Raw genomic sequence first — 111684 nt, 5'->3', positions numbered from 1 at the left:
CGCGCCGGGATGAACTGACTCTTGCGCCGGATGAAGTGGGGACGCTTATCTCGCAGCGAGAATATCGCTGCGACGGCTACTGGCATGTGGCAATAAGCGCCACGCCTGATGCACCACATTCGCTTAGCGAATTGCGAGAGGCGCTGCTGACACCGCATTTTCCGCTCTATCTGGGGAGAAAATCCTGCCCGCTGGCGTTACCGTTAGCGGCGCGTTTAATGACCGGCACCTTAAAAGAGGTATTCACCCATGCTGTGGAGGAGATTTCCGCAGCAGAATTAAGTGGATTTACCCTGCGTGAGGGCATTTGTTATTGGGATGATCCTGATGAGGAGAGTCTGGTCTGGCAACAAAAGCAGCATAGCAATAACCAGCCAGTTAGCCGCCAACGCTGGCAGTTTGGCGGCTACACCCGCTTCAATGGGCCGTTGCAGGAGAGAACATAATGTATCTTTCTCGTATTCAACTCCGGTTTAATAATTTGCGACCGGAGATGTTGGCAAAGTGGAATTCAGCCAGGCCTTATGCCAGCCACCAGTGGTTATGGCAGCTCTTTCCGGAACAGGAATTGCGTCAGTTTCTGTTTCGCGAAGAGGCGCATGGCGGCTTTTTTATGCTCTCGGCAATACCGCCGTTATTGCAGCACACCCTGTTTCTTATTGAAACCAAACCATTTAATCCGCAACTGACAAATGGTCTTGAGCTTGATTTTCAACTACGAGCTAACCCGGTGATAACCCGTAACGGTAAGCGCAGTGACGTGATGATGAACGCGAAACATCAGGCGAAGGCGAATGGTGTGGAGAAAGAGCGGTGGTGGGAGCTTCAACAGCAGGCCGCGCAGGCGTGGCTGGAACAACAAGGGCAGCAGCATGGTTTCCGGTTGATTGCACCGGAACCTGATGATTTCGCTATGTGGGCTGGTGACGAGTACAGTGAATTGCAGGCGCATTGTGGATGCGTGCAAGCGTATCAGCAGCATCGTTTTGTCCGTAAAGACCAGGAAACCCCAATCACTTTCAGTAGCGTTGATTTTAGCGGTGCGCTCTGTATCACCGATGCAGCACTGTTTAAACAGGCTTTATTTTCCGGATTAGGTAAAAGTAAAGCGCTGGGCTGCGGAATGCTGATGGTAAAAAGGAAACGCTGATGAGCTGGCTGCCGCTGAATCCCATCCCGTTGAAAGACCGTGTTTCGATGATATTTCTCCAGTACGGACAAATAGATGTGATCGACGGTGCGTTTGTGCTTATCGATAAAACGGGTGTACGTACCCATATTCCTGTTGGATCGGTGGCCTGCATCATGCTGGAACCGGGGACGCGGGTTTCCCATGCCGCCGTGCGACTTGCGGCAACGGTGGGTACGTTACTGGTGTGGGTGGGGGAAGCGGGCGTACGCGTTTACGCTTCGGGGCAGCCTGGTGGTGCCCGTTCCGACAAATTGCTTTATCAGGCGAAACTTGCACTGGATGAAGATTTGCGGCTGAAGGTCGTGCGTAAAATGTTTGAATTACGTTTTGGCGAACCCGCGCCGAGCCGTCGTTCTGTAGATCAATTGCGTGGTATTGAGGGGAGCCGTGTGTGGGCAACCTATGCACTACTTGCTAAGCAGTATGGCGTGAAATGGCAGGGACGTCGCTACGATCCGAAAGACTGGGAGAAAGGCGATGTCATTAATCAGTGTATCAGCTCGGCAACCTCCTGCCTCTATGGCGTAACGGAGGCGGCAATACTGGCTGCCGGATATGCGCCCGCGATTGGATTTGTGCACACCGGCAAGCCGCTTTCTTTTGTCTATGATATTGCCGATATCATTAAATTTGAGACCGTTGTACCGAAAGCATTTGAAATTGCGCGACGTAATCCTGCCGAGCCTGATCGTGATGTCCGTATTGCCTGCCGGGATATCTTCCGCAGTGGAAAAACATTGGCGAAATTGATTCCTCTTATTGAAGATGTTCTCGCGGCAGGGGAAATTCAACCGCCGTTACCTCCTGAAGATTCACAACCCATAGCGATCCCTCTTCCTGTTGCGTTGGGAGATTCCGGTCATCGGAGTACCTAACGATGAGTATGCTGGTTGTCGTTACCGAAAATGTTCCTCCTCGTCTGCGGGGGAGGCTGGTCGTCTGGTTACTGGAAATTCGAGCTGGTGTGTATGTTGGTGATGTTTCCGCAAAGATCCGCGAGATGATATGGCAACAGGTTTCCGTTCTGGCAGATGAGGGAAATGTTGTTATGGCGTGGGCGACAAATACAGAATCAGGTTTTGAGTTTCAGACTTTTGGTGTAAATCGACGTATTCCGGTAGATCTTGATGGACTGCGATTGGTGTCGTTTCTACCTGTTGAAAATCAATAAGTTATAGATCTTTAAAAATTAGGAAAAGTTGGTGGGTTTTTTGTGCGCTAAAAAAGTATTTAAATTCAATTGGGTAGATTTAGGGTGTTCCCCGCGCCAGCGGGGATAAACCGCTGGAACGGCAGTATTTAAAAGGGGTTATTGAGTGTTCCCCGCGCCAGCGGGGATAAACCGCGCGGGGCTGGTATTCGATACAGACCCGGCTAGTGTTCCCCGCGCCAGCGGGGATAAACCGGGAATAAAAATGAATTTGAGTCAACTCTATAAGTGTTCCCCGCGCCAGCGGGGATAAACCGATTATCCCGGAAATCGTGATCAACTACGCAGGGTGTTCCCCGCGCCAGCGGGGATAAACCGGCATTCCCGATCGTCAACCAGAGAACTGGCACGTGTTCCCCGCGCCAGCGGGGATAAACCGATTGTTATTGCGGTAACGGATAATTTATCATTGTGTTCCCCGCGCCAGCGGGGATAAACCGCCGAATATGGTGATAATGTTGCACCTTCGCTCGTGTTCCCCGCGCCAGCGGGGATAAACCGAACAGTGGTTTTAGGTTGTCGGTGCTGATCCCGTGTTCCCCGCGCCAGCGGGGATAAACCGATTAAACAACAGGATTTTGCAATTACTGTTGGGTGTTCCCCGCGCCAGCGGGGATAAACCGCAGACGGCAGCAGCGTGAAACACGTCAGTATTGTGTTCCCCGCGCCAGCGGGGATAAACCACCAATAACCGAAATATCCACGGTGGAAATTTCGTGTTCCCCGCGCCAGCGGGGATAAACCGTCAGCTGTTCCATACTCACCCCCTGTGCAATCGTGTTCCCCGCGCCAGCGGGGATAAACCGGCGATGTATGCCGCGACGATCGAGAGCGAACTGTGTTCCCCGCGCCAGCGGGGATAAACCGCAGCAGATGAAAAATATTTACAGATTGGTAAAGTGTTCCCCGCGCCAGCGGGGATAAACCGGGGCGAAAACGCGCTTTGAAATTCGCACGGTCGTGTTCCCCGCGCCAGCGGGGATAAACCGAAAAAATCCCGCTGACAATATTTTGCCACCTCGTGTTCCCCGCGCCAGCGGGGATAAACCGCCGGACGACCCGATGGGGATCCTGCCGTTGCTGTGTTCCCCGCGCCAGCGGGGATAAACCGGGAGTATTTGAAATGTACTATAAGGACTTCATGTGTTCCCCGCGCCAGTTCTTCAGCTGGCAACGACAGAATGCGTGTTCCCCGCGCCAGCGGGGATAAACCGGGGGCTTGTTAATATTTCTCTCACTGACTACGGTGTTCCCCGCGCCAGCGGGGATAAACCGCCGGAAAACTATCTCTATCGCAGGCTGGATATGTGTTCCCCGCGCCAGCGGGGATAAACCGTTCCAAAGGTACTCCCATATCTCCAGCCAACGGTGTTCCCCGCGCCAGCGGGGATAAACACGTTTCACCAGCATATCAGGACGTTTTTTCCGCCTTCGCCAGCTCTTTTACCAACGGCAGCATTATCCGCACTACATCGCGGCTACGGCGCTCAATTCGCCCAGGCAGCGCCTTGTCAATATGCTGTTGATTATCAAGCCGTACGTCGTGCCAGCTATTGCCGTTCGGGAAGGATGCATTTTTCACGCGTTGCTGGTATCCGTCTTTTTTACCCAGATTCCAGTTCGTCGCCTCAACAGAAAGCACCGATATTCCCGCTTTATCGAAAACCTCCGCATCATTACAGCAACCCGTTCCTTTGGGGTAGGATGGATTGCGTCCCGGATTGGTGTTGGCGGCGATACCATAACGGCGCGCAATCGCTAATGCTCGATCGCGGGTCAGTGTACGCACCGCTTCCGGCGTATTTTTCCCGCTATTAAAATAGAGCTTGTCGCCAACAATCAGGTTATCGAGATTAATCACCAGCAGCGTATTTTTCTTCTCAGCGTCACTCATTCGTTTGAGTAAATTTTCCGCGCCTAGCTTTCCCTCTTCTTCCCCGCTGGTGGCGATAAAACGAATCCCATAATGGGTCGGTATATCTTTCAGACGCGCCGCCAGTTCCAGCATAACGCCTAATCCCGCGGCATTATCATCCATTCCCTGTAACGTTAAACCGCCCAGATTGGCATCGACATCAGCGTCGCTCTGCGGAGCGTACGTATCCAGATGCGCCATAATGATGATCTGTTGCGGCACGCGCCCTTCATGGGCGGCGATGACCGTGCTGCCCGTCACGTTATGCCAGTTTTTGCGATTATCCTTCGTGGTATAAATAAATCGGCTATTAAACGTTCGAATATCGCTTTGGTATCCCATCTGGGTAAATTGTTGGCGTAAATAATCGGCAGACAACATCTCGGCGGGGGAGCCCGTCATTCTCCCGGGAAAAAAGGTGGCGATATGTCGTGCCTGAGTATTCGCTATTTCACCAGGCCCTGGTGATGCTGCTTGTGCAGGAAGGATAAAGCCTACGCCGAGCGCCAGAATGACGGCAAAGCGGCGCGTTGCGGAAAACATAATGAGTCCTTAAATACAGAACAAAATTTTACGTGGCTAGTATGAAACCGCGATCGTGTTAATACAATTTCATTTGCTCCTAAATGCTGGCAATCCGGTACGTTAAGCATTTTTTGATATTGGTTTTTGGGCCGCGTTATTCCTTTGAGGAACTACTCATTCCAATTCGTCATTTCATTCACTCTCCTGCGCTCCCTATAGTCGTGTAATCGAAATGTTTAGCAAAAAACGGTATTGCAAAGGAACGGTTATGGATCAAAAACGACTCACCCACCTGCGGCAACTGGAGGCGGAAAGTATCCACATTATCCGTGAAGTGGCAGCGGAATTCGCTAATCCGGTCATGCTGTACTCCATTGGTAAAGACTCCAGCGTCATGCTGCATCTGGCGCGTAAGGCGTTTTATCCGGGTACGTTACCGTTCCCGCTATTGCACGTTGATACCGGTTGGAAATTCCGTGAGATGTACGCCTTTCGCGATCGTACCGCCAACGCATATGGCTGCGAGTTGCTGGTACATAAAAATCCGGAAGGCGTGGCGATGGGCATCAATCCGTTCGTTCACGGTAGCGCTAAGCACACCGACATTATGAAAACCGAAGGGTTAAAGCAGGCGCTGAATAAGTACGGTTTTGATGCCGCGTTCGGCGGCGCACGGCGCGATGAGGAAAAATCCCGTGCGAAAGAACGTATTTACTCCTTTCGTGACCGTTTCCATCGCTGGGACCCGAAAAATCAGCGTCCAGAGTTGTGGCGTAACTATAACGGTCAGATTAATAAAGGCGAAAGTATACGCGTCTTCCCGCTCTCCAACTGGACAGAGCAGGATATCTGGCAATACATCTGGCTGGAAAACATCGACATCGTGCCGCTGTATTTGGCTGCTGAACGCCCGGTTCTGGAACGTGACGGCATGTTGATGATGGTGGATGACGATCGTATCGATCTCCAGCCTGGCGAAGTCATCAAAAAAAGGATGGTGCGCTTCCGTACACTTGGCTGTTGGCCGCTCACCGGGGCGGTGGAATCCCACGCGCAAACGCTGCCGGAAATTATCGAAGAGATGCTGGTTTCTACCACCAGCGAGCGCCAGGGGAGGATGATTGACCGCGATCAGGCGGGGTCGATGGAGCTTAAAAAACGTCAGGGGTATTTCTAAGGAGCCGCCATGAACACCATACTTGCACAAAAAATCGCCAATGAAGGCGGCGTCGAAGCCTGGATGATGGCCCAACAACACAAAAGCCTGCTGCGTTTTTTAACCTGTGGCAGCGTTGATGACGGTAAAAGTACGTTGATAGGTCGTTTGCTGCACGATACCCTGCAAATTTATGAAGATCAGCTCTCTTCTCTGCATAATGACAGTAAACGTCATGGCACGCAGGGAGAAAAACTCGATCTGGCGCTGCTGGTAGATGGGCTACAGGCCGAGCGTGAGCAGGGCATTACTATTGACGTCGCGTACCGCTATTTCTCCACGGAAAAACGAAAATTTATTATCGCCGACACGCCGGGCCATGAACAATATACCCGGAATATGGCGACCGGAGCGTCCACCTGCGATCTGGCGATCCTACTGATCGACGCGCGTAAAGGCGTGCTGGATCAGACGCGTCGCCATAGCTTTATCTCCACTCTGTTGGGGATCAAACACCTGGTGGTGGCAATCAACAAAATGGATCTCGTTGACTACCGCGAAGAGACCTTCGCCCGTATTCGTGAAGATTACCTGACCTTTGCTGAACAGTTGCCGGGCGATCTGGATATTCGCTTTGTCCCGCTTTCGGCGCTGGAAGGGGATAATGTCGCCGCGCAGAGCGCGAATATGCGCTGGCACAGCGGTCCGACGCTGCTGGAAGTCCTGGAAACGGTAGACATACAGCGTGCGGTAGACCGTCAGCCGATGCGCTTTCCGGTACAATACGTCAATCGCCCGAATCTTGATTTTCGGGGGTATGCCGGCACTCTGGCGTCTGGTAGCGTCAAAGTCGGAGAGCGCATTAAAGCGCTGCCGTCCGGCGTGGAATCCAGCGTGGCGCGTATCGTCACTTTTGATGGCGACAAAGAAGAAGCCTGTGCGGGCGAAGCCATTACCCTGGTACTCAACGACGACATTGATATTAGCCGCGGCGATCTGCTGCTGGCGGCAAACGAGACGCTGGCACCTGCGCGGCACGCTGCGATCGACGTGGTATGGATGGCGGAACAGCCGCTGGCGCCGGGCCAAAGCTACGATGTTAAACTTGCGGGTAAGAAAACCCGCGCGCGTATCGAGGCTATTCGCTATCAGATTGATATCAACAATCTGACCCAACGAGACGTCGAGAGCCTGCCGTTAAACGGTATTGGTCTGGTGGAGATGACATTCGATGAGCCGCTCGCGCTGGATATTTATCAGCAAAATCCGGTGACGGGCGGACTGATTTTTATCGACCGACTTTCTAACGTTACCGTGGGCGCTGGCATGGTGCGGGAACTGGATGAACGCGGAGCGACGCCGCCCGTGGAATACAGTGCGTTTGAGCTGGAGCTGAATGCGCTGGTACGCCGTCATTTTCCGCACTGGGACGCCCGAGATTTGCTGGGAGATAAACATGGCGCTGCATGATGAGAACGTGGTCTGGCACTCTCATCCCGTTACTGTCGCCGCCCGTGAACAGCTCCACGGCCACCGTGGCGTGGTGCTGTGGTTTACCGGACTCTCCGGTTCGGGAAAGTCAACGGTGGCCGGCGCGCTGGAAGAGGCGTTACATCAGCGTGGCGTCAGTACCTACCTGTTGGATGGCGATAATGTGCGCCACGGTTTGTGCCGTGATTTAGGTTTTAGCGATGCCGATCGCCAGGAAAATATTCGGCGGGTAGGCGAAGTGGCCAGTCTGATGGCGGACGCCGGCCTGATTGTTTTGACGGCATTTATTTCTCCGCACCGCGCCGAGCGGCAACTGGTAAAAGAGCGCGTCGGCCACGATCGTTTTATCGAGATTTATGTCAATACGCCGCTGGCTATCTGTGAACAGCGCGATCCTAAAGGGTTGTATAAAAAAGCGCGCGCGGGCGAGTTGCGTAACTTTACCGGCATCGACGCCATTTACGAAGCGCCTGACTCGCCCCAGGTTCATCTTAATGGTGAACAATTAGTAACAAATTTGGTTTCCCAATTATTAGACCTGCTGAGACGGCGCGATATTATCAGATCCTGAGACACCACCGGGCTTGTATGCCTGGTATGGTCAAGGTTACAGGATTTAATATGCGTAATAGCCATAACATTACTTTCACAAGGTCAGACGCCTTCATGGTCGACGATGACGCCACCAGTGCATTTCCGGGGGCGGTGGTCGGCTTTGTGTCATGGCTGCTGGCGTTGGGGATCCCTTTTCTGCTTTATGGCCCTAACACGCTGTTTTTTTTCCTCTATACCTGGCCCTTTTTCCTCGCGTTAATGCCGGTATCGGTGATTATCGGCATTGCGTTGCATCTGTTGGTAAAGGGCAAAATACTTTTTAGCATCATGTTTACTCTACTGGCCGTAGGCGCGCTGTTCGGCGCGTTATTCATATGGCTATTAGGGTAGACGGGTTATCACTGCGCCTCCGGTCATAATTCAAACCGTAACCAACAATGAGATTATGTTCTCCTTACTCGGGTATACGTAACATCCGGCAAATGTGGTACATTTGCCGGCGTTGTCGCGGCAATCCCGTCCTGAATGTGGAGTCACAGAGGACGTTATGGGATGATGATGCCGTTTTTCAGGGGGCAGGATGGGTAAACTAACGCTGCTGTTGCTGGCTTTACTGGTCTGGCTACAGTACTCGCTGTGGTTCGGTAAGAACGGCATACATGACTATAGCCGCGTCAACGATGATGTGGTCGCGCAGCAGGCGACAAACGCCAAACTTAAAGCGCGTAACGATCAGCTTTTTGCCGAAATTGACGATCTCAATGGCGGCCAGGAAGCGATTGAGGAGCGCGCGCGCAACGAACTTAGCATGACCAAACCGGGCGAAACCTTCTATCGTCTGGTGCCTGACGCCTCAAAACGCGCGGCAACGGCGGGGCAAACTCATCGATAAACCATCCAGGGATTTAACATGGCAGCCACTTTATTGGACGTTTGCGCCGTGGTGCCGGCGGCCGGATTTGGCCGCCGAATGCAAACAGAATGTCCTAAGCAGTATCTCTCAATCGGTAATAAAACCATTCTGGAGCACTCAGTTCATGCGCTGCTGGCGCATCCTCGGGTGACACGCGTTGTTATTGCTATCAGCCCTGGCGATCATCGCTTTGCCCAACTTCCGCTGGCGGATCATCCGCAAATCACCGTTGTGGATGGCGGCAACGAACGCGCTGATTCCGTTTTGGCCGGGTTACAGGCCGTTGCAGAGGCGCAGTGGGTGCTGGTGCACGACGCGGCAAGACCCTGTTTGCATCAGGATGACCTTGCGCGGTTACTGGCCATCAGCGAAAACAGCCGGGTCGGCGGTATTCTCGCCAGTCCGGTGCGCGACACCATGAAACGCGGCGAACCGGGGAAAAACGCGATTGCCCATACCGTAGAGCGCGCCGATTTATGGCACGCGCTCACCCCGCAGTTTTTCCCCCGCGAACTCTTGCACGATTGTCTGACGCGTGCGCTGAATGAAGGCGCGACCATCACCGACGAGGCGTCAGCGCTGGAGTATTGTGGTTTTCATCCGGCGCTGGTAGAAGGTCGCGCGGATAACATCAAGGTCACCCGTCCGGAAGATCTGGCGCTGGCGGAATTTTATCTGACCCGAACCATCCACCAGGAGAAAGCATAATGCGAATTGGACACGGTTTTGACGTACACGCGTTTGGCGGAGAAGGGCCGATTATTATTGGCGGCGTGCGTATCCCTTATGAAAAAGGGCTATTGGCGCATTCCGATGGCGATGTGGCGTTACATGCGCTGACCGATGCGCTGCTGGGCGCGGCGGCGCTTGGCGATATCGGCAAGCTCTTCCCGGATACCGATCCGGCATTTAAGGGAGCGGATAGCCGCGAACTACTGCGTGAAGCCTGGCGTCGTATTCAGGCGAAGGGGTACACCCTCGGCAACGTGGATGTCACCATTATTGCGCAGGCGCCGAAAATGCTGCCGCATATTCCGCAAATGCGCGTCTTTATCGCCGAAGATCTCGGTTGCCATATGGATGACGTTAACGTGAAGGCGACGACGACGGAAAAGCTCGGATTTACCGGACGCGGAGAAGGCATTGCCTGCGAAGCGGTCGCGTTGCTGATGAAGGCGGCGAAATGACAGAGTTTGACAATCTCACCTGGCTGCACGGAAAACCACAAGGTAGCGGATTGCTGAAAGCGAATCCGGAAGATTTTGTGGTGGTCGAAGATTTAGGCTTTACGCCGGATGGTGAAGGCGAGCACATTCTGCTGCGTATTTTGAAAAACGGTTGCAATACCCGTTTTGTCGCTGACGCGCTGGCGAAATTCCTGAAAATTCACGCTCGCGAAGTGAGCTTTGCCGGGCAAAAAGATAAACACGCCGTTACCGAGCAGTGGCTGTGCGCGCGCGTGCCGGGGAAAGAGATGCCCGATTTCAGCGCCTTTCAGCTGGAAGGTTGTAAAGTGCTGGAATACGCGCGTCACAAGCGTAAGCTGCGTTTAGGCGCGCTGAAAGGCAATGCCTTTACTCTGGTGTTGCGTGAAATAAGCGATCGCCGCGATGTCGAAACACGATTGCAGGCGATTCGCGATGGCGGCGTGCCGAACTATTTTGGTGCACAGCGATTCGGCATTGGCGGCAGCAACTTGCAGGGCGCGCTGCACTGGGCGCAAAGTAACGCGCCGGTGCGCGATCGCAATAAACGCAGTTTTTGGTTGTCGGCGGCACGTAGCGCGTTGTTTAATCAAATTGTTCACCAGCGGCTGAAGAAACCAGACTTTAATCAAGTTGTTGACGGCGATGCGCTACAATTAGCGGGGCGTGGAAGCTGGTTCGTCGCGACATCTGAAGAACTGCCTGAATTGCAGCGCCGGGTAGACGAAAAAGAGCTGATGATTACAGCGTCGTTGCCGGGCAGCGGAGAGTGGGGAACACAGCGTGCGGCGCTGGCGTTTGAGCAAGATGCCATTGCCCAGGAAACGGTGTTGCAATCGCTGTTGCTGCGCGAAAAAGTAGAGGCGTCGCGCAGAGCGATGCTGCTTTATCCGCAACAATTAAGCTGGAACTGGTGGGATGACGTTACCGTCGAGTTACGTTTCTGGCTGCCCGCAGGCAGTTTTGCCACCAGCGTAGTAAGGGAACTGATCAACACAATGGGTGATTATGCGCATATTGCTGAGTAACGATGACGGGGTTCACGCGCCCGGTATACAAACGCTGGCGAAAGCGCTGCGTGAGTTTGCTGATGTACAGGTCGTAGCCCCGGATCGTAACCGCAGCGGCGCGTCTAATTCCCTCACGCTGGAATCTTCGCTTCGTACTTTTACCTTTGATAATGGCGATATCGCCGTACAGATGGGGACGCCGACCGATTGCGTCTATCTGGGCGTTAATGCCTTAATGCGTCCGCGTCCGGATATTGTCGTTTCCGGTATTAACGCGGGTCCGAATCTGGGCGATGATGTGATCTATTCCGGTACTGTCGCCGCGGCGATGGAAGGTCGTCATCTCGGCTTTCCGGCATTAGCGGTCTCCCTTAACGGCTATCAACATTATGATACGGCTGCAGCCGTGACTTGCGCGCTTTTGCGAGGGTTAAGCCGGGAGCCGTTGCGTACCGGGCGTATTCTCAACGTGAATGTCCCGGATCTACCGTTAGCGCAGGTTAAAGGCATCCGCGTGACTCGCTGTGGTAGCCGCCATCCAGCGGATAAAGTAATCCCGCAGGAAGATCCGCGCGGTAATACATTGTACTGGATTGGCCCGCCGGGCGATAAATACGATGCCGGGCCGGATACCGATTTCGCGGCGGTGGATGAAGGCTACGTCTCCGTCACGCCGTTGCATGTGGATTTAACCGCGCACAGCGCGCATGATGTGGTTTCAGACTGGTTAGACAGCGTGGGAGTTGGCACGCAATGGTAAGTGGACGTGTACAGGCTCTTCTTGAACAATTGCGCGCGCAGGGCATCAGAGATGAGCAGGTGCTTAATGCGCTTGCTGCAGTGCCGCGCGAGAAATTTATTGATGAAGCGTTTGAACATAAGGCCTGGGAAAATATCGCTTTGCCGATAGGCCAGGGTCAGACGATTTCGCAGCCCTATATGGTGGCGCGAATGACGGAACTGCTCGAACTGACGCCGCAATCCAGGGTGCTGGAAATTGGCACCGGTTCCGGCTATCAGACGGCGATTCTGGCGCATCTGGTACATCACGTTTGCTCCGTTGAGCGGATTAAGGGGCTGCAATGGCAGGCGCGTCGCCGCCTGAAGCAGCTCGATTTACATAATGTTTCTACCCGTCATGGCGATGGCTGGCAAGGCTGGCAGGCGCGTGCGCCGTTTGACGCTATCATTGTGACGGCCGCGCCGCCGGAAATTCCTACCGCGCTCATGGCACAGTTGGATGAAGGCGGCATTCTTGTTCTGCCCGTGGGCGATGAGCAGCAGTTTTTGAAACGCGTGCGTCGCCGGGGCGGCGAATTTATTATCGATACCGTGGAGGCCGTTCGCTTCGTCCCGTTAGTCAAGGGAGAGCTGGCCTAGTTTGCCCTGCAAACACCCACTCTTACGCCTGATGAAGCCGAAACGAATACCTGGAGTTTTCCTGGTTATTCCCGGTGGGTTAAGCGTATCGTGAACACATTTTCCCGTGTTCACTTAATGCGTTGCACGGTTCTTACGTCACTGGTTGTTAACCAAATTTTTTCCTGGGGGATAAATGAGCGCGGGAAGCCCAAAATTCACCGTTAGTCGCATTGCGGCACTATCACTGGTTTCACTATGGCTGGCAGGTTGTACCAGTTCGTCAAACCCTCCGGCGCCGGTCACGTCTGTGGACAGTGGTTCGTCATCAAATACCAATTCCGGGATGTTGATCACACCGCCGCCAAAAATGGGCGCGACGACGCAACAAACGCCGCAACAAGCGCCGCAAATTCAACCCGTTCAGCGTCCTGTAACGCAGCCCATGCAAACTCAACCGGTCACGGAACAACCCGTGCAGATGGAAAATGGGCGAATTGTATACAATCGCCAGTATGGGAATATTCCGAAAGGTAGCTATACGGGTGGCAGTACTTACACCGTGAAAAAGGGTGATACGCTTTTTTACATCGCCTGGATTACCGGGAACGATTTCCGCGATCTGGCCCAGAGAAACAGTATTTCTGCCCCGTATAGCCTGAATGTAGGGCAAACTTTGCAAGTTGGTAACGCATCCGGCACGCCAATTACTGGCGGAAATGCGATCACCCAGGCGGATGCAGCACAGCAAGGAGTTGTGACCAGGTCTGCACAAAATTCCACCGTTGCAGTTGCGTCTCAACCAACAATTACGTATTCTGAGGGCTCAGGTGAACAAAGTGCTAACAAAATGTTGCCAAACAACAAGCCTGCTGGGACGGTTGTCACAGCGCCTGTAACGGCACCAACGGTAAGCACGACCGAACCAAATGCAAGCAGTACGTCAACCAGCGCGCCGATTTCCGCATGGCGCTGGCCGACGGATGGCAAAGTGATCGAAAACTTTGGCGCTTCCGAAGGGGGCAATAAAGGGATCGACATTGCAGGCAGTAAGGGACAGGCTATCGTCGCAACCGCTGATGGGCGCGTCGTATATGCCGGTAACGCACTGCGTGGTTACGGTAATCTTATTATCATCAAACATAACGATGATTACCTGAGTGCCTACGCCCATAATGATACGATGCTGGTCCGGGAACAACAGGAAGTTAAGGCGGGGCAAAAAATCGCTACTATGGGTAGCACCGGCACCAGCTCTACACGCTTGCATTTTGAAATTCGTTACAAGGGGAAATCCGTAAACCCGCTGCGTTATTTACCGCAGCGATAAAGCGGCGGAACCAGGCTTTGACTTGCTAGTTCCGTCAAGGGATCACGGGTAGGAGCCACCTTATGAGTCAGAATACGCTGAAAGTTCATGATTTAAATGAAGACGCGGAATTTGATGAGAACGGAGTAGAGGCTTTTGACGAAAAAGCCTTGAGTGAAGAGGAACCCAGTGATAACGACCTGGCTGAAGAAGAGCTGTTATCGCAAGGGGCCACACAGCGTGTGTTGGACGCGACTCAGCTTTACCTTGGTGAGATTGGGTATTCACCACTGTTAACAGCCGAAGAAGAAGTCTATTTTGCGCGTCGCGCACTGCGTGGAGATGTCGCTTCTCGCCGTCGCATGATTGAGAGTAACCTGCGTCTGGTGGTAAAAATTGCCCGCCGTTATGGCAATCGTGGACTGGCGTTGCTGGACCTGATTGAAGAGGGCAACCTGGGGCTTATCCGTGCAGTCGAGAAGTTTGACCCGGAACGCGGGTTCCGCTTCTCAACATACGCAACCTGGTGGATTCGCCAGACAATCGAACGGGCGATTATGAACCAAACCCGTACGATTCGCTTGCCGATTCACATTGTTAAAGAGCTGAACGTATACCTGCGCACCGCACGTGAGTTGTCGCATAAACTGGACCACGAACCGAGTGCGGAAGAAATTGCAGAGCAACTGGATAAACCGGTTGATGACGTCAGCCGTATGCTTCGTCTCAACGAGCGCATTACCTCGGTAGACACCCCGCTGGGCGGTGATTCCGAAAAAGCGTTGCTGGACATCCTGGCCGATGAAAAAGAGAACGGTCCGGAAGACACCACGCAAGATGACGATATGAAACAGAGCATCGTCAAATGGTTGTTCGAACTGAACGCCAAACAGCGTGAAGTGCTGGCGCGCCGTTTCGGTCTGCTGGGATATGAAGCTGCGACACTGGAAGATGTAGGCCGTGAAATCGGTCTTACGCGTGAACGTGTTCGTCAGATTCAGGTTGAAGGCCTGCGCCGTCTGCGCGAAATTCTGCAGACGCAGGGGCTGAATATCGAAGCGCTGTTCCGCGAGTAAGTACCCTTGTCAAAAAAAGGCCAGTCGACAGACTGGCCTTTTTTTTACCGTTTGTCTTCTGCCAGCAGCGGCGGGATACTCGGCACCATTGGCGCGTCATCAATATCTTTTTGCGTCATGCGAAACGCTTGTGGATAGTGTTCGCGGCTGGTACGGCGTAACGGTTCGGTATCGCGCCAGGTATACAGACAATGCTGACACTGATATACCGTCCAGACTCCTTTTACCGGCGAAGTCGCCATGAGTTCAATATGTGCATCGGCACAGCGTGGACAAATCATCGGTTACTCCTTATTTACGGTTGGCCAGCATGGCGGTCAGCTTTTCAGCCCAGGCTTTAGTTTCCGGTAAATCAACAACCGGCTGGCTATAGTGACCACGGTTATCTGGCGCAACCGGCGTGGTGGCGTCAATGATCAGCTTGTCGGTAATCCCCGCCGGGCTTGAGCCCGGGTCCAGTTCCAGGACGGACATATTCGGTAGCTGTACCAGATCGCCTGCCGGATTCACTTTCGACGACAACGCCCACATCACCTGTGGCAGATTGAATGGATCGACATCTTCATCGACCATGATCACCATCTTCACATATCCCAGACCGTGCGGCGTCGTCATCGCTCGCAGGCCCACCGCACGGGCAAAGCCGCCGTAGCGTTTTTTGGTCGAGATGATGGCCAGCAAGCCGTGGGTGTACATGGCGTTTACCGCCTGCACTTCCGGAAATTCGGTTTTCAGCTGTTGATACAGTGGCACGCAGGTCGCCGGCCCCATCAGGTAGTCGATTTCTGTCCACGGCATACCTAAATAGAGCGATTCAAAAATGGGTTTGCTGCGGTAAGAGATCTTATCGATACGCACCACGGTCATGTTGCGACCGCCGGAATAGTGGCCGGTAAATTCGCCGAACGGTCCTTCAATTTCACGTTTACGGCTTTCGATGACCCCTTCAAGAATGACTTCAGATCCCCACGGCACATCAAAACCGGTCAGCGGCGCGGTGGCGATAGGATAGGGGCTTTCACGCAGCGCGCCTGCCATTTCATACTCTGACTGATCGTATTTCAGCGGCGTTGCGCCCATCAGGGTAATGATCGGATCGTTACCCAACGTGATCGCAATCGGCAGATCTTCCCCGCGCTCTTCAGCTTTGTGCAGGTGCAATGCGATATCATGCATCGGCACTGGTTGCAGACCCAGCTTACGCTTGCCTTTAACTTCCATGCGGTAGATGCCGACATTCTGCTTGCCGAAGTTATCGGGATCGAGCGGATCGCGTGATACCACACAGGCTTTATCCAGATAGAATCCGCCGTCGCCGTCGTTCAGACGAAACAGCGGCAGGATATCAAACAGGTTGATCGCGTCGCCGTCGACGGTATTTTCCACCCAGCCCGGATTCGCCCGCCGTTCCGGCGCTACCGGAAAATTGTCCCAGCGGCGAATAAATTCATCGATCTGTTTTTTAACCGGCGTGTTAGGCGGCAAACCCAGTGAGATGGCATGGTTCTGCCAGGAACCGATGGTATTCATCGCCACGCGGGCGTCGGTAAAACCACGAATATTGTCAAACCACAGCGCGGGCGCGCCATCGCCGATGCGTCCCGTTGCGTTGGCAGCGGCTGCGAGATCCGGCTCCGCATTCACTTCCTCGCTGATTTTCAGCAGTTGTCCCTGCTGATCCAGCGCATGTAAAAAACTGCGCAAATCATCAAATGCCATTATCCATTCTCCTGTGAAAAATTTGCTGTCTGTCGCAGTCCTTGCCAGCGGCGCGTGCGCGTATGCTCCAGACCAAACTGGTCGAGAACGCGCGCTACGATGTGCTGGATAATATCGTCAACGGTTTGCGGCAGGTTGTAGAACGCGGGCATGGGCGGCACTATCGCCACCCCCATACGAGAAAGCGCTAGCATGTTTTCCAGATGAATCGTGCTGAGCGGCATTTCCCGCGGCACAAGCACCAGCTTGCGACCCTCTTTCAACACGACATCGGCAGCGCGTCCCACCAGCCCCTCGGCATAGCCGGCGCGAACCCCCGCCAGTGTTTTCATACTGCAGGGGATAATAATCATGCCGTCGGTACGAAATGAGCCGGAGGAAATGGTCGCCGCCTGATCGGCCGGGCTATGACAATAATCTGCCAGGGCGGCTACCTCAGCGGGCGTGTAGGGCGTCTCCAGTTCAATAGTGGTTTTCGCCCACTTTGACATTACCAGATGCGTTTCAACATCAGGTATCGCCCGCAATGCCTGGAGTAGCTCGACGCCAAGCGGCGCGCCGGTCGCACCGGTCATCCCCACAATCAATCTCATTTCTTACCTCAAATATCGTTCGTATACGAACATTTTGATCAAAATACGCCCACACGGCCTTTGCGACAAGATCGCTCCCGACGCCTGCGCACGTTTAGCTAAAGCATTCGTCATTAAAAAACCGTGCATAAGTCGTTATGATAGAAAAAGTTAATTTATCCGGAGCGCTCATGGAGTTACGAAACACCGCGTTTCATCTGTTACGCCAACTTTTTCAGCAACATACCGCACGCTGGCAGCATGAACTACCGGAGCTCACCAAACCTCAATATGCGGTGATGCGCGTTATTGCTGAACATCCGGGTATTGAACAGGTCGACCTGACCGAAGCGGCGGTCAGCACTAAAGCGACGCTGGCGGAGATGTTAAGCCGGATGGAAAATCGTGGGCTGGTAAAGCGAGAAAACGATCCGCTGGATAAACGTCGGCGTTTTGTCTATCTCACCGTTCAGGGCCAAACGTTGCTCGCCGCCGCGATACCACTGGGGGATCGCGTTGACGATGAATTTTTGGGGCGACTGAGCGCTGAAGAACGCGAACAGTTTACGCAACTGGTACGCAAGATGATGACGTAAGCGGCTTGCGCCGCTTTGCTATTTTTTGGCCATCAGCAGTGAGATATCCACTTTAGCCAGCGCCCGAATTGCGCTTTCCGGCAGGCCGTCATCGGTGACGATTTGGTTGAATTCCGCCAGCGGTAACGCCAGCCACGTCGCGACCTGGCCGTATTTGGTCGCGTCGCACACCAGAATTTTTTGGCGGCTGGCGCTGGCGACGGCCCGTTTCACCGTGACTTTATCTTCTGCCGGCGTTGAAATACCGCGCACGCTCCAGGAAGAGGCGGAAATAAAGGCCTGGTCAATCATCAGCCCGCGCAAAAGCGTCGCCGCGGCTTCACCGACGCACGACCGGTTTTCCCGGCATACCGCCCCGCCAGTGTGAATAATTGTGCAATTGCTATTGTCCATCAGGTAATCGGCGATAACGAAATCATTGGTCACCACCGTAAGTTTATTCATCGTAACCAGCTGCCTGGCAATCGCCAGCGTGGTCGTACCTGCATCAAGGTAGATACAGCTTTCTGGCTGTACCAGGCTGGCGGCCAGTTTGCCAATCGCCGCTTTCTGCGGCGTCGCCAGTTCGGTTTTGATCTGATGCGAGGGTTCGTGCGCCACGCGAGTCGATGATTGCACGCCGCCAGAGACCTGGATTACCGCGCCTTGCTGCTCCAGTTTTTGTAAATCACGGCGGATAGTCATGTGGGATACATGCATGCGCTCGGTCAGTTCAGCGATACTGACGATGCCTTTCTCCGCCACCATATCAAGAATGATTTGTCGACGCTCAGTAGGTATCAACGTCTGCTCCTTTCTTTAGTCCTGTCGCGATTTTACGCGATTTCTCGTCACAGCGTGTGAAGTTCTATGAGGATTGCCTTCACAAAAAATAACACATTTTGTTATTTTTTGTGAAACAACTCACCGCAATTGTTTACAAAAACGCCTATATTCACATAACAAAACATAATATCACGTAAATTAACATGGAGTGATAATGACAACAGGAACTGATTTTCATGTCGGCATTGTGGGGCTTGGCTCAATGGGAATGGGCGCTGCGCGTTCATGCCTGCGCGCCGGGCTTTCCACATGGGGGGCCGATCTTAACCCGCAAGCGTGCGCGAATCTGCTCGCTGAAGGGGCTTGTGGGGCTGCCGCCAGCGCCAGGGAGTTCGCCGGCGTCGTGGATGCGTTAGTCATTCTGGTCGTCAATGCCGCCCAGGTCAGACAGGTGTTATTCGGTGAGGATGGCGTCGCCCATCTGATGAAACCCGGAAGCGCGGTGATGGTTTCGTCTACGATCTCAAGCGCCGACGCGCAAGAGATCGCCGCGGCGTTGACGGCATTGAATCTTAACATGCTGGATGCGCCGGTTTCCGGCGGCGCGGTAAAAGCGGCGCAGGGCGAAATGACGGTGATGGCCTCCGGGCGCGAGGCGGCGTTTACCCGCCTGAAGCCTGTGCTGGACGCCGTTGCCAGCAACGTTTATCGCATCAGCGATACACCGGGCGCAGGCTCAACCGTCAAAATCATTCATCAACTGCTGGCTGGAGTGCATATTGCGGCGGCGGCCGAAGCGATGGCGCTGGCCGCGCGGGCCGGTATTCCTCTGGACGTGATGTATGACGTCGTGACCCATGCCGCCGGCAACTCCTGGATGTTCGAAAACCGTATGCAGCATGTCGTTGACGGCGACTATACCCCGCGTTCGGCCGTCGACATTTTTGTCAAAGATTTGGGGCTGGTTGCCGACACGGCGAAAGCGCTGCGCTTCCCCTTACCGCTGGCCTCTACGGCGTTAAATATGTTCACCAGCGCCAGTAACGCCGGTTATGGCAAAGAGGATGACAGCGCTGTGATCAAAATTTTCTCAGGGATTACTCTGCCTGGCGTTACGCCTGAGGAGTCGTCATGTTAAAAATTGGCGTCATTGCCGACGATTTTACCGGCGCGACTGACATCGCCAGTTTTCTGGTCGAAAACGGGATGCCGACAGTGCAGATCAATGATGTCCCAACCGGGACGCAACCGGAAGGATGCGACGCGGTAGTTATCAGCCTGAAAACCCGCTCATGCCCGGCGCAAGAGGCGATAAAACAATCGCTGGCGGCGCTGGTATGGCTGAAAAAACAGGGCTGCCAGCAAGTCTATTTCAAATATTGCTCGACTTTCGATAGTACCGCCGAAGGCAATATCGGCCCGGTCACCGATGCGCTGATGGTGGCGCTGGATACCTCATTTACCGTGATTTCTCCCGCGCTGCCGGTTAACGGACGCACGGTTTATCAGGGCTATCTGTTTGTCATGAACCACTTGCTGGCGGAGTCCGGTATGCGCCACCACCCTATCAATCCGATGACCGACAGCTACCTGCCGCGTCTGATGGAAGCGCAGGCGCAAGGGCGCTGCGGCGTTATTCCGGCTCAGACGCTTGATGAAGGCGTTGCCGCGACCCGTGCGGCGCTGTCGCGTTTACAGCAGGAAGGATATCGCTACGCGGTACTTGACGCGCTCAATGAGCGGCACCTGGAAATCCAGGGCGAGGTTTTGCGTGATGCCCCGCTGGTGACCGGCGGTTCCGGGCTGGCAATGGGGCTGGCGCGTCAGTGGGCGAAGCACGGCGTTTCTCAGGCCCGTTCCGCAGGCTATCCGCTGAGCGGTCGCGCGGTGGTGCTTTCCGGTTCCTGTTCGCAAATGACGAATCAGCAGGTGGCCTTCTATCGACAACATGCTCCCACACGCGACGTTGACGTGGCGCGCTGCCTGTCATCCGAGGCGCGCGAGGCCTACGCTGAAGCGCTGGCGCAGTGGGTGCTCAGTCAGGACAGCGAACTGGCGCCAATGATTAGCGCCACCGCCTCCACGCAGGCGCTGGCCGCCATCCAGCAGCAATATGGCGCTACCGAAGCCAGCCATGCGGTAGAGGCGCTCTTTTCCCTGCTGGCCGCTCGCTTAACGGAAGGCGGTATCACCCGGTTTATCGTGGCGGGCGGCGAAACCTCGGGCGTGGTGACGCAAAGCCTCGGTATTACCGGTTTTCACATTGGACCGTGCATTTCACCCGGCGTGCCGTGGGTCAACGCGCTCCATGCGCCAGTCTCGCTGGCGCTAAAGTCAGGTAATTTTGGCGATGAATCCTTTTTCATCCGCGCTCAAAGGGAGTTTCAGGTATGACGATACTGGCAAAAGAAGAGCACGCTTTGCGAGAAGAGATGGTCAGGATAGCCGCCTCGTTTTTCCAGCGCGGCTATGCTACCGGCTCGGCAGGCAACCTCTCGCTGTTACTGCCGGACGGCAATATTCTGGCGACGCCCACCGGTTCGTGTCTGGGTAATCTCGACCCGCAGCGGCTATCCAAAGTGGACCCGCAAGGCGAATGGCTCAGCGGCGATAAACCGTCTAAAGAGGTGCGTTTTCATCTGGCGTTGTATCGCAATAACCCTTGCTGCAAGGCCGTGGTTCATCTGCACAGCACCTGGTCAACGGCGCTTTCCTGTCTCGAAGGACTGGACCCGCAAAATGTGATTCGCCCGTTTACCCCCTATGTGGTGATGCGGATGGGGGACATTCCGCTGGTTCCCTACTATCGCCCGGGAGATGACCGAATTGCCCGCGATTTGGCCGCGCTGGCGGCCCGGCATCAGGCCTTTTTACTGGCTAATCATGGGCCGGTCGTGTGCGGGGAGAATTTGCAGGAAGCCGCTAATAATACCGAGGAGCTGGAAGAGACGGCAAAGCTGATTTTCATCCTTGGCGAACGCCCGATTCGTTATTTAACCACCGAAGAAATTGCGCAGTTAAGGAGATAACCCGATGCCGCGTTTTGCCGCCAATTTGTCGATGATGTTTACCGAAGCGCCGTTTATCGAGCGTTTTGCCGCCGCTGCCGAAGCCGGTTTTCAGGCCGTTGAGTTTCTGTTCCCCTATGACTTTGCCGCCAGCGAGATTAAAGCCCAGCTATCGCGTCATAATCTGACGCTGGCGCTGTTTAATACTTCGGCGGGCGATACCGCGGCGGGCGAATGGGGACGTGCCGCGCTACCGGGGCGCGAACACGACGCGCGCGCCGATATCGATCTGGCTCTGGAATACGCTCTGGCGCTGGAATGCGAGCAGGTTCACATCATGGCGGGCGTAGTGCCGGATGGCGCTGATGGCGCACGTTATCGCGCCACGTTTATCGATAATTTGCGTTATGCCGCCGACCGGTTTGCCGCCCACGATAAACGTATTTTGATCGAAGCGCTGAGTCCCGGCGTTAAACCCGGCTACCTCTTTTCCAGCCAATATCAGGCGCTGGGCATCGCAGAAGAGGTTGACCGCCCGAATGTGTTCATCCAGCTCGACACTTTCCACGCGCAAAAAGTGGATGGCAATTTGAGTCACCTGATTCGCGAGTATGCGGGCCGCTATGCCCATGTACAAATCGCCTCGCTACCGGACAGACATGAACCGGATGATGGCGAGATCAACTACCCGTGGCTGTTCCGGCTGTTCGATGACGTAGGTTATCGCGGCTGGATAGGCTGCGAATACCAACCACGGAATACCACGCAGGACGGGCTTGGCTGGTTTAACGCCTGGCGCTAACCCTGAACTACCCTACACAACAATAAAGAGGACATCCGGATGCAGATTATCATTACCGGCGGGGGCGGCTTTTTAGGCCAGAAACTCGCAAGCGCCTTATTAAACTCATCGCTGGCGTTTAACGAACTGCTTCTTGTTGATTTAAAAATGCCTGCACGGTTATCAGATTCCCCTCGTTTACGCTGCCTGGAAGCTGACTTAACCCAGCCGGGCGTGCTGGAGAATGTGATTACCGCTAATACCTCTGTTGTTTATCATCTCGCTGCGATTGTCAGCAGTCATGCGGAAGACGATTTTGATCTGGGATGGAAAGTTAACCTGGATCTTACCCGCCAGTTACTTGAGGCGTGTCGTTGGCAACCGCAGAAAATTCGTTTTGTCTTCTCCAGCTCGCTTGCCGTTTATGGCGGTACGCTGCCGGAATGCGTCACCGATACCACCGCGCTCACGCCGCGCTCGTCTTATGGCGCGCAGAAGGCCGCCTGTGAACTGTTGGTCAACGACTATACCCGCAAAGGCTATGTGGATGGGCTGGCGCTGCGTTTGCCGACGATCTGTGTTCGCCCGGGTAAACCAAACCGCGCCGCTTCTTCTTTTGTCAGCGCGATTATTCGTGAACCGTTGCAGGGCGAGACGACCGTCTGCCCGGTGTCGGAAAGTTTGCGGCTGTGGATTTCCAGCCCGGCGACGGTGATCCATAACCTGTCGCTGGCCGCAACGTTACCCGCGCCTGGCGAGGCGAGCAGCATCAACTTACCGGGGATCAGCGTAACCGTGGGCGAGATGCTGGAAACGTTGCGTCAGGCGGGCGGCCAGGCGGCGCGCGATCGGGTTACGCATCAGCGCGATGAAGGCGTCGAGAAAATTGTCGCCTCCTGGCCGGGACGTATCGATAACCAGCGTGCGCTGGCGTTAGGTTTTGTCGCCGATAAACGCTTCGATGACATTATCGAACGCTTTCGACAAGATGATATGGAGGGGAGGTCATGACAAGTTTACCGACCCCAATTATCGGTCTGATCGTTGCCGTTTTCGTGCTGGTATGGCTGGTGTTACGCACCCGTGTTCATGCGCTGATCGCGATGCTGGCGGCGGCCTGCATCGCCGGTCTGTTGGGGGGAATGGGCATTGATAAAACGCTCTCTGTCATCACCAGCGGATTCGGTACGACGCTGGGCAGCATTGGCCTGGTGATTGGTCTCGGCGTAATGATGGGGCGCTTGCTGGAGGTTTCCGGCGCGGCGGAGCGTATCGCCTGGAGCTTTATCAAATGGCTGGGGAAACGCCGTGAAGAGTGGGCGCTGGCGATCACGGGTTATATTGTCAGCATCCCCATTTTCGTCGATTCCGCTTTTGTCATTCTTTATCCGGTGGCGAAAGCGCTGGCGAAAAGCGGTAAACGTTCGCTACTGACGCTGGGCGTCGCGCTGGCGGGCGGGCTGGTGGTCACTCACCATACGGTACCTCCGACGCCAGGCCCGCTGGGGGTAGCCGGGATTTTTAACGTCGACATCGGCGCAATGTTATTGACCGGGATGGCGCTGGCGGTGCCCTGTGTGATCGGCATTGTGTTCTATGCGCAGTGGCTGGATAAACGCTACCCTGATTTCGTGCCGCGTACGCTGAACGCCGATGAAGTCAATGCCGCGCTGGAGCAGTACAATAAAGAGAAAGAGCAAAAGGATCTGCCGAGCCTGACGCTCTCTCTGCTGCCTATTGTGGTGCCGATCGTGCTGATCTTCCTGAAGGCTATCTGTTCCACCCTCGCCACTGTAGAAGGATGGTCCGGCCTGGCGACGCATCCGGTGGTACAGGCAATCAACTTTGTGGGAAGTCCAGTGATCGCGTTGGCCATCAGCGTTCTGCTGGCGGTGTATACGCTGGTGCCGCGTATGGATAAACATACCACCGCAGAGCGTCTGGAAGAGGGCTTGCAAAGCGCCGGGATTATCTTACTGGTCACGGGCGCTGGCGGCGCGTTGGGCGCGATCCTGCGCGACAGCGGCGCGGGGCAACAGCTGGCGGAGCAGGTTGCCAACCTGCCGATCTCGCCGATCCTGATCCCGTTTATCGTGGCGACGCTGGTACGCCTGATTCAGGGATCGGGGACGGTGGCGATGATCACTGCCGCCTCGATTTCCGCGCCGATCCTGGCGCAGATCCCCGGCATCAATATGTTGCTTGCCGCTCAGGCCGCAACGATGGGGTCGCTGTTTTTCGGCTACTTCAACGATAGCCTGTTCTGGGTGGTTAACCGCATGATGGGCGTCTCTGATGTCAAACAGCAGATGGTGGTTTGGTCTGTACCGACGACCATTGCCTGGGCGATTGGCGGCACCGGCGTGGCGCTGATTAACCTGCTGTTCGGTTCCGGCGGCAGTTGGCTCGATCCGTTACTGCCGATTGTCGTTCTGGCGGCAATTATGCTGTGGGTGCGTTGGCAGGCGCAGGGGATCAAAGACAAGCTGGTAGTTAAGGATTAAGACGGTATTATCCGTCCGGGAGCGCAATGCTCCCGGACTGGCTACGATGATGGGGCGTGCTCCCCGCAATCCCATTGCGAACGTAAAAAATCAATAAATGCGCGTACTTTTGTCGATACATGGCGGGCGTCCGGGTAAACGGCATAAATGCCCTGACGGGGAAAATGATAGTCGGGTAACAGGTGAATTAACGTTCCCTCCTCCAGTGCGGTGTTGACTAACCATTGCGGCAGTAATGCGACGCCGCTTCCCGCGAGAGCGAAGGCCATCAGCGAGCGCGCGCTGTCGACAGAAATTTTGCCGGCTTTGCTTATCTCCAGGCGTGAGTGTTGGCCATGATTATTCGTTACTGACCACCGTAGCGGCGTAGGTAATCGCTCATGAATAATCCATTCCGCCTGAGCCAACGACTCCAGCGACGACACGGGGTGGCGGGCGAGCCACTGCGGCGCGGCGACCGGCAGAATGGTAAAGCGGGATATCAGCGCGGCGCGATAGCGGGAGTCGGCCAGCGAGCCAAGCCGAATCGCCACATCAAAGCGCTCGGCAATTAAATCGGCATGATGTGATGAGGACATATGCCGAATACGGAGATCGGGATGGCGCTGACTAAACTGCGCCAGTACCGGAATGACCACCTGTTCGCCAAACTCGGGCGTAGTGGTAATACGTAACTCGCCGCCCAGCCCACTATGGCTGGCACGCACTTCATCCTGCAAATTTTTCGCGGCATTGAGTAAATTCACGCCTTTTTGGTAAAAGAGGACGCCGGCGTCTGTGAGCGTCAGTCGTCGGGTGGAACGTAGCAGTAACGTTACGCCAAGCTCTTTTTCAAGCTGCCGAATATTAAAACTCACTACCGCTTTTGTTTGACCCGATGCGGCGGCGGCGGCCGTGAAGCTGCCGCTATCTACCACGGCGATAAACAGCGACATACGCTGCAAATTGAGCATGGCGAGCTCCTTTACTGTCAAAATTATTTTGACAGTATATCGTTGAAGCGCGGACTTATCTGGCTTTCTCCGGACGGCTACATTAGCGCCTCTGACGGAGGATGCATAATGACGTATCGCAGTAAAGTGGCAGTGGTTTACCTGCTCGGCTTCTTTCTTGATCTGATTAATCTGTTTATTGCCAGCGTGGCTTTTCCTGCGATGTCCGTGGAGCTGCATACGTCCATATCGGCGCTGGCATGGGTGAGTAACGGTTATATCGCAGGATTAACGCTGATCGTTCCGTTTAGCGCGTTTCTTTCGCGTTATCTCGGCGCACGACGGCTGATCATATTTTCGCTCATTCTGTTTAGCGTTGCCGCCGCTGCCGCAGGTTTTGCCGATTCCTTACACAGCCTTGTTTTCTGGCGTATTGTGCAGGGGGCGGGCGGTGGCTTATTGATCCCGGTTGGTCAGGCGTTAACCTGGCAACAGTTTAAACCGCATGAACGCGCTGGCGTGTCATCGGTTGTCATGATGGTGGCGCTACTGGCGCCGGCATGTTCGCCTGCGATTGGCGGGCTGCTGGTGGAAACGTGCGGCTGGCGCTGGATATTCTTTGCCACGCTGCCGGTGGCCGTTCTCACTTTATTGCTCGCTTATTGTTGGCTTAACGTTGCGTCGACGACAATGGCGTCAGCAAGATTGCTCCATCTGCCTTTGTTGATGGACAAGCTGCTGCGTTTTGCCATGATCGTCTATCTGTGCGTACCGGGTATGTTCATTGGTATCAGCGTGGTCGGGATGTTTTATCTACAGAACGTCGCGCAGCTATCGCCTGCGGCGGCGGGGTCGCTGATGATCCCCTGGTCGATCGCTTCATTTGTCGCCATTATGCTTACCGGACGTTACTTCAATCGGCTTGGGCCGCGTCCGCTGATTATCGTCGGCTGTCTTCTTCAGGCCGCAGGGATACTGCTTTTAACTAACGTTACGCCTGCGACATCGCACCGTGTACTGATGATGATATTCGCCTTAATGGGCGCTGGCGGCAGTTTGTGCAGCAGTACCGCGCAGAGTGGCGCTTTCCTGACTATTGCTCGCCGGGACATGCCTGACGCCAGCGCGCTATGGAATCTTAATCGTCAGATCAGCTTTTTCCTTGGCGCGACGCTGTTGACGCTGCTGTTAAATGCGCTCCAGCGCGTTATGTCGCTTGAGGTTGCTTATCGCTGGACCTTTATTGCCGCCGCCGGTATCACCCTGCTGCCCCTTATTTACGCTGTCTGTCTAAACAATAGACAAGCACTTCTGTGCCTGAAAAAGGAAAGACCATGAATCCATATAAAGAAGAAATTACTCACGCCCATGCGGCGATTGAGAACTGGCTTAGCAAGGGGATGGGGAGCCTGGAGGCGTTGATAGCGCGTTTCTCTGCTGATTTTACGATGATAACGCCAGGCGGTGTTTGTCTGGATTATCCGGCGCTTGGCGCTTTTTTCCAGGCGCAGCGCGGGTGTCGCCCGGGGCTGGTTATCGTGGTTGAGCACATTGACCTTGTGGCGGAGTGGCCGGAAGGCGCCGCGCTGCGTTATCGCGAGCGACAGCAACTGCCGGGCCAGGCCGAGACGGTACGCTGGTCGACGGTCATTTTAAAAAGGGAAAGAGAACGGATAGTCTGGCGTCATTTACATGAAACGACAGTCACAGCCTGAAAAGCCTGTTCCGGGACGTGGACCCGATAGCGCGGTGCTATCGGGTCTGACACGTTTACACCAGACTTTTCAGCCGATAGATCCACTCCAGCGCCTGGCGTGGCGTCAGAGAGTCCGGATCGAGATTTTCCAGCGCTTCAACGGCAGGCGATGTCTCCTCCGGGGCCGCAAGCAACGACATTTGCGTGCCGTCCACCTGCGTTGCCGCCGCATTGGGCGAGATGCTTTCCAGCTCGCGGAGTTTCTGGCGCGCGCGTTTGATGACTTCTTTAGGGACGCCCGCAAGCGCCGCGACCGCCAGGCCATAGCTCTTACTTGCCGCGCCGTCCTGCACGCTGTGCATAAACGCGATAGTATCGCCGTGTTCCAGCGCATCCAGGTGGACGTTCGCCACGCCTTCCATTTTCTCCGGTAATTGGGTCAGCTCGAAGTAGTGGGTAGCGAACAGCGTTAACGCTTTAATCTTATTCGCGAGATTCTCCGCGCAGGCCCAGGCCAACGACAGCCCGTCATACGTGGAGGTACCGCGCCCGATTTCATCCATCAATACCAGACTGTTTTCCGTGGCATTATGCAGAATGTTCGCGGTTTCGGTCATCTCCACCATAAAGGTCGAACGCCCGGAGGCCAGGTCGTCCGCTGCGCCGACGCGGGTAAAAATACGGTCGATGGGGCCGATTTCCACGTTTTGCGCCGGAACGTAACTGCCGATATAGGCCAGCAGGGCGATCAATGCCGTTTGTCGCATATAGGTACTTTTACCGCCCATATTGGGGCCGGTAATGATCAACATTCGGCGCTGCGGCGACAGATTGAGCGGGTTAGCGATAAACGGCTCATTCAGTACCTGTTCAACCACCGGGTGGCGACCTTCGGTAATACGGATACCGGGTTTATCGGTAAATGTCGGGCAGGTGTAATTCAGCGTCCAGGCGCGTTCGGCCAGGTTAACCAGCACATCCAGCTCCGCCAGCGCGTTGGCGCTCTGCTGTAAATCGGCCAGATGCGGCAACAGCAGATCAAACAATTCGTCATATAGCTGTTTTTCCAGCGCCAGCGCTTTGCCTTTCGAGGTCAGAACTTTATCTTCGTACTCTTTAAGCTCAGGAATAATGTAGCGTTCGGCATTTTTCAGCGTCTGGCGACGCACATAATTGATGGGCGCCAGATGGCTTTGACCACGGCTAATCTGAATGTAATAACCATGTACCGCGTTATAGCCGACTTTTAGCGTATCCAGCCCGGTACGCTCGCGCTCGCGAATTTCCAGACGATCGAGATAATCGGTGGCGCCGTCCGCCAGCGCGCGCCATTCGTCCAGCTCTTCATGGTAGCCGGGCGCAATAACGCCGCCGTCGCGGACCAGTACCGGCGGCGCGTCAATAATGGCGCGTTCCAGGAGGTCGCGCAGCTCGGCGAAATCGCCCATTTTTTTACGCAACGCCTGTACCGGCGCGCTGTCAACGGTTTCAAGCTGAGCGTGCAATTCCGGCAGTTGCTGGAAGGCGTGACGCATTCGGGCGAGATCGCGCGGACGCGCGGTGCGCAGCGCCAGACGCGCAAGGATACGCTCCAGATCGCCGACCTGACGCAGCACCGGTTGCAGTTCGCTGACGGTGTCCTGCAAGGCGCCGATGGTCTGCTGGCGTTCACGCAATATGTTGGTATTTCGTACCGGCATATGCAGCCAGCGTTTAAGCATTCGGCTACCCATTGGCGTCACGGTACAGTCAAGCACCGCGGCGAGGGTATTTTCGACACCGCCGGCCAGGTTCTGGGTAATTTCCAGATTGCGGCGGGTCGCGGCATCCATAATGATGCTGTCCTGCTGGCGTTCCATCGTAATGGAACGAATATGCGGCAGGGAGGTGCGCTGGGTATCTTTTACGTACTGTAACAGGCAGCCTGCCGCACATAATCCACGCGAGGCATTTTCGACGCCGAAACCGACCAGATCCCGCGTACCGAATTGCAGATTTAACTGCTGGCGGGCGGTATCAATCTCAAACTCCCACAACGGGCGACGGCGCAGACCCCGGCGTCCCTCTATTAACGCCATTTCAGCAAAATCTTCGGCATACAACAGTTCGGCGGGATTGGTGCGCTGCAGCTCTGCGGCCATCGTTTCACGGTCGGCGGGTTCGCTCAGACGAAAGCGCCCGGAGCTGATATCCAGCGTGGCGTAACCGTAGCCTTTACCATCCTGCCAGATAGCCGCCAGCAGGTTATCCTGACGCTCCTGTAACAGGGCTTCATCGCTGATGGTGCCAGGCGTAACGATACGCACGACCTTACGTTCAACGGGACCTTTGCTGGTGGCCGGATCGCCAATCTGTTCGCAAATAGCGACGGATTCGCCCTGATTGACCAGTTTCGCGAGGTAGTTTTCTACGGCGTGGTGCGGGATACCCGCCATAGGGATAGGTTCGCCAGCCGATGCGCCGCGTTTGGTCAGCGAAATATCGAGCAACTGCGACGCACGCTTTGCGTCGTCATAAAACAGCTCGTAAAAGTCTCCCATACGATAAAAGAGCAGGATCTCCGGATGCTGGGCTTTCAGCTTGAGATACTGCTGCATCATCGGGGTGTGGTTGGAGAAGTCCTTATCAAATGACTCATTCATATTGATTTTACTCGTTTTTTTATTCTTTCAAGTGCTCATGTGGCCCCAGGTAAAACCCTTATAAACTCACATAAACCCATAAATTTGTAGCTCACCTGTAGCCTAAAATGTGACAGGTTACATTCTCATCATTCCTGGACTACAACAGGGGTGATACTTTGAAAACAACTCTCAGCCAGCCTTTCATTATCAACAAGTTAAGTATCAATGTTAAGCCTGCACTCAGTCGCTCTGGAAAAATCGTTTTCGAAGCTAACCCAGCTCAAAAACTCTACACTGTTTTCGATGACCACAGAGAAGCTCCTGCTGGTTTCGGGGTAAAAGCCAGTTTGACGAAAAAAACCTACGTAATCCAGCGAAGAGTAGCCTCGTCAGATCGTAATGTCAGTGAGGGTAGGAAGCCAAGTTCTGTCTTGAAAGTAAAAGTTGGAAATGTGTTCGATTTTCCAAATATTGACGAAACAAGGCAAGTAGCCAGGCAATTAGTTCAGACCATGCTCGCAACAAAGAGAAATCCCAACAAAATTAAGAGGGAAACGGATGCTTCCGAACTCAAAATGAGACTGTAATTAAAATTGTGTAATTGCCTGATTTTGATATGTTCGATTCAACATCAAAAGCTGGTTGCTTTATGGACGAAAAACAGTTGCAGGCTCTGGCTAATGCACTGGCCAAAATCTCAAAATACCTGAAGATCTCAGCCCGTTCGATCGTCTGCTGAAGAAAAACCAGACCCGCATTTCCGGCATAGATAATCAACATGCTATTAAAAAGCGTACGGTGTTTCCGACGGACGAGTCAGTGAAAAAGGTCGTGTGACTGGCAATTCAGGCCGACATCCGAAAATGGACAATGTCGCTAAGGGACTGGCTCATGACAACGAGTCGCTTTATTATCACGCTCGGGTTCGGTAGCCGCCTGGACGTTCACTTCCGAGAAAGGCATTTACACCGAATGGTGTATAGGCTCGTGGTTGGTCTTCGGTGAGAGGCAGGATGTCTCTCATTAATCTCCGGGAGCGTACAATAGTTGCTCCGGCAGCCTGAAGGATGAAGTGTATATAACCTAAAACATAACGGATATAGCTTCCTTACTCAACCTGACGTAATACGCCGACAGTAAAATCAGGGATACCATACCATCATGGAAAGTCGTCAATACACCCGGCATCTTTCGCTTTCGGAGCTGAAATGGTTTGCTATCGGGATCGGTTTTTTTATTCTCAGCATAGCAACAGCCACCGTGAATTATCGGCTTTCCGGTATATCGCTACTGGTGGGCCTGTTGTTTATCATCTGGAAATTCAGCGTCACAGTTCTGTTTCTGTTTACGCCGCGCAGGATGACGTTAACCGAAACCGCGTTGCAGGCCGGGCATCGTGTTATCCATTACGATGCGCTTGAATCAATGCGTCTGCTCCACCAATCCGACAAACTCATCTTGCGCCACAGTGGCGGCAAGAAGTACGTCATCTACCTTGATTTCTGGAACGATGGCAACGGAATTTACGACCGACTGGCTGCTGAACTTGTCCGGCGACACGGTTCTGCGCTGGGGGCGCGCCTCGCCGCCGATGGACGTCTTAAATTCGGCAAAGTGACCGCGCTGGCGGATCGGCTTGAACACAAAAACCGGGCGGTGCCGTATGCGCAGATCGCCAGTATTCGCACCCAGCGCGAGGAGGGGGCTGGCAGTTCAATGAGCTATCTGATGATTAGCACCGCTACGGGCCGGATCTGCAAAATCGACCGCTCCACTATCGTCAATGAGCCGCTGCTGCTCAACTTTCTTTCCCAGCGTTTACCCGCCTGACGACATTTTTATACAAGGATGAATCAATGGAACTGTACGTATCAAAAACCAGCCAGCAAAACATGCCTGTGGAGTTCAATATCTATTATTCCAGATCTAAAACGTTGGTTGGTATTGTGTTCTGGATTTGTATGATGGGAGTTTTTATTGCGCTGGCGGTGAGTATGGCCACCGATCCCGAGGAGCCCAAAACTGGCGGTGCCGTCTTTATGGGGCTTATTTGTTGCGGCAGTCTGTTATTTATTGTGCGCCTGGCTCGCTCATTTTTAAGCGCGGCAAAGCCGGCAGTCACCATCAGTCGTGAAGGTATTCGCTTCTGTAATGGCAAATTCGCGGCCTGGACAAATATCGCCGAAAACACCTGGCATTCACAGAGCATTAACTTCATCCCGGCCGCCGCCGGTATTAAGATTGTGTTGCATGAAGGCAAGCCGATCCATTTCGCCACCACGGTTATTGCGCTTTCTTCCGATAGGTATCTTGAGATGTGCGATCTTTACTCGTCTCAGGCGCTCGAGTAACTACCTGCGTCGGATGACGGCTTCGTTTTTTTGGCCTGCGATCTTAATGCTGAAATGGGCAGAAAAACGCGAAATTTAGACGCTATTACGAATGGGCAATGGTACTTATTGAAGGCTATATCATTGCCCATAATGCAGGGAGGGTTGATATTATATAATTCTATTTCCAGATTACTTTATTTTAAAAAAAGACAGATTGCCTGAACAGAAAGAACCGGTGTCAATGTAGATTTGATTGGCGAATGTTGTTGTGTAGTCAACAATCATATGGCCGAAGATAAAAGTATCCGCACCGCGTATTGGATGGATATTCCCCTGTAACGAACCAAGCAGACGATCGCGTGACCATAGAACGCTATCAATATCAACTTGCTTCCCATAATCGTAGCTGTCATCTGGATAATCGGCATGGGCAATCACGTACTTCTTTGAGGACGTTTCAACTTCTATGATGTGAGGACGCTGCTTAAAAGTTAGTAATAGCTCAGTGGCTTCTTGCCTGTCTTTTTCGGTGACCGAGTCGTACCAGTAACCACCGTTTACATACCAGAAATTGCCATCCTGTGTTTCAAAAGCGTCAAGCGCCATAGCTTCATGATTACCCACTACAGAAATAAACCATGGGGTATTTAACAGTCTCAGTGTTTCAAGGTTTTCTTTTCCTCGATCAATGTTATCTCCAGTGGAGATCAAGAGATCGGTATCAGGAGAGAAATTTAATTGAGCCAGTCTGGTTAACAATAAGGAGTAACATCCATGAATATCACCAACGACCCAAATGTGGCGATAGAGATCGCTGTTGATGTCAGCATAACGGATTAATTCCATGATGTTCCTATAGCACAATTTTGGAGGCTGGTATTATAACAAAGAAGTAGGGTAATATTAATTTTTATTCTTTAAAATACACAGTTATTAAAATAGCCTACAAGCTAGAAATGAACAGAGAATATATATTTTATGAATCGGTTAATTAAAGTAGACGATGTGCTTGAAAGATGCACTATTTCTCGCGCAACACTTTCCTGATTAATTGCAAAGGCATACTTTCCCGCTCAGAGGCTCGACAGATGCGCAGGCACTGCCGGGGCTGATTAGCCAGACTCACCGTAAAATCAGGGAAGCCTCGGCTGACGGCGCTTATGACACGCGCTATTGCCATGATGTGTTATTAATCAGGCCGCTAATCCCGCCACGAAGCGGTGCGCGATACTGGCCGGGCAAGTACCATGAGCGTAACCACGCGGTGGCGAATCAACATCTGAGCGGCAGCAATGAGGTCTGGAAAAAGAAAGTGGGCTATCACCGTCGTTCAGTAGCGGAAACGGTCATGTTCCGTATCAAAACCTTGCTGGGCGGCCATTTGAGCCTGCGGAACTATGACGCGCAGGTGGGTGAAGTGATGGCGATGGTCAAAGCGCTGAACCGGATGACGTTGTTGGCAATGCCGACCAGCGTCAGGCTCGTATAACGAGTGCTCCTGTGGGAGTCCTGTATCCTTATCGTTGGCCGATTCTGAATTATTCAACAAAGCCTCATGTTGTCATAACCTACCAGATGCAGATAAAGCAGCATAAAGCGTTTTAAACGACAGCAACAAGGAAAGGGGTTGATCGTTTAATGGTACTGCGCCAAATCCTTTGTACCAGTCGCAGACCTGTTTATTTTTGGCATCAATAAGCAGGGCTACGCCACCGACCTGCAAAGCCGCCTGTATGCAACGCTTTCCGGCAGATAACAAAAGTTGTGCTCCCAGCCCTTGCCCCTGCATAGATTTGTCTACGGCTAAACGACCCAGACGAAACACTGGCACATCGTATCTCCCTAATCCTTTGCTGATTGCGCCGGGAACCTGTGCATATATCAGTGATGCAGGACTGACTGAGTAAAAGCCGTGGATACGTGTAACATCCGAATTATCAAGCGCAACATAGGTTTTCGTTGTCCCTTTCTCATGATTTTGTCGTGCATGGCGTTGCAGGAATTGGTTCAGATCGGCATCCCCACAATCAAAATTCATTCGATTGTGGGTTTTTCCTATCGCGGCCTCATGCCAGTCTGTAAACATCATTTCTTCATGTCCGGCAGGGCGAAAGCAGCGGCAAGAAGCTTTTCATTCGGCGCTGGCGGGTTATCTAAAATTTCCATGATCATTTGAGTATCGCGCTCCGTCAGATATACCCGTTCGGCGGCATCAACAATCTTCTGTGCGACAGGTAGTACGTTACTGACCACAAAATCCGTCAGGTTGGTTTGCTGGATTGCCGCAGCGCGGACTATCAACTTTTTGGCATCCGTCGATACACGCAACGACAGCCTTTCGTTAGATTCTATAGCTATCTGAGGCATGGTTTTCATCCTCCTGTTTATGAACAATATGTACAATTATAATACATATATGTACGCTTTCAAGGCGTACATATGAGGCTGATATAGTCCAGGCATGGCAAGAAGGTCGTTCACTGTCTTTAAACAGGGGATTAACTTCGGTTTATCGCGATTGCATTACTTTAATCTCACTGATTACGTATCATCAGGGAGTTTGCTAAATATATTCATGATTCTCTTTTTTGCCGTAACTGCTTGATTGATCCTACCCGCGTAATAGGGACACAACCCTAAGCGGCGGACATCTTCTGCTCACGTTCAGAAGAAGAGAGCTGAGTTTCGCCAGCTGTAGATCTGTGATTTATACAGGTTAAGCTCGCTGGTGGTAGCGGCCACCCCAATGCGTTCCGCCAGTTTCAGGGCTTTCAGGCGTGTGCTGCTTGCGTGGCTTATTGGTGGTTGATGCTGGTTTTGTCATGTGAGTCACCTCTTGCTTGAGCGTTTACTCACTTAGTTGCGTGTCCACTATTGCTGAGTAAGATCAGAAGGTTAAAAATCAACAAAGGCTCAACGGCGTGCATTAGGCCCTGGTGATGAAGGTGGCATATGGGAGGATGTATATCCTACACTTTCATCCGGATGATGTAACAAAAATACAGGTATCGGTAATGAAACAATCATCACCGTTTAATAGAGGCCCATATATTGAGGTTCCATAATGGAAGAAGTTAACTCTGAATTCACAATCGTTGTTGAGTCTGATCTGGATAAATATGAGTTAATTGATTTTTTATCCCAAGGGATTCCAGACATAATAAAAGTGAACTTATTATATTTAAGATACGAAAATACAATGATTACAATAGAAAGAAATTATGACTGTAATCCTAAGTTGATAAATGAGAATGATGGTTGGCTGTATTATAAATATGAATTAACGGTATTTTCCATGGAGAATACCTCGTATGAATATCAGTATGAATTAGCGAATAAAATTATGAATGCTCTACGTGAGGCGGGATATCTGGCAGAATCAATTTGGTAATATACCGGTACCTATGTAACAGCATCGTCGCCACCATACATGCAGGCTAAAAAAGAGTGAATAGTCAAGCACTTCAGAAATATCTACTCGCGATATACCACCAGAACCAAATGGTCAATTTAAAACGGATGGCGTCAGAGTTACTGGTGGTCGAAAGGTAGATACAACACATTATTTTAATTTGAAAAGTATATGAAATTTACTACTTTTAATTTTAATCGATTAACAAAATTCATAGTAATTAGCTCCTGATTAATTCGACATATTTTTCATTAATCATAAAGCCATTTCCCAGCTTTCGCTGATTCAGAAAACATTCTGATTGTTAAAGGCTTACGAGTTCGTTCTACATCTTCCCGTTTTAATTTAAACCATCGTGTAAGCAGTGGAGTATTCTCCCAAGGGAAATAACACGACCATTTAACTTGTGATAAATCTACATTAAATTTTTTTTCAAATTTATCCAAAGCTTCATGCAGGTCATCGCCTGGAGCTTCAAATAAATCAGAATCAAGTTCTAATGGGATTTCTTTCCAATTGCTGTCTAAATATCCGGGAATCTCTTCACGGAAGAGTGCTAACACCTCTTGCTGAATTGTGTCCATCAAAAGGATGTCCATTGTATACGATCTTTAGGGCGTGCTATTAGGTTGTATTTTGCCTGAGTTCTCCTTGATACTTGGTAAATTGAATTCACAAGACCAACCCAACCTAACCATGGAACATATCGTGCTATGACTGCGGCAAGATTATTTGTTTTTCGCATTCTTATACCAACGGGTGTAGGAACTCTAATACCAAAAGGAGTTCGTGCATTTCGTAAAAGCATTCTCCCATACCTGGAGATAACACTTGTCCCTTTGATTGCCTCTCCCGGTTTCGTTCTGGTTTTTAACCACGGTTGCCCGGCGAGGATAGCAGCACCTGACTCAATGCCAATCCCAAGTTCATCACAAAATTGCTCAATGAAAATTACATCAAATAGTTCACCTGCTGACAGGTTCGATTGTCCGTGGTAGAAGTAGGTTCCGTTTAGTTCTTCTGTCGTATCCATTCAATCACCTTATAGACTGTTTGCCATTCATTCCAGGCATCGGGACGTTTCTGCCGCTATACTAGCCTGGTCGTCAATACGCTGTCACGGGTAAAAAGAGCGTTATCCGCGAAAAGTGGATGGGGTATCGTAAGAATGCCAACATGTGGGGCAAGAGGGGGATGTCAGTTTATCGCGATATACGAGACGATAGTTTGTCAGTATAAGTTTCGGCTATTTTCCCGAGTTTGGGAGGCAGTTCTTTATCGCAAATAAAAAAAGCAGCAGCGAGGTGCTGCTGTATCAAAAAGCAGATTGATAAATGCAACGTAAGAGACAAATGGCCAACCGTAAAAGTGACCATAGCTATAATAATTATATTGATATTAAGTGGCAATGCAAAATATGGTCTTAATTATATCATGATGAGTTCAGCCAGCGGTGATATGGCCTTATAAGGCTTGCAGTCTTTCATGGGCAGAAAGTAACGTCTGATATATGCTTAAATTCTTACTTCCGGGTTCAAGCAAAACTTTTTTAAATTCGGTCATGAGTTGCTCTTCATCTTCTTTCGAACGCATGTATTGTGGATGTTCCTGGAAGAAGGTGAGCGCCTGCTCTTTGGTTTGTTTATATTTTTCGCAAAAAATGCTTGAGCTGATTGCGCTATTTTTTGATGCGGAATTATCAGCGTTCTGGTTTGATAATGATTTATTCTTCGCAAGGTCTGACGGCACATACGGAAGAGACTGACACTCATCAATACTATTTGCGTTGGCCAGTTGCTCTTTCTGAGCGCCAGGTTGCTGTACCGGTTTGCTCACGGAGGAAGGGAGGGGCACCTGAGCACAGCCGATCAGTAAAAAGACAGGAAGACAGCTATAAAATTTTTTCATATTAACTCCAACTACAGAAGAATGAGGCGCCATGTTTTTACACAACCGTCAGAACGTTATCTGACAATAGTGATAAGGGGCGAATGCGTTTCAGGAATGCTAGCAAAAAAAACTCCTGATATAAATAATTAATTCTCCATCCCGATGACAATATCTGAATTTTTGCGGCTGTAGAACAATAAGCCAGAATTTATACACTATGAGCTGATTTTCTGTTTTAAATTATCAAGCGCTGTGCAAGTGGGCCAATTTAATTAGCGGGTGGCATCAGTTTCATAATGTTTGCATCAGGATTTTGCCACCCGCTCCCGGTATTGTTTACATATTAAAATGATTTTTAACTGGTGCTGACAACTATGCTAAATACGCAGGAAGTACTTAAAGAAGGAGAGAAGCGGAAAATCCGCAGCCCGGAAGCATGGTTTATACAGACGTGTTCCGCGCAAAAGCTGCATATGTCATTTTCTGAAAGCCGACACAATGAAAACTGCCTGATTCAGGAAGGCGCGCTGCTTTTTTGCGAGCAGGCCGTTGTCGCACCAGTATCAGGAGACCTGGTTTTTCGACCGTTAAAAATTGAAGTACTCAGCAAATTACTGGCATTTATCGATGGCGCAGGATTAGTGGACACGACATATGCTGAATCCGATAAATGGGTTTTGCTGAGTCCTGAGTTTCGCGCTATTTGGCAAGATCGTAAACGCTGCGAGTACTGGTTTTTGCAGCAAATTATTACGCCTTCTCCGGCCTTCAATAAGGTACTGGCGCTGTTACGAAAAAGCGAGAGTTACTGGTTGGTTGGCTATTTACTCGCTCAGTCAACCAGCGGCAACACGATGAGAATGCTGGGAGAAGACTATGGCGTTTCTTATACCCATTTTCGTCGTTTGTGCAGCAGAGCGTTGGGCGGAAAAGCGAAGAGTGAATTACGAAACTGGCGTATGGCGCAATCGCTGCTGAATAGTGTAGAAGGCCACGAGAACATCACCCAATTAGCCGTTAATCATGGTTACTCATCGCCTTCACATTTTTCTAGTGAGATCAAAGAGCTGATCGGCGTTTCGCCGCGGAAATTATCAAATATTATTCAATTGGCAGACAAATGAAGACACATATTCTTTTGGCCAGAGTGCTGGCATGTGCCGCGCTTGTTCTGGTTGCACCTGGTTATTCTAGTGAAAAAATACCTGTAACGGGAAGTGGGTTTGTTGCGAAAGACGATAGCCTGCGGACATTTTTCGATGCCATGGCGCTACAGCTAAAGGAGCCTGTCATTGTTAGCAAAATGGCGGCACGAAAAAAAATTACGGGCAACTTTGAGTTTCACGATCCTAACGCATTACTGGAGAAGCTTTCCCTACAACTGGGGCTGATTTGGTATTTCGATGGGCAGGCTATCTATATTTATGACGCCAGTGAAATGCGCAATGCCGTGGTTTCTTTACGCAACGTCTCACTCAATGAGTTCAACAATTTTCTAAAACGCTCAGGCTTATATAACAAAAATTATCCGCTACGTGGCGATAACCGTAAAGGAACATTCTATGTTTCAGGGCCACCCGTTTATGTTGATATGGTGGTCAACGCCGCCACCATGATGGACAAGCAAAACGATGGTATTGAGCTGGGACGCCAGAAAATAGGGGTGATGCGTCTGAATAATACCTTCGTGGGCGATCGTACCTACAATCTGCGCGATCAGAAAATGGTTATCCCCGGTATTGCCACGGCCATTGAAAGGTTATTGCAGGGAGAGGAACAACCCTTAGGTAATATTGTCAGTAGCGAACCCCCGGCGATGCCAGCGTTTTCAGCGAATGGAGAAAAAGGTAAAGCAGCAAATTATGCCGGTGGCATGAGTCTGCAGGAAGCTTTAAAGCAAAATGCCGCGGCGGGCAATATTAAAATCGTGGCTTATCCGGATACCAACAGTTTGTTAGTAAAAGGAACGGCTGAGCAGGTGCATTTTATCGAAATGCTGGTTAAAGCGCTGGATGTCGCCAAACGTCACGTAGAATTATCCCTGTGGATTGTCGATCTTAATAAAAGCGATCTGGAGCGTTTGGGCACTTCATGGAGCGGCAGCATTACTATTGGGGACAAACTTGGCGTGTCATTAAACCAGTCTTCAATAAGTACCCTCGATGGCAGTCGATTCATCGCCGCGGTCAATGCGTTAGAAGAGAAGAAACAGGCGACGGTGGTTTCGCGCCCGGTATTACTGACTCAGGAAAATGTTCCCGCTATTTTTGATAACAACAGAACGTTTTACACCAAGCTGATTGGGGAACGTAATGTGGCGCTTGAGCATGTAACATACGGAACAATGATCCGAGTGCTGCCCCGTTTTTCCGCAGATGGTCAGATAGAAATGTCGCTGGACATTGAAGATGGCAACGATAAGACGCCGCAATCTGATACTACCACCTCCGTAGATGCGTTACCCGAAGTCGGGCGAACGTTAATTAGCACTATTGCGAGAGTGCCGCACGGAAAAAGTTTGCTGGTCGGGGGTTATACACGGGATGCAAATACCGATACTGTCCAAAGTATTCCGTTTTTAGGCAAATTACCGCTTATTGGTAGCCTGTTCCGTTATTCCAGTAAGAATAAAAGTAATGTTGTTCGTGTGTTCATGATTGAACCAAAAGAAATTGTCGACCCGTTAACGCCGGATGCCAGCGAATCGGTAAACAATATTCTGAAGCAAAGCGGTGCCTGGAGTGGGGACGATAAGTTACAGAAATGGGTTCGTGTTTATCTGGATAGAGGTCAGGAGGCAATTAAATGATTCCTGGCTCAACCTCCGGTATTTCATTTTCCAGAATATTGTCCCGGCAGACATCTCATCAGGATGCGACCCAGCATACTGATGCGCAACAGGCGGAAATACAACAGGCCGCAGAGGATTCGTCTCCAGGGGCGGAAGTACAAAAATTTGTCCAGTCGACGGACGAAATGTCAGCGGCGCTGGCGCAATTTCGTAACCGTCGCGATTATGAAAAAAAATCCAGTAATTTATCTAACAGTTTTGAACGCGTGCTGGAGGATGAGGCTTTACCGAAGGCGAAGCAAATCTTAAAGCTAATTAGCGTACATGGCGGCGCGTTAGAAGATTTTTTACGTCAGGCGCGTAGCTTATTTCCTGACCCCAGTGATTTAGTCCTTGTGTTACGCGAATTGCTTCGTCGTAAAGACCTGGAAGAGATCGTGCGGAAAAAGCTGGAGTCGTTACTTAAGCACGTTGAAGAGCAAACCGATCCGAAGACCCTCAAGGCAGGGATTAATTGTGCGTTGAAGGCCCGGCTTTTTGGGAAAACATTATCGTTAAAACCAGGCTTATTGCGCGCCAGCTATCGGCAATTTATCCAGAGTGAATCACATGAAGTGGAGATTTACTCTGACTGGATAGCCAGTTATGGCTATCAACGTCGACTGGTGGTACTGGATTTTATTGAGGGTTCGCTATTAACCGATATTGACGCGAATGACGCCAGTTGTTCGCGCCTGGAGTTTGGCCAGCTTTTACGACGCCTGACGCAACTTAAAATGTTGCGCTCCGCTGACCTACTGTTTGTGAGTACATTGTTGTCGTATTCGTTTACCAAAGCGTTTAATGCGGAGGAGTCGTCGTGGTTACTACTGATGCTTTCGCTATTGCAACAGCCACATGAAGTGGATTCGCTGTTAGCCGATATTATAGGTTTGAATGCGTTATTGCTTAGTCATAAAGAACATGCATCCTTTTTGCAGATATTTTATCAAGTATGTAAAGCCATACCCTCTTCACTCTTTTATGAAGAATATTGGCAGGAAGAATTGTTAATGGCGTTACGTAGTATGACCGATATTGCCTACAAGCATGAAATGGCAGAACAGCGTCGTACTATTGAAAAGCTGTCTTAATTTAATATTAACAGGATACCTATAGTGCTGCTTTCTCTACTTAACAGTGCTCGTTTACGACCTGAATTACTGATTCTGGTACTAATGGTGATGATCATTTCTATGTTCGTCATTCCATTACCTACCTATCTGGTTGATTTCCTGATCGCACTGAATATCGTACTGGCGATATTGGTGTTTATGGGGTCGTTCTACATTGACAGAATCCTCAGTTTTTCAACGTTTCCTGCGGTACTGTTAATTACCACGCTCTTTCGTCTGGCATTATCGATCAGTACCAGTCGTCTTATCTTGATTGAAGCCGATGCCGGTGAAATTATCGCCACGTTCGGGCAATTCGTTATTGGCGATAGCCTGGCGGTGGGTTTTGTTGTCTTCTCTATTGTCACCGTGGTCCAGTTTATCGTTATTACCAAAGGTTCAGAACGTGTCGCGGAAGTCGCGGCCCGATTTTCTCTGGATGGTATGCCCGGTAAACAGATGAGTATTGATGCCGATTTGAAGGCCGGTATTATTGATGCGGATGCTGCGCGCGAACGGCGAAGCGTACTGGAAAGGGAAAGCCAGCTTTACGGTTCCTTTGACGGTGCGATGAAGTTTATCAAAGGTGACGCTATTGCCGGCATCATTATTATCTTTGTGAACTTTATTGGCGGTATTTCGGTGGGGATGACCCGCCATGGTATGGATTTGTCCTCCGCCCTGTCTACTTATACCATGCTGACCATTGGTGATGGTCTTGTCGCCCAGATCCCCGCATTGTTGATTGCGATTAGTGCCGGTTTTATCGTGACTCGCGTAAATGGCGATAGCGATAATATGGGGCGGAATATCATGACGCAGCTGTTGAACAACCCATTTGTATTGGTTGTTACGGCTATTTTGACCATTTCAATGGGAACTCTGCCGGGATTCCCGCTGCCGGTTTTTGTTATTTTATCGGTGGTTTTAAGCGTACTCTTCTATTTTAAATTCCGTGAAGCAAAACGTAGTGCCGCCAAACCTAAAACCAGCAAAGGCGAGCAGCCGCTCAGTATTGAGGAAAAAGAAGGGTCGTCGTTAGGACTGATTGGCGATCTCGATAAAGTCTCTACAGAGACCGTACCGTTGATATTACTTGTGCCGAAGAGCCGGCGTGAAGATCTGGAAAAAGCTCAACTTGCGGAGCGTCTACGTAGTCAGTTCTTTATTGATTATGGCGTGCGCCTGCCGGAAGTATTGTTACGCGATGGCGAGGGCCTGGACGATAACAGCATCGTATTGTTGATTAATGAGATCCGTGTTGAACAATTTACGGTCTATTTTGATTTGATGCGAGTGGTAAATTATTCCGATGAAGTTGTTTCCTTTGGCATTAATCCAACAATCTATCAGCAAGGTAGCAGCCAGTATTTCTGGGTAACGCATGAAGAGGGGGAGAAACTCCGGGAGCTTGGCTATGTGTTGCGGAACGCGCTTGATGAGCTTTACCACTGTCTGGCGGTGACGCTGGCGCGCAACGTCAATGAATATTTCGGTATTCAGGAAACAAAACATATGCTGGACCAACTGGAAGCGAAATTTCCTGATTTACTTAAAGAAGTGCTCAGACATGCCACGGTACAACGTATATCTGAAGTTTTGCAGCGTTTGTTAAGCGAACGTGTTTCCGTGCGTAATATGAAATTAATTATGGAAGCGCTCGCATTGTGGGCGCCAAGAGAAAAAGATGTCATTAACCTTGTGGAGCATATTCGTGGGGCAATGGCGCGTTATATTTGCCATAAATTCGCCAATGGCGGCGAATTACGAGCAGTAATGGTATCTGCTGAAGTTGAGGATGTTATTCGCAAAGGGATCCGTCAGACCTCTGGCAGTACCTTCCTCAGCCTTGACCCGGAAGCCTCCGCTAATTTGATGGATCTCATTACACTTAAGTTGGATGATTTATTGATTGCACATAAAGATCTTGTCCTCCTTACGTCTGTCGATGTCCGTCGATTTATTAAGAAAATGATTGAAGGTCGTTTTCCGGATCTGGAGGTTTTATCTTTCGGTGAGATAGCAGATAGCAAGTCAGTGAATGTTATAAAAACAATATAAGGGCTTAATTAAGGAAAAGATCTATGCAACATTTGGATATCGCTGAATTAGTTCGTTCCGCACTGGAAGTAAGTGGTTGCGATCCTTCACTCATCGGAGGAATAGATAGCCATTCAACAATTGTTCTGGATTTATTTGCATTGCCAAGTATCTGTATCAGCGTCAAGGACGATGATGTATGGATCTGGGCGCAATTGGGTGCTGACAGCATGGTGGTATTACAACAGCGGGCTTATGAAATCTTAATGACCATCATGGAAGGATGCCATTTTGCCCGCGGCGGGCAATTACTACTGGGGGAGCAGAATGGGGAGCTAACGCTTAAAGCCTTAGTGCATCCGGATTTTTTATCTGACGGTGAAAAGTTCTCTACTGCCTTGAATGGGTTTTACAACTATCTGGAAGTTTTTAGTCGGTCGCTAATGAGATGAAAACACCTCGTTTACTGCAATATCTGGCCTACCCACAAAAAATAACCGGCCCAATTATTGAGGCGGAATTGCGCGATGTAGCCATTGGCGAACTGTGTGAAATACGCCGTGGCTGGCACCAAAAACAGGTTGTTGCACGTGCGCAGGTGGTTGGCTTACAGCGGGAACGCACTGTGCTGAGCCTTATCGGCAACGCCCAGGGGCTGAGCCGCGATGTCGTGCTTTATCCCACTGGACGTGCGTTATCGGCGTGGGTGGGATACTCGGTATTAGGCGCGGTGTTGGATCCGACGGGGAAAATCGTTGAGCGTTTTACCCCTGAAGTGGCGCCGATTAGCGAAGAACGCGTTATTGATGTCGCACCGCCTTCTTACGCTTCGCGCGTTGGCGTTCGTGAACCGCTGATTACCGGTGTGCGCGCGATTGACGGGTTATTGACCTGTGGCGTAGGCCAGCGAATGGGCATTTTTGCTTCCGCAGGATGCGGTAAGACCATGCTGATGCATATGCTGATCGAGCAAACGGAGGCGGATGTTTTTGTTATTGGTCTTATCGGTGAACGAGGCCGCGAGGTCACTGAATTCGTGGATATGTTGCGCGCTTCGCATAAGAAAGAAAAATGCGTGCTGGTTTTTGCCACTTCCGATTTCCCCTCGGTCGATCGCTGCAATGCGGCGCAACTGGCGACAACCGTAGCGGAATATTTTCGCGACCAGGGAAAACGGGTCGTGCTTTTTATCGATTCCATGACCCGTTATGCGCGTGCTTTGCGAGACGTGGCACTGGCGTCGGGAGAGCGTCCGGCCCGTCGAGGTTATCCCGCCTCCGTATTCGATAATTTGCCCCGCTTGCTGGAACGCCCCGGGGCGACCAGCGAGGGAAGCATTACTGCCTTTTATACGGTACTGCTGGAAAGCGAGGAAGAGGCGGACCCGATGGCGGATGAAATTCGCTCTATCCTTGACGGTCACCTGTATCTGAGCAGAAAGCTGGCCGGGCAGGGACATTACCCGGCAATCGATGTACTGAAAAGCGTAAGCCGCGTTTTTGGACAAGTCACGACGCCGACACATGCTGAACAGGCATCTGCCGTGCGTAAATTAATGACGCGTCTGGAAGAGCTCCAGCTTTTCATTGACTTGGGAGAATATCGTCCTGGCGAAAATATCGATAACGATCGGGCGATGCAGATGCGGGATAGCCTGAAAGCCTGGTTATGCCAGCCGGTAGCGCAATATTCATCCTTTGATGACACGTTGAGCGGTATGAATGCATTCGCTGACCAGAATTAAAGTATTGCAGCGGCGCTGTACGGTATTTCATTCACAGTGTGAGTCGATATTACTTCGCTATCAGGATGAGGACCGCGGGCTGCAGGCCGAGGAGGAGGCGATCCTTGAACAAATAGCGGGTCTGAAATTGTTATTAGATACGCTGCGTGCAGAAAACAGACAGCTCAGTCGTGAGGAAATTTATACGTTATTACGTAAGCAGTCTATTGTTCGCCGGCAGATAAAAGATTTAGAACTCCAGATTATACAAATTCAGGAAAAACGGAGAGAGCTGGAAAAGAAAAGGGAAGAGTTTCAGAAAAAAAGTAAATATTGGTTGCGCAAAGAAGGGAACTATCAACGCTGGATAATCCGTCAGAAAAGATTCTATATCCAGCGAGAGATACAGCAGGAAGAGGCCGAGTCAGAGGAGATAATTTAATGGGCGATGTGTCAGCTGTCAGTTCATCCGGGAACATTTTACTGCCGCAGCAGGATGAGGTTGGCGGTTTATCAGAAGCATTAAAAAAAGCGGTGGAAAAACATAAGACAGAATATTCCGGTGATAAAAAAGATCGCGACTATGGCGATGCTTTCGTAATGCATAAAGAAACGGCTTTACCGGTATTACTGGCGGCATGGCGACATGGCGCGCCAGCGAAATCAGAACATCACAATGGCAACGTTTCTGGTCTGCATCATAACGGAAAAGGCGAACTCAGGATTGCTGAAAAACTGTTGAAAGTCACTGCTGAAAAATCTGTCGGTTTGATCTCTGCGGAGGCCAAAGTAGATAAATCCGCAGCGTTGCTATCGCCTAAAAATAGGCCGTTAGAAAGCGTAAGCGGTAAAAAATTATCTGCTGATTTAAAAGCTGTGGAATCCGTTAGTGAAGTAACCGATAACGCCACGGGAATCTCTGACGATAATATCAAGGCATTGCCTGGGGATAATAAAGCCATCGCGGGCGAAGGCGTTCGTAAAGAGGGCGCGCCGCTGGCGCGGGATGTCGCACCTGCCCGAATGGCCGCAGCCAATACCGGTAAGCCTGACGATAAAGATCATAAAAAGGTTAAAGATGTTTCTCAGCTTCCGCTGCAACCAACCACTATCGCCGATCTTAGCCAATTAACCGGCGGCGATGAAAAAATGCCTTTAGCGGCGCAATCAAAGCCGATGATGACTATTTTTCCGACTGCCGATGGCGTGAAAGGAGAGGATAGCTCGCTGACTTACCGTTTTCAGCGCTGGGGAAATGACTATTCCGTCAATATTCAGGCGCGGCAAGCAGGGGAGTTTTCGTTAATACCGTCAAATACGCAGGTTGAACATCGTTTGCATGATCAATGGCAAAACGGTAATCCCCAGCGCTGGCACCTGACGCGAGACGATCAACAAAATCCGCAGCAGCAACAGCACAGACAGCAATCTGGCGAGGAGGATGACGCCTGATGTCATTGCGTGTGAGACAGATTGATCGTCGCGAATGGCTATTGGCGCAAACCGCGACAGAATGCCAGCGCCATGGCCAGGAAGCGACGCTGGAATATCCGACGCGACAGGGAATGTGGGTTCGGTTGAGCGATGCAGAAAAACGGTGGTCGGCGTGGATTCAACCTGGGGACTGGCTTGAGCATGTCTCTCCCGCTCTGGCGGGGGCGGCGGTTTCTGCTGGCGCTGAGCACCTGGTCGTTCCCTGGCTTGCTGCGACAGAGCGACCGTTTGAGTTGCCCGTGCCGCATTTGTCCTGTCGGCGTTTATGCGTAGAGAACCCCGTGCCGGGAAGCGCGCTGCCGGAAGGGAAATTGTTGCACATTATGAGCGATCGGGGCGGCCTGTGGTTTGAATATCTTCCTGAACTGCCTGCAGTCGGGGGCGGCAGGCCGAAAATGCTGCGTTGGCCGTTGCGCTTTGTAATCGGTAGCAGTGATACGCAGCGTTCGTTGCTGGGCCGAATCGGGATCGGAGATGTACTCCTGATTCGTACTTCCCGTGCGGAAGTTTATTGCTACGCGAAAAAGTTAGGTCATTTCAACCGTGTTGAAGGGGGAATTATTGTGGAAACGTTAGATATTCAACATATCGAAGAAGAAAATAATACAACTGAAACTGCAGAAACTCTGCCTGGCTTGAATCAATTGCCCGTCAAACTGGAATTTGTTTTGTATCGTAAGAACGTTACCCTCGCCGAACTCGAAGCCATGGGGCAGCAACAGCTATTATCACTGCCGACCAATGCTGAACTTAACGTTGAAATTATGGCGAATGGTGTTTTGCTGGGTAATGGCGAACTGGTACAGATGAATGACACCTTAGGCGTTGAGATCCATGAATGGCTGAGCGAGTCTGGTAATGGGGAATGATATCTCATTAATTGCCTTACTGGCATTTTCCACCCTGTTGCCATTTATTATTGCGTCAGGAACCTGTTTCGTTAAATTTTCTATTGTATTTGTCATGGTGCGTAACGCCCTGGGATTGCAGCAGATACCTTCAAATATGACGCTTAACGGCGTCGCATTGCTGCTTTCTATGTTTGTTATGTGGCCCATAATGCATGATGCCTACGTCTATTTTGAGGACGAAGATGTCACCTTTAATGATATTTCATCATTAAGTAAACACGTTGATGAAGGTCTGGATGGTTATCGCGATTATCTGATCAAATATTCAGATCGCGAGTTAGTTCAGTTTTTTGAAAACGCGCAACTGAAGCGTCAGTATGGAGAAGAGACCGAGACGGTAAAGCGTGACAAAGATGAAATTGAAAAACCTTCAATATTTGCGTTATTACCTGCTTATGCGCTGAGCGAAATAAAAAGCGCGTTTAAAATTGGTTTTTATCTTTATTTGCCCTTTGTCGTCGTCGACCTGGTGGTATCCAGCGTGCTACTGGCGCTGGGGATGATGATGATGAGTCCGGTGACGATATCTACACCTATTAAGCTGGTGCTTTTTGTCGCGCTTGATGGCTGGACCTTACTGTCTAAGGGATTGATATTACAGTATATGGACATTGCAACATGACATCATTACGAGACGGGATAGTTAAATGGATGATTTAGTGTTTGCAGGTAATAAGGCGCTCTATCTTGTTTTGATCCTGTCAGGGTGGCCGACGATTGTCGCAACGATTATCGGCCTCCTGGTAGGGTTATTCCAGACGGTAACGCAATTACAGGAACAGACGCTGCCTTTTGGCATTAAATTACTTGGCGTGTGTTTATGCTTGTTTTTACTGTCTGGCTGGTATGGCGAAGTTTTACTCTCTTACGGGCGTCAGGTGATATTCCTGGCGTTGGCTAAGGGGTAAAAAATGCTTTACGCGTTGTACTTTGAAATTCATCACCTGGTTGCGTCTGCGGCACTAGGGTTTGCTCGCGTAGCGCCGATTTTTTTCTTCCTGCCGTTTTTGAATAGCGGGGTATTAAGCGGCGCGCCGAGAAACGCCATTATCATCCTGGTGGCATTGGGAGTATGGCCGCATGCATTGAACGAGGCGCCGCCGTTTTTATCGGTGGCGATGATCCCGTTAGTTCTGCAAGAAGCGGCGGTAGGCGTCATGCTGGGCTGTCTGCTGTCATGGCCTTTTTGGGTTATGCATGCGCTGGGTTGTATTATCGATAACCAGCGAGGGGCAACGCTAAGTAGCAGTATCGATCCGGCAAACGGTATTGATACCTCGGAAATGGCTAATTTCCTGAATATGTTTGCCGCTGTCGTTTATTTACAAAACGGCGGTCTGGTCACGATGGTTGACGTGTTAAATAAAAGCTATCAGCTATGCGATCCGATGAACGAGTGCACGCCTTCATTACCGCCGCTATTAACGTTTATTAATCAGGTGGCTCAAAACGCCTTGGTTCTGGCCAGTCCGGTGGTATTAGTGCTGTTGCTGTCAGAAGTATTCCTGGGTTTATTGTCGCGCTTTGCTCCGCAAATGAACGCTTTTGCGATTTCACTGACGGTAAAAAGCGGTATTGCCGTTTTAATTATGCTGCTTTATTTCTCTCCGGTACTACCGGACAATGTACTGCGACTCTCTTTCCAGGCCACAGGGTTAAGCAGTTGGTTTTACGAGCGAGGGGCGACGCATGTCCTCGAATAAAACAGAAAAACCGACTAAAAAACGGCTGGAAGACTCCGCTAAAAAAGGCCAGTCATTTAAAAGTAAAGATCTCATTATCGCCTGCCTGACGCTGGGAGGAATTGCCTATCTGGTGTCGTATGGCTCATTTAATGAGTTTATGGGGATAATTAAGATCATTATTGCGGATAATTTTGATCAGAGCATGGCTGATTACAGTTTGGCCGTTTTTGGGATAGGGTTAAAATATCTGATTCCATTTATGCTGCTCTGCTTAGTGTGTTCCGCATTACCGGCGTTATTACAGGCCGGTTTTGTGCTGGCGACAGAAGCATTAAAGCCTAATTTATCGGCGTTAAACCCGGTAGAAGGGGCAAAAAAACTTTTTAGTATGCGCACGGTTAAAGATACGGTCAAAACCCTACTGTATCTCTCATCCTTTGTGGTGGCCGCCATCATTTGCTGGAAGAAATATAAGGTTGAAATCTTTTCTCAGCTAAATGGCAATATTGTAGGTATTGCCGTCATTTGGCGTGAACTTCTCCTCGCATTAGTATTAACTTGCCTTGCTTGCGCATTGATTGTCTTATTATTGGATGCTATTGCGGAATATTTCCTGACCATGAAAGATATGAAAATGGATAAGGAAGAAGTGAAGCGTGAAATGAAGGAGCAGGAAGGGAACCCAGAGGTTAAATCTAAAAGACGTGAAGTTCATATGGAAATTCTGTCTGAACAGGTGAAATCTGATATTGAAAACTCACGCCTGATTGTTGCCAACCCCACGCATATTACGATCGGGATTTATTTTAAACCCGAATTGATGCCGATTCCGATGATCTCGGTGTATGAAACGAATCAGCGCGCACTGGCCGTCCGCGCCTATGCGGAGAAGGTTGGCGTACCTGTGATCGTCGATATCAAACTGGCGCGCAGTCTTTTCAAAACCCATCGCCGTTATGATCTGGTGAGTCTGGAAGAAATTGATGAAGTTTTACGTCTTCTGGTTTGGCTGGAAGAGGTAGAAAACGCGGGCAAAGACGTTATTCAGCCACAAGAAAACGAGGTACGGCATTGAGCCGCGTAAAGCAGTAGCGATGTATTCATTGGGCGTTTTTTGAATGTTCACTAACCACCGTCGGGGTTTAATAACTGCATCAGATAAACGCAGTCGTTAAGTTCTACAAAGTCGGTGACAGATAACAGGAGTAAGTAATGGATTATCAAAATAATGTCAGCGAAGAACGTGTTGCGGAAATGATTTGGGATGCCGTTAGTGAAGGCGCCACGCTAAAAGACGTTCATGGGATCCCTCAAGATATGATGGACGGTTTATATGCTCATGCTTATGAGTTTTATAACCAGGGACGACTGGATGAAGCTGAGACGTTCTTTCGTTTCTTATGCATTTATGATTTTTACAATCCCGATTACACCATGGGACTGGCGGCAGTATGCCAACTGAAAAAACAATTTCAGAAAGCATGTGACCTTTATGCAGTAGCGTTTACGTTACTTAAAAATGATTATCGCCCCGTTTTTTTTACCGGGCAGTGTCAATTATTAATGCGTAAGGCGGCAAAAGCCAGACAGTGTTTTGAACTTGTCAATGAACGTACTGAAGATGAGTCTCTGCGGGCAAAAGCGTTGGTCTATCTGGAGGCGCTAAAAACGGCGGAGACAGAGCAGCACAGTGAACAAGAAAAGGAATAATTATGGTAAATGACGCAAGTAGCATTAGCCGTAGCGGATATACCCAAAATCCGCGCCTCGCTGAGGCGGCTTTTGAAGGCGTTCGTAAGAACACGGACTTTTTAAAAGCGGCGGATAAAGCTTTTAAAGATGTGGTGGCAACGAAAGCGGGCGACCTTAAAGCCGGAACAAAGTCCGGCGAGAGCGCTATTAATACGGTGGGTCTAAAGCCGCCTACGGACGCCGCCCGGGAAAAACTCTCCAGCGAAGGGCAATTGACATTACTGCTTGGCAAGTTAATGACCCTACTGGGCGATGTTTCGCTGTCTCAACTGGAGTCTCGTCTGGCGGTATGGCAGGCGATGATTGAGTCACAAAAAGAGATGGGGATTCAGGTATCGAAAGAATTCCAGACGGCTCTGGGAGAGGCTCAGGAGGCGACGGATCTCTATGAAGCCAGCATCAAAAAGACGGATACCGCCAAGAGTGTTTATGACGCTGCGGCCAAAAAACTGACGCAGGCACAAAATAAATTGCAATCGCTGGACCCGGCTGACCCCGGCTATGCACAAGCTGAAGCCGCGGTAGAACAGGCCGGAAAAGAAGCGACAGAGGCGAAAGAGGCCTTAGATAAGGCCACGGATGCGACGGTTAAAGCAGGCACAGACGCCAAAGCGAAAGCCGAGAAAGCGGATAACATTCTGACCAAATTCCAGGGAACGGCTAATGCCGCCTCTCAGAATCAGGTTTCCCAGGGTGAGCAGGATAATCTGTCAAATGTCGCCCGCCTCACTATGCTCATGGCCATGTTTATTGAGATTGTGGGCAAAAATACGGAAGAAAGCCTGCAAAACGATCTTGCGCTTTTCAACGCCTTGCAGGAAGGGCGTCAGGCGGAGATGGAAAAGAAATCGGCTGAATTCCAGGAAGAGACGCGCAAAGCCGAGGAAACGAACCGCATTATGGGATGTATCGGGAAAGTCCTCGGCGCGCTGCTAACCATTGTCAGCGTTGTGGCCGCTGTTTTTACCGGTGGGGCGAGTCTGGCGCTGGCTGCGGTGGGACTTGCGGTAATGGTTGCCGATGAAATTGTGAAGGCGGCGACGGGGGTGTCGTTTATTCAGCAGGCGCTAAACCCGATTATGGAGCATGTGCTGAAGCCGTTAATGGAGCTGATTGGCAAGGCGATTACCAAAGCGCTGGAAGGATTAGGCGTCGATAAGAAAACGGCAGAGATGGCAGGCAGCATTGTTGGTGCGATTGTTGCCGCTATTGCGATGGTAGCGGTCATTGTGGTGGTCGCAGTTGTCGGGAAAGGCGCGGCGGCGAAACTGGGTAACGCGCTGAGCAAAATGATGGGCGAAACGATTAAGAAGTTGGTGCCTAACGTGCTGAAACAGTTAGCACAAAACGGCAGCAAACTCTTTACCCAGGGGATGCAACGTATTACTAGCGGCCTGGGTAATGTGGGTAGCAAGATGGGCCTGCAAACGAATGCCTTAAGTAAAGAGCTGGTAGGTAATACCCTAAATAAAGTGGCGTTGGGCATGGAAGTCACGAATACCGCAGCCCAGTCAGCCGGTGGTGTTGCCGAGGGGGTATTTATTAAAAATGCCAGCGAGGCGCTTGCTGATTTTATGCTCGCCCGTTTTGCCATGGATCAAATTCAGCAGTGGCTTAAACAATCCGTAGAAATATTTGGTGAAAACCAGAAGGTAACGGCGGAACTGCAAAAAGCCATGTCTTCTGCGGTACAGCAAAATGCGGATGCTTCGCGTTTTATTCTGCGCCAGAGTCGCGCATAAAAACTGCCAAAATAAAGGGAGAAAAATATGTTAATTAGTAATGTGGGAATAAATCCCGCCGCTTATTTAAATAATCATTCTGTTGAGAATAGTTCACAGACAGCTTCGCAATCCGTTAGCGCTAAAGATATTCTGAATAGTATTGGTATTAGCAGCAGTAAAGTCAGTGACCTGGGGTTGAGTCCTACACTGAGCGCGCCTGCGCCAGGGGTATTAACGCAAACCCCCGGAACGATCACGTCCTTTTTAAAAGCCAGTATTCAAAATACCGACATGAATCAGGATTTGAATGCCCTGGCAAATAATGTCACGACTAAAGCGAATGAGGTTGTGCAAACCCAGTTACGTGAGCAGCAGGCAGAAGTCGGAAAGTTTTTTGATATTAGCGGAATGTCTTCCAGTGCCGTTGCGCTGTTGGCTGCCGCGAATACGTTAATGCTGACGTTGAACCAGGCTGATAGCAAACTGTCTGGTAAGTTGTCATTAGTCAGTTTTGATGCAGCTAAAACGACGGCAAGCTCCATGATGCGCGAAGGGATGAATGCGTTGTCCGGTAGTATTTCCCAGAGCGCGCTTCAGTTGGGGATCACTGGCGTGGGCGCCAAACTGGAATATAAGGGGCTGCAGAATGAAAGAGGCGCGCTTAAACATAATGCCGCGAAGATCGATAAACTGACCACTGAAAGCCACAGTATTAAAAACGTGCTGAACGGGCAGAATAGCGTCAAACTCGGTGCTGAAGGCGTCGATTCTCTGAAATCGTTAAATATGAAGAAAACCGGTACCGATGCGACGAAAAATCTTAATGATGCGACGCTTAAATCTAATGCCGGAACCAGCGCCACGGAAAGTCTGGGTATTAAAGACAGTAATAAACAAATCTCCCCTGAACATCAGGCTATTCTGTCGAAACGTCTTGAGTCTGTCGAATCCGATATTCGTCTTGAGCAGAATACCATGGATATGACCCGAATTGATGCGCGCAAGATGCAGATGACGGGCGATCTGATTATGAAGAACTCGGTCACGGTCGGTGGTATTGCAGGGGCGTCCGGGCAGTACGCCGCTACTCAGGAACGTTCCGAGCAGCAAATTAGCCAGGTGAATAACCGTGTTGCCAGCACCGCATCGGACGAAGCCCGTGAAAGTTCACGTAAATCGACCAGCCTGATTCAGGAAATGCTGAAAACAATGGAGAGCATTAACCAGTCGAAAGCATCCGCACTTGCTGCTATCGCAGGCAATATTCGCGCTTAATCTGAAAGGTCATCTATACGCCATCATGGGTGTGATTTAATCGCGCTCCTGATGGCGAACTGGGGATATTATGCTTAATATTCAAAATTATTCCGCTTCTCCTCATCCGGGGATCGTTGCCGAACGGCCGCAGACTCCCTCGGCGAGCGAGCACGTCGAGACTGCCGTGGTACCGTCTACCACAGAACATCGCGGTACAGATATCATTTCATTATCGCAGGCGGCTACTAAAATCCAGCAGGCACAGCAGACGCTGCAGTCAACGCCACCGATCTCTGAAGAGAATAATGACGAGCGCACGCTGGCGCGCCAGCAGTTGACCAGCAGCCTGAATGCGCTGGCGAAGTCTGGCGTGTCATTATCCGCAGAACAAAATGAGAACCTGCGGAGCGCGTTTTCTGCGCCGACGTCGGCCTTATTTAGCGCTTCGCCTATGGCGCAGCCGAGAACAACCATTTCTGATGCTGAGATTTGGGATATGGTTTCCCAAAATATATCGGCGATAGGTGACAGCTATCTGGGCGTTTATGAAAACGTTGTCGCAGTCTATACCGATTTTTATCAGGCCTTCAGTGATATTCTTTCCAAAATGGGAGGCTGGTTATTACCAGGTAAGGACGGTAATACCGTTAAGCTAGATGTTACCTCACTCAAAAATGATTTAAACAGTTTAGTCAATAAATATAATCAAATAAACAGTAATACCGTTTTATTTCCAGCGCAGTCAGGCAGCGGCGTTAAAGTAGCCACTGAAGCGGAAGCGAGACAGTGGCTCAGTGAATTGAATTTACCGAATAGCTGCCTGAAATCTTATGGATCCGGTTATGTCGTCACCGTTGATCTGACGCCATTACAAAAAATGGTTCAGGATATTGATGGTTTAGGCGCGCCGGGAAAAGACTCAAAACTCGAAATGGATAACGCCAAATATCAAGCCTGGCAGTCGGGTTTTAAAGCGCAGGAAGAAAATATGAAAACCACATTACAGACGCTGACGCAAAAATATAGCAATGCCAATTCATTGTACGACAACCTGGTAAAAGTGCTGAGCAGTACGATAAGTAGCAGCCTGGAAACCGCCAAAAGCTTCCTGCAAGGATAACAGAAGAGGATATTAATAATGGTTACAAGTGTAAGGACTCAGCCCCCCGTCATAATGCCAGGTATGCAGACCGAGATCAAAACGCAGGCCACGAATCTTGCGGCGAATCTTTCCGCAGTCAGAGAAAGTGCCACAACGACGCTGTCAGGGGAAATTAAAGGCCCGCAACTGGAAGATTTTCCCGCGCTGATCAAACAGGCGAGTCTGGATGCATTGTTTAAATGCGGGAAAGACGCTGAGGCGTTAAAAGAAGTTTTTACCAATTCAAATAATGTCGCCGGTAAGAAAGCGATAATGGAGTTTGCCGGGCTCTTTCGTTCAGCGCTCAACGCCACCAGTGATTCTCCTGAGGCGAAGACGCTACTGATGAAGGTGGGGGCAGAGTATACCGCGCAAATCATAAAAGATGGCCTGAAAGAAAAGTCAGCTTTTGGGCCATGGCTGCCAGAAACAAAGAAAGCGGAAGCGAAGCTGGAAAACCTGGAAAAGCAGCTGTTAGATATTATCAAAAATAACACTGGTGGTGAATTAAGTAAATTATCGACGAATCTTGTTATGCAGGAGGTGATGCCCTATATTGCCAGCTGCATTGAACATAACTTTGGCTGTACGTTAGATCCGTTAACCCGCAGCAATCTTACGCACCTTGTTGACAAAGCGGCGGCGAAGGCGGTTGAGGCGCTTGATATGTGCCACCAAAAATTAACGCAAGAGCAGGGTACCAGCGTAGGACGGGAAGCCCGGCACCTTGAAATGCAAACGTTGATACCCCTGCTGCTACGTAATGTTTTTGCACAAATTCCTGCAGATAAACTGCCTGACCCTAAAATTCCGGAGCCTGCGGCTGGACCAGTACCTGATGGTGGGAAAAAAGCAGAACCTACGGGTATTAATATCAATATTAATATTGATAGCAGTAACCATAGCGTGGATAACAGTAAGCATATTAACAATAGCCGAAGCCATGTCGATAATAGCCAGCGCCATATCGATAATAGCAACCATGATAATAGCCGGAAGACGATTGATAATAGCCGAACATTTATTGATAACAGCCAACGCAATGGCGAGTCACACCATTCGACTAACAGCAGCAACGTAAGTCATAGTCATTCGCGTGTGGATTCGACTACGCATCAAACGGAGACGGCACACAGCGCCAGCACAGGGGCAATTGACCATGGCATCGCGGGTAAAATTGACGTCACGGCTCATGCGACGGCAGAGGCTGTGACCAACGCTTCATCCGAAAGTAAAGATGGAAAGGTGGTCACGTCAGAAAAGGGCACTACGGGTGAAACAACCTCTTTTGATGAAGTCGATGGCGTAACCAGCAAGAGCATTATCGGCAAGCCGGTACAGGCCACGGTGCACGGCGTTGATGATAATAAACAGCAAAGCCAGACGGCAGAGATTGTGAATGTGAAGCCGCTTGCCAGTCAACTGGCTGGCGTCGAGAATGTTAAAACCGATACCTTACAATCAGACACGACGGTAATTACAGGTAATAAAGCCGGTACGACCGATAATGATAATAGTCAGACAGATAAGACTGGCCCATTTTCTGGTTTGAAGTTTAAGCAAAATAGTTTCCTCTCAACAGTACCGAGCGTTACGAATATGCATTCAATGCATTTCGACGCCCGTGAGACGTTTTTGGGTGTGATACGTAAAGCCCTGGAGCCAGATACCTCCACACCGTTCCCTGTACGCAGAGCGTTTGACGGCTTGCGTGCGGAAATATTACCCAATGACACGATAAAGAGTGCAGCGTTGAAAGCGCAATGTAGCGATATTGACAAGCACCCAGAATTGAAAGCGAAAATGGAGACTCTCAAAGAGGTCATTACTCATCATCCACAAAAAGAAAAACTGGCTGAGATTGCACTGCAGTTTGCCAGAGAGGCGGGGCTGACCAGGCTAAAAGGGGAAACTGACTATGTGTTAAGTAATGTGCTGGACGGCCTTATCGGAGACGGTAGCTGGCGAGCTGGCCCGGCTTACGAGTCATACCTGAATAAACCTGGCGTGGATCGGGTTATTACTACCGTTGATGGCTTGCACATGCAGCGTTAATTAACCGGGAAAGATGCGATGAATATGGATATTGAAGCAAGAGTCAAAAAAGTGATCACCTCCTGTATTGCCGTTGATGTTGATAGTATCAATGGTCAGACCCATCTGGTTGAGGATCTTTACGCTGACTCATTGGATTTAATTGATATTGTATTTGGTCTTAGTGAGGAGTTTGACATTAGTTGCAATGAAAACGATCTTCCTGATATGACGACCTTTGCGGATATATGCCGTGTTGTTAAAAAAAGTCTTGAGTCCAGGGTGTAGTATTTTTCTCTCGCTTGACAACAATTGAATAAGATTAATTGTTATGAAAATCATCACACATGTAGTACCCGGTTCAGGTATGGCTGCAATATATGATGATATTGCTGACAGTCCGCGTTTTGTTATTAAAGGCAAGTTACGTCATGTTGAAAATGATCCGAAGGAGTTGCTGATATGTGTTCCGATGCGTAGTGAATGGCTATTCTACTGGATTAAAGGAGAGAAATATTGCGCCCGGCGATGGGCGCGAAAAAATATCAAGACATTGTGTAACCAGATTAAATTTGAAGAAGCAATCTTATAAAAGATATAATTTAAGAGGAAAGTAAATTGCAAGCACACCAGGATATTATCGCTAATATTGGTGAGAAATTGGGTTTACCGCTCACTTTTGACGACAACAATCAGTGCTTATTACTACTCGATAGCGATATTTTTACGTCTATTGAAGCTAAAGATGATATCTGGTTATTGAACGGTATGATTATACCGTTATCGCCTGTTTGTGGCGATTCTATCTGGCGGCAGATTATGGTGATTAATGGTGAACTGGCTGCGAATAATGAAGGTACGTTAGCGTATATTGATGCTGCAGAGACGTTGTTGTTTATACATGCAATTACCGATCTGACAAATACTTACCATATTATATCGCAGCTTGAGTCATTTGTGAATCAGCAGGAAGCGCTCAAAAACATACTGCAGGAATATGCTAAAGTATGAGGAGAGAAAATTGAATAATTTAACGTTGTCTTCGTTTTCAAAAGTTGGTGTGTCGAATGATGCCCGACTTTATATTGCTAAGGAAAATACTGATAAGGCATATGTTGCGCCTGAAAAATTTTCGTCAAAAGTATTAACCTGGCTTGGAAAAATGCCGTTATTTAAAAACACTGAAGTGGTGCAAAAACATACGGAAAATATCAGAGTACAGGACCAAAAGATTTTACAGACATTTCTCCATGCACTAACGGAAAAATATGGGGAAACAGCGGTTAATGACGCACTGTTAATGTCCCGTATAAATATGAACAAACCCCTTACCCAACGTTTAGCAGTGCAGATCACGGAGTGTGTAAAAGCTGCTGACGAAGGGTTTATAAACCTTATTAAGAGCAAGGATAATGTTGGTGTCAGGAATGCCGCTTTAGTCATAAAAGGCGGCGATACAAAAGTGGCAGAAAAAAATAACGATGTTGGAGCAGAAAGTAAGCAACCTTTACTCGATATCGCGCTAAAGGGACTTAAAAGAACATTACCGCAACTGGAACAAATGGATGGAAATAGCCTGCGAGAAAACTTCCAGGAGATGGCTTCAGGTAACGGCCCGCTGCGTTCATTAATGACGAATTTACAGAATTTAAATAAAATTCCAGAGGCTAAACAACTTAATGATTATGTTACAACGTTAACAAATATTCAGGTCGGTGTAGCCCGGTTCTCACAATGGGGAACCTGTGGAGGAGAGGTTGAGAGGTGGGTTGATAAAGCCTCTACTCATGAATTAACCCAGGCTGTAAAAAAAATTCACGTTATTGCTAAAGAACTGAAAAATGTTACAGCTGAACTTGAGAAAATAGAAGCCGGCGCGCCAATGCCACAGACGATGAGCGGACCGACACTGGGCCTGGCACGATTTGCGGTCAGCAGCATTCCAATTAATCAGCAAACCCAGGTGAAACTGAGCGATGGAATGCCTGTGCCAGTGAATACGTTAACTTTTGACGGTAAGCCTGTGGCATTAGCCGGTTCGTACCCAAAAAATACGCCGGATGCGCTGGAAGCGCATATGAAAATGCTTCTTGAAAAAGAATGCTCGTGCCTGGTGGTGTTAACGTCGGAAGATCAGATGCAGGCAAAACAATTACCACCCTATTTCAGAGGGAGCTACACCTTTGGCGAGGTGCATACCAACAGCCAAAAAGTGAGCTCAGCCAGTCAGGGAGAAGCGATAGACCAATACAATATGCAACTGTCCTGCGGGGAAAAGCGGTATACAATCCCGGTATTGCATGTGAAAAATTGGCCAGATCACCAGCCGTTACCGTCTACGGATCAGTTAGAATACCTGGCGGATAGGGTGAAAAATAGTAACCAAAATGGCGCGCCGGGGCGTAGTTCATCAGATAAGCATTTACCGATGATTCATTGTCTGGGCGGAGTGGGGAGAACCGGAACGATGGCGGCGGCCCTTGTACTTAAGGATAATCCTCATAGTAATCTGGAGCAGGTACGTGCAGATTTCCGGGATTCACGGAACAATAGAATGCTGGAAGACGCCTCACAGTTTGTACAACTAAAAGCAATGCAAGCCCAGTTGCTTATGACGACGGCAAGCTGATAAAAACATAGCTTACTTTTAGAACTATCTGAAAGTAAGCTATTTCTGTATAATTATTTGTTTGCCGCGATAGAAAGTCTTTTGTTTTTCTCTTCTGCTGACATTCCTTTTAATTTTCTGTAATTCTCCCAAATTTTTTTAGCATAACGTTTCCTTATATCCGATCGTTTCGGCGACGTCCCGGCATTATAAGCGCCAACGGCCTCCCAGCTATAACCGTAGATTTTCATCATATCTGATAAAATGGAGGCGCCCACAATGACAGAAATGCAGGGGTCCTGTAACAACTGTTTTTCACTAATCCCCATTTTTTTCAGCCTTTTCATATGGAAGCTGTTAATTTGCATCAGGCCAAGATCGGTTGAACCATCTCGGTTATGACCAATGGCGCCAGGTTTCATCGCCGATTCCTGCTGGGCGATAGCGTAAAGTAGTTCGGATTCAATATTGAACATTTTTTCAGCCTGAAGCCAGCAATCAGCCCATGCCGTATTTATGCTAAGCAACCAGATTACGATGATAAAAAAATAATGCATATCTCCTCTCTCAGATTTTACCGTAATTTAATCAAGCGGGGATCCTGTTTCCATCTTTTGAACCAAATATTGTCTTCGTTTTTAAATTTATTCCACATTTTCTCGGCAATAGCTTCGCCGTGGGCAACCAGCACTAACGGTAATAATCCCGGATTATTATCTATACGCTGTTCACTTTCCAGAAATTCTCTTATCGTCGGTAAGGCACGCTCACTATTCTGACAATATTCAGCGTAAAGAAGATTAACAGCAATAAGTCCTGTTATTTCCTGCGTGGATATTTCTTTAGTTAATTTTCGTGCCAGTTCATGTTTACCTTTAAGCGAAAGAAACATAACCTGCATACTTAATAATATTGGATTATCCTGCAGGTGTTGTGAGCGTAATTCATCGCCTAAACGTATAGCATCATCAATACCGGTATGATAATAGGTAATCCACAGCTTAGTGATCCCTGCGGCTGCGCGCGTTGGGTCCAATTTTAAACACTCGTTAATCGTTTGTAAGGCCTCCTCCAACTGACCAGCCATGAAGAGATTCCAGCCATAATAATATTTAATATCTGCAGAAATGGGCGAAAGTAAGTTAGCTTGTTTGAATAGCAAACTCCCGACGATGTATTCTGAATGAATCGTATTAATTAGTCCCAGTAATCCTAAAGCTTGTGGATTATTGTGGTCCAGCTCTGTCGCCTTAATCGCATGTTCTTTAGCTTTGATCATGGCGTTTTGTTTATCAAAAATCCCCATTTGCGCCATGCTGAGGTAGCATTCTGCCAGCGCACAGTAAGGCGCAATGCTGTTTGGCGACATGTTAACGCATTGAGTCAGCAATTTAAGCGCTTGCTGTAAGCTATAGGGGGTGTATTGATTTAACTCATGCTTACCACGTAAGTAAACCATAGTACTGTCAATCGAATTTAGCTCGCTAATCTGCTTTGTGTCCCAGCGAAGTCCGGGAATACATCTGAGCAAAAGATTCGCAATTTTGTTTTGCAAGAGAGAAGCGGGTTGGTGTTCTATCAACTTAATGCTTTCCTGGTGCAGCAGGTGATAACCTTTAACCCGAACTATCTCAATCTGTACAATATTATCATTACCATCGGGTATCATCTGCCCGGAGATATAATAATCGGGGCGTAATTGATCCATGAGCTCAAGAATATCCTTAACACTGCGGCAGTTCTTCGTAATGGTCACCGGCAGCACGCTCAGGCCAAAGGGCGCATACTGCGATAATCCCTTCACGATAGAGTAATGCAGACTCTCGGATTGAACCTGATCCTGCATCTGAAAAGGAAGTATCGCCAATGTATGAGTCGTAGGTTGCGGCGCTGGCGGAGACACCACTACGACCGGACGATTAAACCGATAGCCCTGTCCGTACAGTGTTTCAATGTAACGATGCTCTTTATCTTCCGACAGAATACGTCGTAAGGCATAAATACAGCGGGTAAGAGATTCTTCGTTAACTTCCGCGTCGCCCCATACCTGGTCCAGTAAGGTGTTTTTACTCACAATCTCGCCGGCGGCTTCGAGCAGGATGACCAGAACGGCATATTCTTTTGGCGGAATATTGACTTTCTTTTCTGAGCGTAGCAGGGAGCCGTCCATGTTGAGTATGAAATCATCAAAGACGAATTTTTTATTCGATACAGGAACAGGATTAAAATGTGGCATGATAATAGTGTATTCTCTTACAGGGTGAAAAGTTATAATAACTAATACAAGTCGTTAGGATAGAATCTACTGTTTCAGTAATTCTGCTGTTAGTACTAACGGTCAGGTTGAGCTTTTATTATGAGCTTAATGTCATATTCTACGGGCTCGGGTTTATATGTTTTTAACATTTGATTATTTAGCTTATGCCTGTGCTTTAAATAACTGACATGTTGGTAATAATATTGTTATAACTAACTGTGATTATCGAATGGACGCTGCCGTATATCCTGGTGCAGAGAGAGTCAGCGCCGGGCATCTAAATATTTACATATTTAACTTGGCCTCATTGCAATAGAGATTAGTTTTGTAGCTATCTTACTGCATTTTTTTGGGGTGTAAATGCTGCTTATTATATCTTCATGGTTAATGGTCTGATAATTACACCATCAGAACCATTTTTCTCGAAGATTTCCACTAAATGACCATTCGTTGAAAGTTTAAGAGTGTAATTTGTCTTAGGTTCCAAAATATAAATGAAAGACTGTTTATAATGGTGCGCTTATTTTTATATTTTTTTGCAAAATAATGATATCGTCTTTTCTTTACTCCCTTCAGCTATAGCGTCAAAAAGGCAGGGGGTTTATGAGCAGTATCATCCTCAGGCTGGCCCCAGGCATTATATCGATATCAGGAGGAAGAGAGGAGGTATGCCTGGCAGAAAGCTAACAAGCGTGACTGTTTCGGTATAGACCGTTCAGGCAAATAGTTCTCAGAGGGAACGGATGATGTATAAATATGAATAAAATGCCGGCCTTAATCCACAGGGTTAAAGCCGGAAGGAGATAGTGTCATCTGGACGAATTCTTACGCTGTGAATAAGGCAATATCGTTTTACCAGTCATCATAGCGATGACAAGTTCACAAAAATCGTGTTATATAATCAGCCTTACTTTAAATTACCAGAGATATCAGTATAAGCTGTCTTTCGGACAGAACAATGATATTGAATAGCCTCCCATCCTGATAGAGTGTGTTAATGCGCAGTCTGAATTTTAAATTATTACAATTTTAATAAAAATCTTTACTTAAGTGACAGATACAAAAAATGTTAATGGTTCGCCATTTTTATGAATGTCGATGGCGTAGTTTTAAAATATTTTTTGAAACATTGAATGAAGTAGGACGTGCTATCATAACCACATTTTAATGCTACAGCATTAACATTATGGTTGCCTATGCGTAAAAGTTTTGCTGCCTGATTCATTCTTGCCGATAAGTAGATGTCGCTAAAGCTGGTACCTTCTTCTGCAAGTTTCCGTTTGAGCGTTGACGTACTCATAAATATATGATCGGCAACATCCGTAAGCTTCCACTGTCTACTGGGTGACGAAGATATAATGTTGTAAACGCGCTCCTTTAACGTTATCTGAGCCGAGCTAAGGATGATCTCATAACTCTCCGGGAGTCGGAGAAAAGCAGTAAGCAGGAACAGCAGAAAATAAGGAATTAACTCTTCATTTTCAATACAACTTTTGTTGTTACAGTTACTGCAACCTTTGCTTGTATCCTTCGTACAGGAGAACGCCGTTTTCAGATGTTCAAATACCTCTCTTCTGGCAGGAAAGTCAGGCGTATAGAAGATTTTCTGCGCTTTCTCTGTGGGTACCGCCATTTTGGTTTGCTGCTCGTTTGGGATAAGTGCATAGAGAGCGCCAAGTCGTTGCGTCGGTATCTCGAGTATATCGAAATCCATGTGGCCATTGACCTCTTCAAGCGTCACGTTAACTACCTGCTCTTTTTTGAGCACCAACATCCCAGGTTCGTCACAGTAAATCGTATCGTGATTATTGCTAATCGTCAGTTTACCGCTCCGAAAGCAAACTAAAGTGAAACTGCTTACATAAAGATTTTTGATGGTAACCTGCTGAGTCTGACTTTTAATTTGCTGCCGGGTATTTGTCAAAAGTGATTTTAATTTCTGTAAGTTATCTGCGGCAGGACGCTGATGACTATTACTTACAAAGGTTACATTTTCCATATTATCCCTTTGTTGATGTTATTTTAATGTTCCTTACTGGTATCCTACTGAAAAAATCTGAGTTGTAAATGCTCTTTATTAGCGTGTGTTGGCAATGGTCTGATTGTTACACCAAAAGAACCCAAATTTGGGTAATTTATCTACAGTAGTTTAAGCCCCAATGGGGATGATGGTTCTTTTAATATGTGTTGAGACGCATTATACAGAATAAATTGATTTTATTTCTCACTTTTCATTCTATTTTCATCAGGAATCCCTGTGTCCTGTGCGGTAATCTGCTGCTATCGAGAACGACAGACATCGCTAACAGTATATATGGAAACATCAAAAGAGAAGACGATAACAAGCCCTGGGCCATACATAGTTCGATTACTTAACAGCTCACTGAACGGCTGTGAGTTTCCATTGCTGACAGGCCGAACACTCTTTGTGGTAGGTCAGAGTGATGCGCTCACTGCTTCAGGCCAACTCCCTGATATACCTGCCGATAGCTTTTTTATCCCGCTGGACCATGGCGGAGTAAATTTTGAAATCCAGGTGGATACGGATACGACCGAAATTATACTCCATGAGCTGAAAGAAGGAAATTCTGAATCTCGTTCGGTGCAATTAAATACGCCAATACAGGTCGGTGAATTGCTTATCCTGATTCGCCCGGAAAGCGAGCCGTGGGTGCCCGAGCAGCCTGAGAAGTTAGAAACGTCTGCAAAAAAGAACGAGCCGCGTTTTAAAAACGGAATTGTAGCAGCACTGGCCGGGTTTTTTATATTGGGAATTGGGACTGTGGGGACGTTATGGATACTTAACTCGCCGCAGCGGCAGGCCGCAGAGCTCGATTCGTTATTGGGGCAGGAGAAGGAGCGTTTTCAGGTGTTGCCAGGCCGGGACAAAATGCTCTATGTCGCTGCGCAAAATGAAAGAGATACGTTGTGGGCTCGTCAGGTTTTAGCGAGGGGCGATTATGATAAAAATGCGCGAGTGATTAACGAAAACGAAGAAAATAAGCGTATCTCTATCTGGCTGGATACCTATTATCCGCAGCTGGCTTATTATCGGATTCATTTCGATGAGCCGCGTAAACCCGTTTTCTGGCTAAGCCGCCAGCGAAACACGATGAGCAAGAAAGAGCTCGAGGTGTTAAGTCAAAAGCTGAGAGCGCTAATGCCTTACGCGGATTCGGTTAACATCACGTTGATGGACGATGTTACCGCAGCAGGCCAGGCGGAAGCGGGGCTAAAACAGCAGGCGTTACCTTATTCCCGCAGGAATCATAAGGGGGGCGTAACGTTTGTTATTCAGGGGGCGCTCGATGATGTAGAAATACTCAGAGCCCGTCAATTTGTCGATAGCTATTACCGCACATGGGGAGGACGCTATGTGCAGTTTGCGATCGAATTAAAAGATGACTGGCTCAAGGGGCGCTCATTTCAGTACGGGGCGGAAGGTTATATCAAAATGAGCCCAGGCCATTGGTATTTCCCAAGCCCACTTTAATTTAACGTAAATAAGGAAGTCATTATGGCAACACCTTGGTCAGGCTATCTGGATGACGTCTCAGCAAAATTTGATACGGGCGTTGATAATCTACAAACGCAGGTAACAGAGGCGCTGGATAAATTAGCAGCAAAACCCTCCGATCCGGCGCTACTGGCGGCGTATCAGAGTAAGCTCTCGGAATATAACTTGTACCGTAACGCGCAATCGAACACGGTAAAAGTCTTTAAGGATATTGATGCTGCCATTATTCAGAACTTCCGTTAATCAGTTATAAGGTGGATTATGTCGATTGCAACTATTGTCCCTGAGAATGCCGTTATAGGGCAGGCGGTCAATATCAGGTCTATGGAAACGGACATTGTCTCGCTGGATGACCGGCTACTCCAGGCTTTTTCTGGTTCGGCGATTGCCACGGCTGTGGATAAACAGACGATTACCAACAGGATTGAGGACCCTAATCTGGTGACGGATCCTAAAGAGCTGGCTATTTCGCAAGAGATGATTTCAGATTATAACCTGTATGTTTCTATGGTCAGTACCCTTACTCGTAAAGGAGTTGGGGCTGTTGAAACGCTATTACGCTCATGATTCGTCGATATCTATATACTTTTCTGCTGGTAATGACCCTTGCCGGCTGTAAGGATAAGGATCTTTTAAAAGGACTGGACCAGGAACAGGCTAATGAGGTCATTGCCGTTCTGCAAATGCACAATATAGAGGCGAATAAAATTGATAGCGGAAAATTGGGCTATAGCATTACCGTTGCTGAGCCTGATTTTACCGCTGCGGTGTACTGGATTAAAACTTATCAGCTTCCTCCCCGGCCACGGGTGGAAATAGCGCAGATGTTCCCGGCGGATTCGCTGGTATCGTCTCCGCGAGCTGAAAAGGCCAGGTTATATTCGGCTATTGAACAGCGACTGGAACAGTCATTACAGACGATGGAGGGCGTGCTCTCCGCCAGGGTCCATATTAGTTATGATATTGATGCTGGTGAAAATGGCCGCCCGCCAAAACCTGTTCATCTGTCGGCATTAGCCGTATATGAACGAGGTTCGCCGCTTGAGCATCAGATCAGCGATATCAAGCGTTTCTTAAAGAATAGTTTTGCCGATGTGGATTATGACAACATTTCTGTTGTGTTGTCAGAACGTTCTGATGCCCAATTACAGGCTCCCGGCACACCAGTAAAACGTAATTCTTTTGCAACCAGTTGGATTGTGTTGATTATTTTGTTATCCGTGATGTCAGCAGGCTTTGGCGTCTGGTATTACAAAAACCATTATGCCCGCAATAAGAAAGGCATAACGGCTGATGATAAGGCGAAATCGTCAAATGAATAGGCAGCCATTACCCATTATCTGGCAAAGAATCATTTTTGATCCGTTATCGTATATCCATCCTCAGCGGTTGCAGATAGCGCCGGAAATGATTGTCAGACCCGCCGCCAGGGCGGCGGCAAATGAGTTAATACTGGCGGCATGGCGGCTTAAGAACGGAGAAAAGGAGTGTATTCAAAACTCACTGACGCAGCTGTGGCTGCGTCAGTGGCGCCGACTGCCGCAAGTAGCGTATTTACTCGGTTGCCATAAACTGAGAGCCGATCTGGCAAGGCAGGGAGCCTTGCTTGGCCTGCCGGATTGGGCGCAAGCATTTTTGGCAATGCATCAGGGAACAAGTTTATCTGTCTGCAATAAGGCGCCGAATCACCGGTTTTTACTTAGCGTCGGGTATGCACAGTTAAATGCCCTAAATGAATTTTTACCTGAATCTTTAGCACAGCGTTTTCCTTTGCTTTTTCCTCCATTTATTGAGGAGGCATTGAAGCAGGATGCTGTAGAAATGTCAATTTTGCTACTGGCCTTACAATATGCTCAAAAATATCCCAATACCGTCCCCGCTTTCGCCTGTTGAGGGGATACTGATAAAGCGTAAAACGCTGGAACGTTATTTCTCTATTGAAAGATTAGAACAGCAGGCGCATCAACGGGCTAAGCGTATTTTGCGAGAGGCGGAAGAAGAGGCAAAGACCTTGCGGATGTACGCCTATCAGGAAGGTTACGAGCAGGGAATGATAGACGCGTTACAGCAGGTCGCCGCTTATCTTACTGATAATCAGACAATGGCCTGGAAGTGGATGGAAAAAATACAGATTTATGCCCGCGAGTTATTTTCAGCTGCGGTCGACCATCCCGAAACGCTTTTAACCGTCCTGGATGAGTGGCTAAGGGATTTCGATAAGCCTGAGGGGCAACTTTTTTTAACACTGCCAGTTAATGCGAAAAAAGATCACCAAAAACTGATGGTGTTGCTTATGGAGAACTGGCCAGGCACTTTTAATCTTAAATATCACCAGGAACAGCGCTTTATCATGAGTTGCGGCGATCAGATCGCAGAATTTTCACCTGAACAATTTGTTGAAACGGCAGTAGGCGTCATTAAGCATCATCTTGATGAACTTCCACAAGACTGCCGGACAATTTCTGATAACGCCATTAACGCACTTATTGATGAATGGAAGACAAAAACGCAAGCGGAGGTTATAAGGTGATACCGGGTACGATTCCGACTTCTTATTTGGTCCCGACAGCAGATACTGAAGCGACGGGTGTGGTTTCGTTGAGTGCCAGGGCCGCTATGCTGAATAATGTGGATAGCGCGCCTTTAAGCAATGGCGGCGACGTTGATCTTTATGATGCATTCTACCAACGACTTTTGGCGCTTCCTGAGTCAGCCTCTTCTGAAACGCTTAAAGATAGCATTTATCAAGAGATGAATGCCTTCAAAGATCCTAACAGTGGTGATTCGGCTTTTGTTTCTTTTGAGCAGCAAACGGCTATGCTACAAAACATGTTAGCAAAAGTTGAACCGGGCACCCATTTATATGAGGCTTTAAACGGGGTATTAGTTGGTACAATGAACGCACAGTCACAAATGACCTCCTGGATGCAGGAGATTATTTTATCGGGCGGGGAAAACAAAGAGGCAATTGACTGGTGAACCCCCATTGCAGGCGATTTGTGATAAGGTATGGTGTATATATCAGCAAATAATGCAGAAAATGCACCATGCCAGTGTGTCTATCTTATTGATGTATATGGATTATTAAGATGTCTGCCAGCCGTTTTATTCTGAAATGATTATATTAATATTGTAAGCTTTCATTACAAAATTGTGCATAAAGTTTGTAAGGGTATCTTTTTGTGACGAAATGAACGCGCGTTGGAATGTAATTATTGGCTATAATAATAAAAAAATCGGATTTAAATCATCTCTGTGAGTTTTAATTATTTGTTTATAAGAATATAACGATTTTGAGTTCCTTATAGCACACAGGATAAAATATGGTATTGCCTTCAATGAATAAATCAGTTGAGGCCATTAGCAATAATCACCTTCAACAGCCGAACAAATTTCCATTAATAAATGGATTAGCTGACGTAAGAGACTATTATGTCGCAAACTGCTTATTGTTTAAACTTAATAAAGGCAGTTTGCGAATTGAAAACGAATTTGGGGAGTTCATCGAACAATCTGCGCCGTGTTTATTTTTATTGGAAAAAGATCAAACAATCACGCTTAGTATGAGCGAAATAGAAGGGCATATTGATTTTTCTTCACTGGAAGTTTCCTATGACTTAATGCAAAAATTCTACAAAGTTTTTTACAGTACAAGAAACTATAATGATCGAGAGCTATCATTAAAAACGAAACCAAAGTATTTTTTTCATGCGGACTTGTTGCCAGGGATGAGTGATACTTTTGACTCTATTTTGCATGGTGTGGCATGTCCACGGGTTTGTAGTAATGTGAGTATTGATGATCATGATTATTCATATTTCTCATTGATGTATCTTATATCGGCATTTGTACGTAAGCCCGGTGGGTTTGATTTCCTTGAGCGAGCAATAAAAATTACGACAAAAGAGAAAGTTTATAACATTATTATCAGCGATCTCACCCGCAAATGGTCACAGGCTGAGGTGGCAGGAAAGCTGTTTATGAGCGTATCAAGTCTGAAGCGAAAACTGGCCGCTGAAGAGGTGAGTTTTAGCAAAATATACCTGGATGCTCGTATGAATCAGGCTATAAAATTATTACGTATGGGGGCTGGAAATATTTCACAAGTCGCGACGATGTGTGGCTATGATACGCCTTCTTATTTTATCGCTATTTTTAAACGGCATTTTAAGATTACACCGCTTAGCTTTATGCGTACAATGAACCATTGATTTGTGAAATTATTTTAAACGTTACTATCTGTTTGCGTTACAGATACCAAATATTTTTTTAATCGTAGTGTATGTTTCAGTATCGCTACACCAGTGATATGTAGTTAATGAAAGGGAATCGAAAGCGTTCATTGTCAGACATACATGGCCACCAGGCGCCGGGCAATCGTTGTACTCTAAGAGATTACAGTAAAGTAAAACAGCAAATTTAATCATTATCAGATTTGTAAAAGGAATTCATTTCGGTAACGACATTGCGCATGTAATAACGTATCTGGTCTTATTACCTTTGTAGTAAGAAGGCGTTATCTACTTGCGCAGTAGTCGCCCAGGAAGAAAAATCATTACCGAAGCTGTGGTCAGTTTTCAAAAAAGGATAAATAAATGAGAAATGTAATTATATACGGTATTAACTGGACTAATTGTTATGCCCTACAGTCTATTTTTAAGCAAAAATATCCGGAAAAGTGCGTTAAAACGTGTAACTCATTAACTGCACTTTTGCATTCCCTATCCGATATGCCGGACGCCGGGCTGATTTTAGCTTTGAACCCGCATGAGCATGTTTATCTTTTTCATGCGTTGCTGACGCGGTTGCAGAACCGTAAAGTTTTGGTAGTGGCAGATCGCTTGTATTATATCGATCGCTGTGTGCTGCAATATTTTGGCGTTATGGATTATGTTTTAAAAGACGAACTATCCTGCGCTATCCGCTCGGAGCGAGAGAAGCTCCGTCTTCCGGAAGCCTGGCTGCGTTTCTGCCACAGGCCACAAAAGAAAACCGTGGCTGCTACGTATGCTTTTAATGCCGGCGAGACGCCGGAAGAGGTATTGTTTAATATCAATCAATACGCCTGGTGGAATCTACCTCCCGGTGTCACGCAGGCGAAATATGCGCTGCTGATATTATTATCCTCCGGACATCCGGCAATTGAACTGGCGAAAAAATTTGGTCTGGGAACAAAAACCGTCAGTATTTATCGTAAGAAGGTTATGTATCGTTTGGGGATGGACTCTTCACCGCTATCGCTGTTCCGGGGACTGAAACTAGACGCGCATTTACAGCGCACTGCTTTTGCACATAACCCTGCTGTACCTGACGATAATTGCGCGTTACCGATTGCGGTAGGAATGAATTAAAATATTTTTTATCATTTATGACCATGTGTTGAGCTTTTATTATAAAAAAGATTTTTTGAGTAGTAATTCTTATATATAATCATCCGGAGGTGGTTGGTAGCCTGGCTCAATCATTGAGGCATATTTTTGCAGGCAATATATTGAATCTGAAAAGTTAAAGATGATATTTTCGGTGCAGGAGCTATCATGTGGAGGGAAAAGTATGCTAAGTCCTACGACTCGTAATATGGGGGCGAGTTTATCGCCTCAGCCTGACGTCAGCGGGGAGCTAAACACCGAAGCATTGACCTGTATTGTTGAGCGTCTGGAAAGTGAAATTATAGATGGCAGCTGGATTCATATCAGTTACGAGGAAACCGATCTCGAAATGATGCCTTTTCTTGTTGCACAGGCCAATAAGAAGTATCCAGAGTTAAATCTTAAATTTGTTATGTCAGTCCATGAGCTTGTTTCCTCTATAAAGGAGACCAGAATGGAAGGCGTTGAATCTGCCCGATTTCTCGTAAATATGGGAAGTTCAGGTATCCATATTTCAGTCGTCGATTTTAGAGTTATGGACGGAAAGACATCGGTGATTTTGTTCGAACCAGCAGCGTGTAGCGCTTTTGGACCTGCTTTACTGGCGTTGAGGACCAAAGCAGCTCTTGAACGTGAACAACTGCCTGATTGTTATTTTGCTATGGTCGAGCTGGACATTCAACGAAGCTCTTCTGAATGCGGTATTTTTAGCCTGGCGCTCGCCAAAAAACTTCAGCTTGAATTTATGAACTTAGTAAAAATTCATGAAGATAATATTTGTGAACGTCTGTGTGGTGAAGAACCTTTTCTCCCGTCCGATAAAGCAGACCGTTATCTGCCGGTGAGTTTTTACAAACATACTCAAGGCGTACAACGATTAAATGAATATGTGGAGGCCAATCCGGCGGCGGGAAGCAGTATAGTAAACAAAAAGAATGAAACGCTTTATGAGCGATTCGATAACAATGCCGTTATGCTAAACGATAAAAAACTCTCTATATCCGCTCATAAAAAAAGGATAGCTGAATATAAGTCTTTACTTAAATCGTAATGAAATTATAAGGTTGCCTGCCAGAGGAAATCCTTCCAGCGCCATAAGACTACTCTATATTATGACCGTATGTTTCCTGAATAGCAGGCAAAAAAGTGTTAACCTTGCGCCTCTGGTACGATTTCATTACGCCTGTCGCGCCATGTTGCGTAAATAAATACCGCAATAAACACGATGGCAAATAATACCACGATGGTCGGCGCTGGCGCGCTATCAAGATAAAAAGACAGATAGACGCCCGCAAAAGCGGTAATAACTGACAGACTCACCGCTAATCCCAGCGCGCGCGCAAAGCGTCGCGTCAGCAAAATGGCAATTGCGCCGGGGGCGATAAGCAATGAAATCGACAGAATAATACCCACCGATTTCAGCGTGGCGACGATAGTCAGCGCAATCATACATAGCAGGCCATAATGCAGTAGCGTGATATTCAGCCCGCTGGCTTTCGCCTGGTGCGGGTCAAAAGCGTGTAGCAGGAGATCTTTCCATTTCAGCCCAATGATTAACGCAATACCCAGTGCAATAACTGACGTTTGTACGATATCCCCCAGCGATACGCCCAGCATATCCCCAAACAGGATGTGATCCAGATGCACTTCCGATTGAATAGAAACATAGAGCACCAGACCTGCGCCAAACATCCCGGAAAAGACGATGCCCATCACCGTATCACGTTTGATGCGGCTGTTATCGTCCAGATAGCCGGTCGCGATAGCGCAAAATAATCCGGCAATGAAGGCGCCAATCGCCAGGGGGATCCCCACAATATATGCCAGCACGACCCCGGGGAATACCGCATGACTCATTGCATCGCCCATTAACGCCCAGCCTTTTAACACTAAAAACACGGACAGTAAGGCGCAGGGAATCGCCACAATGACCGAAACCATAAGGGCGTTCACCATAAAATCAAACTGAAAGGGTTCCAGTAACGTTGTTAAGAACATGTCGGCTCCTTCTGCAGGCGGGCGCGTCGACGGTTGGCTAACAGACCGTGTTTCGGGGCGAAAATAAAGGCCGTGATGAACAGTAAGGTTTGCATGACGACAATAATTCCGCCAGTGGCGCCATCCAGCCAGTAGCTAAGCCATGCGCCCAGAAAACTGGTCAGGCTGCCAATCACGACGGCAATCATGAGCAGACGTGGAAAACGGTCGGTGAGTAACCAGGCTGTCGCGCCCGGCGTGACGACGAGACAGATCACCAGGAACGCCCCAACGGTTTGCAGGGCCGCCACGGTGGAGACGGACAATAGAGTGAAAAACAACAGCTTTAGTCGACCCGGATTAAGCCCGATAGAACGCGCATGGGTTTCATCGAAAAAGACGACCATCAGATCTTTCCACTTTAACAGCAGAATCGTCAGCGAGACTGCGCCGATAATCGCCAGTTGCGCAATATCCGCTGGCGCGATCGCCAGCACGTTGCCGAGAATAATCGTCTGGATATTCACCGACATCGGATTTAGCGACACCATAAAAAGGCCGACGCCAAAAAAAGAGGAGAAGATAAGCCCGATAATCGCGTCTTCTTTCAGGCGTGAGCGTTGGTTAAGAAAGAGCATACTGCCTGCCGCCAGTCCGCCGGAAAGAAACGCGCCGAGCGAGAAAGGCAGCCCTAACATCCAGGCGCCAGCGACGCCAGGCACAATAGAGTGAGATAGCGCATCGCCAATGAGCGACCAGCCTTTGAGCATCAAATAGCAGGAGAGAAACGCGCACAGACCGCCCACCATCGCGGAGACCCACATCGCGTTGAGCATATACTGGTAGCCAAACGGCTCAACAAGCCAGTTCATGACGATTTTCCTCCGCTGGCCACGCGCCGGGAAATAAAGGGGCGCTCGTCATCGGTGATGATGTGCTCTTCGCCTCCGCTTAGCGCGCTATGACGTAGAACGCCGCTAAACGCCTGTTCCAGATTCGCGGCGGTAAACGTGGTTTCGGTAGGGCCGCTGGCCAGTACGGTTCCTTTAATCATTACCGTATAGTCGCAAAACTCGGTGACGGAGCCGAGATTATGCGTTGAGACCAGCATCGTGCGGCCTTCATCGCGCAGTTCCCGCAGTAGATCGATGATTCGCGCTTCGGTTTTTACATCCACGCCGGTAAAAGGTTCATCCAGCAGGATTACCTGTCCATCCTGAGCGATGGCCCTGGCAAGAAACACACGTTTTTTCTGCCCGCCGGACAGCTCGCCAATCTGCCTGTGACGATATTCCTGCATATCCACCCGCGCCAGCGCGGCGTCAACACAGGCGTGATCATGCGCAGTGGGACGGCGTAGCCAGCCCATATGGCCGTAGCGTCCCATCATCACCACATCTTCTACCAGTACCGGAAATGACCAGTCCACTTCTTCCGATTGCGGAACATAAGCAATGAGGTTTTTTTTCAGCGCCTTGTTGACTGACTGTTGCAGGATAGTGATATCGCCCTGCGCAAGATGCACAAAGCCCATTAACGCTTTAAATAACGTAGACTTACCGGAACCATTTACGCCTACCAGCGCGGCGATTGAACCGCCAGGCACCTGAAAAGTGGCGTCCCGTAGGGCGGTATGACCGTTGCGATACGTCACCGTGACTTGATCAACGGTAATCGCAGATTGACTCATTGTTGACTCCTCAGTCCGTCGTTAATGCCGTTGACGATGGTTTCGGTCGTGACGCGCAGCAGATCCAGATAGGTTGGCACAGGGCCGTCAGCGGCGCTCAGAGAATCGACATACAGCACGCCGCCATAATGCGCGCCGGATTCACGCGCGACCTGACGGGCCGGTTTATCGGAAACCGTACTCTCGCTAAAGATGGCGGGAATATGGTGCTTTTTAATGGTATCAATCACTTTACGCACCTGTTTTGGCGTCCCCTGTTGATCGGCGTTAATTGGCCAGAGATAAAGCTCTTTCATGTCGTTATCGCGCGCCAGGTAAGAGAACGCGCCTTCACTGGTGACCAGCCAGCGCTGATCGGCGGGAATTTTTTCCAGTTCGGCACGCAACGGATCGGCCATCTGGCGAATTTTCGCTTTATAGCGTTCGGCGTTTTGCTTATAGATCTGCGCATTATCCGGATCGTACTTCACCAGGGCGTCGCGAATGTTATCGACATAAATCAGCGCGTTTTCTGCCGACATCCAGGCGTGCGGGTTCGGTTTACCGTTATACGGGCCTTCGGTAATGCCCATCGGTTTGACACCGGTGGAGACGACGACTTCCGGCACGCCGGAAAGGTGCTGATAAAAGCGGGCGAACCATCGCTCCAGGTTCAGACCATTCGCGAGGATAAGCTGTGCCCCCTGCGCTCGTTTAATATCGCCGGGCGTTGGCTGATACTCATGGATTTCAGCGCCGGGCTTGGTAATTGAGCTGACTTCCGCTGCGTCGCCCGCCACGTTTTTCGCCATGTCGGCAATAACGGTAAACGTGGTGATGACTTTAAATTTCTCTTTTGCATAGGCTGGCGATAGCGCGAGTATCGCGACAATACCGGCAATCAGGAGTGTTTTCAGACGATGTAGATTCGTCATAGTATCCCTCGCAACAATGTGGTTAATTAATCATCGAATATAGCCTTTGCTATGTTATATAGCACAAGGCATGAATAAATGAAAATAATTCTTATTTGCGAAATGGCGACGATATGCAGTGATAGTGCTAAAGAGGGATAAGGTGTAAAATAAATACACCTTAATGTTCGGAGAGAGCACGATGCCTGGTAAACGTATCGCTCGTGAAAAACTGACGATCAAAAAAATGATCGCGCTGTATGAAAGCCAGTGCCCACAGGCGTCAGCGGTGCAGGGGCATTACGAGGCGCTGTTCGCCTACGCGCAAAAACGTCTTGATAAATGCGTATTTGGCGAGGAAAAACCCGCCTGTAAGCAGTGCCCGGTGCACTGCTATCAGCCGGCTAAACGCGAGGAGATGAAGCAGATTATGCGTTGGGCAGGTCCGCGAATGCTTTGGCGGCATCCTGTCCTGACCGTGCGGCACCTTATCGACGATCAGCGCCCCGTTCCGGAATTGCCGGAAAAATATCAGCGCAAGAAGTGAAGGGGAAGCGCCAGGCCTACGGCGCGCATCATCTCCTGGCCGGATCAGATCCGGCAACCCGTTACGCTAACGCGTCTTTATCAATACCCAATCGCTTCATACGCGACAGCAGGGTGGTTCGTTTAAGCCCCAGACGCTGCGCCGCGCCTTTTGGTCCAGCCACTACGCCATTGGTCTCTTTCAGCACGCGTATAATAAGCTGATATTCATCTTCGCCTTCTTTGGCGCTTTCAGTCGCAACAGGCGAGGTATCGGGCGTTACGGCGGTAATATCCGGCAGCGACAGTTGTAGCACATTGCCGCGCGTCAGCAGCACGGCGCGCTCGACGACATTCTCCAGCTCGCGAACGTTCCCCGGCCATTCCATGCTGCTAAGCGTGCGCAGCGTTTCGGCGGGAATGCTGTCGATATTACGCCCCATTCGGCGGGCGATTTTGAAAGTGAACGCTTTGACCAGTAGTGGAATATCTTCCGGACGTTCGCGCAACGGAGGAAGCTGGATCGGAAAAACATTCAGCCGATAGTAGAGATCGTTACGGAATTCGCGATCGGCGACCATTTTTTTCAGATCGCGGTTAGTCGCGGCGATCAGCCGCACGTCGGTCTGGATCAGTTTATTGCTGCCGAGACGTTCAAACTCTTGCTCCTGAAGGACGCGCAGCAGCTTAGGCTGTAGCTCCAGCGGCATGTCGCCCACTTCATCCAGAAACAGCGAGCTTTTATCCGCCAGCTCGAAACGGCCAATCCGCTGCGCGCTGGCGCCGGTAAACGCGCCGCGCTCATGACCAAACAAATCGCTTTCCAGCAGCCCCGCCGGCATCGCGGCGCAGTTCATCTTTACCATCCTGCGCCCGCTACGTCCGCTCAGGTTGTGAATGGCGCGGGCAATCAACTCTTTACCGGTTCCCGTTTCGCCCAGAATCAGTACGGTACTGTCGCTCTGCGCCACCATCTCAACCTGCTTTAGCACGTTGTACATCGCTTCGCTGCGCCCGATGATCTCGCCAAACTCGCTGTCGACGTTATTAAGCTGCTCTGTGAGCGCTAGGTTTTCGTCGACCAGGCGTTCCTTCAGTCGGTGGATTTCCTGATAGGCCAGCGCATTATCCACGGCAATGGCTACCCGTTCGGCAATCTGACGCAGCAGCTTGAGGTTGGCGGTGGTAAACACTTTTTCTTCGCACTGCGCCAGTTTGAGCACGCCAAGCATCGTCTTGCCGGACATCAACGGCAGCAGGCAAAGCGTCTGGATCTGATTGCCCCAGGTATCGAACAGCATGCGTTCGTAGGGAGCAAGCGGATCGCGTTCGTTGAGGTTGATAAGCAGCATCTCTTTACTTTTAAAGACGCGCTCCGTGAGCGTGCCGGCTTCGTCGACTTCGCTCTGTTCGTGCGCCGGATGATGCTCATCAAGGTAGTGGGTGGAGTAGATATTCAGCTTATTTTTGCGATGGCTGCGTAACACGATGCTGATTGCGTCGATATTGAAATAGTGGTGGATCTCTTTTGCGACTTCGCTTACCAGCTCATCAATATCCAGACGCGACAGGACGGCGTTGGTGATCGCAACCAGAATACGGAAGTTATCACGTTCGCGGCACAATAGATCATAATCGACATTATTGTTTACCCGGTTTTGAATTTGCTCGGCGACCACGCCGACAATTTGGGTAAACGTATGCAGACGGTCATATTCCTTTTCACTCCAGGGACGATCTTCCTGACGGATGAATTCGCAGCCGCCGAAAATACGGCCCTCCGCGGCTAAAGGAAGCAGACAGTAATGACCAAATTCAGGGTAGAGGCCGCTCGCGGCAAGCTGCGGCCAGGTTTCGGTAAACTCATGGAAATTACAGTGCAATGCATCGGGGCGAGAAAGGATGCGACGTACCGGGCCGTGCGCCAGTACGGTTTCATCTTCATATTCAACAGGACGGCCATTTTCTCGCGTCGCATAATATTGTGCGCGTTGCGACTGCGCCTGCCATAGCACAATGCCGGCGCTGTCGGCGAGCGCTGAACGCTTTACCAGTTGCGAAAGCGCTTCACTGAGCGACGCCAAATCGGGCTGCTGCAATAAGGTACGAGTGATATCGAACAAGCCTTGCTGTCCAAGATCGCTCATGGGTGTATACGACATGTTGCTTTTCCAGGAAAATACCGCAAAACGGTGCGAAAACGGTAAATGAATTATAGGTATAAGTCGTAAGTTATTGCCGGATGGCTGACCGCAAACTCGCTGGTCACACACTCCGTAGGCCTGATAAGCAAAGCGCCATCAGGCGTTCATGCAGCGTTAATGCCGGATGTCGACGCAAATGCGTCTTATCCGGCCTACAGTATGCTGTCAACAGGCTGCTAGCATATACGAGGTAATGGTTCGGCGTGTGGCAAATCAAGGGTTCGCTTCACGCCATAGAGTCCGGCTAAGCGAACGCCTTTGCGTTCCACGACTTCGCCAATCAGCGCTGCATCACGTCCCAGCGGATGCGCGCGTAATGCCGCCAACGCCCGATCTGCGGCCTGCCGTTCAACGGCAATCACCAGTTTTCCTTCGTTGGCAAAGTTCAGGGCATCCAGCCCCAACAGCTCGCAGACGCCGCGCACGGCAGGTTTGAGCGGCAGTGCGGATTCGGACAATTCAATACCGTAACCGCAGGACGCCGCAAACTCATGGGCGACCGCATTCACGCCGCCGCGCGTGGCGTCACGCAATGCCTTCACTCCGTCAATATGACGCAGCGTCTGAATAAGCGGCGTTAATACTGCGCAGTCGCTCGCCAGCTCGCCATCCAGTCCCAGTTGCTCACGCAGGTTGAGAATAGTGGCACCGTGATCGCCAAGCGTACCGCTGACTAACAGCACATCGCCAACGCTCAGCGTTTGCGCGCCCCAGTGAATATCGGCGGGAATCGCCCCCATGCCGGCAGTGTTGATAAATAATTTGTCCGCCGCGCCGCGCTGCACAACTTTGGTGTCGCCGGTTACTATGGCGATACCCGCTTCCCGCGCGGTCGCCGCCATGCTATTGACCACGCTTTTTAACGTCTCCATCGGCAGCCCTTCTTCAAGGATAAAGCCGCAGGATAGATAGCGGGGGATCGCGCCGCTCACCGCAACGTCGTTCGCTGTACCGCAAATCGCCAGTTTGCCGATATTGCCGCCGGGGAAAAAGAGCGGATCGATCACATAGCTATCGGTAGAAAACGCCAGACGATCGCCCTCCGCCGTCAGCTGCGCCAGCTCCAGACGCGCCTGATCTTCTTGTTCCGCCAGCCACGGGTTGGCAAAGGCCTCCATAAACAGGCTATTAATCAACTGTTGCATAGCCTGGCCGCCGCTGCCGTGGGCGAGTTGTATATTGTTCAAACTTCACACTCCTGCTGACGATACTGATACCAGGCGGCGCATGCGCCTTCGGAAGAGACCATCAGCGCGCCGAACGCGGTCTCTGGATTACATGTTTTACCAAATAGCGGGCACTGATGCGGCTTGCATCTGCCGGTCAGCACTTCGCCGCAGCGGGCGCGCGGATCGTCATAGACCTGCTGCGGCGCTGGGCGGAAATGCGCTTCGGCGTCAAAGCGCTGATACTCCGGCGTCAGGTGGACGCCGGAGGATTCAATTACGCCCAGACCGCGCCACTCGCTGTCGCCATTAACGCAGAACACATCGGCGATGGCCTGCTGCGCCAGCATGTTTCCGGCATCCGGCACCACGCGACGGTATTGGTTTTCAACCTGGCTTAGGGCCGCTATTTTCTGCTCAACCAGCATGACCACGCCTTGCAGTAGATCAAGCGGTTCGAATCCAGCCACCACCAGCGGGCGATGAAAATCGGCGGCGATAAACTGGTACGCCTCGGTGCCGATGACCATGCTGACGTGGCCTGGCGCAAGAAAGGCGTCAATGCCGTTGTCCGGCTGCTCCAGTAGGCTACGCAGCGTCGGGATCAGCGTAATGTGCTGGCAGAAAAAGTAGAAGTTTCGCACGTCACGCTGTTTTGCCTGCTGCAGCGTGATGGCGGTGGTCGGCATGGTGGTTTCAAAGCCCAGCCCGAAAAATACCACTTTGCGGGTCGGGTTATCCTGCGCCAGCTTCAGCGCGTCCATCGGAGAATAAACAATACGCACATCCGCGCCGCGCGCTTTAGCCTGCAACAGAGAACCCTGTTTCCCCGGCACGCGCATGGCATCGCCAAAGGTGCAGAAAATCACCTCCGGATGACTGGCGATTTCCACGCAACTGTCGATACGTCCCATCGGCAGCACGCAGACCGGACAACCGGGGCCGTGAATAAACTCCACGTTTTCGGGCAGTAACTGATCGAGACCAAATTTAAAAATCGCGTGGGTATGACCCCCGCAGACTTCCATAATGCGCAACGGACGTTCGGCAGTGTAAGGAAGAAGGGCGGCGCGTTCACGCAGGTGTTCAATGAGCTGCATTACCTGTTCCGGCGCACGGTACTCGTCAACAAAACGCATTATCTCTCCTCACCATACAGCAGTGCGCCGACGTCCGGCTCAACATCAAACATATTTTGTAGCGCGTCGAGCGTGTCGCGCGCTTCCGCTTCGTTAATGACGCTCATGGCGAATCCGACATGAACCAGCACCCACTGACCCAGACGCGGCTGACCGTTTTCATCACAACTGCCGACTAATGTGAGATCGACGTCGCGCTGAATGCCGCAGACGTCAACTTTTGCCTGATTGCCGTCAATGGCGCGGATTTGACCCGGAACGCCTATGCACATCGCTGCGCCTCCAGCCAGGCCAGCCACTGATCCATGCCTTCGCCGCTGGTGGCGGAAATCAGGATAATTTCAATCTCCGGGTTCACTTCACGCGCGCTGGCGATGCACTTCTCAACGTCAAAATTGAGGTAGGGCAGCAGATCGACTTTATTGAGCAGCATGAGCGACGCAGCGGCAAACATATGGGGATATTTCAGCGGCTTATCTTCACCTTCGGTCACGGAAAGCACTGCGACTTTATGCTTTTCGCCCAGATCGAAGCTGGCCGGGCAGACAAGATTACCGACGTTTTCGATAAACAGAATACCATGGTCATCCAGCGGCAGGCGCGGCGCGGCGTCGGCGATCATTTGCGCGTCAAGATGGCAGCCTTTACCGGTGTTGACCTGAATGGCGGGCGTGCCGGTAGCGCGGATGCGGGCGGCGTCGTTCACTGTCTGCTGGTCGCCTTCAATCACCGCGCACGGTACACGGTCTTTCAATTTCATTAGCGTTTCAGTCAGCAGGGTGGTTTTACCGGACCCGGGGCTGGACACCAGGTTGAGCACCAGTTGCTGGCGGGCGGCGAAACGGGCGCGGTTGCGCTCAGCCAGACGATTATTTTTGTCCAGCACGTCGATTTCAACCTCCAGCATCCGCCGCTGACTCATACCAGGCGCGTGGGTTCCGGCTTCGCCGTGGCCGTAATGCAGATCGCCTTCTGCGGTCTGACTTGGGGCAAAGTCAGGCGTTTTAATGCCGGTAATATTCAGCGCCGGGCGGGCCGCTGGGGCAAAGGGCGCGCTACGAAACGCTGAGTGCGGATTATGTTCATCGCCTTCTATATAAAGGTTGCCTTCAGCGCAACCGCAAGTCGTACACATCGCTTACTCCTGATCTTTTTCTTGTTACAGGCTTTCTGCCGGATGGCGACGCGAGCGTCTATCCGGCATTAATCTTCAGTTTCATCAATCTCTATGCGCCGAATTTGTAAGCCGTCATCGGCCACAATTCGCAGCGTATCGCTATGACATTGCGGACAACGACGTACACGGTGGGTTAACAACGTGACATATTGTTGACAATGCTCACACCAGCATTCGGCTTCCTGTTCTTCGAGGTGCAGTTTACAACCTTCTGCTATCGTGCCGCGGCATACCAGATCAAAACAAAAGGAAAGAGCGCTGGTTTCCACGCAAGAAAATGCGCCAATTTTGATCCAGACGGCTGTCACACGTTTTGCACCGTATGCTGAAGCCTGTTGTTCAATCAATTCCAGTGCCCGTTGGCAGAGGGTGATTTCATGCATATCGCCTCCCGTAGTAGTTGCCCCTGTAAAGCAATATTTATGCCAATATTTTTATCCCCTGGCAGGTTAATGTCGACGATGACGAAATGACATGTCGTCACCGCGTCGAAACGGCAGTAACTGTGCGCGTCTTCCATTAAAAACAATAAGTTAAAAATTGGCATGGAAAATGCTTAACGCAGGCATCTCTGTTAAACGGGTAACCTGACATGACTATTTGGGAAATAAGCGAAAAGGCCGATTACATCGCGCAACGGCATCGTCGCCTACAGGACCAGTGGCATATTTACTGCAACTCGCTGGTTCAGGGGATCACCCTCTCGAAAGCGCGCCTGCATCACGCAATGAGCTGCGCGCCGGAAAGGGATCTTTGCTTTGTCCTGTTTGAGCACTTTCGTATTTACGTCGCGTTGGCGGATGGTTTTAACAGCCACACCATTGAGTACTACGTTGAAACCAAAGATGGCGAAGATAAGCAATTGATTGCACAGGCGCAGCTCGATATCGACGGCAAGGTTGATGAACGGGTTAACAACCGCGATCGCGAGCAGGTGCTGGAGCACTATCTGGAAAAAATCGCCAGCGTTTACGACAGCCTCTATACCGCTGTAGAAACCAACTCGCCGGTTAATTTGCGTCAATTGGTAAAGGGAAACAGCCCGGCGGTATAAGCCTGAGGTGTTGCCCGCTTTGATTCGCGATGTGGCGTTGCGCCACGTCATGAATGTTTTGGGGATGGGCGTGTCGATAAGTGTCGAAAATGACATTTCAACGGCATGTTTTCGTCAAAAATGACAATCACCTGAGGAATGCCTGGTGAATCGTTTTGTAATTGCTGACTCCACTCTCTGTATCGGCTGCCACACCTGTGAGGCCGCCTGTTCAGAGACGCATCGCCAGCATGGCCTGCAGTCAATGCCGCGCCTGAAAGTGATGCTGAATGAAAAAGAATCTGCGCCGCAGCTTTGTCACCACTGTGAAGATGCGCCATGCGCCACGGTATGCCCGGTTAACGCGATTAATCGCGTTGACGGCGCTGTCCAGCTTAATGAAAGCCTGTGCGTGAGCTGCAAACTGTGCGGTATTGCCTGTCCGTTTGGCGCTATTGAGTTTTCCGGCAGCCGTCCGCTGCATATTCCAGCGAACGCCAATACGCCGAAAGCGCCGCCCGCGCCGCCAGCGCCTGCGCGCGTCAGTACGTTGCTCGACTGGGTGCCGGGCGTACGCGCTATCGCGGTGAAATGCGACCTGTGCAGCTTTGACGAGCAAGGCCCGGCCTGTGTGCGGATGTGCCCGACTAAAGCGCTACACCTGGTGGATAACACGGATATCGCCCGCGCCAGCAAACGTAAACGTGAGCTGACGTTTAATACCGATTTTGGCGATCTCACCTTGTTTCAGCAGGCTCAGAGTGGGGATGCATAATGAGTTCACTTTCACTGATTACTAGCGGCGTCGCGTGGTTTGCCGCCGCCGCCGTTCTGGCGTTTCTGTTTTCGTTTCATAAAGCGCTGAGCGGCTGGATTGCCGGTATCGGCGGCGCGGTCGGCAGCCTGTGTACGGCTGGTGCGGGGTTCACCGCACTGACCAGCGCCGTTACGGTGAGCGGCGTGATGCCGTTTACCGGCCACATGCTGCAAATTACGCCGCTGAATGCTATCTGGCTGATTACGCTGGGGCTGTGCGGTCTGTTCGTCAGCCTGTTCAATATCGACTGGCATCGCCATCCACAGGTAAAAGCCAACGGACTGTTGATCAACCTGCTGATGGCGGCAGCCGTCTGCGCCGTGGTCGCCAGTAATCTGGGGACGATGGTGGTGATGGCGGAAATCATGGCGCTCTGCGCCGTGTTCCTCACCGGCGGTAGCAAAGAGGGCAAACTGTGGTTTGCGCTGGGCCGTCTCGGTACGCTGCTGCTGGCAATCGCCTGTTGGCTGGTGTGGCAGCGCTACGGCACGCTGGATCTGGGGCTGCTGGATCAACGCGCTCAGCAACTGCCGCTGGGCTCCGATATCTGGCTGCTCGGCGTTATCGGTTTTGGTCTGCTGGCCGGGATTATCCCGCTACACGGTTGGGTGCCGCAGGCGCACGCCAACGCCAGCGCTCCCGCCGCCGCGCTGTTCTCGACCGTGGTGATGAAAATCGGGTTGCTGGGTATCCTCACGCTATCTCTGCTTGGCGGCAATGCGCCGCTGTGGTGGGGCGTGGCGCTGTTGGTGCTAGGGATGATCACCGCCTTTGTCGGCGGTCTGTACGCGCTGATGGAGCATAACATTCAGCGCCTGTTGGCCTATCACACGCTGGAAAATATCGGCATCATTTTGCTCGGTCTGGGCGCAGGCGTTACCGGGATTGCTCTCAATCAGCCGGTACTGATCGCGCTGGGTCTGACCGGCGGGCTCTATCACCTGCTGAACCATAGCCTGTTCAAAAGCGTGCTGTTTCTGGGCGCGGGCAGCATCTGGTTCCGTACCGGTCATCGCGATATCGAAAAACTGGGCGGTATTGGTAAACGGATGCCGGTTATTTCTATCGCCATGCTGGTCGGTCTGATGGCGATGGCTGCGCTGCCGCCGCTGAACGGCTTTGCCGGCGAGTGGGTGATTTACCAGTCCTTCTTCAAACTGGGCAACAGCGGCGCATTTGTTGGTCGTCTGTTAGGACCGCTGCTGGCGGTTGGCCTGGCGATTACCGGCGCGCTGGCGGTGATGTGTATGGCGAAAGTGTATGGCGTGACGTTCCTTGGCGCGCCGCGCACGAAGGAAGCTGAAAATGCCAGCTGCGCGCCGATCCTGATGGGCGTCAGCGTGGTGGCATTGGCGATTTGCTGCGTACTGGGCGGGGTTGCCGCGCCGTGGCTGCTGCCGATGATTTCCACTGCGGTACCGTTGCCGCTGGAAACCGCGCACACCACCGTATCGCAGCCGATGATCACGCTGCTGTTGGTCGCCTGTCCGCTACTGCCGTTCATCATTATGGCAATGTTCAAAGGCAACCGTCTGCCGTCGCGTTCTCGCGGCGCGGCCTGGGTGTGCGGCTACGACCATGAGCAGTCGATGGTGATTACCGCGCACGGTTTTGCCATGCCGGTGAAAGAGGCCTTTGCCCCGGTACTCAAATTGCGTAAATGGCTGAACCCGGTATCGCTGGTGCCGGGCTGGCAGAACGCGGCGGCCGCGGTGCTGTTCCGTCGTCTGGCGCTGATTGAGCTGGCGGTGCTGGTGGTGATTGTGGTTTCACGAGGAGCCTGAAAATGAGTGTGTTTTATCCGTTAATTCAGGCGCTGGTGCTATTTGCCGTTGCGCCATTGCTGTCCGGTATTACTCGCGTGGCGCGCGCCCGTCTACACAATCGCCGTGGGCCGGGCGTGTTGCAGGAGTACCGCGACATTATCAAACTGCTCGGTCGTCAGAGTATTGCGCCCGCGGATTCTGGCTGGGTTTTTCGCCTGACGCCGTTTGTGATGGTCGGCGTGATGCTGACTATCGCCACCGCGCTGCCGGTTGTCACCGTTGGATCTCCGTTGCCGCAACTGGGTGATTTAATCACTCTGATTTACCTGTTCGCCATCGCGCGCTTCTTCTTCTCTATTGCAGGCCTGGATACCGGCAGCCCGTTCACCGCGATCGGCGCCAGCCGTGAAGCGATGCTCGGCGTGCTGGTGGAGCCGATTCTGCTGCTGGGTCTGTGGGTCGCCGCGCAGGTGGCGGGTTCAACTCATATCAGCAATATCGCCGATACCATTTATCACTGGCCTGTCGCGCGCAGTATTCCGCTGATTCTGGCGCTGTGCGCCTGCGCCTTCGCCACCTTTATCGAAATGGGCAAGCTGCCGTTCGACCTGGCGGAAGCGGAGCAGGAGTTGCAGGAAGGGCCGTTGACCGAATACAGCGGTAGCGGCTTTGCGGTGCTGAAATGGGGCATCAGCCTTAAGCAACTGGTGGTGCTGCAAATGTTCGTCGGCGTGTTTCTGCCGTGGGGACAGATGGAAACCTTCAGCGCAGGCGGACTGTTGCTGGCGCTGGTGATTGCCGTCGTCAAGCTGATTGTCGGCGTACTGGTGATCGCCCTGTTTGAAAACAGCATGGCGCGACTGCGTTTTTGCGCCACTTCACGCGTGACCTGGGCCGGTTTTGGGTTTGCGTTTTTAGCCTTCGTCTCCTTGCTGGCGGCGTGATTTAAGAGAGTTTGAGCATGTCTGAAGAAAAATTAGGTCAACAATACCTTGCGGCGCTGCACCAGGCGTTTCCGGGCGTCGTGCTGGACGAAGCCTGGCAGACCAAAGATCAGCTGACTATTACGGTAAAAGTGAACTATCTGCCGGAAGTGGTGGAGTTTCTTTACTACCAGCAGGGTGGGTGGCTGTCGGTGCTGTTCGGTAATGACGAACGCCAGTTGTGCGGCCACTATGCCGTTTATTACGTGCTGTCGATGGAGCAGGGCACGAAGTGCTGGATTACCGTCCGCGTTGAAGTGGATGCCAATAAGCTGGAATTCCCATCCGTTACGCCGCGCGTGCCGGCTGCCGTGTGGGGTGAGCGCGAAGTACGCGACATGTACGGTTTAATCCCGGTCGGTCTGCCGGACGAGCGCCGTCTGGTGCTGCCGGACGACTGGCCGGATGAACTCTATCCGCTGCGTAAAGACAGTATGGATTATCGTCAGCGCCCGGCGCCGACCACCGATGCGGAAACCTACGAGTTCATTAACGAGCTGGGTGACAAGAAAAATAACGTGGTGCCGATTGGCCCGCTGCATGTCACTTCCGATGAACCGGGCCACTTCCGTCTGTTCGTCGATGGCGAAAACATTATCGACGCCGACTACCGCCTGTTCTACGTCCACCGTGGTATGGAAAAACTGGCGGAAACCCGCATGGGTTATAATGAAGTCACCTTCCTGTCGGATCGCGTGTGTGGTATCTGCGGCTTCGCGCACAGCACTGCCTACACCACTTCCGTGGAAAACGCGATGGGCATTCAGGTGCCGGAGCGTGCGCAGATGATCCGCGCCATTCTGCTGGAAGTGGAGCGTCTGCACTCGCACCTGCTGAACCTAGGCCTCGCCTGCCACTTTACCGGTTTTGACTCCGGCTTTATGCAGTTCTTCCGCGTGCGTGAAACCTCCATGAAAATGGCAGAGATCCTTACCGGCGCGCGCAAAACTTACGGACTGAACCTGATCGGCGGGATTCGCCGCGATCTGCTCAAAGAGGACATGATCCAGACCCGTCAACTGGCGCAGCAGATGCGTCGTGACGTGCAGGAGCTGGTGGACATGCTGCTGAGTACGCCGAATATGGAACAGCGTACCGTGGGTATCGGCCGTCTGGACCCGGAAATTGCCCGTGACTTCAGTAATGTCGGCCCGATGGTGCGCGCCAGCGGTCACGCCCGCGACACCCGCGCCGACCACCCGTTTGTGGGCTATGGCCTGCTGCCGATGGAAGTGCACAGCGAGCAGGGCTGCGATGTGATTTCTCGTCTGAAAGTCCGTATCAACGAAGTTTACACCTCGCTGAATATGATCGATTTCGGTCTGGATAATCTGCCGGGCGGCCCGCTGATGGTGGAAGGCTTTACCTATATTCCGCACCGTTTTGCGCTCGGCTTTGCCGAAGCGCCGCGTGGCGATGATATCCACTGGAGCATGACCGGCGACAACCAAAAGCTTTACCGCTGGCGCTGTCGTGCGGCGACCTACGCCAACTGGCCGACGCTGCGCTATATGCTGCGCGGCAACACCGTCTCCGATGCGCCGCTGATTATCGGCAGCCTCGACCCTTGCTACTCCTGTACCGACCGGATGACGGTGGTCGATGTGCGTAAGAAGAAGAGCAAAGTCGTGCCGTACAAAGAACTTGAGCGCTACAGCATTGAGCGTAAAAACTCGCCGCTGAAATAAGGAATCGCCATGTTTACCTTTATCAAAAAAGTTATCAAAACCGGCACGGCGACCTCGTCTTATCCGCTGGAGCCGATTGCGGTTGATAAAAACTTCCGCGGCAAGCCGGAACATAATCCGCAGCAGTGCATCGGCTGCGCCGCCTGCGTTAATGCCTGCCCGTCGAACGCGCTGACGGTGGAAACCTTACTGGCAACCAATGAGCTGGCGTGGCAGTTCAATCTTGGCCGCTGCATCTTCTGCGGTCGCTGCGAAGAAGTTTGCCCGACGGCGGCGATCAAACTGTCGCAAGAATACGAACTGGCAGTGTGGAAGAAAGAAGACTTCCTGCAACAGTCCCGCTTCGCGCTGTGCAACTGCCGCGTGTGTAATCGTCCTTTCGCGGTACAGAAAGAGATCGACTACGCCATTGCGCTGCTTGCGCACAACGGCGACAGCCGCGCGGAAAACCACCGCGAAAGCTTTGAGACCTGCCCGGACTGTAAGCGTCAGAAATGCCTGGTGCCGTCCGACCGTATTGAACTGACTCGCCATATGAAAGAGGTCAGCTAATGAGCAATTTATTAGGCCCGCGTGACGCCAACGGCATTCCGGTACCGATGACGGTGGATGAATCCATCGCCAGCATGAAGGCGTCTTTACTGAAAAATATTAAGCGTTCGGCATACGTTTACCGTGTGGACTGCGGCGGCTGTAACGGCTGTGAAATCGAAATCTTTGCGACGCTTTCGCCGTTGTTTGATGCCGAGCGTTTCGGCATCAAAGTAGTACCGTCGCCGCGTCATGCCGATATTCTGCTGTTTACCGGCGCGGTGACCCGCGCCATGCGCTCTCCGGCGCTGCGCGCCTGGCAGTCGGCGCCAGATCCGAAAATTTGTATCTCTTACGGCGCCTGCGGCAACAGCGGCGGCATCTTCCATGATCTGTACTGCGTGTGGGGCGGTACCGACAAAATCGTCCCGGTGGATGTGTATATTCCAGGCTGCCCGCCAACGCCTGCGGCGACGCTGTATGGCTTTGCGATGGCGCTTGGCCTGCTGGAGCAGAAAATCCACGCCCGCGCGCCGGGTGAGCTGGACGAGCAGCCCGCAGAGATCCTGCATCCGGATATGGTGCAGCCGCTGCGCGTGAAGGTGGATCGCGCGGCGCGCCGGCTGGCGGGTTATCGCTATGGTCGTCAGATCGCCGATGATTACCTGACACAGTTGGGGCAGGGCGAGCAGCAAGTGGCGCGTTGGCTGGAAGCGGAAAACGATCCGCGTTTAACCGAAATTGTCACCCATCTCAATCATGTTGTTGAAGAGGCGCGTATCCGATGAGCGAACAGGTGGTGTTCAGTCAACTGAGCCGTAAGTTTATTGATGAGAACGATGCGACGCCCGCCGAGGCGCAGCAGGTTGTCTATTACAGCCTGGCGATTGGTCACCACCTGGGGGTTATCGATTGTCTGGAGGCCGCGCTCACCTGCCCATGGGATGAGTATCTGGCGTGGATCGCCACCCTGGAAGCCGGTAGCGATGCCCGGCGTAAAATGGAAGGCGTGCCGAAGTATGGCGAGATCGTTATCGATTTCAACCATGTGCAAATGCTGGCGCGCGCGTTTGATGAGGCGCGCGCCGCGCAGACCCCGCAGCAGCAAGAATGGAGCAAACTGATGCTCAGTATGCTGCATGACATTCATCAGGAAAGCGCCATCTACCTGATGGTGAGGAGGCTTCGTGACTGACGTTTTACTCTGTGTCGGCAACAGCATGATGGGCGACGACGGCGCAGGCCCATTACTGGCGGAAATGTGCGCGGCGCAGCCGAAGGGGAATTGGGTGGTGATTGATGGCGGCAGCGCGCCGGAAAACGACATTGTGGCGATTCGCGAACTGCGCCCGCAGCGTCTGTTGATTGTCGACGCCACCGACATGGGACTTAATCCGGGCGAGATCCGCATCATCGATCCGGATGATATCGCCGAAATGTTTATGATGACCACCCACAATATGCCGCTGAACTACCTTATCGATCAGCTGAAAGAGGATGTCGGCGAGGTGATTTTTGTTGGTATCCAGCCGGATATCGTCGGGTTTTATTATCCGATGACTCAACCGATTAAGGACGCGGTAAACATCGTCTATCAGCGCCTGGAAGGCTGGCAGGGAAACGGCGGATTTGCCGCGCTGGACGCGCCGGAGGCGTAAAATGCGTACCCATTCTGGATGGATTTGTGTTACCCGGCATAGGCGGTAAGAAGAACGTGAAGATTATCGTATGGAGCGGACTGCTATTTCTCTGCCTCGCCGCACGCGCACTGGCTACCGGTGTTGTCGGTTACCTGCCGATGAGCGACGGTGAATATGCGCAAAAGCGTGCGCTGAAGCCGCTGTTGATCCTGCCTTATTCTGTATCGCCCGACCAGACCTGGCATTTTCGCCAGGTCGGAGTCAGTGGCGTGACGCTACTGCCGGAGCCGAAAAAAGATAACGAATGGCGGATTAGCGGAAAAGACAGAGCCGGTAATTCGTGGGTTGTCCCGGTTGGAAGGCTGATTAATTTGGCGGGTAATGCGCAATTTTATCGCGCTGACCTCGATCGTAACGGCATTCAGGACCTGGTTATCTGGTTGGGCAATCCTGGGTTGGGCCTGGCGCCGAGCGCGCAATACATCATTTTCACCTTTCTCAAGAATGGCCGCCCCTGCGTCTTTGAACCGTGGGGGTTTTATACCGCCACCGATACTGGCGTCGATGATTTGCTTGATTTACAGGGCAATGGTCGCACGCAACTGTTGGATATGCAGTTTGACTCAGGCTACTGGATAACCAATTTATATCAGGTGAAGGACGCCCGCTGGCAGCGCGTACACGGCTGGTTTGGCCGGTTGAGTTATCCGGCGCTGACCCGCTTTAATCACTATCCTGGCCGTAAATTAATTATCAAACCTATTGCCGGAAGGAATCCGCAAACGGACGATCTTTCCCTTACGCAGCGCTGTTTAATACGCGGTAACGTATTGCCAGGCGTTAATCAGGATTGATGCCAGTTGCGGTGCAGAGTTGGCTAGCTATCACTGCAAATCTTGACCACCACTGGCGACATTACGTGTCATCGACACTTGTGACGATGACACGTAAATGCTCACGAAAATAGAAATAATATTCTTAAATAACAATGAAATAAAAATTGGCACGATTCGTGTATATATCGGCACATCATCTGTTATTGCTGGAGAATTTGATGAACCGTTTCATCATTGCAGACGCGAGTAAGTGCATTGGTTGCCGTACCTGTGAAGTGGCTTGCGTCGTATCCCATCAGGAAAATCAGGATTGCGCATCGCTGACCCCTGAAACCTTTTTACCTCGTATCCATGTCATCAAAGGCGTGAACGTTTCCACGGCAACGCTGTGTCGCCAGTGTGAAGACGCGCCGTGCGCCAACGTTTGCCCGAATGGCGCCATCAGCCGTGACAAAGGCTTTGTTCATGTGATGCAGGAACGCTGCATTGGCTGTAAAACTTGCGTAGTGGCATGTCCTTACGGCGCCATGGAAGTGGTGGTACGTCCGGTGGTTCGCAATAGCGGCGCGGGGCTGAACGTGCGTGCCGAAAAAGCCGAAGCCAACAAGTGCGATCTGTGTCACCACCGTGAGGCCGGTCCGGCCTGTATGGCCGCTTGCCCAACGCACGCCCTCATCTGCGTGGACCGCAATAAGCTTGAACAGCTAAGCGCGGAAAAACGCCGTCGTGCGGCGCTGGATTCAACGGCATCGCTGCTTTTCTGATTTCTGCGATTGCGCGTAGAATACGCCACAAAGCATTGCCGGATGGCGGCATCAATGCCTTATCCGGTCTACGGTCCGTGCGGTTGTAGGCCTGATAAGCGTCGCGCCATCAGGCATCCGGGTTCGATGATGGCGGGAAAATAAGATGGCGATAGACACACCTTCCGGCGTACAGCTACGCATTCGGGGCAAAGTACAGGGCGTCGGTTTTCGTCCTTTTGTCTGGCAGCTGGCGCAGCAGTTGCGATTACACGGCGACGTGTGTAATGACGGCGACGGCGTCGTCGTTCGGCTGCTGGAAGAGCCGTCGCAATTTATTGCCGCGCTCTATCAGGATTGCCCGCCGCTGGCGCGCATTGACAGCGTTGAACACGCGTCGTTGGTATGGGAGCGCGCACCGACGGATTTCACCATTCGTCAGAGCGCAGGCGGTTCGATGAACACGCAAATCGTGCCGGATGCGGCGACCTGCCCGGCATGTCTTGCCGAGATGAATACCCCAGGCGAGCGGCGCTACCGTTATCCTTTCATCAATTGCACCCACTGTGGACCACGCTTCACCATTATTCGTGCTATGCCCTATGACCGGCCATTTACGGTGATGGCGGCGTTTCCCTTGTGTCCGGAATGCGACAGCGAATACCGCGATCCGTACGATCGCCGTTTTCATGCCCAGCCCGTTGCCTGTCCGTCATGCGGGCCGCATCTTGAGTGGCGGAGCCAACATGAACGAGCGGAAAAAGAGGCGGCTTTGCAGGCGGCGGTCGCCCAACTGAACGCCGGAGGCATTATTGCCGTTAAAGGGCTGGGTGGTTTTCATCTGGCCTGCGACGCGCGCAACGATAACGCAGTGGCGATGCTGCGGGCGCGTAAACATCGTCCGGCGAAACCATTGGCGGTGATGTTGCCCACGGCGCAAACGCTGCCGAGCGCGGCGCGTTCGCTGCTGACCACGCCAGCGGCCCCGATTGTACTGGTGGATAAGCAGTATGTACCTTCGCTGAGTGAGGGCATCGCGCCAGGACTTACGGAAGTGGGCGTGATGCTGCCAGCCAACCCATTGCAACATCTCTTGTTGCAGGCGCTCAATTACCCGCTGGTGATGACATCCGGCAACCTGAGCGGCAAACCGCCCGCCATCACCAACGAACAGGCGCTGGACGATTTACACGATATTGCCGATGGTTTTCTGTTGCACAATCGCGACATTGTACAGCGCATGGACGACTCTGTCGTGCGCGACAGCGGCGAAATGCTGCGTCGTTCGCGGGGATACGTGCCGGACGCGATTGCGTTGCCGCCCGGATTTCGCGATGTGCCGCCGATACTTTGTCTGGGCGCGGATCTGAAAAACACGTTCTGTCTGGTACGCGGCGAACAGGCAGTTGTCAGCCAGCATTTAGGCGATCTCAGCGATGACGGTATCCAGGCGCAGTGGCGCGAGGCATTGCGTTTGATCCAGTCAATCTACGATTTTACCCCAGAGCGTATCGTCTGTGATGCGCATCCGGGCTATGTTTCCAGTCAGTGGGCCAGTGAGATGCGTCTACCGACAGAGACGGTGTTACACCATCATGCCCATGCGGCGGCTTGCCTGGCCGAGCATGGGTGGCCGCTGGACGGCGGAGAGGTGATTGCCCTGACGGTAGACGGTATCGGCATGGGTGAGAATGGCGCGCTATGGGGCGGAGAATGTTTGCGGGTCAATTATCGCGAATGCGAGCATTTAGGCGGTTTACCCGCCGTGGCGCTGCCGGGAGGCGATCTGGCTGCCAAACAGCCGTGGCGTAATCTGTTAGCGCAGTGCCTGCGCTTTGTGCCGGACTGGCAGGATTACCCGGAGACAGCGGGGCTGCAACAGCAAAACTGGAGTGTCCTGGCGCGCGCCATTGAGCGCGGCGTCAATTCCCCGTTGGCCTCTTCCTGCGGGCGGTTGTTTGACGCGGTGGCTGCCGCGCTTCGCTGCGCGCCAGCATCGCTTAGCTATGAGGGCGAGGCCGCCTGCGCGCTGGAGGCGCTGGCCTCTCAATGCGCTAACGTTGAGCATCCGGTAACGATGCCGCTTAACGGCGCTCAACTGGACGTCGCTGTTTTCTGGCGTCAATGGTTGAACTGGCAGGCCACGCCCGCGCAACGCGCCTGGGCTTTTCATGATGCGCTGGCGTGCGGGTTTGCCACGCTAATGCGCCAGCAGGCTACGGCGCGGGGGATAACCACTCTGGTCTTCAGCGGCGGGGTGATACACAACCGCTTACTTCGCGCGCGTCTTGCCTTTTATCTTTCTGATTTTAAATTGTTATTTCCGCAGCGGTTACCGGCGGGCGACGGCGGGCTGTCGTTTGGACAGGGCGTGATTGCCGCAGCGCGAGCGTTAAGTGAAGTGTAGGGCGCCGGATGGCGGCTGCGCCTTATCCGGCCTGTAAACAGATGCTCACTCGTAGGCCGGATAAGACGCGAAGCGGCGCTATCCGGCATCACAGGCTTATACCGACAACGTTTTCAGCAGTGCAAAGGCCTCTTTCATGCGGTCTTCACTTACCACAAAGGCGCGTAGTTGGCCTTCTCCGCTCATGCCTTTGGCAATCATACCGTCAGATTCTGCGGTAATCTGCCAGCTCAAATCGCGGCGCTGAGTTTCTCCCGCCAGATGCAGCGGCAGTTCCGGCGTTTTGACTTTGACCAGCATCGCCGGTAGCTTCAGCGGCGCGTTGCCGCCAAGCAGATTTTTCGCCAGGTACATCGCGCTTAACTGGATTGGTTGCAGGAAGGGCAGCACCTGACCGTTGATCTCCGCGCAGTCGCCGATCGCATAAATATCCGGGTGACTGGTCTGTAGATAGCTATCCACGCAGACGCCGCGGTTGACGACTACCCCGGCGCGGCGCGCCAGAGCGGTTTCCGGGCGTAAGCCGGTGGCGGCAATCACCGCATCGACCTCAATACTATGCTGGCTTACCAGCGTAGCGCGGATACCGGCTTCGGTTTTCTCCAGTTTTTGCAACTGCGATTTCAGCAGCAGATGCACCCCCATATCGGTCAGGTGATGCTGTAAGCGACTGCTCACTTCCGGTGGCATCAGTGAGGCGAGAAGGCTGGCGGCGTTATCCATCAGCGTTACCGTTTTCCCGGCGCGGCAGAAATCCATCGCTAATTCACTGCCAATGAGACCGCCGCCGACAATCAGCACTCGCTGCGCGTCGCGCAGTTGTGTCTCACAGGCGCGGTACTCCTGCTGGCTATTCAAAGTAAGCATTAACTCACGTCCTGCAATCGGCGGCACAAAGGCTGTCGCCCCGGTCGCCAGTACCAGCTTGTCGTACTGCCACTGCTTATCCTGACTTTTCACCACATGGGCATCGGCATCAATGTCAGCAACCCAGGTATGCGGGAACAGTCGCAGATTAAACTGTTCAGCAAATTCCCCCGCTAACTGGCGGGTGAGATCATCGGCGCGCTGCGACTGGCTGATAACGTGGCTGAGATCGGGCTTGTTGTACTCATCCATGCTGTCCGCCGCAATCAGAGTTAACGGCACATGCGCATCTTGTTTACGGATATTTTTGACGAGCTGGCGGGCGGCGAAGCCCGACCCAATAATGATGATCCCCCGACTCATTTTGCCTCCGTCGCCAGTACGTCGAACACGTCTTTACCTAATGAACATTCCGGGCACAGGAAGTTATCCGGCACCTCGCTCCACGGCGTACCCGGCGCGACATCCTGCAACGGCTCGCCCAGCGCAGGGTCGTAAATCCACTGGCATACGCTGCATTGCATTTTAGGACCGAGGTCTGCGGCGGCGCAGGTTGTGATTTCTTCGGCTGGCGCGGTTTTCTGTGTGGTTTCCGGCAGCGGAGCAAGCGCCCACTGACGCGCGATGTCGCGACCGTGCTGACGGCACAACTCCAGCGCATCCAGATCCGGACGCCATTTCGCTTTCAGACTCAGGGACATTTCAAAACCGGCATCCTGTAAGCGCGTGGACAGTCGATCCACCGCGCCGCCGCTCCAGCCATGAGAACCGAAGGCGCTGGCACGTTTGTTGCGAAAGCGCAGGCCGGTCATCTCTTCCACCAGACCAGCGATTTTCGGCATCATCACGTTGTTCATGGTAGAAGTGCCGACCAGCACGCCTTTCGAACGGAAGACGTTGGTCAATATTTCATTTTTATCGCTGCGGGCGACGTTAAAGATTTTGACCGCCACGTTGGGGTCCACTTCGTTGATACCCTGCGCGATGGCATCCGCCATCATGCGAGTATTGTTCGACATGGTATCGTAGAAAATAGTGATACGATCTTCCTGATAATCTGCCGCCCATTTCAGATACAGTTCCACGATTTGCGTTGGGTTGTCGCGCCATACCACGCCGTGTGAGGTGGCAATCATATCCACCGGCAGGTTGAAGCCGAGGATTTCGGTAATTTTTGGCGTTACCAGACGGCTGAACGGCGTCAGGATATTGGCGTAGTAGCGCTGGCATTGTTCAAACAGTTCAGTTTGGTCCACTTCATCATTGAACAGGCGCTCGTCGCAGTAGTGCTGACCAAAGGCGTCGTTGCTGAATAACACCGCGTCGCCGGTCATATAGGTCATCATGCTGTCCGGCCAGTGCAGCATCGGCGTTTCCACGAAGATCAACTGCTTGCCGTTGCCGATATCCAGCGTATCGCCGGTTTTCACCACCTTAAAATTCCATTCCGGGTGATGGTGATGGCCATTGATAGAGTCAATGGCGTTGGCGGTACAGTAGATAGGCGTGTCCGGGATCTGCGCCATCAGTTCGGTCAGCGCGCCTGCATGGTCTTCTTCGGCATGGTTAATGATGATGTAGTCGATGTCCGCGAGGTCGATTTCACTGCGCAGATTTTGCACAAACTCACGGCTAAACTTATGATCGACGGTATCGATCAGCACATTCTTTTCTTCACGAATGAGATAGCTGTTATAGCTGCTGCCACGCAGCGTTTTGTATTCAGTGCCGTGAAAATCACGTACTTCCCAGTCGCGCTGGCCAACCCAATGAATATTATTTTTAACCAGAATAGACATAACCACCTCAATTCATTCAACGTTTGCAAAAAGTTGTTTTGCTTATTGCAGGTAGTGTGCCAACTTTACATCTTATTGATTTGTATTGAGTTATATTTGTTTTGTATTTTTGATGTAGTCAAAAAGACTATAAATGATGCTGTCAATATGACACTATAGGTTGTCAAAATGACAATGAGGTAACCATGAGTTTTTCCGTGGAGGTATTGGCGGGCATCGCCATTGAGTTACAACGCGGCATTGGGCATCAGGATCGTTTTCAGCGGCTGATTACTACGCTGCGTCAGGTGCTGGCGTGCGACGCCTCGGCGCTGTTGCGTTATGAATCACGACAATTTATTCCACTGGCGATTGATGGCCTGGCGCAGGACGTCCTCGGCAGACGTTTTACCCTGGAAGGGCATCCGCGCCTGGAAGCCATCGCCCGCGCGGGGGACGTGGTGCGTTTTCCGGCCGATAGCGATTTGCCCGATCCGTATGACGGGTTAATTCCCGGACAGGAAAGCCTGAAAGTCCACGCCTGTGTTGGTCTGCCGCTGTTTGCCGGACAGAACCTCATCGGTGCGCTGACCCTTGATGCTATGACGCCGGAGCAGTTCGAGGTATTTAGCGATGAAGAGCTGCGGCTTGTCGCCGCGCTGGCCGCCGGGGCATTGAGCAATGCGCTGTTAATTGAACAACTGGAAAGCCAGAACATACTGCCAGGGTCGTCAGGCGTGTTTGAACCGATAAAAGAGACGCACATGATCGGCCTGTCGCCGGCGATGACGCAGTTGAAAAAAGAGATCGAGATTGTGGCGGGCTCCGATCTTAACGTGCTGATCGGCGGTGAAACGGGGACCGGTAAAGAGCTGGTGGCGAAAGCTATTCACCAGGGCTCCCCCAGAGCGGTCAATCCGCTGGTCTATCTCAACTGCGCCGCGCTGCCGGAAAGCGTGGCGGAGAGCGAGTTGTTTGGTCATGTAAAAGGGGCTTTTACCGGGGCTATCAGTAATCGTAGCGGTAAGTTCGAAATGGCGGATAACGGTACGCTGTTTCTGGATGAGATTGGCGAACTGTCGCTGGCGCTACAGGCCAAGCTGCTTCGCGTGTTGCAGTATGGCGATATTCAGCGCGTCGGCGACGATCGTAGCCTGCGCGTGGATGTGCGGGTGTTGGCGGCGACCAACCGTGACCTGCGTGAAGAGGTGCTGGCGGGGCGTTTTCGCGCCGATCTGTTCCATCGCCTGAGCGTTTTCCCGCTCTTTGTGCCGCCGCTGCGCGAGCGCGGCGATGATGTGGTGCTGCTGGCGGGCTATTTTTGCGAGCAGTGCCGGCTGCGGCTGGGGCTGTCCCGCGTGGTGCTGAGTACCGGCGCGCGCCGCCATTTGCTCAACTATGGCTGGCCGGGCAACGTCCGGGAGCTGGAACATGCCATTCACCGTGCGGTTGTACTGGCGAGAGCGACCCGGGCAGGGGATGAGGTGATACTGGAGGCACAGCATTTTGCCTTGTCAGAGGACGTTTTACCCGCGCCGCCTGCGGAAAGCTTTCTGGCGCTGCCGACTTGCCGCAATTTGCGCGAATCGACGGAGAACTTCCAGCGAGAGATGATTCGCCAGGCGCTGGCGCAAAATAATCATAACTGGGCGGCCAGCGCGCGGGCGCTGGAAACCGACGTCGCCAACCTGCATCGGCTGGCGAAGCGTCTGGGACTGAAGGATTAGATAATCCCCGCCTGGTAGAAATCCTGTAGGTTAATGGCGCCGGTGAGTTTGCCGTTTTCATCGACCACTGGCGCGGCGGTAATTTTGCGTTTCATCAGGAGCTCTTTGGCGTCAATGGCGCGGCTTTGCGCCTGGAGCGTAATACCGTTGGGCGTCATGGCTTCGCTTACCGGCGTGGTGAGCGCGCCGCCGCCCACCAGCCAGCGACGCAGGTCGCCGTCGGTAAAGACGCCTTTCACAACATGTTGCTCATCGCAAACCGCCACCAGCCCCAGCCCGGTACGGCTAAGTTCCAGCATGGCATCCATCACGCTGGTGGCAAGCATCACCTGCGGTATTGCATCGCCCTGGCGCATCAGGTGATGCACATTATTGAGCAAACGCGCGCCCAGTGCGCCAGCCGGATGCGAACGGGCGAAATCTTCTTCGTTAAAACCGCGCGCCTGCATGACCGCCATCGCCAGCGCATCGCCCATCATCAGCGTATTGACGGTACTGGATGTCGGCGCCAGATGCATCGGGCAGGCTTCACGCTCGACGGAAATATCCAGAACGGCTTTTGCCGCTCGCCCCAGCGGAGAGTGAAGTTTACCGGTCATCGCCAGCAGCGCGACGGATTTATCTTCCAGACGCGGGATGATGAGGTCGAGTTCTTTTGCGCCGCCGGAATAGGAGATAAATAACATCACGTCGCGGCTTTCAATCATCCCCAGATCGCCATGCAGTGCTTCCGCCGGATGAACAAAAAAAGCGGGAGTACCGGTACTGGCAAGCGTCGCGGCGATTTTTTTACCAATATGACCTGATTTACCAATACCGGAAACGATCACTTTGCCTTCACAGTGAATAATGATATTGGCGGCGCGGACAAAATCATCGCCCAGACGCTCCGGCAGACGGCTGGCTTCCTGTAGCTCCAGCATTAAGGTCTGACGGCCCGCGTTTAGTAGTGCATCACTCATTGCTTTCTCCGGTTATGATTACTTCAATCCCTTTTGCTTCCAGCGCCTGACGAAATGCCGGATCGATCCCCGCGTCCGTGATCAGTTTGTCGACGGTTTCCAGACTGCACACCACATTGGGGCTTTTACGACCAAATTTTGAGGAGTCCGCCATCAGAATCACCTCGCGTGCTGCATTGCACATTGCGTTACTGACGGTGTAAACCTCATTGAACGTGGTCACACCGACATTCAGGTCAATACCGTCAGTTCCCATGAAAAGTTTATCAAAGCTGAATTGCTCAAAGGCGTTTTCCGCCAGTTGACCGTGAAATGACGCCGATTTTTTACGGAAGGTGCCGCCGGGCATCAGGATAGTTTGTTCGTTGTCCAGTTCCGATAGCGCGTTAACAATATGGAGGCTGTTGGTCATCACCGTGATGTTGCTAAAACGCGAAAGCAACGGCACCATCTGTAACACGGTACTTCCGGCGTCCAGAATAATGGAATCGCCATCATGGATATATTTCACAGCGGCTGCGGCTATCAGCGCTTTTTTGTGGGTGTTGATAAGCGTTTTGTGATCAATAGGCGGATCGGACTCTTCTTTATTCAACACCACGCCGCCATAGGTGCGGATGACGGTTCCGGCATTTTCCAGAATGACCAGATCTTTACGGATAGTGGTGCCTGTCGTGTCAAAGTACTGGGCCAGTTCTTCAACCGAGCATTTTCCCTGTTTTTGCAGGTGCTCCAGAATCGCGGCCTGACGCTGACGAGGTTTCATAGGCGTGATTACCCTGACTTATGTATTTACCCGTCATACTTCACGCTGCATGTGCGTTGGCTTTCCTCGCTCACCCCGGTCACGTACTGATGTACGCTCCTGGGATTCACTGCGTCGCCGCCTTCCTGCAACTCGAATTATTTAGGGTATTGGTTGCAAAATGATAATTTCGCAAGCTATACGCATTCACAACGAAATTACCCATGTTTCAGTTTAAGCGCCAATGATAGTGCATTCTGCGCGAGCGAATCATGGGGAAAGATCACATCAGGCTGTAATTCATGCAAATGTTTTCCTTGCATTGCGGCAATTTTAACCGGTCTGGCGAATACCGTAAGGCCTTTCATCAATAAAGTGTCCGTCACCCGCTGCTGTTCGTCCAGCGCCACGGCAACCACCACCCGGGGCTTAAAACGTCCGCCGGAGCGCCCGACGCCGACCCGCCCCTGTTGGCTAAGTTTATCGAAAGCCCGATTAAAGCGGGAAATCTGCCAGCCGCCCAGCGCTAGTTGCGCACACCAGGCGATAACGGCGACGGTAATCAGAGTGGAAACCATAATGTGCTCCTGTTGTTTTGCCTGATGGCGGCGTAACCGTCTTATCCGGCCTACGGCGCCATCCGGCAATTCACGGTCAGAACATCACTTGACCGCCGGTTACGTTGATCGACTGCCCGGTGCAATAAGACGCTTTCGGGCTGGCATAAAATAGCAGCATGTTCAGCACATCCTGATAATCACACCCGCGTTTGAGCGGTACCTTATCAATGTAATACTGTTCCACCTCGTCGGGCTTAATGCCCAGTTTAGTGGCGTATTGCGGCAGCAGTGACTGGAACATTGGCGATTTCAACAGGTTGCCGAGCATCAACGAGTGTACGGTAATGCCGTATTCCGCCAGATCCAGCGCCAGAGACTGGGTTAACCCCACGCCGCCGAATTTCGCCGCGCTGTAGCCGGAGTTGTGTTTACTGCCCACTTTGCCGGATTTAGAGTTAATCTGAATAATGCGCCCCTGAATGCCGTCGCGGATCATCAGGCGGGAAAACTCACGGGCGCAGAGGAAATAGCCCACCAGATTCACCTGTAGCGAGCGGTCAAAATCGCCCAACTGGAAATCGCTGATAAACGCCGCTTTGGCGATACCCGCGCTGTAAACCAGCAGATCGACGCGCCCGAAAATCTCGTCTACGCCGCGGGACAGCGCCAGCACGCTCTGCTCGCTGGTAGCGTCGGCGCCAAAACCGTACGCCATACCTTCGCCAAAATCGGCGTTAATTTCCTGGGCGACATTCGCGGCTTTATCGCTTTGAATATCAACGACCGCCACGCGGTATCCTTCTTCTGCAAGCCCACGGCAAAGGAATGCCCCCAGGGTCTGGCCTCCGCCAATGACAACGGCAACTTGATTCATGTTTTTTCTCCTTAAGCGACAAACGTCAAAATACAGCCCGGCGCGATATCGTCCGGTACAGGCCCCGCAACGTGTACGGTGCCGGGAAATTCCGCTTCGCGCAGACCATCGAAGCGCAAAGTGATATGCCCCAGTTCACGCAGGTTTTGCTCGGCTACGCTGCCGACCGCCGTGACCGGATAGCAATGTTGGCCCAATTCACACCGCGCGCCAGGCTGCAGCGCGCCGGTCAGTTCGCCATGACAATGGATGAAGCAAAATTCTTCGATATCCGCCGGCGCGCCTTCCCGAAACGTAATCAGCATCTGTTCGCCGAGCGCCTCCTTCGCGCTCTGGCCGATACGGGTGATGGTGGTTTGATAAATCACGCTCATGTCTGAACCTCTTATTGATAGATAAAGCCGGAAACAAACCAGGCGATAAGTACCGTGGGCGCGCCAGTCAGGAAGCGTCCGACCAGCACAGAAGGTACGCCGACGCGAACGGTGTCTTGTTTCGCTTCCGCCAGCGACAGGCCGACCGGGATAAAGTCGCAGGCCGCCTGCGCGTTAATCGCGAACAGGGCGGGAAGCGCCAGATGCGGGGGGATATTGCCCAGGCCTATCTGAACGCCGATCAGAACGCCAATAACCTGAGCGATAACCGCGCCAGGGCCGAGAAAGGGCGACAGCAGCGGGAAAGAGCAGATCAATGCCAGCGTCACCAGCCCCAGTGGATGGCTGGCTAATGGCGCCAGGCCGTGGGCGATCCAGTCGCCAAGACCTGAGGCCATAATGATGCCGATCAGCGCCGAAACGAACGCCATAAACGGCAGGATTGTTTTCAGGACCGTATCAATGGTGTCGCGACCGGACTGGAACAGTACCGCCACGGCGGAGCCCATTCCCATACCGACTTTTGCCAGCAGCCCGTCGCTCTGCTCGGTGATTTTTTTGCTTGTGTCGTAGTCACGTCCTAATGTCGTTTTGGCAGGCTGGGGACTGGCAGGCGTTTCGCCGACAAGAGTAATGTTTTCTTCTTTTACGCCGGAGACATAAATATCCTCAACAATATACTGCGCCAGTGGGCCGGACTTACCCGTCGAGTGAATATTAATGGTTGGAATCCGGCGTTTCGGATAGATACCGCAGCGCAGCGTACCGCCACAGTCGATAATGGCCGCGCCGATCTCCGCTTCCGGCGGTTCGCCTTCTTTAAAGCCGTCCACCGCTTGCCAGCCTGTTAGTTGCGCCAGTTTGTCGACGATCGCCGGGCGCGTACCGGCTGTGATATAGACGATCTTTTTGCCTGGCGTAACGTCCAGTTCAAGCGGGCCGCCCCAGCCGCCGGCGCCTTTCTCAATACGAACCCGTGTCATGATACCGCTCCTGTCAGATGAACTTTCTGCTCAAGTTGAATCCCCATTTTTTTCTCAAAAATAGCGGTGGTGAGATCGGTGACCCAACCGCGGAAGAAGTTCGTCACCAGACCTACCAGCAGATAGCTCACCGCGAGCGGGCCGAGAGGAAGCCCTAACGTGGTGAGTCCGCTGGCGATACCCAGATAAACAAACAGTTCGCCGGGATTGATATGCGGAAACAGACCGTTCATGGAGTGACAGCTATAGGAGGCCGCCGCGTAATAGCTCGGCTTGTACTTCTCCGGCATAAAGCGTCCCAGGCTCAGGGTCATCGGATTACAAAAAACAAATGTCCCGATACACGGTAAAAGCAGGTAACGAGATAGCGGATTTCCGGCACAACGTTGGGCAAAACGCTCAATACGCTGCTGGCCGATAAAATTGATGAGCGCATTCATGATAACCAGCAGGCTTATCAGTAGCGGAAGAATACCTGTCACCATACCGGTAAACACCTCTCCGCCTTTCTGGAATAACCCGATGAACCACTCCGCACCATGTGTAATGGTTTCGATCATTGTTCTCTCCTGTAGGGTTTTTAGTTTTCTTGCTAATTTCCTGTTCATTGTAATCATGTTGAAAGATTAAAAAGTGTTATTGTGATCGCAAAATAAAAGAAAAATATTTTAATTTGAAAGATTGCGGGAGTGGGGGAGCGGATACAAACTGAAAAGAGGAGAAAGGTGATTTATTCTCTTGTGCCGCTTCCTTGTGCGGCGGGGGATGCTTTACCATACTTCTCCCTGGCTGAATTTGTTTAATGGATGTCTCATGTTCAAGCGTCGTTATGTAGCGTTACTTCCACTTTGCGTATTGCTTGCTGCCTGTAGCAGCACGCCAAAATCTTCCGAGACTCAAGCGACGACGGGCACGCCTTCCGGCGGCTTTCTGCTTGAGCCGCAGCATAACGTCATGCAAATGGGCGGCGACTTCGCCAACAACCCTAATGCGCAGCAGTTCATTGATAAAATGGTCAGTAAACACGGTTTCGACCGTCAGCAGCTGCAGGAGATCCTCTCGCAGTCTAAAAAACTGGATTACGTCCTGCGTCTGATGGACAGACAAGCGCCGACCACTCAGCCGCCCGCCGGACCAAATGGCGCCTGGCTTCGTTACCGCAAACAATTTATTACGCCGGATAACGTGCAAAACGGCGTCGCGTTCTGGAATCAGTATGAAGACGCGCTGAACCGCGCCTGGCAGGTATACGGCGTACCGCCGGAAATCATCGTGGGGATTATCGGCGTGGAAACCCGCTGGGGACGTATCATGGGGAAAACGCGGATTCTGGACGCGCTGGCGACGCTGTCATTTAACTATCCGCGCCGGGCGGAATATTTCTCCGGCGAGCTGGAAACCTTCCTGCTCATGGCGCGCGATGAGCAAGACGATCCGCTCAATCTGAAAGGTTCCTTTGCGGGCGCGATGGGCTACGGCCAGTTTATGCCATCTTCCTATAAAGAATATGCGGTCGATTTCAATGGCGATGGGCACATTAACTTGTGGGATCCGGTAGATGCCATCGGCAGTGTGGCGAACTACTTCAAGGCGCATGGTTGGGTGAAAGGCGATACGGTTGCGGTGCCAGCGAATGGTCAGGCGCCGGGACTGGCGAATGGTTTCAAAACAAAATACAGCCTCTCTCAGCTTGCCGCCGCAGGCTTAACGCCGCAGCAATCGTTGGGCAATCATCAGGAAGCCAGCCTGCTTCGTTTGGATATCGGTACGGGCTACCAGTACTGGTACGGCCTGCCGAACTTCTACACTATTACCCGATATAACCACAGCACGCATTATGCGATGGCGGTTTGGCAACTGGGCCAGGCGGTAGCGCTGGCGCGGGTGCGCTAATTTACGCTTAGGGAGGGGAGCACCCCCTCCGCTATTATTATGGCTTTTTGGGCTGATTCTCTGCCTGCAAGTGGGATATCTTCTTTGATAGTGCCAGACTATATCCCAGACATCCCAGGCCTAAGATAATTTGACCGCCATCATACGGTTCAAAATAGCCTGACGACAATATATTCAGTACTCCCATTCCTAATGAACATACTCCACCCACAATTAACCACAGCCGTAGTTGACAGGTTTGTTTCAGTTTGTGCTGTGTGCTTTCCGTTTTTTTGAGTGACATCCTTGCTTTCTCTCCGTGCGTGTAAATTTAGCGACATGGTACTGCTATTTAGTCATGTGCTACCTCATTTCATTCTGCATAAATAACCTGCTGGCATTTTTTCGGAATCCGACTCGTAAAATCGACTGCTCGTCCCCATCTCTGGTGAGAAAGTGCTATCTTGTGCGGCAGGATTTCTAACTGACAGAGGTCATGATGACTGACAGTGAACTGATGCGGCTTAGCGAGCAGGTCGGGCTGGCGTTAAAAGCGCGCGGGGCGACCGTAACGACAGCAGAGTCCTGTACCGGCGGCTGGCTGGCGAAAGCCATTACCGACATCGCCGGAAGCTCCGCCTGGTTTGAACGCGGCTTTGTCACCTATAGTAATGAAGCCAAAGCGCAGATGATTGGCGTGCGTGAAGAGACTCTGGCGCAGCATGGCGCGGTCAGCGAACCCGTAGTGGTCGAAATGGCGATCGGGGCGCTGAAGGCCGCCCGCGCCGATTTTGCTGTCGCTATTAGCGGGATTGCCGGGCCGGATGGCGGCAGTGAAGAAAAGCCGGTTGGTACGGTGTGGTTTGCTTTCGCCAGCGTCAGCGGAGAAGGGATTACGCGTCGGGAATGCTTCAGCGGCGACCGTGAATCGGTGCGTCGACAGGCGACGACGTACGCGCTACAAACCCTGTGGCAACAATTTCTACAAAACACTTGATACTGTATGAGCATACAGTATAATTGCTTCAACAGTACGAATTCACTATCCGGTTCAATACCAAGTTGCATGACAGGAGTAATAATGGCTATCGACGAAAACAAACAGAAAGCGTTGGCGGCAGCACTGGGCCAAATTGAAAAGCAATTTGGTAAAGGCTCCATCATGCGTCTGGGTGAAGACCGTTCTATGGATGTGGAAACTATCTCCACCGGTTCGCTTTCACTGGACATCGCACTCGGTGCGGGCGGTCTTCCGATGGGGCGTATCGTCGAAATTTACGGGCCGGAATCTTCCGGTAAAACGACCCTGACGCTACAGGTGATTGCCGCTGCGCAGCGTGAAGGTAAAACCTGTGCGTTTATCGATGCGGAACACGCGCTTGACCCTGTTTACGCACGCAAGCTGGGCGTCGATATCGATAACCTGCTCTGCTCTCAGCCGGATACCGGCGAGCAGGCGCTGGAAATCTGTGACGCGCTGGCGCGTTCAGGCGCGGTGGACGTCATTGTGGTCGACTCCGTAGCGGCGCTAACGCCGAAAGCGGAAATCGAAGGCGAAATTGGCGACTCTCACATGGGCCTCGCGGCGCGTATGATGAGCCAGGCGATGCGTAAGCTGGCGGGGAACCTGAAACAGTCCAACACGCTGTTGATTTTCATCAACCAGATCCGTATGAAGATTGGCGTGATGTTCGGTAACCCGGAAACTACCACCGGCGGTAACGCGCTGAAATTCTACGCCTCTGTTCGTCTTGATATCCGTCGTATTGGCGCGGTGAAAGAGGGCGATAATGTCGTGGGTAGCGAAACGCGTGTGAAGGTGGTGAAAAACAAAATCGCCGCGCCGTTTAAGCAGGCCGAGTTCCAGATCCTCTACGGTGAAGGCATCAACTTCTATGGCGAACTGGTTGACCTGGGCGTGAAAGAGAAGCTGATCGAGAAAGCGGGCGCATGGTACAGCTACAACGGCGAGAAGATTGGCCAGGGTAAAGCGAACGCGACTACCTGGCTGAAAGAGAACCCGACGACAGCGAAAGAGATCGAGAAAAGGGTTCGTGAATTACTGTTGAGTAATCAGAATGCCACGCCCGATTTCGCCGTTGACGATAGCGAAGGCGTTGCAGAAACCAACGAAGATTTTTAATCATCAGGTGATGGTGGGTCGGACAAAACGAAGCCGCCATTCAGCAAAACGTTAAATTACCATCAAGGGCTGCATTTATGCGGCCCTTTTGGCATTTCTCCCTGTTAAGGTTTTTTATGAGTGAACCCACATCGCGCCGTCCCGCTTATGCTCGTCTCCTTGATCGTGCGGTACGTATTCTTGCTGTCCGCGATCACAGCGAGCAGGAATTACGGCGTAAACTCTCCGCGCCGGTGATGGGCAAAAATGGGCCGGAAGAGATTGATGCGACGGCAGACGATTATGAACGCGTGATCGCCTGGTGCCACGAACATCACTATCTTGATGACGAGCGCTTCGTGATGCGCTTTATCGCCAGTCGTAGCCGCAAAGGCTATGGCCCGGCGCGTATTCGCCAGGAGTTGAATCAGAAAGGCATTTCCCGTGAATTGACTGAAAAAGCGATGCGAGAATGTGAAATTGACTGGAGTGAAATGGCACGTGAACAGGCCGTTCGCAAATATGGCGAGCCGCTCCCTTCAAACTTTTCAGAAAAGGTTAAGGTACAGCGCTTTTTGCTCTATCGCGGGTATCTGATGGACGATATCCAGCAAATATGGCGAAATTTTGCAGATTGAGCGCATACGGGATTTTACTTCCCGGTAAAGAAAACTTATCTTATTCCCACTTTTTCCGTCTGGACGCGGGTTGCTTAACGGCGAACAGCGTCTGCGACGAATATTCCTTAAATACACAAAATCATTCAAGCCGCATCAAAGCGGCAAGTGAGCCTCGGGAACGCGTGACCGGGAAACTCGCAGCCAACGCAGAGGCGGCCTGAAGGATGAAGTGTAGCTTGATTTCAGGATAATTATGAGCAAGAGCACCGCTGAGATCCGTCAGGCGTTTCTCGACTTTTTCCATAGTAAAGGGCATCAGGTAGTTGCCAGCAGTTCCCTGGTGCCTAACAATGACCCCACTTTGTTGTTTACCAATGCCGGGATGAACCAGTTCAAGGATGTTTTCCTTGGGCTCGATAAACGTAATTATTCCCGTGCAACCACTTCCCAGCGTTGCGTACGCGCGGGGGGTAAACACAACGATCTGGAAAACGTCGGATACACTGCACGTCACCATACTTTCTTCGAAATGCTGGGCAACTTCAGCTTCGGCGATTACTTCAAACACGACGCCATTCAGTTCGCATGGGAATTACTGACCGGTGAAAACTGGTTTGCTCTGCCAAAAGAGCGTTTATGGGTCACCGTTTATGAAACCGACGACGAAGCCTATGAGATCTGGGAAAAAGAAGTCGGCATCCCGCGCGAGCGTATCATCCGTATCGGCGACAATAAAGGCGCGCCATACGCATCGGATAACTTCTGGCAGATGGGCGACACCGGACCCTGCGGTCCGTGCACCGAAATCTTCTACGATCATGGCGACCACATCTGGGGCGGCCCTCCGGGAAGCCCGGAAGAAGACGGCGATCGCTATATTGAGATCTGGAACATCGTCTTTATGCAGTTCAACCGTCAGGCTGACGGGACGATGGAACCATTGCCGAAACCGTCTGTAGATACCGGTATGGGGCTGGAGCGTATTGCCGCGGTACTGCAACACGTTAACTCTAACTATGACATCGACCTGTTCCGCACGTTGATTGAAGCGGTAGCGAAAGTCACCGGCGCCACCGATCTGGGTAATAAATCGCTGCGTGTTATCGCCGACCACATCCGTTCCTGCGCATTCCTGGTTGCCGATGGCGTGCTGCCGTCGAATGAAAACCGTGGCTATGTGCTGCGTCGCATTATTCGTCGCGCGGTTCGTCACGGCAACATGCTGGGCGCGAAAGAGACCTTCTTCTACAAGCTGGTTGGGCCGCTGATTGAGGTAATGGGCTCCGCAGGCGAAGAGTTGAAACGTCAGCAGGCGCAGGTCGAGCAGGTTCTGAAAACGGAAGAAGAGCAGTTCGCCCGTACGCTGGAGCGCGGTCTGGCGCTGCTGGATGAAGAACTGGCGAAATTGCAGGGCGACACCCTGGACGGCGAAACCGCTTTCCGTCTGTATGATACTTATGGTTTCCCGGTCGATCTAACGGCGGACGTCTGCCGTGAGCGCAACATCAAAGTCGATGAAGCTGGTTTTGAAGCCGCTATGGAAGAGCAACGCCGTCGCGCGCGCGAAGCTAGCGGTTTTGGCGCGGACTACAACGCGATGATCCGCGTTGACAGCGCTTCTGAATTTAAAGGTTATGACCATCTGGAACTGAACGGCAAAGTGACCGCGCTGTTTGTCGATGGTAAAGCGGTTGAAGCGATTAACGCGGGACAGGAAGCGGTTGTCGTGCTGGATCAGACCCCATTCTATGCGGAATCAGGCGGTCAGGTTGGTGATAAAGGCGAGCTGAAAGGCGCTGGATTTACTTTCGCTGTGGACGACACGCAAAAATATGGTCAGGCGATTGGTCACCTCGGCAAATTGTCTGCGGGCGCTCTGAAAGTGGGCGATGCGGTACAGGCTGACGTAGATGAAGCGCGCCGCGCACGTATCCGTCTGAACCACTCCGCCACGCACCTGATGCACGCGGCGTTGCGCCAGGTGCTTGGGACACACGTTGCGCAGAAAGGTTCGCTGGTTAGCGATAAAGTGCTGCGCTTCGACTTCTCGCACAATGAAGCGATGAAGCCGTCGGAGATTCGTCAGGTTGAAGATTTGGTGAATGCGCAAATTCGCCGCAACCTGCCGATTGAAACGAACATCATGGATCTCGACGCGGCCAGGGCGAAAGGCGCCATGGCGCTGTTTGGCGAGAAATATGACGAACGTGTACGCGTTCTGAGCATGGGCGATTTCTCTACCGAACTGTGCGGCGGTACTCACGCCAGTCGTACCGGTGATATCGGTCTATTCCGTATTATCTCTGAGTCCGGCACCGCAGCGGGCATTCGTCGTATTGAGGCGGTAACCGGTGAAGGCGCTATGGCCACCGTTCACGCGCAAAGCGATCGCTTAAACGATATTGCGCATCTGCTGAAGGGCGACAGCCAGAATCTGGGCGACAAAGTGCGTGCCGTACTGGAACGTACACGTCAGCTGGAAAAAGAGTTGCAGCAGTTGAAGGACCAGGCCGCAGCGCAGGAGAGTGCAAATCTTTCCAGTAAAGCGGTCGATCTCAACGGCGTGAAGCTCCTGGTCAGCGAGCTTGCTGGTATTGAGCCGAAAATGCTGCGAACCATGGTTGATGATCTGAAAAATCAACTGGGGTCTACCGTTATCGTACTGGCAACGGTTGTTGAAGGTAAGGTTTCTCTGATTGCGGGCGTGTCGAAGGATGTGACCGACCGGGTTAAAGCAGGGGAATTGATTGGGATGGTCGCTCAGCAGGTGGGCGGTAAGGGTGGCGGTCGTCCGGACATGGCGCAAGCCGGTGGTACGGATGCGGCAGCTCTGCCTGCAGCGTTAGCCAGTGTACAAGGCTGGGTCAGCGCAAAATTGCAATAATTATAAGCGTTCGTTGGCGCCGCAGCCCATGCTGCGGCGTTTACGTCAACGCTATCGACAACGATAAAGTCAGGTTGAAGTTTTGTATATCGGCTAAACTTAGGTTTAACAGAATGTAATGCCATGACTGCTTACACCTAAGGTGTTTGTCATCGCTTACTTTTTGGCGTTATATGATGGATAATGCCGGGATACAGAGAGACCCGACTCTTTTAATCTTTCAAGGAGCAAAGAATGCTGATTCTGACTCGTCGAGTTGGTGAGACCCTCATGATTGGCGATGAGGTCACCGTGACAGTTTTAGGGGTGAAGGGCAACCAGGTGCGTATTGGCGTGAACGCCCCGAAAGAAGTTTCTGTCCATCGTGAAGAGATCTACCAGCGTATCCAGGCTGAAAAATCCCAGCAGTCCAGTTACTAAGGTTTTCGCGTCTCACTTTTCGGGTGAGACGCAGCCTCTCTTCTCGCTCGCCCGCGTTGTCCCTTCATGACTTTTTTCAACCTCACTGTTGATATGGTGCGCTTTTGGCGGCCAGCGTGTCATCAAATTATCTGTTGATAAAACACTCTTTTTGGCTTTTTTACAGACTAATTGAGCGTGAAGTGTGCAAACGATAAAAGCTCTGGAAAAATTGTTTGACTTATAAGTCCCAGAAAGTAATATGTGCGCCACGCAGCGACGATGAGCAGAACAAGTTCTTCGAAGCACTCGTAAGAGGCGTGTGGTGAGGTGGCCGAGAGGCTGAAGGCGCTCCCCTGCTAAGGGAGTATGCGGTCAAAAGCTGCATCCGGGGTTCGAATCCCCGCCTCACCGCCATTTGCATCCGTAGCTCAGCTGGATAGAGTACTCGGCTACGAACCGAGCGGTCGGAGGTTCGAATCCTCCCGGATGCACCG

Annotated in this window: 117 protein-coding genes, 2 tRNA genes, 4 pseudogenes and 1 CRISPR repeat array (1 of these 124 only partly in view); of the genes and pseudogenes, 85 read left to right on the top strand and 38 right to left on the bottom strand. The window is 51.2% G+C overall.

Features of this window, described 5'->3' with window-relative positions; all coding sequences use genetic code 11:
- The 4 genes in view from cas5e to cas2e are tightly spaced (at most 2 nt apart) and all read left to right on the top strand, a layout consistent with a single transcriptional unit that may run on beyond the window.
- A protein-coding gene (gene cas5e / locus ACLJRS_RS08690; RefSeq protein WP_410957779.1) for a type I-E CRISPR-associated protein Cas5/CasD crosses the window boundary here: on the top strand, positions 1–446 show its 3' portion. The gene continues 280 nt to the left of window position 1, outside the view; only the last 446 of its 726 coding nucleotides appear in the window; the start codon falls outside the window, past its left edge; the stop codon is at positions 444–446.
- The gene (cas6e, locus tag ACLJRS_RS08685; RefSeq protein WP_000281416.1) at positions 446–1150 is read left to right on the top strand and encodes a type I-E CRISPR-associated protein Cas6/Cse3/CasE; all 705 of its coding nucleotides are present in this window, start codon (positions 446–448) and stop codon (positions 1148–1150) included. Before cas5e ends, cas6e begins: the two co-directional genes overlap by 1 nt.
- Positions 1150–2067, top strand: a complete 918-nt coding sequence (gene cas1e / locus ACLJRS_RS08680) for a type I-E CRISPR-associated endonuclease Cas1e (protein ID WP_000118676.1) — start codon at positions 1150–1152, stop codon at positions 2065–2067. Before cas6e ends, cas1e begins: the two co-directional genes overlap by 1 nt.
- 2 nt (positions 2068–2069) lie before the next feature.
- Complete coding sequence (cas2e, locus tag ACLJRS_RS08675) at positions 2070–2363, top strand: type I-E CRISPR-associated endoribonuclease Cas2e (protein WP_000062285.1); 294 nt, start codon at positions 2070–2072, stop codon at positions 2361–2363.
- Positions 2364–2447: 84 nt separating this feature from the next.
- Positions 2448–3513: direct repeats of the CRISPR family, unit length 29 nt; unit sequence GTGTTCCCCGCGCCAGCGGGGATAAACCG.
- A gap of 300 nt (positions 3514–3813) precedes the next feature.
- On the opposite strand, the gene ACLJRS_RS08670 is transcribed toward cas2e, so the two are convergent.
- Positions 3814–4860, bottom strand: coding sequence for an aminopeptidase (locus ACLJRS_RS08670; RefSeq protein ID WP_000490481.1), 1047 nt, complete (start codon positions 4858–4860; stop codon positions 3814–3816).
- A 250-nt stretch (positions 4861–5110) separates the two neighbouring features.
- On the opposite strand from ACLJRS_RS08670, the gene cysD reads away from it, so the two are divergent.
- The 10 genes from cysD to ACLJRS_RS08620 all read left to right on the top strand — a co-directional run bounded on the left by cysD (position 5111) and on the right by ACLJRS_RS08620 (position 12552).
- Entirely contained in the window at positions 5111–6019 is a 909-nt protein-coding gene (gene cysD / locus ACLJRS_RS08665; protein ID WP_000372384.1) for a sulfate adenylyltransferase subunit CysD, read from the top strand.
- A 9-nt stretch (positions 6020–6028) separates the two neighbouring features.
- Entirely contained in the window at positions 6029–7468 is a 1440-nt protein-coding gene (gene cysN, locus ACLJRS_RS08660) for a sulfate adenylyltransferase subunit CysN (protein WP_410957778.1), read from the top strand.
- Positions 7455–8060 (top strand): adenylyl-sulfate kinase, encoded by a 606-nt coding sequence (gene cysC, locus ACLJRS_RS08655; RefSeq protein WP_001173663.1) that lies wholly within the window; start codon positions 7455–7457, stop codon positions 8058–8060. Before cysN ends, cysC begins: the two co-directional genes overlap by 14 nt.
- A gap of 50 nt (positions 8061–8110) precedes the next feature.
- Positions 8111–8434: a DUF3561 family protein gene (locus tag ACLJRS_RS08650; protein ID WP_001537530.1), complete on the top strand. Its 324-nt coding sequence runs from the start codon at positions 8111–8113 to the stop codon at positions 8432–8434.
- Between the two features lie 190 nt (positions 8435–8624).
- Positions 8625–8936 carry a cell division protein FtsB gene (ftsB, locus tag ACLJRS_RS08645; protein WP_000517480.1) on the top strand — a complete coding sequence of 104 codons (312 nt, stop codon included), beginning with the start codon at positions 8625–8627 and terminating at the stop codon, positions 8934–8936.
- An 18-nt stretch (positions 8937–8954) separates the two neighbouring features.
- On the top strand, positions 8955–9665 hold the full coding sequence (gene ispD, locus ACLJRS_RS08640) for a 2-C-methyl-D-erythritol 4-phosphate cytidylyltransferase (RefSeq protein ID WP_000741641.1): 711 nt from the start codon (positions 8955–8957) through the stop codon (positions 9663–9665).
- Positions 9665–10144: a 2-C-methyl-D-erythritol 2,4-cyclodiphosphate synthase gene (gene ispF / locus ACLJRS_RS08635; RefSeq protein WP_001219244.1), complete on the top strand. Its 480-nt coding sequence runs from the start codon at positions 9665–9667 to the stop codon at positions 10142–10144. The genes ispD and ispF overlap by 1 nt, the downstream gene beginning before the upstream one ends.
- Complete coding sequence (gene truD, locus ACLJRS_RS08630) at positions 10141–11190, top strand: tRNA pseudouridine(13) synthase TruD (protein ID WP_000134243.1); 1050 nt, start codon at positions 10141–10143, stop codon at positions 11188–11190. The genes ispF and truD overlap by 4 nt, the downstream gene beginning before the upstream one ends.
- Entirely contained in the window at positions 11171–11932 is a 762-nt protein-coding gene (surE, locus tag ACLJRS_RS08625) for a 5'/3'-nucleotidase SurE (RefSeq protein WP_001221538.1), read from the top strand. Before truD ends, surE begins: the two co-directional genes overlap by 20 nt.
- Entirely contained in the window at positions 11926–12552 is a 627-nt protein-coding gene (locus ACLJRS_RS08620) for a protein-L-isoaspartate(D-aspartate) O-methyltransferase (protein WP_000253545.1), read from the top strand. Before surE ends, ACLJRS_RS08620 begins: the two co-directional genes overlap by 7 nt.
- 138 nt (positions 12553–12690) lie before the next feature.
- On the opposite strand, the gene ACLJRS_RS08615 is transcribed toward ACLJRS_RS08620, so the two are convergent.
- Positions 12691–12849 (bottom strand): peptidase, encoded by a 159-nt coding sequence (locus tag ACLJRS_RS08615; RefSeq protein ID WP_223148970.1) that lies wholly within the window; start codon positions 12847–12849, stop codon positions 12691–12693.
- On the opposite strand from ACLJRS_RS08615, the gene nlpD reads away from it, so the two are divergent.
- The gene (nlpD, locus tag ACLJRS_RS08610; protein ID WP_223149274.1) at positions 12779–13861 is read left to right on the top strand and encodes a murein hydrolase activator NlpD; all 1083 of its coding nucleotides are present in this window, start codon (positions 12779–12781) and stop codon (positions 13859–13861) included. The genes ACLJRS_RS08615 and nlpD overlap by 71 nt on opposite strands.
- 62 nt (positions 13862–13923) lie before the next feature.
- The gene (rpoS, locus tag ACLJRS_RS08605) at positions 13924–14916 is read left to right on the top strand and encodes an RNA polymerase sigma factor RpoS (RefSeq protein ID WP_000081498.1); all 993 of its coding nucleotides are present in this window, start codon (positions 13924–13926) and stop codon (positions 14914–14916) included.
- 44 nt (positions 14917–14960) lie between these two features.
- Here rpoS and ACLJRS_RS08600 read toward each other — a convergent pair whose 3' ends face one another.
- The 3 genes from ACLJRS_RS08600 to ACLJRS_RS08590 are packed head-to-tail and all read right to left on the bottom strand — an operon-like array spanning position 14961 to position 17228.
- Positions 14961–15197, bottom strand: coding sequence for a non-oxidative hydroxyarylic acid decarboxylases subunit D (locus ACLJRS_RS08600; RefSeq protein WP_000562964.1), 237 nt, complete (start codon positions 15195–15197; stop codon positions 14961–14963).
- A 10-nt stretch (positions 15198–15207) separates the two neighbouring features.
- Positions 15208–16635, bottom strand: coding sequence for a non-oxidative hydroxyarylic acid decarboxylases subunit C (locus ACLJRS_RS08595; RefSeq protein WP_000863177.1), 1428 nt, complete (start codon positions 16633–16635; stop codon positions 15208–15210).
- On the bottom strand, positions 16635–17228 hold the full coding sequence (locus ACLJRS_RS08590) for a non-oxidative hydroxyarylic acid decarboxylases subunit B (protein WP_001237182.1): 594 nt from the start codon (positions 17226–17228) through the stop codon (positions 16635–16637). Before ACLJRS_RS08590 ends, ACLJRS_RS08595 begins: the two co-directional genes overlap by 1 nt.
- A gap of 170 nt (positions 17229–17398) precedes the next feature.
- On the opposite strand from ACLJRS_RS08590, the gene ACLJRS_RS08585 reads away from it, so the two are divergent.
- On the top strand, positions 17399–17803 hold the full coding sequence (locus tag ACLJRS_RS08585; RefSeq protein ID WP_000423338.1) for a MarR family winged helix-turn-helix transcriptional regulator: 405 nt from the start codon (positions 17399–17401) through the stop codon (positions 17801–17803).
- 18 nt (positions 17804–17821) lie between these two features.
- Here ACLJRS_RS08585 and ygbI read toward each other — a convergent pair whose 3' ends face one another.
- Positions 17822–18586 (bottom strand): DNA-binding transcriptional repressor YgbI, encoded by a 765-nt coding sequence (gene ygbI / locus ACLJRS_RS08580; protein WP_000613184.1) that lies wholly within the window; start codon positions 18584–18586, stop codon positions 17822–17824.
- A gap of 196 nt (positions 18587–18782) precedes the next feature.
- Between ygbI and ltnD the strand changes: the two genes are divergently transcribed.
- The 6 genes from ltnD to ACLJRS_RS08550 are packed head-to-tail and all read left to right on the top strand — an operon-like array spanning position 18783 to position 24861.
- Positions 18783–19706, top strand: coding sequence for an L-threonate dehydrogenase (gene ltnD, locus ACLJRS_RS08575; protein WP_000206952.1), 924 nt, complete (start codon positions 18783–18785; stop codon positions 19704–19706).
- A complete protein-coding gene (otnK, locus tag ACLJRS_RS08570) occupies positions 19700–20962 on the top strand; it encodes a 3-oxo-tetronate kinase (RefSeq protein WP_000912485.1) in 1263 nt (420 codons plus the stop codon). The genes ltnD and otnK overlap by 7 nt, the downstream gene beginning before the upstream one ends.
- Positions 20959–21597 carry an aldolase gene (locus ACLJRS_RS08565; protein WP_000153636.1) on the top strand — a complete coding sequence of 213 codons (639 nt, stop codon included), beginning with the start codon at positions 20959–20961 and terminating at the stop codon, positions 21595–21597. The genes otnK and ACLJRS_RS08565 overlap by 4 nt, the downstream gene beginning before the upstream one ends.
- A gap of 4 nt (positions 21598–21601) precedes the next feature.
- A complete protein-coding gene (locus ACLJRS_RS08560; RefSeq protein WP_001136888.1) occupies positions 21602–22378 on the top strand; it encodes an HPr family phosphocarrier protein in 777 nt (258 codons plus the stop codon).
- A gap of 39 nt (positions 22379–22417) precedes the next feature.
- Positions 22418–23368 carry a D-erythronate dehydrogenase gene (gene denD / locus ACLJRS_RS08555; protein WP_001165733.1) on the top strand — a complete coding sequence of 317 codons (951 nt, stop codon included), beginning with the start codon at positions 22418–22420 and terminating at the stop codon, positions 23366–23368.
- Positions 23365–24861 carry a GntP family permease gene (locus tag ACLJRS_RS08550; RefSeq protein WP_000202725.1) on the top strand — a complete coding sequence of 499 codons (1497 nt, stop codon included), beginning with the start codon at positions 23365–23367 and terminating at the stop codon, positions 24859–24861. Before denD ends, ACLJRS_RS08550 begins: the two co-directional genes overlap by 4 nt.
- A 41-nt stretch (positions 24862–24902) precedes the next feature.
- Here the strand turns inward: ACLJRS_RS08550 and ACLJRS_RS08545 are convergent, their stop codons facing one another.
- Complete coding sequence (locus ACLJRS_RS08545; RefSeq protein WP_000216300.1) at positions 24903–25835, bottom strand: LysR family transcriptional regulator; 933 nt, start codon at positions 25833–25835, stop codon at positions 24903–24905.
- Between the two features lie 87 nt (positions 25836–25922).
- Here ACLJRS_RS08545 and ACLJRS_RS08540 point away from each other — a divergent pair, with 87 nt between their 5' ends.
- The gene (locus tag ACLJRS_RS08540) at positions 25923–27131 is read left to right on the top strand and encodes an MFS transporter (RefSeq protein ID WP_000222416.1); all 1209 of its coding nucleotides are present in this window, start codon (positions 25923–25925) and stop codon (positions 27129–27131) included.
- Complete coding sequence (locus ACLJRS_RS08535) at positions 27128–27508, top strand: DUF4440 domain-containing protein (protein ID WP_001070482.1); 381 nt, start codon at positions 27128–27130, stop codon at positions 27506–27508. Before ACLJRS_RS08540 ends, ACLJRS_RS08535 begins: the two co-directional genes overlap by 4 nt.
- Positions 27509–27563: 55 nt before the next feature.
- Here the strand turns inward: ACLJRS_RS08535 and mutS are convergent, their stop codons facing one another.
- A complete protein-coding gene (gene mutS, locus ACLJRS_RS08530; RefSeq protein ID WP_001005814.1) occupies positions 27564–30131 on the bottom strand; it encodes a DNA mismatch repair protein MutS in 2568 nt (855 codons plus the stop codon).
- A gap of 158 nt (positions 30132–30289) precedes the next feature.
- Here mutS and ACLJRS_RS08525 point away from each other — a divergent pair.
- The 4 genes and pseudogenes from ACLJRS_RS08525 to ACLJRS_RS08510 form a co-directional block, all read left to right on the top strand.
- Positions 30290–30688, top strand: a pseudogene (locus tag ACLJRS_RS08525) (cytoplasmic protein); the annotation flags it as partial.
- A gap of 199 nt (positions 30689–30887) precedes the next feature.
- Positions 30888–31118 (top strand): annotated as a pseudogene (locus ACLJRS_RS08520) (hypothetical protein); the annotation flags it as partial.
- Between the two features lie 156 nt (positions 31119–31274).
- Positions 31275–31943 carry a hypothetical protein gene (locus ACLJRS_RS08515; protein ID WP_000445914.1) on the top strand — a complete coding sequence of 223 codons (669 nt, stop codon included), beginning with the start codon at positions 31275–31277 and terminating at the stop codon, positions 31941–31943.
- 26 nt (positions 31944–31969) lie between these two features.
- Positions 31970–32464, top strand: a complete 495-nt coding sequence (locus ACLJRS_RS08510; protein WP_000424948.1) for a hypothetical protein — start codon at positions 31970–31972, stop codon at positions 32462–32464.
- 171 nt (positions 32465–32635) lie between these two features.
- Here ACLJRS_RS08510 and pphB read toward each other — a convergent pair whose 3' ends face one another.
- Positions 32636–33292, bottom strand: coding sequence for a protein-serine/threonine phosphatase (gene pphB / locus ACLJRS_RS08505; RefSeq protein WP_000420452.1), 657 nt, complete (start codon positions 33290–33292; stop codon positions 32636–32638).
- 226 nt (positions 33293–33518) lie between these two features.
- Here pphB and ACLJRS_RS08500 point away from each other — a divergent pair.
- Positions 33519–33935 (top strand): annotated as a pseudogene (locus ACLJRS_RS08500) (transposase); the annotation flags it as partial.
- Between the two features lie 72 nt (positions 33936–34007).
- On the opposite strand, the gene ACLJRS_RS08495 reads toward ACLJRS_RS08500, so the two are convergent.
- The 3 genes and pseudogenes from ACLJRS_RS08495 to ACLJRS_RS08485 form a co-directional block, all read right to left on the bottom strand.
- Positions 34008–34535: a GNAT family N-acetyltransferase gene (locus ACLJRS_RS08495; RefSeq protein ID WP_000971655.1), complete on the bottom strand. Its 528-nt coding sequence runs from the start codon at positions 34533–34535 to the stop codon at positions 34008–34010.
- Positions 34532–34822: a DUF1778 domain-containing protein gene (locus tag ACLJRS_RS08490; protein ID WP_000855694.1), complete on the bottom strand. Its 291-nt coding sequence runs from the start codon at positions 34820–34822 to the stop codon at positions 34532–34534. The genes ACLJRS_RS08495 and ACLJRS_RS08490 overlap by 4 nt, the downstream gene beginning before the upstream one ends.
- Before the next feature lie 269 nt (positions 34823–35091).
- A pseudogene (locus tag ACLJRS_RS08485) lies at positions 35092–35270 on the bottom strand (IS3 family transposase); the annotation flags it as partial.
- A 240-nt stretch (positions 35271–35510) separates the two neighbouring features.
- On the opposite strand from ACLJRS_RS08485, the gene ACLJRS_RS08480 reads away from it, so the two are divergent.
- A complete protein-coding gene (locus tag ACLJRS_RS08480; protein ID WP_000393302.1) occupies positions 35511–35837 on the top strand; it encodes a hypothetical protein in 327 nt (108 codons plus the stop codon).
- Between the two features lie 272 nt (positions 35838–36109).
- On the opposite strand, the gene ACLJRS_RS08475 is transcribed toward ACLJRS_RS08480, so the two are convergent.
- From ACLJRS_RS08475 to invH, 3 genes are all read right to left on the bottom strand, one after another.
- Entirely contained in the window at positions 36110–36457 is a 348-nt protein-coding gene (locus ACLJRS_RS08475; RefSeq protein WP_001669174.1) for a DUF1493 family protein, read from the bottom strand.
- Entirely contained in the window at positions 36442–36891 is a 450-nt protein-coding gene (locus ACLJRS_RS08470) for an STM2901 family protein (RefSeq protein WP_000381610.1), read from the bottom strand. Before ACLJRS_RS08470 ends, ACLJRS_RS08475 begins: the two co-directional genes overlap by 16 nt.
- Before the next feature lie 431 nt (positions 36892–37322).
- Complete coding sequence (gene invH, locus ACLJRS_RS08465; RefSeq protein WP_000715099.1) at positions 37323–37766, bottom strand: SPI-1 type III secretion system invasion lipoprotein InvH; 444 nt, start codon at positions 37764–37766, stop codon at positions 37323–37325.
- Between the two features lie 455 nt (positions 37767–38221).
- On the opposite strand from invH, the gene invF reads away from it, so the two are divergent.
- The 22 genes from invF to sptP all read left to right on the top strand — a co-directional run bounded on the left by invF (position 38222) and on the right by sptP (position 60083).
- On the top strand, positions 38222–38872 hold the full coding sequence (gene invF, locus ACLJRS_RS08460) for a type III secretion system transcriptional activator InvF (protein WP_001674874.1): 651 nt from the start codon (positions 38222–38224) through the stop codon (positions 38870–38872).
- Positions 38869–40557: a type III secretion system outer membrane ring protein InvG gene (gene invG, locus ACLJRS_RS08455; protein ID WP_000848101.1), complete on the top strand. Its 1689-nt coding sequence runs from the start codon at positions 38869–38871 to the stop codon at positions 40555–40557. Before invF ends, invG begins: the two co-directional genes overlap by 4 nt.
- Entirely contained in the window at positions 40554–41672 is a 1119-nt protein-coding gene (gene invE, locus ACLJRS_RS08450; RefSeq protein WP_000612171.1) for a type III secretion system gatekeeper InvE, read from the top strand. The genes invG and invE overlap by 4 nt, the downstream gene beginning before the upstream one ends.
- A 24-nt stretch (positions 41673–41696) precedes the next feature.
- Positions 41697–43754: a type III secretion system export apparatus protein InvA gene (gene invA / locus ACLJRS_RS08445; protein WP_000927220.1), complete on the top strand. Its 2058-nt coding sequence runs from the start codon at positions 41697–41699 to the stop codon at positions 43752–43754.
- A 23-nt stretch (positions 43755–43777) separates the two neighbouring features.
- Complete coding sequence (spaK, locus tag ACLJRS_RS08440; RefSeq protein WP_001164066.1) at positions 43778–44185, top strand: SPI-1 type III secretion system chaperone SpaK; 408 nt, start codon at positions 43778–43780, stop codon at positions 44183–44185.
- Positions 44182–45477 carry a SctN family type III secretion system ATPase InvC gene (gene invC, locus ACLJRS_RS08435; protein WP_000856766.1) on the top strand — a complete coding sequence of 432 codons (1296 nt, stop codon included), beginning with the start codon at positions 44182–44184 and terminating at the stop codon, positions 45475–45477. The genes spaK and invC overlap by 4 nt, the downstream gene beginning before the upstream one ends.
- A complete protein-coding gene (spaM, locus tag ACLJRS_RS08430) occupies positions 45455–45898 on the top strand; it encodes an SPI-1 type III secretion system protein SpaM (protein WP_001670229.1) in 444 nt (147 codons plus the stop codon). Before invC ends, spaM begins: the two co-directional genes overlap by 23 nt.
- Positions 45898–46908 (top strand): SPI-1 type III secretion system protein SpaN, encoded by a 1011-nt coding sequence (spaN, locus tag ACLJRS_RS08425; protein ID WP_000503101.1) that lies wholly within the window; start codon positions 45898–45900, stop codon positions 46906–46908. Before spaM ends, spaN begins: the two co-directional genes overlap by 1 nt.
- Positions 46908–47819 carry an SPI-1 type III secretion system protein SpaO gene (spaO, locus tag ACLJRS_RS08420; protein ID WP_000058730.1) on the top strand — a complete coding sequence of 304 codons (912 nt, stop codon included), beginning with the start codon at positions 46908–46910 and terminating at the stop codon, positions 47817–47819. Before spaN ends, spaO begins: the two co-directional genes overlap by 1 nt.
- Positions 47809–48483 (top strand): SPI-1 type III secretion system export apparatus protein SpaP, encoded by a 675-nt coding sequence (gene spaP / locus ACLJRS_RS08415; RefSeq protein WP_000526016.1) that lies wholly within the window; start codon positions 47809–47811, stop codon positions 48481–48483. The genes spaO and spaP overlap by 11 nt, the downstream gene beginning before the upstream one ends.
- 25 nt (positions 48484–48508) lie before the next feature.
- Entirely contained in the window at positions 48509–48769 is a 261-nt protein-coding gene (gene spaQ, locus ACLJRS_RS08410; protein ID WP_000342503.1) for an SPI-1 type III secretion system export apparatus protein SpaQ, read from the top strand.
- A 3-nt stretch (positions 48770–48772) separates the two neighbouring features.
- Entirely contained in the window at positions 48773–49564 is a 792-nt protein-coding gene (spaR, locus tag ACLJRS_RS08405) for an SPI-1 type III secretion system export apparatus protein SpaR (RefSeq protein ID WP_000964940.1), read from the top strand.
- Positions 49551–50621, top strand: coding sequence for an SPI-1 type III secretion system export apparatus protein SpaS (spaS, locus tag ACLJRS_RS08400; RefSeq protein WP_000097719.1), 1071 nt, complete (start codon positions 49551–49553; stop codon positions 50619–50621). Before spaR ends, spaS begins: the two co-directional genes overlap by 14 nt.
- Positions 50622–50758: 137 nt before the next feature.
- Entirely contained in the window at positions 50759–51256 is a 498-nt protein-coding gene (gene sicA / locus ACLJRS_RS08395) for a SycD/LcrH family type III secretion system chaperone SicA (RefSeq protein WP_000386309.1), read from the top strand.
- A 2-nt stretch (positions 51257–51258) separates the two neighbouring features.
- A complete protein-coding gene (gene sipB, locus ACLJRS_RS08390; protein ID WP_000245782.1) occupies positions 51259–53040 on the top strand; it encodes an SPI-1 type III secretion system needle tip complex protein SipB in 1782 nt (593 codons plus the stop codon).
- Between the two features lie 27 nt (positions 53041–53067).
- Positions 53068–54297 (top strand): SPI-1 type III secretion system needle tip complex protein SipC, encoded by a 1230-nt coding sequence (sipC, locus tag ACLJRS_RS08385; protein WP_000909019.1) that lies wholly within the window; start codon positions 53068–53070, stop codon positions 54295–54297.
- 70 nt (positions 54298–54367) lie between these two features.
- Complete coding sequence (gene sipD, locus ACLJRS_RS08380) at positions 54368–55399, top strand: SPI-1 type III secretion system needle tip complex protein SipD (protein WP_000932249.1); 1032 nt, start codon at positions 54368–54370, stop codon at positions 55397–55399.
- Positions 55400–55417: 18 nt separating this feature from the next.
- Complete coding sequence (sipA, locus tag ACLJRS_RS08375) at positions 55418–57475, top strand: SPI-1 type III secretion system effector SipA (RefSeq protein WP_000258819.1); 2058 nt, start codon at positions 55418–55420, stop codon at positions 57473–57475.
- 18 nt (positions 57476–57493) lie between these two features.
- Complete coding sequence (locus ACLJRS_RS08370) at positions 57494–57742, top strand: acyl carrier protein (RefSeq protein WP_001055579.1); 249 nt, start codon at positions 57494–57496, stop codon at positions 57740–57742.
- Between the two features lie 43 nt (positions 57743–57785).
- Positions 57786–58046: a hypothetical protein gene (locus tag ACLJRS_RS08365; protein ID WP_000692250.1), complete on the top strand. Its 261-nt coding sequence runs from the start codon at positions 57786–57788 to the stop codon at positions 58044–58046.
- A 26-nt stretch (positions 58047–58072) separates the two neighbouring features.
- Positions 58073–58465, top strand: a complete 393-nt coding sequence (sicP, locus tag ACLJRS_RS08360) for a chaperone SicP (protein WP_001147851.1) — start codon at positions 58073–58075, stop codon at positions 58463–58465.
- On the top strand, positions 58452–60083 hold the full coding sequence (sptP, locus tag ACLJRS_RS08355; RefSeq protein WP_000922300.1) for an SPI-1 type III secretion system effector GTPase-activating protein SptP: 1632 nt from the start codon (positions 58452–58454) through the stop codon (positions 60081–60083). Before sicP ends, sptP begins: the two co-directional genes overlap by 14 nt.
- A gap of 53 nt (positions 60084–60136) precedes the next feature.
- On the opposite strand, the gene iagB is transcribed toward sptP, so the two are convergent.
- The 3 genes from iagB to hilD all read right to left on the bottom strand — a co-directional run bounded on the left by iagB (position 60137) and on the right by hilD (position 64318).
- Positions 60137–60619 carry an SPI-1 type III secretion system invasion protein IagB gene (gene iagB, locus ACLJRS_RS08350; protein ID WP_000558928.1) on the bottom strand — a complete coding sequence of 161 codons (483 nt, stop codon included), beginning with the start codon at positions 60617–60619 and terminating at the stop codon, positions 60137–60139.
- 17 nt (positions 60620–60636) lie between these two features.
- Positions 60637–62298 (bottom strand): transcriptional regulator HilA, encoded by a 1662-nt coding sequence (gene hilA, locus ACLJRS_RS08345; RefSeq protein ID WP_001120085.1) that lies wholly within the window; start codon positions 62296–62298, stop codon positions 60637–60639.
- Between the two features lie 1090 nt (positions 62299–63388).
- Positions 63389–64318 (bottom strand): transcriptional regulator HilD, encoded by a 930-nt coding sequence (gene hilD, locus ACLJRS_RS08340; protein WP_000432699.1) that lies wholly within the window; start codon positions 64316–64318, stop codon positions 63389–63391.
- 315 nt (positions 64319–64633) lie between these two features.
- Between hilD and prgH the strand changes: the two genes are divergently transcribed.
- From prgH to avrA, 10 genes are all read left to right on the top strand, one after another.
- Positions 64634–65812 (top strand): type III secretion system inner membrane ring protein PrgH, encoded by a 1179-nt coding sequence (prgH, locus tag ACLJRS_RS08335; protein ID WP_000450199.1) that lies wholly within the window; start codon positions 64634–64636, stop codon positions 65810–65812.
- 24 nt (positions 65813–65836) lie between these two features.
- Positions 65837–66079 carry a type III secretion system needle filament protein PrgI gene (gene prgI, locus ACLJRS_RS08330; RefSeq protein ID WP_000235228.1) on the top strand — a complete coding sequence of 81 codons (243 nt, stop codon included), beginning with the start codon at positions 65837–65839 and terminating at the stop codon, positions 66077–66079.
- Positions 66080–66097: 18 nt separating this feature from the next.
- Entirely contained in the window at positions 66098–66403 is a 306-nt protein-coding gene (gene prgJ, locus ACLJRS_RS08325) for a type III secretion system inner rod protein PrgJ (protein ID WP_000020431.1), read from the top strand.
- Positions 66400–67158 carry a type III secretion system inner membrane ring lipoprotein PrgK gene (gene prgK / locus ACLJRS_RS08320; protein WP_410957777.1) on the top strand — a complete coding sequence of 253 codons (759 nt, stop codon included), beginning with the start codon at positions 66400–66402 and terminating at the stop codon, positions 67156–67158. The genes prgJ and prgK overlap by 4 nt, the downstream gene beginning before the upstream one ends.
- Positions 67130–67729: an oxygen-regulated invasion protein OrgA gene (gene orgA / locus ACLJRS_RS08315; protein WP_001574876.1), complete on the top strand. Its 600-nt coding sequence runs from the start codon at positions 67130–67132 to the stop codon at positions 67727–67729. The genes prgK and orgA overlap by 29 nt, the downstream gene beginning before the upstream one ends.
- Positions 67686–68366: a type III secretion system linker protein OrgB gene (gene orgB, locus ACLJRS_RS08310; RefSeq protein ID WP_000916654.1), complete on the top strand. Its 681-nt coding sequence runs from the start codon at positions 67686–67688 to the stop codon at positions 68364–68366. The genes orgA and orgB overlap by 44 nt, the downstream gene beginning before the upstream one ends.
- Positions 68363–68815, top strand: coding sequence for a type III secretion system effector protein OrgC (locus ACLJRS_RS08305; RefSeq protein WP_000612179.1), 453 nt, complete (start codon positions 68363–68365; stop codon positions 68813–68815). Before orgB ends, ACLJRS_RS08305 begins: the two co-directional genes overlap by 4 nt.
- A gap of 344 nt (positions 68816–69159) precedes the next feature.
- Positions 69160–70047, top strand: a complete 888-nt coding sequence (hilC, locus tag ACLJRS_RS08300) for an invasion transcriptional regulator HilC (RefSeq protein ID WP_000243998.1) — start codon at positions 69160–69162, stop codon at positions 70045–70047.
- A gap of 384 nt (positions 70048–70431) precedes the next feature.
- Entirely contained in the window at positions 70432–71187 is a 756-nt protein-coding gene (gene sprB / locus ACLJRS_RS08295) for a transcriptional regulator SprB (protein ID WP_001246659.1), read from the top strand.
- Positions 71188–71347: 160 nt separating this feature from the next.
- A complete protein-coding gene (gene avrA, locus ACLJRS_RS08290; protein ID WP_001576330.1) occupies positions 71348–72256 on the top strand; it encodes a type III secretion system YopJ family effector AvrA in 909 nt (302 codons plus the stop codon).
- A 98-nt stretch (positions 72257–72354) separates the two neighbouring features.
- Here avrA and sitD read toward each other — a convergent pair whose 3' ends face one another.
- Genes sitD through sitA form a run of 4 tightly spaced genes read right to left on the bottom strand, consistent with a single transcriptional unit; the run spans position 72355 to position 75786 of the window.
- Positions 72355–73203 carry an iron/manganese ABC transporter permease subunit SitD gene (gene sitD / locus ACLJRS_RS08285; RefSeq protein ID WP_000480205.1) on the bottom strand — a complete coding sequence of 283 codons (849 nt, stop codon included), beginning with the start codon at positions 73201–73203 and terminating at the stop codon, positions 72355–72357.
- Positions 73194–74054: an iron/manganese ABC transporter permease subunit SitC gene (gene sitC / locus ACLJRS_RS08280; RefSeq protein ID WP_001104336.1), complete on the bottom strand. Its 861-nt coding sequence runs from the start codon at positions 74052–74054 to the stop codon at positions 73194–73196. Before sitC ends, sitD begins: the two co-directional genes overlap by 10 nt.
- The gene (gene sitB, locus ACLJRS_RS08275) at positions 74051–74872 is read right to left on the bottom strand and encodes an iron/manganese ABC transporter ATP-binding protein SitB (RefSeq protein ID WP_000083156.1); all 822 of its coding nucleotides are present in this window, start codon (positions 74870–74872) and stop codon (positions 74051–74053) included. Before sitB ends, sitC begins: the two co-directional genes overlap by 4 nt.
- The gene (sitA, locus tag ACLJRS_RS08270; RefSeq protein ID WP_000182930.1) at positions 74869–75786 is read right to left on the bottom strand and encodes an iron/manganese ABC transporter substrate-binding protein SitA; all 918 of its coding nucleotides are present in this window, start codon (positions 75784–75786) and stop codon (positions 74869–74871) included. Before sitA ends, sitB begins: the two co-directional genes overlap by 4 nt.
- A 181-nt stretch (positions 75787–75967) precedes the next feature.
- Here sitA and ACLJRS_RS08265 point away from each other — a divergent pair, with 181 nt between their 5' ends.
- The gene (locus tag ACLJRS_RS08265) at positions 75968–76312 is read left to right on the top strand and encodes a nitrous oxide-stimulated promoter family protein (protein ID WP_001117945.1); all 345 of its coding nucleotides are present in this window, start codon (positions 75968–75970) and stop codon (positions 76310–76312) included.
- 61 nt (positions 76313–76373) lie between these two features.
- On the opposite strand, the gene flhA is transcribed toward ACLJRS_RS08265, so the two are convergent.
- The 6 genes from flhA to hypA form a co-directional block, all read right to left on the bottom strand.
- The gene (flhA, locus tag ACLJRS_RS08260; protein WP_000122692.1) at positions 76374–78452 is read right to left on the bottom strand and encodes a formate hydrogenlyase transcriptional activator FlhA; all 2079 of its coding nucleotides are present in this window, start codon (positions 78450–78452) and stop codon (positions 76374–76376) included.
- 218 nt (positions 78453–78670) lie between these two features.
- A complete protein-coding gene (hypE, locus tag ACLJRS_RS08255) occupies positions 78671–79681 on the bottom strand; it encodes a hydrogenase expression/formation protein HypE (RefSeq protein ID WP_001059959.1) in 1011 nt (336 codons plus the stop codon).
- Positions 79678–80799 (bottom strand): hydrogenase formation protein HypD, encoded by a 1122-nt coding sequence (gene hypD, locus ACLJRS_RS08250; RefSeq protein ID WP_001212958.1) that lies wholly within the window; start codon positions 80797–80799, stop codon positions 79678–79680. The genes hypE and hypD overlap by 4 nt, the downstream gene beginning before the upstream one ends.
- The gene (gene hypC / locus ACLJRS_RS08245; protein WP_000334871.1) at positions 80799–81071 is read right to left on the bottom strand and encodes a hydrogenase 3 maturation protein HypC; all 273 of its coding nucleotides are present in this window, start codon (positions 81069–81071) and stop codon (positions 80799–80801) included. Before hypC ends, hypD begins: the two co-directional genes overlap by 1 nt.
- Positions 81062–81934, bottom strand: a complete 873-nt coding sequence (gene hypB, locus ACLJRS_RS08240; protein ID WP_000337636.1) for a hydrogenase nickel incorporation protein HypB — start codon at positions 81932–81934, stop codon at positions 81062–81064. The genes hypC and hypB overlap by 10 nt, the downstream gene beginning before the upstream one ends.
- Before the next feature lie 68 nt (positions 81935–82002).
- On the bottom strand, positions 82003–82359 hold the full coding sequence (gene hypA / locus ACLJRS_RS08235; protein WP_000544461.1) for a hydrogenase maturation nickel metallochaperone HypA: 357 nt from the start codon (positions 82357–82359) through the stop codon (positions 82003–82005).
- Between the two features lie 209 nt (positions 82360–82568).
- On the opposite strand from hypA, the gene hycA reads away from it, so the two are divergent.
- The 12 genes from hycA (at position 82569) to hypF (ending at position 94420) form a co-directional block, all read left to right on the top strand.
- Entirely contained in the window at positions 82569–83030 is a 462-nt protein-coding gene (gene hycA, locus ACLJRS_RS08230; RefSeq protein ID WP_000158075.1) for a formate hydrogenlyase regulator HycA, read from the top strand.
- 145 nt (positions 83031–83175) lie between these two features.
- The gene (hycB, locus tag ACLJRS_RS08225; protein WP_001079163.1) at positions 83176–83784 is read left to right on the top strand and encodes a formate hydrogenlyase subunit HycB; all 609 of its coding nucleotides are present in this window, start codon (positions 83176–83178) and stop codon (positions 83782–83784) included.
- Positions 83784–85610, top strand: coding sequence for a formate hydrogenlyase subunit 3 (gene hycC, locus ACLJRS_RS08220; RefSeq protein WP_000097041.1), 1827 nt, complete (start codon positions 83784–83786; stop codon positions 85608–85610). The genes hycB and hycC overlap by 1 nt, the downstream gene beginning before the upstream one ends.
- Positions 85611–85612: 2 nt before the next feature.
- Positions 85613–86536 (top strand): respiratory chain complex I subunit 1 family protein, encoded by a 924-nt coding sequence (locus ACLJRS_RS08215; protein ID WP_000110563.1) that lies wholly within the window; start codon positions 85613–85615, stop codon positions 86534–86536.
- 17 nt (positions 86537–86553) lie between these two features.
- Positions 86554–88263: a formate hydrogenlyase subunit HycE gene (gene hycE, locus ACLJRS_RS08210; RefSeq protein ID WP_001288155.1), complete on the top strand. Its 1710-nt coding sequence runs from the start codon at positions 86554–86556 to the stop codon at positions 88261–88263.
- A gap of 9 nt (positions 88264–88272) precedes the next feature.
- Positions 88273–88815 carry a formate hydrogenlyase subunit HycF gene (gene hycF, locus ACLJRS_RS08205; RefSeq protein ID WP_000493773.1) on the top strand — a complete coding sequence of 181 codons (543 nt, stop codon included), beginning with the start codon at positions 88273–88275 and terminating at the stop codon, positions 88813–88815.
- Positions 88815–89582: a formate hydrogenlyase subunit HycG gene (gene hycG, locus ACLJRS_RS08200; RefSeq protein WP_000067422.1), complete on the top strand. Its 768-nt coding sequence runs from the start codon at positions 88815–88817 to the stop codon at positions 89580–89582. Before hycF ends, hycG begins: the two co-directional genes overlap by 1 nt.
- Positions 89579–89989, top strand: coding sequence for a formate hydrogenlyase maturation HycH family protein (locus ACLJRS_RS08195; RefSeq protein WP_000003725.1), 411 nt, complete (start codon positions 89579–89581; stop codon positions 89987–89989). The genes hycG and ACLJRS_RS08195 overlap by 4 nt, the downstream gene beginning before the upstream one ends.
- Positions 89982–90452: a hydrogenase maturation peptidase HycI gene (hycI, locus tag ACLJRS_RS08190; RefSeq protein WP_000132983.1), complete on the top strand. Its 471-nt coding sequence runs from the start codon at positions 89982–89984 to the stop codon at positions 90450–90452. Before ACLJRS_RS08195 ends, hycI begins: the two co-directional genes overlap by 8 nt.
- Before the next feature lie 26 nt (positions 90453–90478).
- The gene (locus ACLJRS_RS08185; protein ID WP_000936687.1) at positions 90479–91288 is read left to right on the top strand and encodes a hypothetical protein; all 810 of its coding nucleotides are present in this window, start codon (positions 90479–90481) and stop codon (positions 91286–91288) included.
- A gap of 200 nt (positions 91289–91488) precedes the next feature.
- Positions 91489–92034: an electron transport protein HydN gene (gene hydN / locus ACLJRS_RS08180; protein WP_001078791.1), complete on the top strand. Its 546-nt coding sequence runs from the start codon at positions 91489–91491 to the stop codon at positions 92032–92034.
- A 145-nt stretch (positions 92035–92179) separates the two neighbouring features.
- Positions 92180–94420 carry a carbamoyltransferase HypF gene (gene hypF, locus ACLJRS_RS08175; RefSeq protein WP_000963443.1) on the top strand — a complete coding sequence of 747 codons (2241 nt, stop codon included), beginning with the start codon at positions 92180–92182 and terminating at the stop codon, positions 94418–94420.
- A 96-nt stretch (positions 94421–94516) separates the two neighbouring features.
- Here hypF and norW read toward each other — a convergent pair whose 3' ends face one another.
- Positions 94517–95650, bottom strand: a complete 1134-nt coding sequence (norW, locus tag ACLJRS_RS08170) for an NADH:flavorubredoxin reductase NorW (protein WP_000086337.1) — start codon at positions 95648–95650, stop codon at positions 94517–94519.
- Positions 95647–97086 (bottom strand): anaerobic nitric oxide reductase flavorubredoxin, encoded by a 1440-nt coding sequence (gene norV / locus ACLJRS_RS08165; protein ID WP_000026007.1) that lies wholly within the window; start codon positions 97084–97086, stop codon positions 95647–95649. Before norV ends, norW begins: the two co-directional genes overlap by 4 nt.
- Positions 97087–97271: 185 nt before the next feature.
- Here norV and norR point away from each other — a divergent pair, with 185 nt between their 5' ends.
- A complete protein-coding gene (norR, locus tag ACLJRS_RS08160) occupies positions 97272–98792 on the top strand; it encodes a nitric oxide reductase transcriptional regulator NorR (RefSeq protein WP_000010802.1) in 1521 nt (506 codons plus the stop codon).
- Here the strand turns inward: norR and gutQ are convergent.
- From gutQ to srlA, 7 genes are all read right to left on the bottom strand, one after another.
- The gene (gene gutQ / locus ACLJRS_RS08155) at positions 98789–99754 is read right to left on the bottom strand and encodes an arabinose-5-phosphate isomerase GutQ (RefSeq protein WP_001278201.1); all 966 of its coding nucleotides are present in this window, start codon (positions 99752–99754) and stop codon (positions 98789–98791) included. The genes norR and gutQ overlap by 4 nt on opposite strands.
- The gene (gene srlR / locus ACLJRS_RS08150) at positions 99747–100520 is read right to left on the bottom strand and encodes a glucitol operon DNA-binding transcriptional repressor SrlR (protein WP_000804536.1); all 774 of its coding nucleotides are present in this window, start codon (positions 100518–100520) and stop codon (positions 99747–99749) included. The genes gutQ and srlR overlap by 8 nt, the downstream gene beginning before the upstream one ends.
- A 197-nt stretch (positions 100521–100717) precedes the next feature.
- Positions 100718–101077: a transcriptional regulator GutM gene (gene gutM, locus ACLJRS_RS08145; protein WP_000255198.1), complete on the bottom strand. Its 360-nt coding sequence runs from the start codon at positions 101075–101077 to the stop codon at positions 100718–100720.
- A gap of 76 nt (positions 101078–101153) precedes the next feature.
- Positions 101154–101933 carry a sorbitol-6-phosphate dehydrogenase gene (srlD, locus tag ACLJRS_RS08140; protein WP_001077372.1) on the bottom strand — a complete coding sequence of 260 codons (780 nt, stop codon included), beginning with the start codon at positions 101931–101933 and terminating at the stop codon, positions 101154–101156.
- A gap of 11 nt (positions 101934–101944) precedes the next feature.
- On the bottom strand, positions 101945–102307 hold the full coding sequence (gene srlB / locus ACLJRS_RS08135; protein ID WP_000111553.1) for a PTS glucitol/sorbitol transporter subunit IIA: 363 nt from the start codon (positions 102305–102307) through the stop codon (positions 101945–101947).
- Positions 102308–102318: 11 nt separating this feature from the next.
- On the bottom strand, positions 102319–103290 hold the full coding sequence (locus tag ACLJRS_RS08130) for a PTS glucitol/sorbitol transporter subunit IIB (RefSeq protein WP_000199039.1): 972 nt from the start codon (positions 103288–103290) through the stop codon (positions 102319–102321).
- Positions 103287–103850, bottom strand: a complete 564-nt coding sequence (gene srlA, locus ACLJRS_RS08125; protein WP_000573333.1) for a PTS glucitol/sorbitol transporter subunit IIC — start codon at positions 103848–103850, stop codon at positions 103287–103289. The genes ACLJRS_RS08130 and srlA overlap by 4 nt, the downstream gene beginning before the upstream one ends.
- 253 nt (positions 103851–104103) lie before the next feature.
- Here srlA and mltB point away from each other — a divergent pair, with 253 nt between their 5' ends.
- Positions 104104–105183: a lytic murein transglycosylase B gene (gene mltB, locus ACLJRS_RS08120; RefSeq protein ID WP_000476817.1), complete on the top strand. Its 1080-nt coding sequence runs from the start codon at positions 104104–104106 to the stop codon at positions 105181–105183.
- Between the two features lie 37 nt (positions 105184–105220).
- Here mltB and ACLJRS_RS08115 read toward each other — a convergent pair whose 3' ends face one another.
- Positions 105221–105466, bottom strand: coding sequence for a hypothetical protein (locus tag ACLJRS_RS08115; protein WP_001519391.1), 246 nt, complete (start codon positions 105464–105466; stop codon positions 105221–105223).
- 195 nt (positions 105467–105661) lie between these two features.
- On the opposite strand from ACLJRS_RS08115, the gene pncC reads away from it, so the two are divergent.
- The 7 genes from pncC to ACLJRS_RS08080 all read left to right on the top strand — a co-directional run bounded on the left by pncC (position 105662) and on the right by ACLJRS_RS08080 (position 111681).
- Positions 105662–106159 (top strand): nicotinamide-nucleotide amidase, encoded by a 498-nt coding sequence (pncC, locus tag ACLJRS_RS08110; protein ID WP_000132239.1) that lies wholly within the window; start codon positions 105662–105664, stop codon positions 106157–106159.
- Between the two features lie 84 nt (positions 106160–106243).
- Positions 106244–107305 carry a recombinase RecA gene (gene recA, locus ACLJRS_RS08105; RefSeq protein WP_000963152.1) on the top strand — a complete coding sequence of 354 codons (1062 nt, stop codon included), beginning with the start codon at positions 106244–106246 and terminating at the stop codon, positions 107303–107305.
- A gap of 116 nt (positions 107306–107421) precedes the next feature.
- On the top strand, positions 107422–107922 hold the full coding sequence (recX, locus tag ACLJRS_RS08100; protein ID WP_001294859.1) for a recombination regulator RecX: 501 nt from the start codon (positions 107422–107424) through the stop codon (positions 107920–107922).
- 235 nt (positions 107923–108157) lie between these two features.
- Positions 108158–110788: an alanine--tRNA ligase gene (gene alaS / locus ACLJRS_RS08095; RefSeq protein ID WP_000047229.1), complete on the top strand. Its 2631-nt coding sequence runs from the start codon at positions 108158–108160 to the stop codon at positions 110786–110788.
- Between the two features lie 234 nt (positions 110789–111022).
- Positions 111023–111208, top strand: a complete 186-nt coding sequence (gene csrA / locus ACLJRS_RS08090) for a carbon storage regulator CsrA (RefSeq protein ID WP_000906486.1) — start codon at positions 111023–111025, stop codon at positions 111206–111208.
- A 303-nt stretch (positions 111209–111511) separates the two neighbouring features.
- Positions 111512–111604, top strand: a tRNA-Ser gene (locus ACLJRS_RS08085).
- A gap of 3 nt (positions 111605–111607) precedes the next feature.
- Positions 111608–111681 (top strand) — tRNA-Arg (locus ACLJRS_RS08080).
- The last annotated feature ends 3 nt before the right edge of the window (positions 111682–111684 follow it).

The organism is Salmonella sp. SAL00670 (assembly GCF_046552235.1).
In the GTDB taxonomy this organism is placed as follows: Bacteria; Pseudomonadota; Gammaproteobacteria; order Enterobacterales; family Enterobacteriaceae; genus Salmonella; species Salmonella enterica.
This window is presented reverse-complemented; position numbering and strand designations above follow the sequence as displayed.

Excerpts from the sequence above, each read along its gene's own strand:
- cas6e (WP_000281416.1), top strand. The coding sequence starts at position 446 with ATGTATCTTTCTCGTATTCAACTCCGGTTTAATAATTTGCGACCGGAG.
- cas1e (WP_000118676.1), top strand. The coding sequence starts at position 1,150 with ATGAGCTGGCTGCCGCTGAATCCCATCCCGTTGAAAGACCGTGTTTCG.
- cas2e (WP_000062285.1), top strand. The coding sequence starts at position 2,070 with ATGAGTATGCTGGTTGTCGTTACCGAAAATGTTCCTCCTCGTCTGCGG.
- ACLJRS_RS08670 (WP_000490481.1), bottom strand. The coding sequence starts at position 4,860 with ATGTTTTCCGCAACGCGCCGCTTTGCCGTCATTCTGGCGCTCGGCGTA.
- cysD (WP_000372384.1), top strand. The coding sequence starts at position 5,111 with ATGGATCAAAAACGACTCACCCACCTGCGGCAACTGGAGGCGGAAAGT.
- cysN (WP_410957778.1), top strand. The coding sequence starts at position 6,029 with ATGAACACCATACTTGCACAAAAAATCGCCAATGAAGGCGGCGTCGAA.
- cysC (WP_001173663.1), top strand. The coding sequence starts at position 7,455 with ATGGCGCTGCATGATGAGAACGTGGTCTGGCACTCTCATCCCGTTACT.
- ACLJRS_RS08650 (WP_001537530.1), top strand. The coding sequence starts at position 8,111 with ATGCGTAATAGCCATAACATTACTTTCACAAGGTCAGACGCCTTCATG.
- ftsB (WP_000517480.1), top strand. The coding sequence starts at position 8,625 with ATGGGTAAACTAACGCTGCTGTTGCTGGCTTTACTGGTCTGGCTACAG.
- ispD (WP_000741641.1), top strand. The coding sequence starts at position 8,955 with ATGGCAGCCACTTTATTGGACGTTTGCGCCGTGGTGCCGGCGGCCGGA.
- ispF (WP_001219244.1), top strand. The coding sequence starts at position 9,665 with ATGCGAATTGGACACGGTTTTGACGTACACGCGTTTGGCGGAGAAGGG.
- truD (WP_000134243.1), top strand. The coding sequence starts at position 10,141 with ATGACAGAGTTTGACAATCTCACCTGGCTGCACGGAAAACCACAAGGT.
- surE (WP_001221538.1), top strand. The coding sequence starts at position 11,171 with ATGCGCATATTGCTGAGTAACGATGACGGGGTTCACGCGCCCGGTATA.
- ACLJRS_RS08620 (WP_000253545.1), top strand. The coding sequence starts at position 11,926 with ATGGTAAGTGGACGTGTACAGGCTCTTCTTGAACAATTGCGCGCGCAG.
- rpoS (WP_000081498.1), top strand. The coding sequence starts at position 13,924 with ATGAGTCAGAATACGCTGAAAGTTCATGATTTAAATGAAGACGCGGAA.
- ACLJRS_RS08600 (WP_000562964.1), bottom strand. The coding sequence starts at position 15,197 with ATGATTTGTCCACGCTGTGCCGATGCACATATTGAACTCATGGCGACT.
- ACLJRS_RS08595 (WP_000863177.1), bottom strand. The coding sequence starts at position 16,635 with ATGGCATTTGATGATTTGCGCAGTTTTTTACATGCGCTGGATCAGCAG.
- ACLJRS_RS08590 (WP_001237182.1), bottom strand. The coding sequence starts at position 17,228 with ATGAGATTGATTGTGGGGATGACCGGTGCGACCGGCGCGCCGCTTGGC.
- ACLJRS_RS08585 (WP_000423338.1), top strand. The coding sequence starts at position 17,399 with ATGGAGTTACGAAACACCGCGTTTCATCTGTTACGCCAACTTTTTCAG.
- ltnD (WP_000206952.1), top strand. The coding sequence starts at position 18,783 with ATGACAACAGGAACTGATTTTCATGTCGGCATTGTGGGGCTTGGCTCA.
- otnK (WP_000912485.1), top strand. The coding sequence starts at position 19,700 with ATGTTAAAAATTGGCGTCATTGCCGACGATTTTACCGGCGCGACTGAC.
- ACLJRS_RS08565 (WP_000153636.1), top strand. The coding sequence starts at position 20,959 with ATGACGATACTGGCAAAAGAAGAGCACGCTTTGCGAGAAGAGATGGTC.
- ACLJRS_RS08560 (WP_001136888.1), top strand. The coding sequence starts at position 21,602 with ATGCCGCGTTTTGCCGCCAATTTGTCGATGATGTTTACCGAAGCGCCG.
- denD (WP_001165733.1), top strand. The coding sequence starts at position 22,418 with ATGCAGATTATCATTACCGGCGGGGGCGGCTTTTTAGGCCAGAAACTC.
- ACLJRS_RS08550 (WP_000202725.1), top strand. The coding sequence starts at position 23,365 with ATGACAAGTTTACCGACCCCAATTATCGGTCTGATCGTTGCCGTTTTC.
- ACLJRS_RS08540 (WP_000222416.1), top strand. The coding sequence starts at position 25,923 with ATGACGTATCGCAGTAAAGTGGCAGTGGTTTACCTGCTCGGCTTCTTT.
- ACLJRS_RS08535 (WP_001070482.1), top strand. The coding sequence starts at position 27,128 with ATGAATCCATATAAAGAAGAAATTACTCACGCCCATGCGGCGATTGAG.
- mutS (WP_001005814.1), bottom strand. The coding sequence starts at position 30,131 with ATGAATGAGTCATTTGATAAGGACTTCTCCAACCACACCCCGATGATG.
- ACLJRS_RS08515 (WP_000445914.1), top strand. The coding sequence starts at position 31,275 with ATGGAAAGTCGTCAATACACCCGGCATCTTTCGCTTTCGGAGCTGAAA.
- ACLJRS_RS08510 (WP_000424948.1), top strand. The coding sequence starts at position 31,970 with ATGGAACTGTACGTATCAAAAACCAGCCAGCAAAACATGCCTGTGGAG.
- pphB (WP_000420452.1), bottom strand. The coding sequence starts at position 33,292 with ATGGAATTAATCCGTTATGCTGACATCAACAGCGATCTCTATCGCCAC.
- ACLJRS_RS08495 (WP_000971655.1), bottom strand. The coding sequence starts at position 34,535 with ATGATGTTTACAGACTGGCATGAGGCCGCGATAGGAAAAACCCACAAT.
- ACLJRS_RS08490 (WP_000855694.1), bottom strand. The coding sequence starts at position 34,822 with ATGAAAACCATGCCTCAGATAGCTATAGAATCTAACGAAAGGCTGTCG.
- ACLJRS_RS08480 (WP_000393302.1), top strand. The coding sequence starts at position 35,511 with ATGGAAGAAGTTAACTCTGAATTCACAATCGTTGTTGAGTCTGATCTG.
- ACLJRS_RS08475 (WP_001669174.1), bottom strand. The coding sequence starts at position 36,457 with ATGGACATCCTTTTGATGGACACAATTCAGCAAGAGGTGTTAGCACTC.
- ACLJRS_RS08470 (WP_000381610.1), bottom strand. The coding sequence starts at position 36,891 with ATGGATACGACAGAAGAACTAAACGGAACCTACTTCTACCACGGACAA.
- invH (WP_000715099.1), bottom strand. The coding sequence starts at position 37,766 with ATGAAAAAATTTTATAGCTGTCTTCCTGTCTTTTTACTGATCGGCTGT.
- invF (WP_001674874.1), top strand. The coding sequence starts at position 38,222 with ATGTCATTTTCTGAAAGCCGACACAATGAAAACTGCCTGATTCAGGAA.
- invG (WP_000848101.1), top strand. The coding sequence starts at position 38,869 with ATGAAGACACATATTCTTTTGGCCAGAGTGCTGGCATGTGCCGCGCTT.
- invE (WP_000612171.1), top strand. The coding sequence starts at position 40,554 with ATGATTCCTGGCTCAACCTCCGGTATTTCATTTTCCAGAATATTGTCC.
- spaK (WP_001164066.1), top strand. The coding sequence starts at position 43,778 with ATGCAACATTTGGATATCGCTGAATTAGTTCGTTCCGCACTGGAAGTA.
- invC (WP_000856766.1), top strand. The coding sequence starts at position 44,182 with ATGAAAACACCTCGTTTACTGCAATATCTGGCCTACCCACAAAAAATA.
- spaM (WP_001670229.1), top strand. The coding sequence starts at position 45,455 with ATGCATTCGCTGACCAGAATTAAAGTATTGCAGCGGCGCTGTACGGTA.
- spaN (WP_000503101.1), top strand. The coding sequence starts at position 45,898 with ATGGGCGATGTGTCAGCTGTCAGTTCATCCGGGAACATTTTACTGCCG.
- spaO (WP_000058730.1), top strand. The coding sequence starts at position 46,908 with ATGTCATTGCGTGTGAGACAGATTGATCGTCGCGAATGGCTATTGGCG.
- spaP (WP_000526016.1), top strand. The coding sequence starts at position 47,809 with ATGGGGAATGATATCTCATTAATTGCCTTACTGGCATTTTCCACCCTG.
- spaQ (WP_000342503.1), top strand. The coding sequence starts at position 48,509 with ATGGATGATTTAGTGTTTGCAGGTAATAAGGCGCTCTATCTTGTTTTG.
- spaR (WP_000964940.1), top strand. The coding sequence starts at position 48,773 with ATGCTTTACGCGTTGTACTTTGAAATTCATCACCTGGTTGCGTCTGCG.
- spaS (WP_000097719.1), top strand. The coding sequence starts at position 49,551 with ATGTCCTCGAATAAAACAGAAAAACCGACTAAAAAACGGCTGGAAGAC.
- sicA (WP_000386309.1), top strand. The coding sequence starts at position 50,759 with ATGGATTATCAAAATAATGTCAGCGAAGAACGTGTTGCGGAAATGATT.
- sipB (WP_000245782.1), top strand. The coding sequence starts at position 51,259 with ATGGTAAATGACGCAAGTAGCATTAGCCGTAGCGGATATACCCAAAAT.
- sipC (WP_000909019.1), top strand. The coding sequence starts at position 53,068 with ATGTTAATTAGTAATGTGGGAATAAATCCCGCCGCTTATTTAAATAAT.
- sipD (WP_000932249.1), top strand. The coding sequence starts at position 54,368 with ATGCTTAATATTCAAAATTATTCCGCTTCTCCTCATCCGGGGATCGTT.
- sipA (WP_000258819.1), top strand. The coding sequence starts at position 55,418 with ATGGTTACAAGTGTAAGGACTCAGCCCCCCGTCATAATGCCAGGTATG.
- ACLJRS_RS08370 (WP_001055579.1), top strand. The coding sequence starts at position 57,494 with ATGAATATGGATATTGAAGCAAGAGTCAAAAAAGTGATCACCTCCTGT.
- ACLJRS_RS08365 (WP_000692250.1), top strand. The coding sequence starts at position 57,786 with ATGAAAATCATCACACATGTAGTACCCGGTTCAGGTATGGCTGCAATA.
- sptP (WP_000922300.1), top strand. The coding sequence starts at position 58,452 with ATGCTAAAGTATGAGGAGAGAAAATTGAATAATTTAACGTTGTCTTCG.
- iagB (WP_000558928.1), bottom strand. The coding sequence starts at position 60,619 with ATGCATTATTTTTTTATCATCGTAATCTGGTTGCTTAGCATAAATACG.
- hilA (WP_001120085.1), bottom strand. The coding sequence starts at position 62,298 with ATGCCACATTTTAATCCTGTTCCTGTATCGAATAAAAAATTCGTCTTT.
- hilD (WP_000432699.1), bottom strand. The coding sequence starts at position 64,318 with ATGGAAAATGTAACCTTTGTAAGTAATAGTCATCAGCGTCCTGCCGCA.
- prgH (WP_000450199.1), top strand. The coding sequence starts at position 64,634 with ATGGAAACATCAAAAGAGAAGACGATAACAAGCCCTGGGCCATACATA.
- prgI (WP_000235228.1), top strand. The coding sequence starts at position 65,837 with ATGGCAACACCTTGGTCAGGCTATCTGGATGACGTCTCAGCAAAATTT.
- prgJ (WP_000020431.1), top strand. The coding sequence starts at position 66,098 with ATGTCGATTGCAACTATTGTCCCTGAGAATGCCGTTATAGGGCAGGCG.
- prgK (WP_410957777.1), top strand. The coding sequence starts at position 66,400 with ATGATTCGTCGATATCTATATACTTTTCTGCTGGTAATGACCCTTGCC.
- orgA (WP_001574876.1), top strand. The coding sequence starts at position 67,130 with ATGATAAGGCGAAATCGTCAAATGAATAGGCAGCCATTACCCATTATC.
- orgB (WP_000916654.1), top strand. The coding sequence starts at position 67,686 with ATGCTCAAAAATATCCCAATACCGTCCCCGCTTTCGCCTGTTGAGGGG.
- hilC (WP_000243998.1), top strand. The coding sequence starts at position 69,160 with ATGGTATTGCCTTCAATGAATAAATCAGTTGAGGCCATTAGCAATAAT.
- sprB (WP_001246659.1), top strand. The coding sequence starts at position 70,432 with ATGAGAAATGTAATTATATACGGTATTAACTGGACTAATTGTTATGCC.
- avrA (WP_001576330.1), top strand. The coding sequence starts at position 71,348 with ATGATATTTTCGGTGCAGGAGCTATCATGTGGAGGGAAAAGTATGCTA.
- sitD (WP_000480205.1), bottom strand. The coding sequence starts at position 73,203 with ATGTTCTTAACAACGTTACTGGAACCCTTTCAGTTTGATTTTATGGTG.
- sitC (WP_001104336.1), bottom strand. The coding sequence starts at position 74,054 with ATGAACTGGCTTGTTGAGCCGTTTGGCTACCAGTATATGCTCAACGCG.
- sitB (WP_000083156.1), bottom strand. The coding sequence starts at position 74,872 with ATGAGTCAATCTGCGATTACCGTTGATCAAGTCACGGTGACGTATCGC.
- sitA (WP_000182930.1), bottom strand. The coding sequence starts at position 75,786 with ATGACGAATCTACATCGTCTGAAAACACTCCTGATTGCCGGTATTGTC.
- ACLJRS_RS08265 (WP_001117945.1), top strand. The coding sequence starts at position 75,968 with ATGCCTGGTAAACGTATCGCTCGTGAAAAACTGACGATCAAAAAAATG.
- flhA (WP_000122692.1), bottom strand. The coding sequence starts at position 78,452 with ATGTCGTATACACCCATGAGCGATCTTGGACAGCAAGGCTTGTTCGAT.
- hypD (WP_001212958.1), bottom strand. The coding sequence starts at position 80,799 with ATGCGTTTTGTTGACGAGTACCGTGCGCCGGAACAGGTAATGCAGCTC.
- hypC (WP_000334871.1), bottom strand. The coding sequence starts at position 81,071 with ATGTGCATAGGCGTTCCGGGTCAAATCCGCGCCATTGACGGCAATCAG.
- hypB (WP_000337636.1), bottom strand. The coding sequence starts at position 81,934 with ATGTGTACGACTTGCGGTTGCGCTGAAGGCAACCTTTATATAGAAGGC.
- hypA (WP_000544461.1), bottom strand. The coding sequence starts at position 82,359 with ATGCATGAAATCACCCTCTGCCAACGGGCACTGGAATTGATTGAACAA.
- hycA (WP_000158075.1), top strand. The coding sequence starts at position 82,569 with ATGACTATTTGGGAAATAAGCGAAAAGGCCGATTACATCGCGCAACGG.
- hycC (WP_000097041.1), top strand. The coding sequence starts at position 83,784 with ATGAGTTCACTTTCACTGATTACTAGCGGCGTCGCGTGGTTTGCCGCC.
- ACLJRS_RS08215 (WP_000110563.1), top strand. The coding sequence starts at position 85,613 with ATGAGTGTGTTTTATCCGTTAATTCAGGCGCTGGTGCTATTTGCCGTT.
- hycE (WP_001288155.1), top strand. The coding sequence starts at position 86,554 with ATGTCTGAAGAAAAATTAGGTCAACAATACCTTGCGGCGCTGCACCAG.
- hycF (WP_000493773.1), top strand. The coding sequence starts at position 88,273 with ATGTTTACCTTTATCAAAAAAGTTATCAAAACCGGCACGGCGACCTCG.
- hycG (WP_000067422.1), top strand. The coding sequence starts at position 88,815 with ATGAGCAATTTATTAGGCCCGCGTGACGCCAACGGCATTCCGGTACCG.
- ACLJRS_RS08195 (WP_000003725.1), top strand. The coding sequence starts at position 89,579 with ATGAGCGAACAGGTGGTGTTCAGTCAACTGAGCCGTAAGTTTATTGAT.
- hydN (WP_001078791.1), top strand. The coding sequence starts at position 91,489 with ATGAACCGTTTCATCATTGCAGACGCGAGTAAGTGCATTGGTTGCCGT.
- hypF (WP_000963443.1), top strand. The coding sequence starts at position 92,180 with ATGGCGATAGACACACCTTCCGGCGTACAGCTACGCATTCGGGGCAAA.
- norW (WP_000086337.1), bottom strand. The coding sequence starts at position 95,650 with ATGAGTCGGGGGATCATCATTATTGGGTCGGGCTTCGCCGCCCGCCAG.
- norV (WP_000026007.1), bottom strand. The coding sequence starts at position 97,086 with ATGTCTATTCTGGTTAAAAATAATATTCATTGGGTTGGCCAGCGCGAC.
- norR (WP_000010802.1), top strand. The coding sequence starts at position 97,272 with ATGAGTTTTTCCGTGGAGGTATTGGCGGGCATCGCCATTGAGTTACAA.
- gutQ (WP_001278201.1), bottom strand. The coding sequence starts at position 99,754 with ATGAGTGATGCACTACTAAACGCGGGCCGTCAGACCTTAATGCTGGAG.
- srlR (WP_000804536.1), bottom strand. The coding sequence starts at position 100,520 with ATGAAACCTCGTCAGCGTCAGGCCGCGATTCTGGAGCACCTGCAAAAA.
- gutM (WP_000255198.1), bottom strand. The coding sequence starts at position 101,077 with ATGGTTTCCACTCTGATTACCGTCGCCGTTATCGCCTGGTGTGCGCAA.
- srlD (WP_001077372.1), bottom strand. The coding sequence starts at position 101,933 with ATGAATCAAGTTGCCGTTGTCATTGGCGGAGGCCAGACCCTGGGGGCA.
- srlB (WP_000111553.1), bottom strand. The coding sequence starts at position 102,307 with ATGAGCGTGATTTATCAAACCACCATCACCCGTATCGGCCAGAGCGCG.
- ACLJRS_RS08130 (WP_000199039.1), bottom strand. The coding sequence starts at position 103,290 with ATGACACGGGTTCGTATTGAGAAAGGCGCCGGCGGCTGGGGCGGCCCG.
- srlA (WP_000573333.1), bottom strand. The coding sequence starts at position 103,850 with ATGATCGAAACCATTACACATGGTGCGGAGTGGTTCATCGGGTTATTC.
- mltB (WP_000476817.1), top strand. The coding sequence starts at position 104,104 with ATGTTCAAGCGTCGTTATGTAGCGTTACTTCCACTTTGCGTATTGCTT.
- ACLJRS_RS08115 (WP_001519391.1), bottom strand. The coding sequence starts at position 105,466 with ATGTCACTCAAAAAAACGGAAAGCACACAGCACAAACTGAAACAAACC.
- pncC (WP_000132239.1), top strand. The coding sequence starts at position 105,662 with ATGACTGACAGTGAACTGATGCGGCTTAGCGAGCAGGTCGGGCTGGCG.
- recA (WP_000963152.1), top strand. The coding sequence starts at position 106,244 with ATGGCTATCGACGAAAACAAACAGAAAGCGTTGGCGGCAGCACTGGGC.
- recX (WP_001294859.1), top strand. The coding sequence starts at position 107,422 with ATGAGTGAACCCACATCGCGCCGTCCCGCTTATGCTCGTCTCCTTGAT.
- alaS (WP_000047229.1), top strand. The coding sequence starts at position 108,158 with ATGAGCAAGAGCACCGCTGAGATCCGTCAGGCGTTTCTCGACTTTTTC.
- csrA (WP_000906486.1), top strand. The coding sequence starts at position 111,023 with ATGCTGATTCTGACTCGTCGAGTTGGTGAGACCCTCATGATTGGCGAT.